This window comes from Thauera sp. GDN1 (genome assembly GCF_029223545.1).
Taxonomy (GTDB): Bacteria; Pseudomonadota; Gammaproteobacteria; order Burkholderiales; family Rhodocyclaceae; genus Thauera.
This window is the reverse complement of the sequence record NZ_CP097870.1, coordinates 1290210-1405552: the sequence shown is the minus strand read 5'-3', so window position 1 is coordinate 1405552 and position 115343 is coordinate 1290210. Positions and strand designations below refer to the sequence as shown.

The window sequence follows — 115343 nt, the reverse complement described above, 5'->3', positions numbered from 1 at the left end:
CCTTTTGTCTCGATGCGAGCGAAAGACTCAACGCTCGAGCAGGATGCGCAGCATGCGGCGCAGCGGCTCGGCGGCGCCCCACAGCAGCTGGTCGCCGACGGTGAAGGCGCCGAGGTACTCGGGGCCCATCGCCATCTTGTGCAGGCGGCCGACCGGGACGGTCAGCGTGCCGGTGACGGCGGTCGGGGTCAGTTCGCGCTCGGTGGTCTCGCGATCGTTGGGCACGACCTTCACCCAGTCGTTGGCGCCGGCGATGATGTCGCTGACCTCGTCGAGCGGCACGTCCTTCTTCAACTTGATGGTCAGCGCCTGCGAATGGCAACGCATCGCACCGATGCGCACGCACAGGCCGTCGATCGGGATCGAGCCCGGGCTGCGGAAGGCCGGATTGCCGAGGATCTTGTTGCACTCGGCGCCGCCCTTCCATTCCTCCTTGCTCTGGCCGTTCTCGACCGGGACGTCGATCCACGGGATCAGGCTGCCGGCGAGCGGGGTGTTGCGGAAGTTCTTCTTCGGGAAGGCGTCCGAGCGCATGGTCTCGGCAACCTTGCGGTCGATCTCGAGGATGGCCGAGGCCGGGTCGGCGAGCAAATCCTTGACCGAGTCGTGGATGGTGCCCATCTGGCTGATCAGTTCTCGCATGTTCTGCGCGCCGGCGCCGGAGGCGGCCTGGTAGGTCATCGCCGAGATCCACTCCACCAGGCCGTGCCTGAACAGGCCGCCCAGGCCCATCAGCATCAGCGACACGGTGCAGTTGCCGCCGATCCAGTTGCGGCCGCCCTTGGCGAGCGCGGCATCGATGACGTTGCGGTTGACCGGGTCGAGGATGATCACCGCGTCGTCGTTCATGCGCAACGCGCTGGCGGCGTCGATCCAGTGGCCATTCCACCCGGTGGCGCGCAGCTTGGGGAAGACTTCCTTGGTGTAGTCGCCGCCCTGGCAGGTGATCACGATGTCGCAGGACTTCAGCGCATCGATGTTCATCGCGTCCTGCAGCGGCGCGGCCGCTTCCTTGCCGCCGAAGGACGGCGCCTTGCCACCGGCGTTGGAGGTGGAGAAATACACCGGCTCGATGAAGGCGAAGTCGCCCTCTTCCACCATCCGCTGCATCAGCACGGAACCGACCATGCCACGCCAGCCAACCAGACCGACTCGATTCATGTTCATCACTCTCAACAAAGACGTACTTCGAAAAAATCCTGCGCAGGCAACAGCTTACAGGGCCGCGAGCACCGCGTCGCCCATCTCGCGCGTGCCGACCCGCTTCGTGCCCGGCTCGTAGATGTCGCCGGTGCGACAGCCCTGCGCCAGCACCTTCTTGACCGCGTTCTCGATGCGCTGCGCGGCAGCTTCCTGATTGAAGGTATAGCGCAGCATCATCGCCGCCGACAGGATGGTGGCGAGCGGGTTGGCGACACCCTTGCCGGCGATGTCGGGCGCCGAGCCGTGCGAGGGCTCGTACAGGCCCTTGTTGTTGGCGTCGAGCGAGGCCGAGGGCAGCATGCCGATCGAGCCGGTGAGCATCGAGGCCTCGTCGGACAGGATGTCTCCGAACATGTTGCCGGTGACCATCACGTCGAACTGCTTAGGCGCGCGCACGAGCTGCATCGCGGCGTTGTCAACCAGCATGTGGGTGAGCTCGACCTCTGGGAAGTCCTTGCTGACCTCGATCGCGATGTCGCGCCACAGCTGGGTGGTCTCGAGCACGTTCATCTTGTCGACCGAGCACAGGCGCTTGCCGCGCTTCATCGCCGCCTCGAAGGCCACCTTGAGGATGCGACGGATCTCGTACTCGGCGTAGATCATGGTGTTCCAGCCCACGCGCTGCCGGGTGCCATCGACCTCGCGCGTCTCGATGCCGCGCGGCTGGCCGAAGTAGATGTCGCCGGTGAGCTCGCGCACGATCAGGATGTCCAGGCCGGCGACGATCTCGGGCTTCAGCGAGGAGGCATTGGCCAGCTCCGGATACAGGATGGCGGGACGCAGGTTGGCGAACAGGCCGAGGTCCTTGCGGATGCCGAGCAGGCCGCGCTCGGGGCGCTGCTCGCGCGGCAGGGTGTCCCACTTCGGGCCGCCGACGGCGCCGAGCAGCAGCGCGTCGGCTTCACGCGCGAGCTTCTGGGTGGCTTCGGGATAGGGCGTACCGGTGGCGTCCACCGCGCAACCGCCGATCAGCGCCTCCTCCATCTCCAGCTTGAGGTCGAGCGCGTCGAGCACACGCACGGCTTCCGCCGTGATCTCGGGACCGATGCCGTCACCCGGCAGCACGCAAATCTTCATCGAATCGTCTTCCTTGGTTCGGTGAGCCATCCTGGCTCAGGCAAAGTAATACGGGTGTTCGGCGCGGCGCTTGTCTTCGAACGCGCGGATCCTGTCGGCGTGGCGCAGGGTCAGGCCGATGTCGTCCCAGCCGTTGAGCAGGCATTCCTTGCGGAAGGGGTCGATGTCGAAGGCGATCGCCTTGCCGTCCGGGCGGGTGATGGTCTGCGCCGCGAGATCGACCTTCAGGCGATAGCCCGGGTTGGCCTCGCACTGGCGGAACAGTTCGTCGACTTCGACCGCATCCAGCTTGATCGGCAGGAGGCCGTTCTTGAAGCTGTTGTTGAAGAAGATGTCGGCGAAGCTCGGCCCGATCAGCACACGGAAGCCGTAGTCCTCCAGCGCCCACGGCGCATGCTCGCGCGAGCTGCCGCAGCCGAAGTTGTCGCGCGTGAGCAGGATCTGCGCGCCCTGGTAGCGCGCCTGGTTGAGCACGAAGTCCGGATTCAGCGGACGCGTGCTGCAGTCCTGGCCGGGCTGACCGACGTCGAGGTAGCGCCACTCGTCGAAGGCGTTGGGGCCGAAGCCGCTGCGCTTGATCGACTTCAAGAACTGCTTGGGGATGATCGCGTCGGTGTCGACGTTGGCGCGGTCGAGCGGAGCGACCAGGCCGTCGAGAACGGTAAACGGGTTCATTTATTTCACTGCCTTCTGGATGATTTCGCCGGTGGCCGAGATGTCCTGCCCGATGCCGTGCACCGTGTTGCAGGCACCGCCGGCAAGGCCGGCGAGCACGGTGGCAAGAAGCACTGCGAGTCTTTTCATGTGCGAGCCTCGCACCGTCAGCCCAGCGTGCGCACGTCGACGAAATGGCCGGCCACCGCGGCCGCGGCAGCCATCGCCGGGCTCACCAGGTGGGTGCGACCACCCGCGCCCTGCCGGCCCTCGAAGTTGCGGTTCGAGGTCGAGGCGCAGCGCTCGCCCGGCTCGAGGCGGTCGGCGTTCATCGCCAGGCACATCGAACAGCCCGGCTCGCGCCACTCGAACCCGGCGGCGAGGAAGATCTCGTGCAGGCCTTCGGCCTCGGCCTGACGCTTGACCAGGCCGGAGCCCGGCACCACCAGCACGCGCCTGACGTTGGCCGCCTTCTTGCGCCCCTTGGCCACCGCGGCGGCTTCGCGCAGGTCCTCGATGCGCGAGTTGGTGCACGAGCCGATGAAGACCTGGTCCACGTTGATGTCGGTGATCGGGGTGTTGGCCGTAAGGCCCATGTACTTGAGCGCGCGCTCGACGCCCTCGCGGCGCACCGGGTCGCTGACCGCAGCGGGATCGGGCACGCGACCGTCGACGGTGGTGACCATCTCCGGCGAGGTACCCCAGGTGACCTGCGGCAGGATGTCCTCGGCCTCGAGCTCGACGACCTTGTCGAACTGCGCCCCCTCGTCGCTGTGCAGCGTGCGCCAGTAGTCGACCGCCTTGTCCCAAGCCTCGCCCCTGGGCGAGAACGGACGGTCCTCGAGGTAGGCGATGGTGGTCTCGTCCACGCCGACCATGCCGGCACGGGCGCCGGCCTCGATCGCCATGTTGCAGATCGTCATCCGGCCTTCCATCGACAGCGCGCGGATCGCGCTGCCGCCGAACTCCACCGCGTAGCCGGTGCCGCCGGCAGTGCCGATCTTGCCGATGATGGCGAGCACCACGTCCTTGGCGGTGACGCCGCGGCCGAGCTGGCCGTCGACCTTGATCAGCATGGTCTTCGACTTCTTCTGCAGCAGGCACTGGGTGGCGAGCACGTGCTCGACCTCGGAGGTGCCGATGCCGTGCGCCAGACAGCCGAAGGCGCCATGGGTGGAGGTGTGCGAGTCGCCGCAGACCACGGTCATGCCCGGCAGCGTGGCGCCGCTCTCAGGGCCGATCACGTGCACGATGCCCTGGCGTTCGTCCTTGAACGGGAAGTAGGCGAGCGAGCCGACCTCGCGGATGTTGGCGTCCAGCGTCTCGACCTGCTGGCGCGACACCGGGTCCTGGATGCCGAGGTCCCAGTGGTCGGTGGGCGTGTTGTGGTCGGCGGTGGCGACGATCGAGCCGATCCGCCACGGCTTGCGCCCAGCCAGCTTGAGGCCCTCGAAGGCCTGCGGGCTGGTCACTTCATGGACCAGGTGGCGGTCGATGTAGATCAGCGCCGTGCCGTCGGCTTCCTGGTGGACGACATGACTGGACCAGAGCTTTTCGTACAGCGTGCGAGCTTGCATCCCGGTGATTCCGCGTCAGAAAAAGAAATCGATTATTTCACAAAGGCTGCAAAACTGAACAGCACACCCGATCTCAGCGCCGCGCGCCCTGATACAGCGGCATCACGCGCGCGGCGTACTCGGCGAGATCGCGCTGGCGGTTGGCGTGCGAGGGGTGGGTGGACAGCCACTGCGGCGGCGCCCCGGCCGACTGGCCGGCCATCTTGTCCCACAACGTGACCGCGGCGCGAGGATCGTAGCCGGCGCGCGCGGCCAGCTCCACGCCCATGCGGTCGGCCTCGGTCTCGTGCTCGCGCGAGTTGGGCAGCTCGAAGGTGACCTTGGCGACGGTGTTCATCAGGCTCTGCCCCGCCTGCCCCACACCCAGCAAGGCGCCCGCGACCGAAAGCCCGATGCCGGTCGCCATCGACTTCGACACCTGCTCGCGCGCGTGCTCGCGCAGCGCGTGGGCGATCTCGTGGCCCATGACCGCGGCGATCTCGTCGTCGCTCAGCTTGAGCCGATCGATCAGGCCGGTATAGATCGCCATCTTGCCGCCCGCCATGCACCAGGCGTTGAGCTCGTTGGAGCTGAATACATGCACCTCCCACGCCCAAGACAGCGCATCCGGACGGAAGGCGCCGGCCTGCGCGGTCAGGCGCGAGACGATCCGGCGCACGCGCTGCACGGTGGCGGGATCGCGATCGAGGGCGTTGTTCTTTCGTGCCTCGGCGAGCATCTGCTGGTACTGCTGGTTCGAGGCCTGCTCGACCTCCTGCGCCGACACCATCATCAGTTGCGAGCGCTGCACGCCGACGGCACCGGACTGGGTGGTCTGCACGGTCTGGCAGGCGGCGGTGATCGAGCCAGCGATCAGCGCCGGCATGGCAAGCTTCCGGATTCGTTTCATGTTCTGCATCTCCTCAACTCGACGGATCCGCGCCCATCACCGGCCCCTCGTCGCGGTCACGGCCGCGCCAGCCGAACAGCAGCCAGGCGAGACCGGCGAGGGCGAATCCGGATCCGATCGTATACGTCCACGCGGCACCAAGGCTTTCCCAGGTGTAACCGCTGAGCAGGCCGCCCAGCATTCCGCCCGCGCCGAACGAGAGGCTGCCGTAGAGCGCCTGTCCGCGCGACTGCAGCGCGCCCGGGAACCACTGGTTCACCACCCCGATGGCCGCCGCATGATAAGCGCCGAAGGTCGCCCCGTGCAGCAGCTGCGCCAGGACCAGCACCGCCAGGCTGCCCGCGCCCCAGCCGATCATCAGGAAGCGCACCACCGCACAGGCGAACGCGAACAGCAGGATCGCGCGCAGCGAGAAACGCTGGCCGATGCGCGGCATCAGCATGAACACTCCGATCTCGGCCAGCACGCCCAGCGCCCACATCCAGCCCACCAGCGCCTTGTCGTAGCCGATGTCGACCAGGAAGATCGAATAGAAGACGTACAGCGCACCGTGCGCCGCCGACATCAGGAAGCAGGCGCCGAGCAGCGCCTGCACCTCCGGCCGGCGCAGGGTGTCGCCGAAGCTCGCCGCCTGCCGGTGTGCGGGCGGTCGCGGCGCCTCGGGGACGACGAGGCCGCACAGCACGATGCCGCCGAGGATCGCGGCGATCACCCACAGCACGGCGGTGATCGGCAGGAAATCGAGCGCATGGCCGAGCCCGAGCACCGCGATGATGAAGCCCACCGAGCCCCACACCCGGATGCTGCCATAGCGGTGCGCCGCGTCGCCGAGATGGGCGAAGGTCAGGCCCTCGATCAGCGGCAGCGCGGCACTCCAGAAGAAGGCCATCAGCGCCATCGCCGCGAACAGCCCGGCGAAGTCGGTTGTCAGGAAGAAGACCGAGAATCCCGCCAGGCTGGCGAGTGCGGACAGGCGCACGATGGCGATGCGCAGGCCGAGCTTCTCTGCCAGCCAACCCCACAGATTGGGGGCCAGCACGCGCATCAGCTGCATCAGCGACATCAGCAGCGCGATGTCGGTCGCGGACAGCTCGATCGACTGCAGGTAGAGCGTGAAGTAGGGCGAGAACGCGCCGACGAAGGCGAAGTAGAAGAAGTAGTAGGCCGACAGGCGCCAGTAGGGAAGCATCCGGCGCACCTCAGCGCCGGCCGCGTGCGGGCGGGGTCAGACCGCCGACGCGATGGATCTCACCGCTGCGGTCGGCGTAGCCCTCTCCCCGCATGGGGTCAGCGCGGCGACGGCAGGCGCTGGCTGCCCGTCGGGGCGAGCGCGGGGATGCGCGGTGTCTCGGTGCGCACGTCGCCGCACTGGGCGCGATGGCGCAGCGCGTGGTCGATCAGCACCAGCGCGAGCATGGACTCGGCGATCGGCGTGGCACGGATGCCGACGCAGGGATCGTGGCGGCCGTGGGTATTGACGATCACCGGATTGCCGGCGCGATCGATCGAACGGCGGTCGAGGCGGATGCTGGAGGTGGGTTTGATCGCGATGCTGGCGATGATGTCCTGCCCGGTGGAAATCCCGCCGAGCACGCCGCCGGCGTGGTTGGACAGGAAGCCCTCGGGCGTCATCTCGTCACCATGCTCGGTGCCGCGCTGGGCGACCGCGGCGAAGCCGGCGCCGATCTCGACGCCCTTGACCGCGTTGATGCCCATCATCGCATAGGCGATGTCGGCGTCCAGACGCCCGTACACCGGCTCGCCCCAGCCCACCGGCACGCCGCTGGCGACGACGTCGATGCGCGCGCCGATGGAATCGCCCGACTTGCGCAGCTCGTCCATGTAGGCCTCGAGCTGCGGAACGATCGCGGCGTTGGGCGCGAAGAAGGGGTTGCGGTCGACCTCGTCCCAGGACACGAAGGGAATCTCGATCGGACCGAGCGCGGTCATGCACGCACGGATCACGATGCCGTAGCGCTCCTTCAGCCACTTCTTGGCGATCGCCCCCGCCGCCACCCGCACTGCGGTCTCGCGTGCGGACGAGCGCCCGCCGCCGCGATGATCGCGCAGGCCGTACTTCTGCAGGTAGGCGTAGTCGGCGTGGCCGGGGCGGAAGGTGTCGGCGATGTTGCCGTAGTCCTTGCTGCGCTGGTCCTGGTTGCGGATCAGCAGCGCGATCGGCGTGCCGGTGGTGACGCCCTCGAACACGCCGGACAGGATCTCGACCTCGTCCGGCTCGCGGCGCTGGGTCACGTGACGCGAGGTGCCCGGCTTGCGGCGGTCGAGCTCGGCCTGGATGTCGGCCGCGCAGATCGCCAGTCCCGGCGGACAGCCATCGACCACGCAACCGATAGCCGGGCCGTGGGATTCGCCGAAGGAGGTGACTGTGAACAGCGTGCCGATGGTGTTGCCGGACATGGATGTCTCTCTTTTCGCCCTCGCAGCGGGTCGCGGCCGGCCGGCGCGCGCGCACGCTGCGCGAGGCAGCTGGAATGAACGGGGACGGGGCGCGAGTCTAGCACGCACACCTCGTCCCCTTCAGCCCGCGCCTGGTTCGTCCAGGCGAACGGGCCCCGCGCCCGTCGCTTAGTGGAAGAAGCCCTCGAGGCGCTCGAAGACCTCGTGCTCGGCGCCGTGCCGGCGCACGTTGAGCACATCCTCGAGCTTCTCGACCTGACGCACCATCTGCTCGAGGCGCTGGTCCTCGAACACCAGCAGCCAGATGCGCGAGCGCTTGCCGTCGGAGACCGGCATGCACAGGATGCCCTCGACGTTGAACGCGCGGCGCGCGAAGAGATTGCAGATGTGGCTCATCACCCCGGGGTGGTTGTTCACATCCAGTTCCAGAACGACCTTGGCGTAGCCGGCTTGCGGCAGGGGGTCGGCAACCTGTTCGATCATCATCAGCCTCCGATCATTTCGGTGTTGGCGGCACCCGGCGGCACCATGGGATAGACGAATTGCTCGCGATCGATCGTCGCGTGGATCAGGCACGGTCCCGGCGCGTTCAAAGCCTCGGCGAGCGCGGCGCGCGGGTTGTCGGTCTTGTCCAGATCGAGCGCGGGAACGCCGAAGCCCTCGGCGATCTTCACGAAGTCGGGCTCGGTGCGGTATTTCGAGGCGAACAGGCGCTTGCCGTAGAACAGCGTCTGCTGCTGGTACACCAGGCCGAGCGCGTTGTTGTTCATCAGCACGATCTTGACGTTGAGGCCCTCCTCGGCCAGCGTCGCGAGCTCCTGGATGTTCATCTTGAAGCTGCCGTCGCCGGTGAAGCACACCACGGTGCGATCGGGCTCGGCGAGCGCGGCGCCGATCGCGGTGGGCAGGCCGAAGCCCATCGTGCCCAGGCCGCCGGAGGTCAGCCACTGGCGCGGACGACGGAAGGGGTAGGCCTGCGCAACCCACATCTGGTGCTGACCGACGTCGGTGGCGATGACCGCCTCGTCGTCGAGCGCGCTCGCCACCGCCTGGATCAGGCCGTAATGGGTGCGCGGATCGTCCTCGCCGGGGAACTGCATCGGGAAGCGGGTCTTCAGGCTGTCCACATGCGACAGCCAGCGCTTGCGCAGCGCCACCTTCACGCGCGGCAGCAGCGCCTCGAGCGCGCATTCGACGTCGGCGTGGATGGCGACGTGGGCGTTCTTGATCTTGTGCAGCTCGGAACGGTCGATGTCGATATGCACGATCTTCGCGTTCGGGCAGAACTGCGCCGCACGGCCGATCGCGCGGTCGTCGAAGCGCGCGCCCACGCACACCAGGACGTCGGCTTCCTCGAGCACGAAGTTGGTGTAGCGCGCGCCGTGCATGCCGAGCATGCCGATCGACAGCGGATGGTCGATCGGCATCGCGCCGAGCGCCATCAGCGTCATCGTGGTCGGCAGCCCGCCCTCCTCGGCGAGCTGCACCGCCAGTGGGGCCGCACCGGAGGCGATCACGCCGCCACCGAGATAGAGCACCGGCTGCTCGGCCTCGTTGATCATCTTCGCGGCCAGTTCGACCGCCGCCATGTCGAGCTGCGGCGCCGGGTCGGCCACCGCGGGCGGCGGCAACTCGAGCTCATCGACCGCGATGAGCTGGTTCTGCACGTCCTTGGGCACGTCGATCAGCACCGGGCCGGGGCGGCCGGACATGGCGATGCGGAAGGCATCGGGCACGACCTCCAGCAGTTCCTGCGCCGAGCGCACCAGGAAGTTGTGCTTGGTGATCGGCACGGTGATGCCGTAGATGTCGACTTCCTGGAAAGCGTCGGTGCCGATCATGGCCTGCGGCACCTGACCGGTGATGATCACCATCGGGATCGAATCCAGGCAGGCGTCGGCGATCGCGGTGACCAGGTTGGTCGCGCCCGGCCCGCTGGAGGCGATGCACACCTGCGGCACGCCGGAGACGCGCGCCATGCCCTGGGCCATGAAGCCGGCGCCCTGCTCGTGGCGGGCCAGCACGTGACGGATCGTGTCGCTGCCCGACAGCGCGTCGTAGAACGGCAGGATGGCGCCGCCGGGAATGCCGGCGATGGTGCGCACGCCCTGGCGCTCGAGAAGGCGCACCATCAATTGCGCGCCGGTCATTTGCTTCATGTTGCTCTCCTTGGTTTCGGATTCGGTGGCAGACCGGCGGGCACACAAAACAAAACCCCCGTCGGGCTTGCGCGCCGACGGGGGTTTGAGATTCCTGTGCTCGAGTGCTTCTTGTCCCGTTACGACGCGTGCATGCCTACGCCTACTACGCGTACTACGACGACTGCGGACACGACGGCCGACTGGGCGGAACGGAACATGAATCGGTGTTCGAGCGAAAGCGGTTGATTACGTGACCGCGAGTTTAATCACGAAACTGTGCGACGCACAAGAATCTTTTTCGTGCAACGGCGTTTCAGTGCTCGCGCAGCTCGCGGCGCAGGATCTTGCCGACATTGCTCTTGGGCAGCTCGTCGCGGAACTCGACGTGGTGCGGCACCTTGTAGCCGGTCAGGTTCTCGCGGCAATGGGCGATCAGGACCTCCGCAGTCAGCGCAGGGTCCTTGCGCACGACGAAGATCTTCACCGCCTCCCCGCTGCGCTCGTCCGGCACGCCGATCGCCGCCACCTCGAGCACGCCCGGATGGCTGGCGACGACGTCCTCGACCTCGTTCGGATAGACGTTGAAGCCGGACACCAGGATCATGTCCTTCTTGCGGTCGACCAGGGTGACGAACCCCTTGTCGTCGATCACCGCGATGTCGCCGGTGCGCAGGAAGCCGTCGGTGGTGAAGATGCGGGCGGTCTCCTCGGGGCGGTTCCAGTAGCCCGGGGTGACCTGCGGTCCGCGCACGCACAGCTCGCCGCGCTGGCCGATCGGCTGCTCGGCGCCGTTGTCGTCGCGGATGCTGACCTCGGTGGACGACACCGGCAGACCGATCGAATGATTGAAGGCCTCGAGATCGAGCGGGTTGATGGTGACCGCCGGGGAGGTCTCGGTCAGGCCGTAGGCCTCGATCAGCTGCACGCCGGTGATCTTCTTCCATTTCTCGGCGACCGCCTGCTGCACCGCCATGCCGCCGCCGAGCGCGACGCGCAGCGAGGAGAAATCGAGCCTGGCGAAATCCGGATTGTTCACCAGTGCGTTGAACAGGGTATTCACGCCGGTGATCGCGGTGAAACGATGCCTGGACAGCTCCTTGACGAAGCCCGGGATGTCGCGCGGATTGGGGATCAGCACGTTGGTCGCGCCGATCTTCAGGAAGGTCAGGCAGTTCGCGGTCAGCGAGAAGATGTGATACAGCGGCAGCGCGGTGATGATGATCTCGCGCCCTTCACCGACGCTGGCCGAGATCCATGCGTGCGCCTGCTGCAGGTTGGCGACGATGTTGCGATGGGTGAGGATCGCGCCCTTGGCCACCCCGGTGGTGCCGCCGGTGTATTGCAGGAAGGCCATGTCTTCATGGCCGATCTCGACCGGCTGCAGCGCGTGGCCGGCACCGCGGCGCAAGGCTTCGGTGAAGGACAGATGCCCCTCGAGCCGCCACGCCGGCACCAGCTTGCGCACCCGGCGCACGACGAAGTTGACGATCGCGCCCTTGGGAAAGCCCAGCATCTCGCCCAGGCTGGTGACGATTACGTGCCTGATCGGCACCTGCGCACGCACGTGCTCGAGCGTATGGGCGAAGTTCTCGAGGATGACGATCGCTTCGGCGCCGGCGTCCGCGAGCTGGTGCTCGAGCTCGCGTGCGGTGTAGAGCGGATTGACGTTGACGATCGTGTAGCCCGCGCGCAGGGCGCCGAACAGCGCGATCGGATACTGCAGCACGTTCGGCATCATCAGTGCGACGCGCGTGCCCTTGGGCAGGCCGAGCTCGCCCTGCAGGAAGGCGCCGAAACGCGCGCTCAGCGTATCGAGTTCCGCATAGGTGATCGACTTGCCCATGCAGACGTAGGCCGTCTTGTCGGCGAAGCGCCGGACACTGCGCTCGAAGAGCTCCCCGAGCGAGCGGAATTCGTTGACGTCGATCTCCGCCGGGACACCGGGGGGGTAGCTTTTCAGCCAGATTTTTTCCACGTTGCCTCCTCCTGTTGCTGGAAATACCGCCGGCGGCCTTCCAGCCAGCCGGCTCCGCCCTCCCGAGGCGTCGGACGGGCCACACGACCCGTCCCTCATTCCAACCGGGTCGCGCCGCTCTTGTGTGCGGCGGCGTCGACCAGACGGGCGTGACTCTCCCGTCCATGGAGGTGCGACGGCCTGGCCGCCGCGTACCGGGAATTGCCCCGGCCCCGCTTACCGTTCTTCGTCCTCGCTCGCCGGCCAGTTGCGGATGTAGTTCTTGAGCATGCGGTTCTCGAAGCTCTGTTCCTCGAGCACCGCCTTGGCCACGTCGTGGAAGCTGACCACACCAAGCAGCGTGTGGTCCTCCATCACCGGCAGGTAGCGCTGATGGTGCTCGACCATCAGCCGACGCAGTTCGTCCATCTCCATGCCGGGCGCGGCAGTGAGCGGATCGCGCAGCATCACGTCCTCTACGGTGAGCGCCTGCCAGTCCGCCCCACCCTTCTGCACCGCCTGCAGCACCTGACGGAAGGTCAGCATGCCGACCATCGCCCCGCGCGAGAACACGACCAGCGAGCCGACGTCCTGCTCGTTCATGATCTCGACCGCTTCGGCGATGCTTCTGTTCGGCGCGATGGTGAATAACACCTTGCCCTTGATCGCGAGAATCTCGCTTACCAGCATGTCGATCTCCGTGCCGTGTCGATTTGGATATTCAAGCCGGACACCATCTTAGTGCATCGCCCAAGGGCCGCAAAGCCGCCAGCCGTGGGCGTTAACCCCAGTCAGCGCTCGAGCTTGTCCAGCTTGTCCTTCACCTTGGCCCACTCCTCCGCATCCGGCAGCGGCTCCTTGCGCTCGACGATCGGCTTCCACACCTTGGAGAGTTCGGCATTGAGCGCGATGAAGTGCTGCTGGTCCTGAGGCACGTCGTCCTCGGCGAAAATCGCCTCGACGGGACATTCGGCGACGCACAGCGTGCAGTCGATGCACTCTTCCGGATCGATCACCAGGAAGTTCGGTCCCTCGCGAAAACAGTCGACCGGACAAACGTCCACACAGTCGGTGTATTTGCAGCGGATACAGCTCTCGGTCACGACGTAGGTCATTGCAGGTCTCCAATTGCGGGGCTCGCGAACCGCTCGCGGCGGCCACACTCAAGGTCGAGAATATAGTCCACACGTTTGCTTTTTTGCCACGTTCGCGCGCGCGCGCCGCCTGGCCACAGCGGATTCCCTTGACGGCGGCGGCTGCTTCGCATAAGTTGCGTCAAAATTTCTTCACGGAAGGATCCCTCCTTCCGCCGGGCAGCCCGACCCCGCCGCACCCGCCTTCCCCCGCGGCGCGTTTCCAGGCTCCCACCCTCCCCACTCACGCAACACCACACAACGAAGTCCTCGACTTTCGTCCATCTCCGCTAGCCCTTACGTGAGGAATCATGAGCGAGCATATCCACTATGTGACCGACGGCAACTTCGAAACCGAAGTGCTTCAGTCCCAGACCCCGGTGCTGGTCGATTACTGGGCCGAATGGTGCGGTCCCTGCAAGATGATCGCCCCCATCCTTGACGACGTCGCCAAGGAATACGCCGGCAAGCTCAAGGTCGCCAAGCTCAACATCGACGAAAATCAGGAAACGCCCGCCAAATACGGCATCCGCGGCATTCCGACGCTGATGCTGTTCAAGGGCGGCAACGTCGAGGCGACCAAAGTGGGCGCCCTTTCCAAATCTCAACTGACCGCCTTCATTGACAGCAACATCTAAGCCGGACCAGGCTCCGGCCCGTTCCCGCGGTTCCTCGCGCGCCCGTCGCCGCGGCGCGCGCAACCGGGACGGCAATTCCCCCCAGAATCCGCAGACCGAAAACGATCTGTTCGACGTCGAGAACGGCGGCGAGGAAGGCTCTTCCACGCCGCGCGATCCCGACGCGCCCGCGCTTCACCTGTCCGAACTCAAGGCCCTGCACGTTAGCCAACTGCTGCAGATGGCGACGGACGCCGGTGTCGAGGGTGCGAACAGACTGCGCAAGCAGGAACTCGTCTTCGCGCTGCTGCGCAACCGTGCCCGCAGGGGCGAACCGATCTGTGGCGACGGCGCACTCGAAGTGCTGCCTGACGGGTTCGGCTTCCTGCGCTCTCCCGACACCTCGTATCTCGCGGGCACCGACGACATCTACGTCTCGCCCTCGCAGATCCGGCGCTTCAACCTGCGCACCGGCGACACCATCGAGGGCGAGATCCGCATCCCGAAGGATGGCGAACGTTACTTCGCGCTGACCAAGCTCGACAAGATCAACGGTCGGCCGCCGGAAGAGTGCAAGACCAAGATCCTGTTCGAGAACCTCACGCCCCTGCATCCACAGGAATGCCTGAAGCTCGAGCGCGAGGTCCGTGGCGAGGAGAACGTCACCAGCCGCATCATCGACATGATCGCGCCGATCGGCAAGGGCCAGCGCGGCCTGCTCGTCGCCCCGCCCAAGAGCGGCAAGACGGTCATGCTGCAGCACATCGCGCACGCGATCACGGCCAACCATCCGGACGTGAAGCTGATCGTGCTGCTGATCGACGAGCGTCCGGAGGAAGTGACCGAGATGCTGCGTTCGGTGAAGGGCGAGGTCGTGGCCTCCACCTTCGACGAGCCGGCCACCCGTCACGTCCAGGTCGCCGAGATGGTGATCGAGAAGGCCAAGCGCCTGACCGAGCACAAGTACGACGTGGTGATCCTGCTCGACTCGCTGACCCGCCTGGCGCGTGCCTACAACACCGTGGTGCCGGCCTCCGGCAAGGTGCTGACCGGCGGTGTCGATGCCAACGCCCTGCAGAAGCCCAAGCGCTTCTTCGGTGCGGCGCGCAACATCGAGGAAGGGGGCTCGCTGACCATCATCGCCACCACGCTGGTCGACACCGGCAGCCGCATGGACGACGTGATCTACGAGGAATTCAAGGGCACCGGCAACATGGAGCTCCACCTCGACCGTCGCATGGCGGAGAAGCGCGTCTATCCGGCGATCAACGTCAACCGCTCCGGCACCCGCCGCGAAGAGCTCCTGCTCAAGTCCGACGTGCTGCAGAAGGTGTGGATCCTGCGCAAGCTGCTGTACGGCATGGACGACATCGACGCGATGGAATTCCTGCTCGACAAGGTCAAGGCCACCAAGAGCAACGCCGAGTTCTTCGACGCGATGCGCACCGGCCGCGGCTGATCCTAGCGCTGCCTGCAAGCACAAACGCCACCCGCTGAGGTGGCGTTTGCATTTGTGCGTCGGCCTGGCGCACCGGGGTGGAGCGCCGGGCCTCGCCCCATGATCACTTCGCCGGGTATTCGAAGAAGCCCTTGCCGCTCTTGCGCCCCAGATAGCCCGCTTCCAGCATCTCCACCAGCAGCGGCGCCGGACGGTACTTCGGATCCTTGGTACCTTCGTACAGCACCTGCATCACCGCCAGTTCCACATCCAGACCGATCAGGTCGCACAGGGCGAGCGGGCCGATCGGGTGGTTGCAGCCGAGCTTCATCGCCTCGTCGATCTCGGCCGCCGTGGCCAGGCCTTCGCCAAGCGCGAACACCGCCTCGTTGATCATCGGGCACAGCATGCGATTGACCACGAAGCCGGGGCTGTTCTTGACCTTGATCGGAGTCTTGCCGATCGACTTCGCCAGCTCTTCCACCGCCGCATAGGTACCCGCAGAGGTCTGCAGGCCGTTGATCAGCTCCACCAGCGCCATCAGCGGCACCGGGTTGAAGAAGTGCATGCCGATCACCTGCCCCGGGCGCTGGGTGGCCGCAGCCAGGCGCGTGATCGAGATCGAGGAGGTGTTGCTGGCGAGGATCGCCTCGGGCTTCAGCGTCTTGTCGAGGTCGGCGAAGATGCGCAGCTTGAGGTCGACATTCTCGGTCGCCGCCTCGATCACGAGATCGCATTCGGCCAGCCCTGCGACAGCGCCAGCGGTCGAGATGTGCGCCATTGCGGTCGCCTTCTGCTCGGCGCTCATTTTCTCCTTCTTGATCAGGCGATCGAGGCTGGCACTGATCGTGTCGAGACCACGTTTCAGCTGCGCCTCGCCCACGTCCATCATCACCACGTCGCAGCCGGCCACGGCAAGCGCCTGCGCGATTCCGTTACCCATCGTGCCTGCACCCACCACACCGATCTTGTCGATAGCCATCGTCTTCGCTCTCCTTCGCACGTTCAATGTTCAAGCGGGCAGCGGCAGATCGACACGACGAGCCTTCCATACCGCTGCGTATGGGCGGCACTTTAGCGGATTCGACCGGCGCGCACCAGTACCAGGCCGATCCGGGACATGCCTAAGGCGCAGCATTAACCGCGTGCGCCGACCCAGGCGGTCGCACCGGGATGAGACCGTTCCAGCAAAACATGGGGATGATCGCACGATGACCGGCGACGGAATGGAAAAAAGCCCTTTGTCGAATGATCGACAAAGGGCTTTTTGGTGGCGGAGTGGACGGGACTCGAACCCGCGACCCCCGGCGTGACAGGCCGGTATTCTAACCGACTGAACTACCACTCCGCGCTGACCTGCTGCGGCTTTCGCCGTCTTGCTGTCCGATTTGTGCCGGACAGCCTTGTGTGGCGTCCCCACGGGGATTCGAACCCCGGTTATCGCCGTGAAAGGGCGGTGTCCTAGGCCTCTAGACGATGGGGACTGCAAGCCTATCTACTGCATAAACCTTTTGGTGGAGGTAAGCGGGATCGAACCGCTGACCTCTTGCATGCCATGCAAGCGCTCTCCCAGCTGAGCTATACCCCCACAACGAGGCGGCGATTATAGCTTCCGGAAAAGCCCACCGCAAGCGTTTCGAATTGTCACCTTCGAAACATTCCAGAGCATGGCTCTGGTTGAAACTGGCGGAGTGGACGGGACTCGAACCCGCGACCCCCGGCGTGACAGGCCGGTATTCTAACCGACTGAACTACCACTCCGCACTGACCTGCTCCGGCTTCCACCGGATTTGCCTCGCAGCCGATTGGCTGCGCTGCCTTGTATGGCGTCCCCACGGGGATTCGAACCCCGGTTATCGCCGTGAAAGGGCGGTGTCCTAGGCCTCTAGACGATGGGGACTACGGCACATCAACTTCGATTTGGTGGAGGTAAGCGGGATCGAACCGCTGACCTCTTGCATGCCATGCAAGCGCTCTCCCAGCTGAGCTATACCCCCTGCACCGAAGAGCGCGCATTATAGGTCGCCTCATCGGGCTTGTAAACGTCTTTCTGCGTCTTTTTGATCATCCGCCTTCGTGACGGAGCACCTTGCCCGGGTTCATCAACCCCTGTGGATCGAGCGCCTGCTTGATCCGCTGCATCAGCTCGATCTCCAGCGCCGACTTGTAGTGCAGGATCTCGTCGCGCTTGAGCTGGCCGAGGCCGTGTTCTGCCGAGATCGAGCCACCGAGTTCGCACACCAGATCATGCACGATCCGATTCACCTCGCCGGTACGTGCGATGAAGGCGACGTTGTCGTCCGCGACAGGCTTGGACAGATTGTAGTGCAGGTTACCGTCGCCGATGTGGCCGAAAGCCACCACGCGCACGTCCGGCCAGCGCCGTGCGAGCGCCCTGCCCGCACGCTCGAGGAATTCGGCGATCCGGCTCATCGGCACCGCCACGTCGTGCTTGATGCTGACGCCCTCGATGCGCTGCGCTTCCGAGATGTTCTCGCGCAGCGCCCACAGCGCCTGCGCCTGGGCAACACTGGCTGCCACCGCAGCATCGCTCGCCAGCCCCTGTTCGCACGCCGTCGCCAGCGCCGCCTCGAGCTGGGCCTCCAGCGGCGCGTCGCTCGCGGGGTCGGACAGCTCGACGAGCACAGTCCACGCGGGCGCACCGGCGAGCGGATCGCGGGCGCCGGGGATGTGCTGCAGCACAAGCTCCAGCGCGGCGCGGCCGACGATCTCGAAGGCGCTGACGCGGTCGCCGCAGTTCGCACGCAGCAATCCGAGCAGGCGCACCGCCGCCGCCGGGTCGGGCACCGCCACCCACGCGGTGGCGCGGCTGCGGATCGCCGGGAAGAGCTTCAGCACCGCCGCCGAGACGATGCCGAGCGTACCCTCCGCACCGATGAAGAGCTGCTTGAGATCGTAGCCGGTGTTGTCCTTGCGCAGGCCGCGCAGGCCGTCCCAGACGCGGCCGTCCGCAAGCACCACCTCGAGGCCGAGGATCAGATCCCGGGTATTGCCGTAGCGCAGCACCTGCACCCCGCCGGCGTTGGTCGACAGGTTGCCGCCGATCATGCAACTGCCCTCGGAAGCCAGCGCCAGCGGAAACAGCCGCCCCGCGGCCGCGGCGGCCTCCTGCACCGCTGCGAGCGTGCAGCCGGCCTCGACGGTGAGGGTGTCGTTGTCGGTATCGAGCGCACGGATGCGGCTCATGCGCGCCAGGCTGATCACCACCGCGGCGCCGTCGGCGAGCGGAGTCGCGCCGCCGCACAGGCCGGTATTGCCGCCCTGCGGCACCATCGGCACCCCGGCCGCCGCGCAGGCGGCGACCACCGCTGCCAGTTGCGGGGTGTCCTGCGGGCGGACCACCGCACGCGCGCGACCGTGGTAGCGCCCACGCCAGTCGCTCAGGTAGGGCGCCATGTCGTGCGCAGCATCGAGCACATGCGCCGCGCCCACGATGCCCCGCAGCGTGTCGGCCAGGGAATCCGTCATCGCTTCCTCACTCGTTGCCGATGCCGAGCAGCTCGCGCAGCAGCGGCCTGACCCGCGCAACCGCGGCCACGCCCTCGGCGATCGCCTCGTCGGCGCGGTGGTAATCCATCAGGCCGAGCTGGGACACGCGCGGCGAGACCAGCAGGTCGGCCGGCTCGCCGGCCAGACGGCTGCGCGCGATGCGCACCTGCATGATGTTGATGCTGGAGCTGATCACGGACACCAGCGAGGGGAGGTTGTCGTCAGCAACGCGGGCGGGCGCCGGAGCCCCGTCTTCCGCGGCGAAACCGAAGCGCGATAGCAGGCGTTCGGTCCATCCGGCCTCGGTCTCCTCCAGCGGCGCAGGCTCTACCGCCGAGTGCCGGAACGCGCGGCCGACCATGTCTGAACCGAGGTCCACCGCGATCACCACGTCGGCCCCCATCGCCCGGCACAGCGACACCGGCACCGGATTGACCAGCCCGCCGTCGACCAGCATCCGCCCCTGGTGCAGTACCGGCGTCATCAGTCCGGGAAGCGCGATCGAGGCGCGCACCGCGGCCGACACGCTGCCTTCGTGCAGCCAGATCTCGCGTCCGGTGGACAGTTCGGTGGCGACGCACGCGAAGCGCTGATCGAGTTCGGTGAAGTCACGATCGACGAAGTTGCGCTCGAAGAAATCGATCAGCTTCTGGCCCTTGATCAGCCCACCGCGCAGCGACACGTCGAGCAGCGAAACCACGTCCTGCCACTTGAGCGTCTCGGCCCAGCGCACCAGCTTGTCGAGGTCGCCCGAGGCCGCGGCCGCGCCGACGAAGGCGCCGATCGAGCAGCCGGTGATGATCTGCGGCGCGATGCCTTCGCGCGCGAGTTCCTGCAGCACGCCCAGGTGCGCCCAGCCGCGCGCCGCACCGCTACCGAGCGCGAGACCGATCGCCGGCCCGTCGCCCGCAGGCTTCGCACAGGCCAGTCCGACCGCGCCGAGGGCACTCGCTCCACTCACCGCGACGCCCTCCCCGGCATGCCGGATCGCGCCTTATTCGATGCGCTCGGCGTAGAGGTCGTGCACATCGCAATCGGTGATGCGCACCCGCACGAAGTCGCCCGGTGCCAGGCCTTCGCCGTCGGGGATGATGACCAGGCCGTCGATCTCGGGCGCGTCGCCCGGCGAACGTGCGAGCGCGCCCTCCTCGTCGACCTCGTCGACGAGCACGGTCATCTCGCGATCGATCTTGGCCTCGAGGCGCTGGGTGGAGATGTCTTCCTGGAAATCCATCAGGCGCATACGACGCTCCTCGCGCACCTCCTCCGGCACCGCATCGGGCAGCTCGTTGGCCGCTGCGCCTTCCACCGGGGAATAGGCGAAGGCGCCGACGCGGTCGAGCTGGGCTTCCTCGAGGAAGTTCAGCAGCATCTCGAAGTCTTCCTCGGTCTCGCCGGGGAAGCCGGTGATGAAGGTCGAGCGGATGGTCAGGTCGGGGCAGATGCTGCGCCACTTGCGCACGCGCTCGAGCACGTTCTCGGCGTTGGCCGGGCGCTTCATGGCCTTGAGGATGCGCGGGCTGGCGTGCTGGAAGGGCACATCGAGGTAAGGCAGGATCTTGCCCTCGGCCATCAGCGGGATCAGGTCGTCGACGCTCGGGTAGGGATAGACGTAGTGCATCCGGATCCAGATGCCGAGCTCGCCGAGCGCCTTGGCGAGGTCGAGCAGCCGCGTCTTGACCGGACGCCCGCCCCAGAATCCGGTGCGGTACTTGACGTCGACGCCGTAGGCCGAGGTGTCCTGCGAGATCACGAGGATTTCCTTGACGCCGGCATCGGCCAGCGCCTCGGCCTCGCGCATCACCTCGTGGATCGGGCGGCTGACCAGATCGCCACGCATCGAGGGGATGATGCAGAAGGTGCAGCGGTGGTTGCAGCCTTCGGAAATCTTCAGGTAGGCATAGTGCTGCGGCGTCAGGCGGATGCCCTGCGGCGGCACGAGGTCGGTGAAGGGGTCGTGCGGCTTGGGCAGGTGCCTGTGCACCGCGTGCATGACCTCTTCGGTCGCGTGCGGACCGGTCACGGCGAGAACCTGCGGATGCGCGGACAGGATCACGTCGTCCTTGGCGCCCAGGCAGCCGGTGACGATGACCTTGCCGTTCTCGGCCAGCGCCTCGCCGATCGCGTCGAGCGACTCCTCGACCGCGGCATCGATGAAACCACAGGTGTTGACGACCACCAGGTCGGCGTCGTCATAGCTGCCCGAGATCGTGTAGCCCTCGGCGCGCAAGCGGGTGAGGATGTGCTCGGAATCGACGGTCGCCTTCGGGCAGCCGAGGGAAACGAAGCCGACGCGCGGCAGGTCCGGGGTCTTGAAGGTGGTCATGCGAGGAAAACCTGTCGGGTCGAAACGGACATGCGCGGCGGGTCCGCGCTCATCCGGTCACTTCTTGCCTTCGTCCTTGCCCATGGCCGCCGGAGCGGACGACGGGCCGTCTTCGGGCTTGACGTAGTTGGGAAACTGGAAGCCGGTGAACATGTTGCGCGTCTGGCTCTCGAGCTGGCTCTGCATCTGCTCGAACATCTTCTTCGACTGATCCACGTAGGCGCCCATCATGCTCTGCAGCGCGGGCCCCTGGAAGTTGAGGAACTGCGCCCACAGGTCCTGGCCGACCGGGCTGTTCTCGCCATAGATCGCGTGCGCCTGGTCCTGCAGCTTGGCCTGCATCTCCGTGAAGGCCTTGATGTTGCTCTCGAGGTACTTGCCCATCATGCCCTGCATCGCGTTGCCGTAGAAACGGATCATGTGCGCGAGCAGGTCGCTGGTGAACATCGGCGCGCCGCCGGCTTCTTCCTCGAGGATGATCTGCAGCAGGATGCTGCGCGTCAGATCCTCGCTGGTCTTGGCATCCAAGACCTGGAACAGCTCGTGGTTGAGCACCAGCTCCTTGACGTCCGCCAGGGTGATGTACGAACTCGTGCGCGTGTCGTACAGACGGCGGTTCGGGTATTTCTTGATCAGGCGCTGCTGTTCCGGCATCTCTCCATCTCCTCGGCGGCGGTGTCTTCGCTCTTTACGGAAAAATTATATCGCGCCGCGAAAACGAAACCCCGTCCTTCGACGGGGCTTCGTGATTTCGCGCATGGCACGCTGCAACATCAGCACATGTGCAGGCCGCCATTGATGTTGATGGTGGCGCCGGTGATGTAGGCGGCCTTGTCGGAGGCGAGGTAGGCGCACAGGTCGCCGATCTCGTCCGGACGGCCGAGGCGCTTCATCGGCACGGTGTCGATGATGCCCTGGCGGATGTCGTCGCGGATCGCCATGACCATGTCGGTGCCGATATAGCCCGGAGCGATCGCATTGACGGTCACGCCCTTGGTGGCGAGCTCGGCGGCGAGCGCCTTGGTGAAGCCCAGCACGCCGGCCTTGGCCGCCGAATAGTTGGTCTGGCCGGCCTGGCCCTTGACGCCGTTCACCGAGGAGATGTTGATGATCCGGCCCCAGCCGCGCTCGGCCATCTTGGCGGAGACGTGATGGGTCACGTTGAACAGGCTGTTCAGGTTGGTGCTGATGACCGCATCCCACTGCCCCTTTTCCATCTTGGGGAAGAACTTGTCGCGGGTGATGCCGGCGTTGTTCACCAGGACGTCGATCGGACCGACTTCGGCTTCGATCTTCGCAACCATGGCGGCACACGATTCGTAGTTCGAGACATCGCCTTCAGCGGCGGCGAAGTCGAAACCCAGGTCACGCTGGGCGGACAGCCAGGCGTCCTTCTGCTCGAAGTTCGGCAGGCAGTTGGCGACGACCTTGAAACCGTCCTTGGAGAGGGACTGGCAGATCGCCGTGCCGAGACCACCCATGGCGCCGGTAACGAGAGCGATTTTCTGGGACATCTTGAAATCCTTCTGGGGCAATTTTGGAAACCGAAGCCACTGGCAGGCACCCTTGCCCGCATCCTCTTCGGCACAACATGCGGCAGCGCGTCAGCCACCGCACCGAGCCATTATATCCACTGTTGACTGAACTTGTTGCAACGCAATACCCCAGAAAATATTGCGCCGCGGATAAAAAACGCGCCCTGGCGGGCGCGTTCTTTCGATGCCTGTTCCAGCTCGCGCGGAATCAGAACATGTGCTGGCCACCGTTGATCGAGATGTTGGCGCCGGTCACGAACGCCGCCTCGTCCGAGGACAGGTAAGCGACCAGGCCGGCGATCTCTTCCGGCTTGCCCAGGCGGGACACCGGGATCTGCGGCAGGATCTTGGAGTCGAGGATCTCCTGCGGAATCGCCATCACCATCTTGGTGCCGATGTAGCCCGGCGAGATCGTGTTGACGGTCACGCCGTTGCGCGCCACTTCCAGCGCCAGCGCCTTGGTGAAGCCGTGCATGCCGGCCTTGGCGGCGGCGTAGTTGGTCTGGCCGAAGGCGCCCTTCTGGCCGTTGACCGAAGACACGTTGATCACGCGACCCCACTTGCGCTCGACCATGCCATCCATGACCTGCTTGGTCATGTTGAAGGCCGAGTCGAGGTTGGTGCTGATGACCGCATCCCAGTCGGCCTTGGTCATCTTCTTGAAGGTCATGTCGCGGGTGATGCCGGCGTTGTTGACCAGCACATCGACCGGCCCCACCTCCCTGACCACCTGCTCGACGCAGGCCTTGCACGAATCGAAATCGGACACGTCGCAGGGAACCGCCTTGAAGCCGTAGCCCATGTTGTTCATGGTCTGCAGCCATTCGTGCGCCTTGGCATTGCCCGGGGAATGCGTCGTGACCACCCTGTAGCCCAGCGCTGCGAGCTTGATGCAGATCGCCTCGCCCAGACCACCCATGCCACCCGTTACCAGTGCAACTCTTGCCATCGTTCTCTCCTCTCCCTAATCGGGTACCAATGTTCTTGTGGACGGTCGTTGAACACGACGGCAGCGACCGTCCGATCCGCTGCCGCCGAGAAAGAATGCCTCCGCGGCCCTCGTCAGGCGCGCTCCTTGACGTAACGCCCCGGCGCCGGTTCGATCGGCTCGTACTTCGTGCTGCCCAGGCGACCGCGCGCCGCGACCTGCTTGCCACCATGGCCGCGCAGCCATTCGATCCAGTGCAGCCACCAGCTTCCCTTGTTCTCGGTCGCGCCATCCAGCCATTCGTCCGGATCCGCAGGGCGCCCCTCTGCGGTCCAGTAACTGCGACGGTTCTTCGAGGCCGGATTGATCGCGCCGGCGATGTGGCCGCTGGCGCCGAGCACGAAGGTGGTGTCGCCGCCGAGCAGGTTGCGCGCCAGGTAGGCGCTCTTCCACGGCACGATGTGGTCTTCGCGCGCCGCCATCAGGTAGGCCGGCACATCCACCTTGCCGAGGTCGACCTTGTGACCGAGCATCTTGAGCTTGCCCGGCACGCGCAGGTTGTTCTCGAGGTACATGTTGCGCAGGTACCAGGTCAGGAACGGCCCCGGGAGATTGGTCGAATCCGAGTTCCAGTACAGCAGGTCGAAGGCGACCGGCTTGTTGCCCTTGAGGTAGTTGCCGACGACGTACTGCCACACGAGGTCGTTGGCGCGCAGGAAGGAGAACACGTTGGCGAGCTCCTGGCCCTTGAGCACCCCGCCCTTGCCGATCGCGGCCTCGCGCGCGGTGACGCTGGCCTCGTCGACCAGGCAGCCGAGCTCGCCCGCATCGGAGAAATCGAGCAGCGTGGTCATCAGCGTCAGGCTGGACACCGGCTCCTCGCCACGCGCCCGCGCCACCGCGAGCGCGGAGGTCAGGATGGTGCCGCCGACGCAGAAGCCGAGCACGTTGGGCTTCTTGACGCGGGTGATCGAACGCACCACCTCGAGCGCCGCCAGCGGCCCCTTCTCGAGGTAGTCGTCCCATGTGTGGTGCCCGCCGCTGTCGGGACGCGGGTTCTTCCACGACACGAGAAAGACGGTGAAGCCCTGCTCGACGACGAAGCGCACGAGCGAGTTCTCCGGCTGCAGGTCCATGATGTAGAACTTGTTGATGCACGGCGGCACGATCAGCAGCGGCACCTGCGCGACCTTCTCGGTCAGCGGCGCGTACTGGATCAGCTGCATCAGCTCGTTCTCGAAAACGACCGAACCCGGCGTCAGCGCCAGGTTGCGGCCGATCTCGAAGGCCGAGTCGTCGGTCATCGAGATCCGCCCCTTCTCGAGGTCGGCGAGCAGGTTCTGCACGCCGCGGGCGATGCTCTCGCCCTTGGTCTCGACCGCGGTCTTGATGAACTCCGGATTGGTCGCCGCGAAGTTGCTCGGCGACAACGCGTCGATGTACTGCCGGGTAAGGAACTGGATGCGCGACTTGGCGCGGCCATCGGCGATCGGCATCGAATCGGCCATCCTGCGCAGCAGGTCGGCATTGAGCAGGTAAGCCTGGCGCACGTAGTCGAACACCGGGCTCTCGGACCACTCCGGCGCGGCGAAGCGCTTGTCGCCCGGTTCGGGCTGGACGACGGTCTCGCCCGCTTCACCCGGCTTGCGGCCGAGCATGGACGACCACAATGCAGCCTGCTTCTCGGCGTATTCGCGCTGCATCGCGGCCACGACTTCGGCCTCGGGCATCGGCAGCTTCGGTGCGGCAACGCCGGAAGAATCCTGCATCGCCACGTGCTGACGTGCCAGCGCATCGAAGAAACCCTGCGCCATCGCCTGCCCCGCGGCGAGCATCGCCTGCATGCTAGGCGGCACCTGTTTGCCCGCTGAATCCGACATCCAAACCTCCTGAGCCTTTCTCTTGGTGATTTCCGGCGGCCGAAACCGCACGTTTGTTGGTGTTGTGGCGCAGGCGACCGCCCGAGCGATCACGCGCTAGAATCGGTGCATGTACCTGATCCCGATTGCCTGGCTCTACGTCGTCATCCTGATTGCCGCTGCGGAAGACACGATCGTCGCCGCGGTGCTGACCTTCGTCTTCTGGGGCCTCGCGCCCCTGGCGCTTTTCCTGTGGTTGTTCGGCACCCCGGCACGCCGGCGTCGGCGCATGGAAAGGGAAGCACGCGAATGCAACGATAGAGCCGAAACGCACGCCGATCAATAGGCACGGCGCCTCCGGCGCTCATGCAGTGCGAGTGCTCCACCAGCGGTGACCGGATTCGGACGTTCGATCAACGCCCACGCAGCCAGACCAGGGACGCGAAGCGGCCGGTGACGCCGTCGCGCCGGTAGGAATAGAAACGCTCCGGCGCAGACACCGTGCACACCCCGCCGCCCGCGATGCGGACGAGGCCGGCCGCGCGCAGGCGCAGGCGGGCGAGCGCGAACAGATCCGCGAGCCATTTTCCCGGCACGTCGCGGGCGACGAAGGCCGCCGCAGCGGCCGGGTCGGCGGCCACGAAGGCTGCCCGCACTTCGTCCCCGACCTCGAAGGCCGTCGGTCCGATCGCCGGTCCGAGCCAGGCACGCAGGCGGTGCGGCGGCACCCCCATCCGCCGGACCGTGTTTTCCAGCACGCCGGCGGCCAGGCCACGCCAGCCGGCATGGGCGGCGGCGACCACCGACGCCTCGTCGTCGCAGAACAGCACCGGCAGGCAATCGGCGGTCAATACTGCACACACCCGCGCGCCGGTGCGCGCGAGCACGGCATCGGCCTCGGGCACGCCCGTGCATGCGTCGGCATGGGCCACCGCGGCACCGTGGACCTGGTTCAGCCACAGCGGATCGGCGGGCAGGAACGAGCGCAGGCGTTCGCGGTTGGCGGCCACTGCTGCCGGATCGTCGCCCACGTGGGCGCCGAGATTGAAGCCCGCGTATGGCCCGGCGCTCCCGCCACCAGCGCGCGTGGTCAGCAGGGCGCCGACACCGGGAGGCAGATCCCAGTCGGGGCGCAGAACGCCCGGGGCGATCTCCTCCAAAGATGCATCCACCATGCCGCCCCGTTTCATTCCTTTCCCCCCGAGCTCCGGCCGCGCAGCGCATCGACCAGCACCGCGAAGTCCGCGGCCATCGGCACGCTCCACTCCATGGCGGCGCCGGAGTGCGGGTGGACCAGGCCGAGACGGAAGGCATGCAGCGCCTGGCGCGGGAAGCGGTCGAGCACGGCGTCGCCCGTGCGCCGCTGGCCGTAGACCGGATCGCCTACCAGCGGATGACCGATATGCGCCATATGCACGCGGATCTGGTGGGTGCGGCCGGTCTCCAGCCGGCACTCGACCAACGTGCAGCGAGCGAAGCGCGCGACCACTAGGTAGTGCGTTATCGCCGGGCGGCCGTTGCCGACGACCGCCATCCGGGTGCGCTGCGTCGGATGACGGCCGATCGGCGCATCCACGGTACCGCCACTGCCAAGCTGGCCCTGCACCAGGGCCCAGTAGTGGCGCTTCACGCTGCGCGCCTGCAACTGGCGGACGAGCTCGGTCTGCGCCGCCAGCGTCTTCGCCACCACCATCAAGCCGCTGGTGTCCTTGTCGAGCCGGTGTACGATGCCGGCGCGCGGCACAGCGGCGAGCGCGGGGTCGTGATGCAGCAGCGCGTTGAGCAGGGTGCCGCTCCAGTTGCCGCTGCCCGGATGCACCACCAGTCCGACCGGCTTGTCGATGACGAGGATATGCTCGTCCTCATACACGGGTGCGAGGGGGATGTCCTCGGGCAGCTCGGCGGCGAGCTCGGGGGGCGGCGGTGCGTCGATCTCGACCACCTCGCCGCCACACACCTTGCGCCGCGCATCGGGAGAGGCGCCGTCGACACGGATGTAGCCGTCACGAAGCCAGCCCTGCAGCCTGCTGCGCGAGTGTTCCGGAAACAGCCTGGCCAGCGCCTGATCGAGGCGCAGGCCGCCCAGCTCGGCCGGAATCGTCACCGCATCGCACGAGTCGGCGTCGTCGGCAGGCAGGGCGGCTGGGATATAATCGGCGCGTTCATTCACGCGAGTGTCTTCGATGGCCAGGTTCACCCCCGGAAGTTTAACGGCAAAAGCCGCCCTCATTGGTGCCCTGCTGCTCGGCGGCTGCGGCCTGCTCCCCGAGCAGGTCGACGAGACGGCGGGCTGGAATGCCCAGACGCTCTATTCCGAAGCCAAGGCCTCGATGTCCGAAGGCGGCTATGACCGTGCGATCCAGCTCTTCGAGAAACTCGAGGCGCGCTACCCATACGGGCGTTTTGCCCAGCAGGCCCAGCTCGAGGTTGCCTATGCCTACTACAAGCAGGGCGAACAGGCGCTGGCGCTGGCGGCGGCGGACCGCTTCATCAAGCTCCATCCGAACCACCAGAACGTGGATTACGCCTACTACCTGAAGGGCCTGGTCAACTTCAACGAGGACCTCGGACTGCTCGCCGGTCTGTCTCGCCAGGACCTGTCGGAACGCGACCCCAAGGGTGCGCGCGAGGCCTTCGACAGCTTCCGCGAACTCGTCGAACGCTTCCCGGAAAGCCGCTACGCCGACGACTCGCGCGCGCGCATGCAGTACCTGGTGAACTCGCTCGCCTCGCATGAAGTGCACGTGGCGCGCTATTACTACAACCGCGGCGCCTATGTGGCCGCGGTCAATCGCGCCCAGACCGCGGTCACCAACTTCCCGCAGGCGCCGGCGACCGAGGAAGCCCTTTTCCTGCTGGTCAAGAGCTACGACGCGATGGGCCTGACCCAGTTGCGCGACGACGCCGAGCGCGTGATGCGCACCAACTTCCCCGACAGCGTCTATTTCCGCGGCGGGCCGCAGGACGACAGGCCGTGGTGGCAGCTCTGGTGAGCTGGTCCCGCGAGCTGCCGCACTGAGCGGCAACAAGAAAGGCGCCCGCGGGCGCCTTTCTTGTTTGTGCCGGCGATCACGGCCGCGGACTCGAACCCGCAGCCGTGATGTCGGTGGCTCAGCCGCCGACCTTCGCCTTGAACTGCTGGCGATAGCGGTGCAGCAGGGGCTCGGTGTAGCCGCTGGGCTGTGCGCAGCCCTCGAAGATCAGCGCGCGCGCGGCCTGGTACGCCACCGAGTCGTCGAAGTCGGGCGCCATCGGGCGGTACAGCGCATCGCCCGCGTTCTGCCCGTCGACCACCGCGGCCATGCGCTGCAGCGTCGCCTCGACCTGCTCGGCGGTGACCACGCCGTGGCGCAGCCAGTTGGCGATGTGCTGGCTCGAGATGCGCAGCGTCGCGCGGTCTTCCATCAGGCCGATGTCGTTGATGTCGGGCACCTTCGAGCAGCCCACGCCCTGCTCGACCCAGCGCACCACGTAGCCGAGGATGCCCTGGCAGTTGTTGTCGAGTTCCTGCTGGCGCTCGGTCGCGCTCCAGTCGGCCTTGGCCACCACCGGGATGGTCAGCAGATCGTCGAGCAGCGCCTCGGACGCGGCGTTGAGGTCGAGCTTCTCGATCTCCTGCTGCACCGCGGCCACATTGACCTGGTGGTAGTGCAGCGCGTGCAGCGTGGCCGCGGTCGGCGACGGCACCCAGGCGGTGTTGGCGCCGGCCTTCGGGTGCACGATCTTCTGCTCGAGCATCGCCGCCATCAGGTCGGGCATCGCCCACATGCCCTTGCCGATCTGCGCGCGGCCGCGCAGGCCGGCGGCCAGGCCGATCAGCACGTTGCGGCGCTCGTAGGCGGCGATCCACTTGCTGTTCTTGATGTCGCCCTTGCGCATCATCGGGCCGGCTTCCATCGCGGTGTGCATCTCGTCGCCGGTGCGGTCGAGGAAGCCGGTGTTGATGAAGGCCACGCGCGCCGGCGCGGCGGCGATGCAGGCGCGCAGGTTCACGCTGGTGCGGCGCTCCTCGTCCATGATGCCGAGCTTGACGGTGTGCGCGGGCAGGCCGAGCAGCGCTTCGACACGGGTGAAGAGCTCGTCGGCGAAGGCCACCTCGGCCGGGCCGTGCATCTTGGGCTTGACGATGTAGATCGAGCCCTTGCGCGAGTTGCCGCGGCGCGCGAGGTCGCGCTTGGCGACCAGCGTGGTCACCACCGCGTCCATGATGCCCTCGGGGATCTCCCGGCCCTCGCCCCACAGGATGGCGGGGTTGGTCATCAGGTGGCCGACGTTGCGCACGAACAGCAGCGAACGCCCGTGCAGGGTCAGCGGCTGGCCGTCGGCGCCGGTGTAGGCGCGGTCGGGATTCAGGCGGCGGGTCATCATCCGGCCGCCCTTCTCGAAGCTGTCCTCCAGCGAGCCGTCCATCAGGCCCAGCCAGTTGCGGTACACCACGACCTTGTCGTCGGCATCGACCGCGGCGATCGAGTCCTCGCAGTCCATGATCGTGGACAGCGCCGCTTCCATCAGCAGGTCGTTCACGCCGGCGGCGTCGGTCTTGCCGATGGCGCCGTTGCGGTCGATCTGCACCTCGATGTGCAGGCCGTTGTTCTTGAGCAGCACCGCCGAGGGCGCGGCAGCCTCGCCCTGGAAGCCGACGAACTTCTCCGCCTGCTGCAGGCCGGTGGTGGCGCCGCTCTTGAGGGTGACCACCAGCTTGCCGGCGGCGACCGCGTAGGCGACCGCGTCCGCGTGCGAGGCGCCGGCCAGCGGCGCGGCCTGGTCGAGCACCTGGCGGCCGAAGGCGATGACGCGCGCGCCGCGCACCGGGTTGTAGCCCTTGGTGAGCTCGGCGCCGTCCTTCTGGGCGATGGCGTCGGTGCCGTAGAGCGCGTCGTAGAGCGAACCCCAGCGCGCGTTGGCGGCGTTGAGCGCATAGCGCGCGTTCATCACCGGCACCACCAGCTGCGGGCCGGCCTGCACCGCCAGTTCGTCGTCGACGTCGGTGGTGGTGGCCTTGGCGTCCGCGGGCACCGGCAGCAGGTAGCCGATCGCGGCGAGGAAGGCCTTGTAGGCGGCCATGTCGGCGACCGGACCGGGGTGGGCGCGGTGCCAGGCGTCGAGCTCGGCCTGGATGCGATCGCGCTCGGCCAGCAGCGCGGCGTTCTTCGGGGCGAGATCATGGACCAGGGCATCGAAGCCCGACCAGAACGCAGCAGCGTCCACGCCGCTGCCCGGCAGGGCTTCTTCTTCGATGAAACGCTTCAGGTTGGCCGCCACCTGCAGGCGCTGGCAGCTCACTCGTTCGGTCATGTGTCGGACTCTCAGGATTGAATTATGTCGGTGGCTCGCGTTCGCCGGGCGCACGCGAAACCTGTGAAGAATGCGTTCGATCGGAGCGACGGTCAAGGTCGCCGAACGAAAGTCCTATATAAGATACAACCTATACAGTCGCTTGTGCACCGCCACGTGCCCCCTGCGCGCGCGACGCCGGCGGCCCCTACTCGGGTGCCGGCGGCGCGGGATCGGCGAGGAAGGTCTCCGGCACTGGCAGTGGCGTGCTCGGGACAGTCATGTCGCCCGGACACAGCTGCGCGGTGAAACCATCGAGCGAGCCCATGGAGCGACAATCGCGGCGCGCCACCGGCTCGCTGGCCATGTAGGCGACCACGAGTCGGGTGAGCGCTTCGAGCGCGTCGCGATGGGTGCGCTCCTGCGCGTGCGAAGCATCGGCGCCGAAACCGATCAGCGCGGTGCGGATGTCGTTGCCCGCCTCGACCGCAGCCGCCGAATCCGAACGGTAGTAGCGGAAGATGTCGCGCCGATGGGCGATGTCATGTGTCTTCGCGAGCGCGATCAGCTTGTGGGTGAGGTGGTAGTCGAACGGGCCGGACATGTCCTGCATGCAGATCGTCGCGGCGTGCTCCGAGGTGTTCTGTCCGGGCGCCGCGATCGAGATGTCCAGGCTCACCATCTCGGCGATTTCGCCATGCAGCGCCGCCGAGGCACCGGAGCCGATCTCCTCGGTGATGGTGAGCAGCGGATGCACATCGACCGGCAGCCTAAGCCCATGGTCGCGCACCGCCTTGCAGGCCGTGAGCAGGGCGGCCACCGCGGCCTTGTCGTCGAGGTAGCGGGAGTTGATGTAACCGTCGGGCTGGATCTCGGGCTGGGGATCGAAGGCGATCCAGTCGCCGACCTCGAGTCCGGCTGCCTCCAGCCCGGCGCGATCGGCCACCGGCAGATCGACCCTCACCTCGACATGCTCCCAGCCCACCGGCTGGCTGTCGATCTCGCCGCCGAAGGCGTGGCCCGAGGTCTTCAGCGGCAGGCAGGTGCCGCGCACCTGGCCGTGATCGGTGAAGATGGTGAGCCGTCCCCCCTCGGCGAAGCGCGCCGACCAGTGCCCGATCGGTACGATCTCCAGGCGGCCGTTGGACTTGAGCGACTTCACCATCGCCCCCAAGGTGTCGAGATGGGCGACCACCGCACGCGCGGGCTGCGCGGCCTGGCCCTTCAGCGTGGCGCGGATGGCGCCACGGCGGGTGATCTCGTAGGGGATCCCGAGCGCCTCGAAGCGTCCCGCGGTATAGCGCACGGCGGCGTCGGTCAGACCCACCGGGCTGGGAATCGCGAGCAGCTGCAGCATCGTTTCCTCGAGATAGGCGTAGTCGATCGGGGGCAGGGTCCCAGCCGGGGTCGGATCGTTCATGTCGCGCACTCCTCTCGTCTCACTGGATTGGCGCCGCCCCGCTCAGGCCGCACTCGCACGCGAGCGCGGGAACAGCAGGTCGATGAAGCGCTCGGCAGTGGGCTGGGGCTCGTGGTTGGCGAGGCCGGGGCGCTCGTTGGCCTCGATGATCACGTACTCGTGCCCATCGACCGCCGGCACCAGGAAATCCAGCCCGGTGACCGGGATGTCGAGTGCGCGCGCGGCCTTTTCGGCGGCCTCGCGCAGTACCGGATGCAGTGCGGCGGTAAGGTCGTGGATCGTGCCGCCGGTGTGCAGGTTGGCGGTCTTGCGCACCTGCAGGCGCCGCTCGGGCGGCAGCACGGCGTCGAGAGCGAAGCCTTGCGCGGCGATGCAGCGCTCGGCCTCGGCATCGACCGGGATGCGCGACTCACCCCCGGTGGCAGCGGCGCGCCGCCGGCTCTGGCGCTCGATGAGTTCGCGCACCGTGCTGCGCCCGTCCCCGACCACGATCGGTGGCCGACGCACGGCTGCGGCCACCACCTGATGGTCGATGACGACGATGCGCAGGTCCTCGCCGGCGCAGAACTGCTCGACGACCACGCGGTCGCAGAACCGACGCGCGCGTTCGATGGCCACGCGCACCTCTTCGGCGCTGCGCAGGTCGACGCTGATGCCCTTGCCCTGCTCGCCCTCCACCGGCTTGACCACCACCGCACGGCAATCCTCGAGCAGCGCCTGCCAGCGCGCGTCGTCACCGGCATCGACCTGACGCGGCACCGCGAGACCGGCCGCGGCGAGCAGTCTCAGCGTCACTCGCTTGTCCTGGCAGCGGCTCATCGCCACAGCGGAGGTGAGCTCGGACAGGGACTCGCGGCAGACGATGCTGCGCCCGCCCAGGGTCAGGCGGAAGTAGCCGTTCTCGGCATCGATCACCTCGGCGTGGATGCCGCGCCGGATCGCCTCATCCACGAGCAATCGGGCATACGCATTGAGATCCTGCAGCGCTTCGCCGCCACCGGTAAACAGCGGCTCGTTGATCGCGTTGCGGCGCTTGACCGCGAACGCCGGGATGCGCTGGAAGCCGAGCTTGTCGTAGAGGGCGATCGCCTGCTCGTTGTCGTGCAGCACCGACACGTCCATCCACTCGCGCCCGCGCGCCTGGTAATGCTCGGCGAGGTAGCGCACCAGCGCCTCGCCCACACCGGGATGCTCCGCCTGCGGCGCCACCGCGAGCGCCCACAGACTAGCGCCATGCTGCGGGTCGGCGAAGGCCTCGACGTGGTCCAGCCCCATCGCCACGCCGATCACCTCGCCGCTGGCGCGATCCTCGGCGAGCGCGTAGCTGATCACCCGGCTGGCGCGCGCCTTCCACACCGCCGGCGCATCCACCGGCACCATGCGGCGGGCGCGGTAGAGCACGTTGATCGCCGCCACGTCGGCGCGCGTGCGCAGCCGGCGCAAGGTGAAGCCGCGCCGGCCGGCTCGCTGCGACGGAATCCGGTAGGTGGCGAGATTGAGCCGGAAAGCCTCGGACGGATCGAGGAAGAGCTGCTGCGGCGCTTGAGCCACGACCACGTGCGGCTTCTCGACGTAGAAGGCGATGTCGCGCTGCCCCGGGCGCTCGGCCACCAGCGCCGCAGCCAGGCTCGCGGCGTCGCGCCAGGTCTGCGCCGGCAACAGGCGCCCCCAGCCGCATTCGATGACGACGTCGGCAGGCGCGCCCGCCGGCTCGGACTGGCCGGCGGGCCGATGCACGGCGAGCTGTGCGCTGCGTTGCTCGGCGCGCAAGGCGCGCGCGATGTGCTTGCGGATCATCGTTCGCCGTCCTCAACCCACATGGGCCTGCAGCCACCACTCCAGCAGCCCGAGCTGCCAGAGCTTGGAGCCGCGCAGGGGCGTGATGTGGGCGGACGGGTCGGCGAGCAGGGTGTCGACGTAGTCCTTGCGGAACAGGCCGCGCTCGCGCGCCGACTGGCTGCAGAGCGCGTCGCGCACGCGCTCGAGCACCGGCCCCTGCAGGTACTTGAGCGCCGGCACCGGGAAATAGCCCTTGGGACGGTCGATCACCGCGTCGGGGATCAGCTTGCGCGCAGCCTCCTTCAGCACCCCCTTGCCACCATGCGCGAGCTTGTGGCGCGCCGGGATGCGCGCGGCGAGCTCGACCAGCTCGTGGTCGAGGAAGGGAACGCGTGCCTCCAGCCCGAACGCCATGGTCATGTTGTCCACGCGCTTGACCGGGTCGTCGACCAGCATCACCGTGGTGTCGAGGCGCAGCGCCTTCTCCACCGGGTCGTCCGCGCCCGGGGCGCTGAAGCTCGCGGCGACGAAGGCGGCGCTCGCGTCCCCCCCGTGCCACTGCGGATTCACCGTGGCGAGGTACTCGTCGTGGTCGCGGTCGCGAAAGGCCGCGAGGTAATCGGCCACCGGGTCGGCACTGCCGGCGAGCTTGGGATACCAGTGGTAGCCGCCGAACACCTCGTCCGCCCCCTGCCCGCTCTGCACCACCTTGCTGTGCCGGCTCACCGCCTCGGAGAGCAGGTAGAAGCCGATGCAGTCGTGGCTCACCATGGGCTCGTTCATCGCCGCCACCGCCTCGGGCAGGCGGGAGAGCAATTCCTGCTCGGGCACGAAGATGCGCTCGTGCACCGTGCCGAACTCGCGCGCTACGATATCGGCGTACTCGAACTCGTTGCCCTTCTCGCCGCCGACATCGGCGAAGCCGACGTTGTAGGTGCGCAGCTCCTTCACCCCGGCCTCGGCCATCAGGCCGACGATCAGGCTGGAGTCCACACCGCCGGAGAGCAGCGCGCCCACCGGCACGTCCGCGACCAGGCGGCGCTTCACCGCAGCGCGCAGGCCGTCGAGCAGGATCTCGGTCCAGTCCTCGAAGCTGCGCGACTCGTCGGTGGCGTCGCGGGCATAGTCCAGCGCCCAGAAGCTGCGTTCGCTGCGCCGGCCGTCGGGCTCGATGCGCATCAGCGTACCCGGTGCGAGCTTGCGCACGCCGGCCAGCAGCGTGTGAGGCGCCGGCACCACGGCGTGGAAGGAGAGGTAATGATTGAGCGCCACCGGATCGATCGAGCTGTCGAGCCCGCCCGCGGCCAGCAGCGCCGGCAGCGCCGAAGCGAAGCGCAGCCCGCCCTCGATCGGCGCGTAGTACAGCGGCTTGATGCCGAGGCGGTCGCGACCGAGCAGCACACGGCCGCTGTCACGCTCCCAGACGGCGAACGCGAACATGCCGTTGAGCCGGGAGACGAAGTCCTCACCCCAGGCGTGATACGCCTTGAGGAGCACCTCGGTATCGCCGTGGGAGTAGAAGCGGTAGCCCTTGGCCTCGAGCTCGCGGCGCAGTTCGGGGTGGTTGTAGACCGCGCCGTTGAACACGATGCCCAGGCCCAGCTCGGGATCGACCATCGGCTGCTGGGCCGATTCGGACAGGTCCATGATCTTCAGCCGGCGGTGACCCCAGGCCTGCGCGCCCTGGGCGAACACGCCGCCGTTGTCCGGCCCGCGAGCCTTTTGCTGCGCGTTCATCCGCGCCAGCGCCGCGAGGTCGGGGGTGCCGCCGTCGAATCTCAACTCACCTGCGATTCCGCACATTGAACTTCCTGTCTGGTTGAAAGCATGTGCATTTTAGCAAAATTGTTTTGGTCAAATATTTTTAAACGGAGCACTGCAGTCAGCCCCCCCTGCCCGTTCAGCCGCGAGGGCGCCGCATCGTCAGCGCGATCCCGCCCAGAACGAGCGCCATGCCCACGTAGTGGAACCAGGCCGGATACTCGCCCAGCAACAGCGTGGACAGGATCGCCGCAAAAACCGGCTGCAGGTGGATGAACAGCGAGCCCACCGCCGGCCCCACCGCGACCACCCCCGCGTTGAAGCACACGAAGCCGAGAAACGCCGCCATCACGCCTGCATAGAGGATGCCGGCCACCGCCCCCGCGTGCAGGTTCACGACCCGCCCCTCGGCGATCTCCCAGACGTACATCGGCGCGATCACCAGCAGGCCGACGAAGATGAACGCCGCCAATTGCAGCATCGGATGCACGCCTTGCGGCCGCCACTGCAGCCCCACCGTGTAGATGCTCCAGGTCAGCACGGCCACGAGCATCCACAGGTCGCCGGTGTTGAGGCCGAGCCCGAACAGGACCTCCAGGCTGCCGCGGCTGATCAGCAGCAGCACGCCGAACAGCGACACCAGCACCCCCAGCGCCTCCGGCCGGGTCAGGCGCTTGCCGAGAAAGACGAAGGCGAGCGCGATGGTCGCGAACGGGATGAAGGAATTGAGCAGGGTGGCGCTGGTCGCGGTGGTGTGCTGGACGGCCAGGTAGGAGAAGGTGTTGTAGAAGCCCACCCCGAACACGCCCAGGAAGATCACCTGCTTCCAGGCCGCGCGCAGCATCGGCCACTGCGCCTTCAGATGCGGCAGAGCGAAAGGCAGCACACAGGCGAAGGCCACCACCCAGCGCCAGAAGGCGAGCGCGACCGGCGGCAGATCGGCCCTCAGACCTCGGCCCATGACCATGTTTCCCGCCCAGAAGAGCGAGGCGAGGACGAGCAGCAGATAGGGGTTGAAGCGAGGATGGTTCATTACGTGGAGCCTGTTGCGGATTCGGTCCGTGATTGTCTGTGTAAATGGCGCCGAGATAAATCCCGTTCGGAAAGCATCGAGTGTCCCGATACCGGGGATATGACTCCGGATCGCCCCCCTCGTCGTCGGCCGTGACGCGATGGACGCAGTCGGCGCAGCTTGTTTGATCCACGTCATGCACGCGAGGCGGCAGGGGAATATAGTTGCGGTGCACCAATCTTCCCGCAGCGTCGCTGTCCGGCCTCACGAAGGCCTGTGCCGTGCCGCCGCAAAGGCCCCGACATGCCCCGCATCATCGACATCACCGAACTCGCGCTGCGCGACGCCCACCAGAGCCTGCTCGCCACCCGCATGGCGCTGGAGGACATGATCCCCGCCTGCGCCGACATCGACCGCGCCGGCTACTGGTCGGTGGAATGCTGGGGCGGCGCCACCTTCGACGCCTGCATCCGCTTCCTCAACGAGGATCCTTGGGAGCGCCTGCGCACTTTCCGCCGCCTGCTCCCAAACTCCCGCCTGCAGATGCTGCTGCGCGGCCAGAACCTGCTCGGCTACCGGCACTACGAGGACACGGTGGTCGACCGCTTCGTCGCCAAGGCCGCCGAGAACGGCATGGATGTGTTCCGCATCTTCGACGCGCTCAACGACATCCGCAACCTCGAGCGCGCCATCGCTGCGGTGCGCCGCACCGGCAAGCACGCCCAGGGCACGATCTGCTACACCGTGAGCCCGCTGCACACGGTGCCGGGCTTCATCGACATGGCGCAGCGCCTGGTCGAGATGGGCTGTGACTCGATCTGCCTGAAGGACATGGCCGCGCTGCTCAAGCCGCAACCGGCCTACGACATCGTGAAGGGCATCAAGGAGCGCTGCGGCACGGACGTGCGCGTGCATGTCCACACCCACGCCACCACCGGCGTCACCCTGGTGAGCCTGATGAAGGCGATCGAGGCCGGCGCCGACTGCGTGGATACCGCGATCAGCTCGCTCAGCCTCGGCCCCGGCCACAACCCGACCGAAAGCCTGGTGGAGATGCTCGAGGGTACCGGCTTCGAGGCGCGGCTCGACAGGGACCGCCTGCGCCGCATCCGCGACCACTTCGCGGCCGTCCGCCCGCGCTACGCCGAGTTCATGTCCAACATCCACGGCGTGGACACCGACATCTTCGACAGCCAGATCCCGGGCGGCATGATTTCCAACATGGAGAGCCAGCTCAAGCAGCAGAAGGCTGCGCACCGCCTGCGCGAGGTGCTGATCGAGGTGCCGCGCGTGCGCGAGGATGCCGGCTTTCCGCCGCTGGTCACGCCATCGAGCCAGATCGTCGGCACGCAGGCGGTGTTCAACGTGATGATGGGGCGCTACAAGGCGATGTCGGGCGAGTTCGCCGACCTGATGCTGGGCTACTACGGCGAGGCGCCGGGCACACGCGACCCCGAGGTCGTGACGCTGGCCGAGCAGCAGGCGAAGAAGCCGCCGATCGACTGCCGACCCGCCGACCTGCTCAAGCCCGAATGGCAGGTACTGCGCGAAGCGGCGATCGCTCTGCCCGGCAGCAACGGCAGCGACGAGGACGTGCTGACCCATGCGATGTTCCCTCAGGTGGCGCCCAAGTTCTTCGCCAGCCGTTGTGACGGGCCAAAGAACCTGGGTCGAGATCCCGCTGCTGCCGCCCAAGCCACTGGCGCTGCTGGAACCACGCCCACCGCCGGCAACGCCGGTGCCAATCCGGTGCGCACGCCGATCAGCTATGACGTGACGGTGAATGGTCGCTCCCACCGCGTCTCGGTGACGCCGGTCGCCTGAAGGGCGTTCGCGCGTTCGAACCGCCCGCCCCCAATCCGTACGCCCTGCGCCACATCCTGGAGAAAACCGCATGAGTACCATGCAGGACAAGATCGCCGATCTGCAGCGCCGCCGCGCCACCGCAGAAAACGGTGGCGGCGCCGACCGTCTCGACAGGCAGCGCCAGACCGGCAAGCTCACCGCACGCGAGCGTATCGCCGCACTGGTCGACCCCGACAGCTTCGACGAGACCGGCCTCTTCGCCGCCCACCGCGCCACCCTGTTCGGCATGGCGGGCAAGTCCCTGCCCGCCGACGGGGTGGTCACCGGCGCTGCCGCAGTCGGCGGCCGTCTGCTGCACCTCGCCAGCCAGGACTTCACCGTTGCCGGCGGCTCGGCCGGCGAAGTGCATTCGGAGAAGGTCGCCGACATCATGCACATGGCGCTCAAGACCGGCTCGCCCTTCGTATTCATCAACGACTCGGGCGGCGCGCGCGTGCAGGAGGGCATCGACTCGCTGTCGGGCTACGGCAAGGTCTTCCACGCCAACGTGCTGCTGTCGGGTGTGGTGCCGCAGATCTCGCTGATCTGCGGGCCGTGCGCAGGCGGCGCGGCCTACAGTCCGGCACTCACGGACTTCATCATCCAGACCCGCCAGGCGCAGCTCTTCATCACCGGGCCGCAGGTCATCCGCCAGGTCACCGGCGAGCAGGTCACGGCCGAACAGCTCGGCGGGCCGGACGCGCACATGCTGCATTCGGGCGTGATCCACTTCATCGCCGAGGACGACGCCCACGCCGTGATGCTGTGCAAGAAACTGCTGAGCTTCCTGCCCGCGAACAATCTGGAAGACCCGCCTCAGACCGAAGGCGACCGCCGCGTGGACGCCAATCCCGCCCTCGAAGCCCTCGTGCCCGTTGAAGGCCGCCAGGGCTACGACGTGCGCAGGGTGATCGCGGGCGTTGTGGACTTCGACGATTTCATGGAGGTGCAGGCGGGTTACGCGCCCAACATCGTCGTCGGCTTCGCGCGCATCAACGGCGGGACGGTGGGCATCGTCGCCAACCAGCCGCTGGTGCAGGCCGGCGTGCTCGACATCGACGCCTCGGACAAGGCCGCGCGCTTCATCCGCTTCTGCAATGCCTTCAACGTACCGCTGGTCACCTTCGTGGACGTGCCCGGCTTCCTGCCCGGCGTGAAGCAGGAGTACGGCGGCATCATCCGCCACGGCGCCAAGCTGCTGTTCGCCTACTCGTCGGCCACCGTGCCCAAGATCACCCTGATCCTGCGCAAGGCCTACGGCGGCGCCTACGTCGCGATGTGCAGCAAGGATCTCGGCGCCGACCGCGTGTTTGCGTGGCCGACCGCCGAGATCGCGGTGATGGGTGCCGAGGGCGCGGCCGAAATCGTGTTCCGCAAGGAAATCGACGAGGCCGAGAAGCCGGACGCGAAGCGCGCGGAATTGATCCGCGAATACCGCGCGACCTTCTCCAGCCCCTACGTGGCCGCCGAGCGCCGCCTCGTCGATGCCGTCATCGAGCCGGCGCTGACGAGGCGCCACATCGCCCAGGCGCTGGAATACCTGCGCACCAAGCGCGAGCCGCGGCCACACAAGAAGCACGGCCTGACGCCGCTGTGAGGAGATGCACGTGACCGACCAGGACCAACTCCTCGCCGTCATCGCTGCGCTGCGCGACGAAGTGCGCGCACTCGGGGCGCGCATCAGCGAACTGGAGGCGCACCTCGCCACCTTGCCGCAGGCCGCGCCTGCGGTCACGCAGCGAGGGACAGCGCCGGCCGTCACCGAGGGCGAGATCAGCGAAGAAGAACTGCTCGCCCTCTCCGCCGCGATCGCCGCCTTCCTCGGCGTGCGTGCCCGCATCCGCCAGGTCCGTCTGGTGCATTCGGCCACCTGGGCCCAGGTCGGGCGCGTTCATATCCAGGCCTCGCACCGCGTGCATTGACAGGAACTCCACGGTGAAACTCAGGATCACGCTCAACGACAAGACTTTCGAGGTCGAGGTGGAGGCCGCCGAAGCCGACACCACCACCCTGCCCCCCGCCTACCCCATCGGTTCGGCCGTGCTCTCGGGCAGCGTCGCCAGCACGCCACCCGCACCGTCGTCCGTTGCCTACGACCCTGCGGTCGATGAAGCGAAGGTATGCCGCAGCCCGGTATCGGGCATCGTGGTCCGCCTCATCGCCCAGCGCGGCCAGAGCCTGCAGGTCGGCGACCCACTGATGGTGCTCGAGGCGATGAAGATGGAAACCAACATCACAGCACCGATCGCCGGCCGCATCGCCGCCTTGAGCGTCGCCGAGGGCGACAATGTGCAGTCGGGCCAGGTCGTGGTCGAATTCGAATGAGCATCGTGCGCGTGGGCACCCTCTGCTTGCTCGACGCTCACGTCAGACGTTCCGCGGCGCATCCACCCTTGCTCGGTCGTCGAAGGCGTCGCTACACACGCCTGAGCCGCTGCCTGATCGTGATCGGACACGTCTCGGTGCATGCCAACCACCGTATGGCAGCGGTCCTCGTTCGCGTCCTATTCCAACATGGCAGCTCGGTCCCGCGCGACACTGCACGACCTGAACGATGGTCTCCCTGCCCTTGATGCGCGGCGCAGGGCATGAGGGACAAGGGCGTCGAACGGCCGCAGGTTCTGCTTCGGGCCCTCAGCGATCCGCGGGATCCAGGGGGGCCTGCCTGGGATCGCTTGCGTCCATCCCTCGGTAGACCGTCTCAATGTAAAGCGCCTCGACCTGCGACCGCGCCCAAGGCGTGCGGCGGAGAAACTTGAGACTCGAGGCGATGCTGGGCTCGTGATTGAAGCAGCGGATGTTAACGCGCTGCCCGAGCCTTGACCAACCGACGCGCTCCACCAGGTCGGTGAGAATGCGCTCCAGGGTGGCACCATGCAGCAGGTTATTGGGCTGAAGTTGGGGCATCGTATTCTCGAAGACTGGAAGGGGCACTCTTGACGAGCATCGCAGGGAAAGCCACGCAGTCTCTGTCAGCGAGCACATGTCTCCCTCGGACCTTTCGGTACCTTGGTAGAACGCAAGACCTCGTCAATCTTGTACTCCTTCGTGCGCGGTTTCCGTTTGCGTGTACGGCCAAACGCCCTGATTGCGGTTGGGCGCTCAGGGCGTTTGTTTTGTGGGTTAGTCTGACGATGACCTACTTTCACGAGGGCGGACCTCACTATCATCGGCGCACGGGTGTTTCACGGTCCTGTTCGGGAAGGGAAGGGGTGGTTCCACACGGCTATGGTCGTCAGACTTTGACTTGTCACCTGCGCGGTATCGCAGGCCAAAGTAGGAAGAAGTGTTGTGTGATTGTCTGGTTTTGTTGAACCAGAGAGTCGAGTTCGTTTTGTTTTGAAGGTTATAGGATCAAGCCACACGGGCAATTAGTACCGGTTAGCTGAACGTGTTGCCACGCTTACACACCCGGCCTATCAACGTTGTGGTCTTCAACGACCCTTCAGGGGGCTCGAGGCCCCGGGGAAGTCTCATCTTGAGGCGAGTTTCCCGCTTAGATGCTTTCAGCGGTTATCTCTTCCGCACATAGCTACCCGGCGATGCGACTGGCGTCACAACCGGTACACCAGGGGTGCGTCCACTCCGGTCCTCTCGTACTAGGAGCAGGCCCTCTCAAACTTCCAGCGCCCACGGCAGATAGGGACCAAACTGTCTCACGACGTTTTAAACCCAGCTCACGTACCACTTTAAATGGCGAACAGCCATACCCTTGGGACCGGCTACAGCCCCAGGATGTGATGAGCCGACATCGAGGTGCCAAACTCCGCCGTCGATGTGAACTCTTGGGCGGAATCAGCCTGTTATCCCCAGAGTACCTTTTATCCGTTGAGCGATGGCCCTTCCATACAGAACCACCGGATCACTATGACCTGCTTTCGCACCTGCTCGACGTGTGGGTCTCGCAGTCAAGCCACCTTTTGCCATTGCACTATCAGTACGATGTCCGACCGTACCTAGGTGACCTTCGTACTCCTCCGTTACCTTTTGGGAGGAGACCGCCCCAGTCAAACTGCCCACCATGCACGGTCCCCGACCTGGATTCACAGGCCTGGGTTAGAACCTCGACGACACCAGGGTGGTATTTCAAGGACGGCTCCACCAGAACTAGCGTCCTGGCTTCATAGCCTCCCACCTATCCTACACAAGTCCCGTCAAAGTCCAATGCAAAGCTACAGTAAAGGTTCATGGGGTCTTTCCGTCTAGCCGCGGGGAGATTGCATCTTCACAAACATTTCAACTTCGCTGAGTCTCAGGAGGAGACAGTGTGGCCATCGTTACGCCATTCGTGCAGGTCGGAACTTACCCGACAAGGAATTTCGCTACCTTAGGACCGTTATAGTTACGGCCGCCGTTTACCGGGGCTTCGATCAAGAGCTTGCACCCCATCACTTAACCTTCCGGCACCGGGCAGGCGTCACACCCTATACGTCCACTTTCGTGTTTGCAGAGTGCTGTGTTTTTAATAAACAGTCGCAGCCACCGATTCTCTGCGACCCCTTTCCGCTCCAGCCGCGAGGGCTTTCACGTACGAGGGGCATACCTTCTCCCGAAGTTACGGTATCAATTTGCCGAGTTCCTTCTCCTGAGTTCTCTCAAGCGCCTTGGTATTCTCTACCAGCCCACCTGTGTCGGTTTGCGGTACGGTCACTCTATGACTGAAGCTTAGAGGCTTTTCCTGGAAGCTGGGTATCACTCACTTCGGATCCGAGGATCCTCGTCATCACGCCTCATCTAAGCCACGCGGATTTGCCTACGCGGCACGACTACACGCTTAAACCACCTATTCCAACAGATGGCCGAGCTAACCTTCTCCGTCCCCCCATCGCATCATAGAGCGGTACAGGAATATTGACCTGTTTCCCATCGACTACGCATTTCTGCCTCGCCTTAGGGGCCGACTCACCCTGCGCCGATGAACGTTGCGCAGGAAACCTTGGGCTTACGGCGAGGGTGCTTTTCACACCCTTTATCGCTACTCATGTCAGCATTCGCACTTCCGATACCTCCAGCATCCCTTACGAGACACCTTCGCAGGCTTACGGAACGCTCCCCTACCACGTGTCAAAGACACATCCGCAGCTTCGGTTCATGGCTTGAGCCCCGTTACATCTTCCGCGCAGGACGACTCGACTAGTGAGCTATTACGCTTTCTTTAAAGGATGGCTGCTTCTAAGCCAACCTCCTAGCTGTCTGTGCCTTCCCACCTCGTTTGCCACTTAGCCATGCATTTGGGACCTTAGCTGGCGGTCTGGGTTGTTTCCCTCTTGACACCGGACGTTAGCACCCGATGTCTGTCTGCCGTATATCACTTTGCGGTATTCGGAGTTTGCTATCGCGGGGTAGATCGCAATGACCCCCCCAACGATTACAGTGCTCTACCCCCGCAAGTGTCCGTACGACGCACTACCTAAATAGTTTTCGGGGAGAACCAGCTATTTCCGGATTTGTTTAGCCTTTCACCCCTATCCACAGCTCATCCCCTAACTTTTCAACGTTAGTGGGTTCGGACCTCCAGTACCTGTTACGGCACCTTCATCCTGGCCATGGATAGATCATCCGGTTTCGGGTCTACGCCCTGCAACTCAGTCGCCCTTATCAGACTCGCTTTCGCTACGCCTCCCCTACTCGGTTAAGCTCGCTACAGAACGTAAGTCGCTGACCCATTATACAAAAGGTACGCAGTCACCCCTTACGAGGCTCCCACTGTTTGTATGCATGCGGTTTCAGGATCTATTTCACTCCCCTCCCGGGGTTCTTTTCGCCTTTCCCTCACGGTACTGGTTCACTATCGGTCGATCACGAGTATTTAGCCTTGGAGGATGGTCCCCCCATCTTCAGACAGGATTTCTCGTGTCCCGCCCTACTTGTCGCACGCTCAGACCCGCCACCGGCTTTTCGCATACGGGACTATCACCCTGTATCGTCGGACTTTCCAGACCGTTTTGCTAAGCTGATGGTTTAGTCGTGCAGGCTGCTCCGCGTTCGCTCGCCACTACTTGCGGAATCTCGGTTGATTTCTGTTCCTCGAGCTACTTAGATGTTTCAGTTCGCTCGGTTCGCCTCCTCAGACCTATGTATTCAGTCTGGGATACCCCTTGCGGGGTGGGTTTCCCCATTCGGACATCGTGGGATCAAAGCTCTATTGCCAGCTCCCCCACGCTTTTCGCAGGCTTACACGTCCTTCATCGCCTGTGATCGCCAAGGCATCCACCACATGCACTTAGTCGCTTGATCCTATAACCTTGGACCCTCTTCGATGTTGCCATCCCGAAGGCCCGCGTACAGGAACGAACTCGTTTGTGCGGCCACACCACTGCTGACAACGGTGATGTGACCAATGCAATCACACAACTTGCAGTACGCACCGGCTCGGTACGTACTGCACTTCTTCCACTTTGTTAAAGAGCGAACCTCAATGACCGGCAGCTACGCTGCCGTTCAAGAAGTAAGAGATACCGACACCGACACCGGTGCGCGTCATCTCTTACTTCTCGTCTCGAGCCTTGGACACGACTGGTGGAGCTGGTCGGGATCGAACCGACGACCTACGGCTTGCAAAGCCGCCGCTCTCCCAGCTGAGCTACAGCCCCCCACTGCTTCGAGCAACCAATTGATTGGTGGGTCTGGTTGGGTTCGAACCAACGACCCCCGCCTTATCAAGACGGTGCTCTAACCAGCTGAGCTACAGACCCTCTCATCCGAGGCTCTTCGCCTGAACAACCGATAAGTTGTGGATACTTGATGGAACAGTGGCCTGTTCTCTTGAAAGGAGGTGATCCAGCCGCACCTTCCGATACGGCTACCTTGTTACGACTTCACCCCAGTCATGAATCTCACCGTGGTAAGCGCCCTCCCGAAGGTTAAGCTACCTACTTCTGGTGAAACCCACTCCCATGGTGTGACGGGCGGTGTGTACAAGACCCGGGAACGTATTCACCGCAGCATGCTGATCTGCGATTACTAGCGATTCCGACTTCACGTAGTCGAGTTGCAGACTACGATCCGGACTACGATCGGCTTTAAGGGATTGGCTCCACCTCGCGGCTTGGCAACCCTCTGTACCGACCATTGTATGACGTGTGAAGCCCTACCCATAAGGGCCATGAGGACTTGACGTCATCCCCACCTTCCTCCGGTTTGTCACCGGCAGTCTCACTAGAGTGCCCAACTAAATGATGGCAACTAGTGACAAGGGTTGCGCTCGTTGCGGGACTTAACCCAACATCTCACGACACGAGCTGACGACAGCCATGCAGCACCTGTGTTCTGGCTCCCGAAGGCACCCTCGCCTCTCAGCAAGGTTCCAGACATGTCAAGGGTAGGTAAGGTTTTTCGCGTTGCATCGAATTAATCCACATCATCCACCGCTTGTGCGGGTCCCCGTCAATTCCTTTGAGTTTTAACCTTGCGGCCGTACTCCCCAGGCGGTCGACTTCACGCGTTAGCTGCGTCACTCAGTGCATTGCTGCTCCGAACGACTAGTCGACATCGTTTAGGGCGTGGACTACCAGGGTATCTAATCCTGTTTGCTCCCCACGCTTTCGTGCATGAGCGTCAGTACAGGCCCAGGGGGCTGCCTTCGCCATCGGTGTTCCTCCTGATCTCTACGCATTTCACTGCTACACCAGGAATTCCACCCCCCTCTGCCGTACTCTAGCCTTGCAGTCACAAACGCAGTTCCCAGGTTAAGCCCGGGGATTTCACATCTGTCTTACAAAACCGCCTGCGCACGCTTTACGCCCAGTAATTCCGATTAACGCTCGCACCCTACGTATTACCGCGGCTGCTGGCACGTAGTTAGCCGGTGCTTCTTAGTCCGGTACCGTCATCCACGCGCTATGTTAGAGCGCGCGATTTCTTCCCGGCCGAAAGAGCTTTACAACCCGAAGGCCTTCTTCACTCACGCGGCATGGCTGGATCAGGCTTGCGCCCATTGTCCAAAATTCCCCACTGCTGCCTCCCGTAGGAGTCTGGGCCGTGTCTCAGTCCCAGTGTGGCGGATCATCCTCTCAGACCCGCTACGGATCGTCGCCTAGGTGAGCCTTTACCTCACCTACTAGCTAATCCGACATCGGCCGCTCCAATCGCGCGAGGTTCCGAAGAATCCCCCGCTTTCCCCCTCAGGGCGTATGCGGTATTAGCGTACCTTTCGATACGTTATCCCCCACGACATGGGCACGTTCCGATGCATTACTCACCCGTTCGCCACTCGCCGGCAGGCCGAAGCCCCCGCTGCCGTTCGACTTGCATGTGTAAAGCATGCCGCCAGCGTTCAATCTGAGCCAGGATCAAACTCTTAAGTTCAATCCAGCAAAGCACTCAAATAACTGACTTATATCAGCATGAGCACCTAATCATTGTGAAACCAAATCGCCGAAACGATCCGACCACAACCACCAAGCACCCACACTTATCGGTTGTTCAACTTTTTAAAGAGCGCCGCATTCACTGCAGCAAAACATCCGGAAAACTTTTTTCACCCAACTCAGCGCCCGGTTGATTCGTTTGCTGTGCTGCGAAAGAGGTGCGCATTCTATACGCTACAGAAAGAACGTCAACAACAATCGCGATAAAACATACTTTTCATCACATTGATCCAACCGCCGCAAGCCATCAGACTGGGCAACCGAGCCCGCGGACCATCTCCGGCAGCGGACACGCAAAAAACGCGCAATCTCATTGTGAGGTGCGAACTCGTTGAGGAGCAGCCGGTACTCGACCTCGCCGATCCAGCATCCGCGTTCGCTGTCATGCCAGTCATCGTAGCCTGCGGGATTCAAGGTTTCGCGACTCGCCTCCTGACAGAAGCAGCGTCCCCGCAAGCGATCATCCGCCGTTCGTAGGGGGCCCCAGTCCACGTCCTCAGCACATCGGCCGTTGCGCGACCAGGCCATAGTGATACGGCGCGCTCTGCCCCAGATGCACGTGGACAAGCGCATCGAAACCGGCCTCGGACAGCCAGCCAGCACATTGCTCGGGCTTGGGGCGAATCGCCAGCGGCGGCCCGCGTGGCGTTTCGATGTCGCTGCGCCAGTGCATCACCGACAGCGAGCCTCCAGGCTGAAGAATCCGCTGAGCTTCGCGCAGCAGGGCGAGCGGGTCCTCGATGTGCAGCAGGTTGAAGACCATGACGTGACCCTGCGAACCATCGGGCCCCCCCGTGCCTCGCTCGACGAAGTCACGGACCTCGGCACGGACATTCGTCAGGCCGGCGTCTTGCGCCCGCCGCGCGACGAGACTGACCATGTCCGGCTCGATATCGAGCGCCGTCACCTTGCCGCGCGTGCAGCTTGCCGCCGGCAAGGTGAAGGTGCCGTAGCCACAGCCGAACTCAAGCACATTGCAGCGGCTGTTCTGCGGTAACCACAGCCGTTCCAGCACAGCCTGAGGATCAAAGAACGAGGCCCAGTAGGCCTCCTCCGGCATGCCGCTCTCGCGCCCTTTCATGAAAGCCTCAGTGCTTCGCCTGACCCGTCGCCTTGCTCGCCGCGTCGAAACCGCCCTTGGCCCTCCACTCCTCGAAGCCCCCCTGCAGGATGCGGACGTTTTCGTAACCGGCGACGCGCAGTGCGAAGCCGGCCTGGGCCGACAGGCTGCCGGTGTTGCAGTAGATCAGCACCGGCTTGTCGCGCGGGATGCTGTCGCGCTCGGCGAGCACGCGGCGCCATTCCAGATTGATCGCACCGGGGATGTGGTCCTTGGCGAACTGGCCGGCATCGCGCGCATCGATGACGTGAAAGCGCGACCAGTCCTCGCGCGGGATCTGCTCGGCGAAGATGACGCCGCCGCCGTACTCGACGAAATCCAGGTAGCCAGCCATCTCGTCGACGGCTTGCTCGTTGGCCATGGCGGGCGACGCGATGACGGCCAGCGCGACGGCGGTGGCGCGAATCAGCTTGAAGGGCATCCTGTTTGTCTCCGTGTGTTCGTTTGCTTGTTTTGTGCGGGAACGATCAGAACACCAGCACCTTGTCGGCGGCGGCCGTCCAGTCGGCCAGCTCCTTGAGGGTGCTGCGACGCGCATTGGGCACGACGTCCTCGTCGGCATAGCCGCGCGCGTCCATGCAGGTGCCGCACAAGGCCACCTCACCACCCACCATGCGCACCATGTCGCCGGCGTTGTAGTAGCCCTCGGGCACCTTCTGCCCGGTCTTGGCACAGGCGACCGCATCCCCCATCAGGAAGACGCGTACCGTCTCGCCGTCGAGCTTGCCCAGCGCCCGCGCCAGACGCAGGCCGTTGTAGCTGCGCTCGGTGCCATAGGGGGCGTCGTTGAGGATGAAGAGGGTGTTCATGATCGACTCCCGCCAATCGATGGGATTACTTGCCGCCCGACTTGATCGTGGCCTTCAGGGTGTCGAAGTCGCGGCGCACGGTGTCCTGGAACAGCAGGCCGGACTTGTCCTGCCTGGCCACCCCTTCCAGGTCGAGCACGTCGGCGACGATCTGGTAGCTGGCCGCGCCCTTGTGTTCCTTGCCATCGGCGACGATCAGCTGGTTGCCGTAGAACACGGCCGGCGCGGGCAGTCCTTTCGCCAGGCTCGAGGGCAGCAGCTGGATGGGCACGCGGTAGGTGTTGGCGATCTCGGCCGCCACCTGCAGGTTGCCGTTGCAGCGCTGGCCGGGCGGGTCCTTGGCGATGAAGGTCAGCACCTTCTGGCCGGCGGTGGTCTGTGCACCGGGTACGGCCATCGACACATCGGCCGCCACGGCCGACAGGCTGAACACGGCACCCATCAGGGCGAATGTGATGCTCTTCTTCATGGGTTGTCTCCTCGCTGCAGTGCTGCTCTTGGTGGCAGATGGGGAATCAGCGCTCGACCGGCAGCCCGCCCGCCTGCCATTCGGTGACGCCGTCGGTGATCTTGTGGGCGGTGAAGCCGCGCTCGCGGAGCAAGGCGACCGCCTCGTCGGACATGACGCAGAACGGGCCGCGACAGTAGGCGACCACTTCCTTGCCGGCCGGCAGTTCGGCGAGCCGCCGCTCCAGTTCGCCCAGCGGCATCGAGCGTGCGAACGGCAGGTGCCCCGCCTCGTATTCGGATTCGGGCCGCACGTCGATGACGACGATGTCGCCGCTGCGCGCCTTGGCGAGCAGGGACTCGCGACTCTCGGAACTGAGCAGGTCCGGGGCGGCGCTCATCTGCGCGAGCGCGAGGCGCAGTTCCAGCAGATGGGCCTCGGCCACGTCGCGGACGTTGAGCCACAGCTCGGCGACGTCCTGGCCGCTCAGGCGGTAGTGGATGAACTTGCCCTCGCGCCGGTTCTCGACCAGGCGCGCCTCGCGCAGCGCCTTGAGGTGGGCGCTCGCCAGCCGCATGTCGATGCGAGCCTGCTGCGCGAGCGTCTCCACCGTCTTCTCGCCCTGGGCGAGAAGTTCGACGAGTTCGAGCCGCTTCGGGCTGGACAGCGCCTTGCCGATGCGGGCGACATGTTCGTAGAGGGAGGACTTGGTGACGTTGGGTTTCATTCGCACACTCTAACAAACGTGCGAATGTTGCGCAAAGCGTTTGATCGTCAGCCGGACCGGACGACAAGGGAGGTCGCATCGCGACGTAGCTCGCCCTTCGAGCTCGCAGCAAGGCTGCCAGAGACGCAGCGATGATCACTTTCGTACCCATTACGCAGCAGTCGTGCCCGATGTCACGGCGCCATTCGCCCCGCCGCCGCCGCGCAACCGGACCGTAATGTGACCGGGCTACGGTCCTCCCATCCCCGCCCTGCTCCATGAGAACCGCCAGCCGTGCCAACCAGCGCCACGATCTACACCAAAACCGCTGCAGGCATCCTCGAGATGTCCGAGCGATCGCTCCGCCTTCCTGCGATTCAACGCCGTGCTTTGATCCTGATCGACGGCCGGCGCCATGCGGCCGAGCTGGCAACGCTGCTCGGCGTCCAGAAGGTCGAGGAGATCCTCGATGCGCTTGTGCAGGCGGACTTGATACGCTCGAATAGCGCGCAGACGGCCGTCGCGTCGAGGGCGCTTCCTCCCTTGGAACTGGACGCGGGAGCCCTCGAAAGCGCGAAGTTGTTGATGCAACAGAGCGCCCGTCACCATCTGGGTGTCCTGGGCGCCTCGCTCCATGATCAGATCAGGTCCGCCAGTAGTCGCGAGGAACTCGTTTCGGTTTGTGCGCGCTGGCACATGGAGATACGGGCGTCCAAGAAGGGACGGGATCACGCCGACGCCTTACTGGCGGCCCTGCATGAGCTTCTTCAAGCAACCTGAGCCCTGCAGCGCTCCCAGATGCAGCTCCGGCCCGCTCGAGGCATGATGCGGCCTGGCACGCTCGACTCGGCCAGCTTCTGGATCAGGCACTTACGCCGATGCCCCCAGCTCAAGGCGTAGCAGGAACCACCCAGAATCCGGGCAGTTTCCCGCCGACTGCCGCGACGGTCGCCGCCTGACTGCGATGAGGCAGCTCGGGCGAGAGACGATCTCCGCCAGCGTCTTCGACCTGGACGACCTCGACGCACTGAAGGTCGAGCGCGACGAGAACGACCAGCGAAAGGAGCCGACGATCAACGATAAGGTGGCGCTGGCAGAAGCGATTGCGAAACGGCTAGCAGGCCCTGGGCGTCCTAGAAATGGTGAAGATATTTCCACCTTTCTCGAAGACGCGGGGAAGAAGCGCGACATCGCCACCGCGAAAGCCGTGGCCCGGTTCCGGGAAAACGTTGGAGGTCGCGCCGAAGGTCGTCGAGCACGACATCCGCGAGCTGGCGGAAGCGATGGACCGCACGCCAACGCGCCAGGACGCTGCAGGAGCCGCGCACGAGGGCCGGGTTATGCATGAACCATGCCGACCAGGCGTCCGCCGCCGCGCTCATCCCCCGCCGTGGGATTGGAGGAGCACGGCCGCGATGGAGCGGCTGGGAGATGGGCGCGGCCGGCGGCGCGGTGTCTGCATCGCACCTTGACCGTGTTCGACGTTGATTCGGATTGCTCGCGGCGGGCGCAATGGGGGCGCAACGGACCCCGGAAAGCAAAACGCCAACCCCGGAGGATTGGCGTAATTGCTTGATAAATTTGGTTGCGGGGGCAGGATTTGAACCTGCGACCTTCGGGTTATGAGCCCGACGAGCTGCCAGACTGCTCCACCCCGCGTCGGAGAAACAGAACTATATACAAGCCACGACGATAACGCAAGAATTTTTTGCGCCGCATGAGGCTCCAGGAAAAACTGGTGCCGGCAAGAGGAGTCGAACCCCCGACCTTCGCATTACAAGTGCGCTGCTCTACCAACTGAGCTATGCCGGCGGCGGAGCCGAATTATAGCGCAACACCGCATGCACGACCGCGTCCGATCGCTTGCGCCGATAACTGTTTATATATACAGTTCTTCGTACAGTATAACAGGAGGCGCGACATGACATCCATCGGCTTCAAAGGCCTCATGGCCTGCGGCCTGCTTGCAGGCCTGATGATCGGGACGGGACACGCGGGCGGCGGACTGGCCATCGCAGTGGCAGGTGCAGCGCTTGCCTGGATGGCGAGGGGCGAAGCCGTTCGCCGTGATCTGCGCTGATGCGCGCAGCCGTGCTCAGCGTCCGAACTTGGTCACCAGTTGCTTGAGCTTTTCGGCGCGGCGGCGTTCGGCCTCGTCGGCCTCGCGCTTCTCGCGCTGCTGCTTGGCAACCGCTGCAAAGCGTTCCTTGAGCGTGCTTGCCGCGTGCTGGCGCTGTTCCTCAGTCACTTCTCCCGCCGGCTTGCCGTCGAGGTCGAAGCGCTCGCTGCCCCGCTCCAAGGACTTGAGGTACTTGGTCGACGCGGTATGCATGCGCAAGGCGATACGCAGGCTCTTGCGGTCGAGGTCGGGATAGCGCTCGAGGATGCTCGTGTCGATCTTCAGCGCGAGCGGCTTGTTGTCGCGAAAGGCGGGCGACTCGGTCTGCAGGCGCTTGAGGATTGCCCGGGGTTCGACGCGCGGACGTTTCGACTCTTCGGGTGCATCGGTAGTCTGGGATTCGACGGCGCCGGTATCGGCTTGCTCGGGGATCATCTTGGGTAGAGCTCAGGGAAGCAAAAGGGGATAAGTAGCGCCGTCGGCCGCACACAATCGTCGAGCGCGGCCGAAAAGCGCTACTAGGGGTCGCATTCTACCGCCGCCCCCGCATTGCGACTGCCGGGTCCGGGAGATTTTCTGCAGCGCAGTCCTACGCATGGAAACGCCCCGCGCTGAACCAGCCGCGGGGCGTCGAAGCCCAGCCCGCCAATCCGGCTCAGGAGCGTGAGCCCTGCGGGCGGGTGCCGCCACCGGGCGCCGGACTGTCTTCATGCACATCCTCCCAGCCGGTGATCATCGCCTTGATGTGCGCGAACACGGTTTGGCCGGCGGTGGCCAGGTACATGTGGATGATCAGGAAGACCAGCATGAGGAAGGCGCCGAGCGTATGCAGCGTGGCAACCTGCTCCAGCCCCAGCGCGGCGGGCAACTTGCCGTACAGGCTGCCCCAGAACAGATAGACCAGCCCCGACACCCAGATCAGAGGATTGATCACCAGCTTCACCCCTAGGTAGGCCAAGCGCTGCAGCGGGTTGTGCTTGCGCTCGAGGGTGACCTTGTAGGGGTGCGGCGCACCGACGAAGATGCCGTAGGCGTAGTAACGCACCATGCGGTCGATGTTCTGAGCGGTCGGAATGTAGTGCCTCCATGCGCCGGTCGTGAAGTGCCAGAAGATCGCCAGGATCCACAGCCCGATCAGCAACCAGGCCGCGATCTCGTGCACTTCGACCGCCTTGCGGAAGCCGATCAGCGAATGGCTGCCATGGATGGCGAAACCGGTGAACAGCAGCGTGATGATCAGCGCCGCCTGCGCCCAATGCCAGAAGCGCTCGAAGCGTGTAAAGAGATAGATACGCTCGCTCATGTCAGTGCTCCCCGCCGTGCTTGCGCTTGTTGCGCATGAGGAATCGCATGCCGCCGTGCCCGATCACACCCAGCAGCATCAGCCCGGCCAGGCCGAAACCCATGCGGTCGAGCAGTTCGTTGCGGTCACGTCCGGGCATCCACACGCCCGGCACACCAGCCAGGCGGCCGTCGTCGGCGTGGCATTGCATGCAGCCGAGCGCCTTTTCCTTGGGTGCCACCATATGGGTGATCGGCCAAAGCATCGAGGTCGGCACGAAGCCGAACTTGCCGCTGTATGGCGTACCGGTCGCCTCGGCCCCCGTCTTGAGCGCCTTCGCCCAGTCGAAGTTGTACCAGAAGGCAGTCTCGTCAGGCGTCGCAGTGTGCGGCACCAGCAGGGTCAGGTGCTCGGTGTCGTAGGGCTGCTTGCCGTGGAAGGTCTTGACCGGCCAGATGCGCGAATCCGCTGCGCCCGGCGTGCCGTGGAAGGTGTTGATGGCGACACGCGTGCTCGGGTCGATCTTCGTATCCGGCTGGGTGTAGGTCACCTTGCCGTTGAACCACACGTAGTCGGGTCGGACGTTCTGGCCGAGCGTGAAGTCACCCTTCTTGCTGTCGTAGATCACGTGGTCATGCTCGTCCTTGAGCTGGAAAGGCTTGCCCTCGGGGGTCAGCTTGCCCGCGGTCGACCAGTCCCAGCCCATCTTGGTCGGCACGCCACCGCGCGCGAACTCGGGGATGTGGCAGGTCTGGCAGGCCAGCGTGCGGGCGTGATCGTTCAGGCGCGCCGCATGTCCTGCACCACCCTCGTGCGGCCGGTCGCCATGGCAGGCCTGGCACGTCGCCGGATTACGATCGGTCTTCTCGCCGCGAACGATCGCGCCATGCGGATCGGCGCCGGTCATGCTGATCCGGCTGCCCGCGACCTTGTGCTGATCGGTCTTGTGGCAGGTCGCGCAGGTGAAGTTGAGCCCCTCGGCCGCCATGTGGACATCGAGTTCACGGCTGGGCTTGTTGAGCGAGGTATCGAGGTCGCCGTGCTTGACGCCGTCGCCCCCACCGCCGAAGTAATGGCAGGTGCCGCAGGTGCGGCGCGAGGTCGCGCCGACGCTCTGCGCCACCTTTGCGAGGTCGGTGGCCTCGACGAACTTTCCGGACTTGGCCGGAAACTCCATGCGCTGGTACGGCGGATGACCGGCGAGGCCGGCGAGCTTGCGATAGTCGCCGGTGTTGTGACAGGCGAGGCAGTCGACCTTGTCCTCGGCAGTGAAGTCGAAGCTTGCATCCTTCCAGCCATAGCCGATGTGACAGGACTGGCAGAAGGCTTCGTTCGAACGGTCACCGATGCAGAAGCCGTTGAGCATGGTCTTCTTGCCGAGCTTCTGACCGGTATCGGGGTTCACGTATTCCCACGTCCAGTGCCGCGTCGCCATCACCTGGCGCGCCGCCTCGGTGTGACAGGACAGACACGCCCTCGTCACGTCCTCCCCGGTCTTGAACGGCCCCTGCAACTCCTTGAACCGGCTGTGATCTGCGGTGCTCTTCGACGCTGCCTTGCCTGCAGGCATCGGCGCAACACCTGTAGCCCCCGGCTCGACCGCCGCGACGGCAAGCGTGCTCGCCGCCACCATCAGCACGCCACCAAGCACCTTGCGCCATCCGCTTCGCGTGGTATCCATTTAGCCCTCCGACCGCTTGAATCCCGGTTTCATCCTAGTCCGCCGACGAGCATCATCTATTGATAATTATCTAATTGAAGCGAATCAATCGGCCGCAAGCGCTGCAGCGGAATCGCGGGGCCGCCAGACTTCGGCGACTAGAATTCCCTCAGCCCCCCGCGCCAGAACGTCTCTCGAGGACATCGATCATGACTCCACCCGTACGCATCCAGCCCCGCAGCGCCGACCTGGGCGACGGCATGCTCGTCCGCCGTACCCTCCCGAACCGCCAGCAGCGGACGATCGGGGCCTGGTGCTTCCTCGACCATGCCGGCCCGGTGCAATTCGAGCCCGGCAAGGGCATGCATGTCGGCGCGCATCCGCACATCGGCCTGCAGACCTTCACCTGGCTGATCGAGGGCGAGGTCCTGCATCGCGACAGCCTCGGCAACCAGCAGATCATCCGCCCTGGCCAGGTCAACCTGATGACCGCCGGACATGGCATCGCCCATGCCGAGGACTCGCTGCGCGACGGCGAGCGGCTTCACGCAGCGCAGCTCTGGATCGCCCTGCCCCCGGAGCACAAGGATTGCGAACCCGCCTTCCACCACTACCCCGAGCTTCCCCAATGGCGCGAAGGCGGCGCCGAGCTGACCCTGCTCGCCGGTCGCCACGGCCAGCGGGCCTCGCCAGCGCGCGTGCATTCCCCGCTGGTCGGCATCGACATCGCCTGCGACGAGGCGAGCGAGCTCACGCTCACCCTTGATGCGGATTTCGAGTACGGGCTGATGCCGCTCGTAGGCGATGCGATGATCGACGGAGAGACCATCCTTGCCGACGAGCTCGCCTACCTCGGAAGGGGACGGCGCGAACTGCACATCGCGCTGAGCGCAGGCTCCCGTGCCCTGCTCCTGGGCGGCCAGCCGTTCGAGCAGCCGGTGTTGATGTGGTGGAACTTCGTCGGTTTCGACAAGGCCGGCATCGCGCAGGCGCAGGCCGATTGGGAACAGGGCGCCCCACGATTCGGAACGGTCGGCGATGGCCAGGCGCCGCGACTCGTGGCGCCGCCCCTGCCGTGGCGAAACGGGAGCTGAGCGTTCCGGGGCTCGAAGGCAAGCAAGTTCGCCATCGAGCCGCATACCCCTTGAAGAACGGGGCATCGCTCAAATATTGGGCAACTGCCGAATCGGCCAGTCCCGCAAGGGGTTGGCGAACTTATCCACAAGCTCTCCCACACCTCTGTCCCCATCGACTGGGGACAAGCTCGGCAGGCACCGGCAGCAGCCAGGCCGGTTCCCCGACATGAATCCAGCGCTTTCTCGACCAGCATCATCGGCACGGCCGGCAGGAACACGCGTGCTTCAGCGGAATGCGCATGTAGTCGACCTCGATGCGGTTCGAACCGACCACCGCGCTCAGCCCCGCCGCGCCACCTCGATGGCGGCGACGTCGATCTTGCGCATCGTCATCATGGCCTCGAAGGCGCGCCTGGCCTCCTCGCCGCCTGCCGCCAGCGCCTCGGTCAGCACGCGCGGAGTAATCTGCCAGGAAACGCCCCACCTGTCCTTGCACCAGCCGCAGGCGCTCTCTGCACCGCCGTTGCCGACGATCGCGTTCCAGTAGCGGTCGGTCTCGTCCTGGTCGTCGGTCGCGATCTGGAACGAAAAGGCCTCGGTGTGCGGGAACGCCGGGCCACCGTTGAGCCCCAGGCAGGGAATGCCCGCGACCGTGAACAGCACCGTCAGCACGTCACCGGCCTTGCCGGACGGGTAATCGGCGGGTGCGCGATGGACGGCCGTCACGCCGCTGTCGGGAAAGGTCGCGGCGTAGAAGCGGGCAGCCTCCTCGGCATCCCTGTCGAACCAGAGGCAGATCGTGTTCTTGTGCATGGTCTCTCCTTTCCTGTCTGGTTGGAGGGTGTCAGGGCTCCAGCCACAGCGCCTTGTCGCTCTGCGGATCGAACGGGGCGGAGAAGTGCTCATGCACGACCCGCCAGGTGCCGTACTGCTTCCGAAGACAGACGGTCATGCGCATCCAGCCCGACATCTCCTTGCCGTCCGGTCCCGTGCCGCCACAGCGGTTGAGGCCGTGGACGAAGGCGAGCTCCTCGCCTGCCGTGATCTGGAGCTCGTGGAGCTCGAAGATCATCGGCCCGGGACACATCGTCATGCAGGTTTCCCAATGCTTGCGGTAGGCGTCCGCGCCCTTGAACTGCAGTTGCGCGATGGCATCGAAGGCGACGATGTCCGGCGCGTAATGGGCGAAGATGCGCTCGATGTCCTTGGCGCGAACTGCGCGCGCCCAGTCCTCCAGTTGGCTGCGCAGCTCGGTCTCGGTGCGTGCGAGGGTGGATGGGGTGTCCATGACGGCTCTCCTTGGTGTGGGTGAAACGGGTGCGTTCACCTGCTGGTCGATCGGCAAGTCGCCAGATCGACACCGGTTCGCCGATTCAACGGGCGGCCTCCGGCGCAACGAACCCCAGCGCCTGCAGCGTCCGCTGATCCTCCGCGACCGGCCGCACCTCGACGCAGCCGAACCTGGCCCCCGGGATGCGGGACGCCACCTGGATCGCCTCGTTCAGGTCCCGGGCCTCGATCAGGTAGTAGCCGCCGAGCTGGTCCTTGGTCTCGACCCACGGCCCGTCGGTGACCGAAACGCGGCCGTTGCGCACCCGGACGGTGGTGGCGGCATCGGGGGGCAGCAGGCGGTTGCAGCCGAGGTAATGGCCGCTCTGGCGGATGGCGTCGGTAAACGCACGGTACTCCTCGAAGTGCTCGTCGGCCTCGGCGCGGGGCATCTGCTCCATCACCTTCTCGGCACAGATCAGGCAGAGGTATTTCATCGCTTTTCTCCTTCGCGGATCGTGTTCGGTTGCGGCTTCCGTACCCCTGGTCGAACGGCACGCCGCGAGATCGACATCAGGTCGGCGACATCGCGCCGGCGACATCACGCCGGTAGTTCGGCGAGCCGCCGCTCGAGAAAGCGACGCTCGGGCGCCTGCCGGACCAGCTCGAGCGCACGTCGGTAGGCCGCCCTCGCCTCCTCGGTCCGGCCCAGGCGCCGGCACAGATCGGCACGGGCGGCATGCGCGAGGTGATAGTCGGCCAAGTCGCCGCGGGCAAGGATCGCCTCGACCACAGCCAGCCCGGCTGCGGGCCCGTCGCGCATCGCCACCGCGACGGCGCGGTTCAGCGCCACCACCGGCGACGGAGCGAGCCCCAGCAACAGATCGTAGAGGGCGACGATCTGCGCCCAGTCGGTCGCGGCGGCGCTGGGCGCCTCGGCATGGACGGCCGCGATCGCCGCCTGCAGCGCATAGGGACCGGCACGGCCCGAAACCAGTGCGCGCTCGACCAGTGCCGTGCCTTCGGTGATCAGCGCCCGGTTCCAGCGCGAACGGTCCTGCGCGTCGAGCAGCACCAGATCGCCCTCCGCAGTCGTCCGCGTCTCGCGACGCGACTCCTGCAGCAGCATCAGCGCAAGCAGGCCGATCGACTCCGGCTCGGGGAGCAGCTGGGCAAGCAGCCGGCCGAGCCGGATCGCCTCGCCCGACAGTTCGGCGCGCGTCAGCGACTCGCCGGCCGATGCCGAGTAACCCTCGTTGAACACCAGGTAGATCACCCGCAGCACGCTCTCGAGCCTGGCCGGCAGCTCGGCCGGCGGCGGCACTTCATAGGGCACGCCCGCGTCGCGTATCCTGCCCTTGGCGCGCACGATACGCTGCGCGAGCGCGGGCGGGGTGACGAGGAAGGCGCGCGCGATCTCCTCGGTGGTGAGGCCGCACACCTCGCGCAAGGTCAGCGCCACCTGCGCCTCGGGCGACAGCGCCGGATGACAGCAGGTGAAGATCAGCCGCAGGCGGTCGTCCTCGACGCCCGCGTCGTCGGCCGCCTCGTCGCTCGCCGGGTCGGGACGGTCATCGAGGTCCTCGACGAAATCGAAGCGTGCGCGCCGCCGCAGGCCGTCGATGGCCTTGAAGCGGCCGGTCGACACCAGCCAGGCGCGCGGGCTTGCCGGCACGCCCTCGTGCGGCCATTGCTCGAGCGCGACACGAAAGGCGTCGTGCAGTGCTTCCTCGGCGAGGTCGAAGTCGCCGAGCAGGCGAACCAGCGTCGCGAACATCCGGCGCGACTCGTTCCGATAGATCGCCTCCAGCTGCTCACGCACCCTCCCCGCCGCGCTGGCGGGAGCCTGGGGCAAGGGCTGATGCGGTTCGTCCGATGAAATCCTGCGGTCGTCCATCCACGCCTCCTGAGAGCATGCCGCATTCGGAGGCCATCTTGCGTCACACGGCTGGAGTGTCCGGAATGCCAGCAAGCGCTCGGCTGCTTCCGTTTGCGGAGATGCCCCCTTTCCGGGCGGTGCCGTTCGACGACGGTCGTCCGCCATCGTGTCGTGAGCACGCCCATGCGGGTGGGTAGCCCCCGGGTGCACGCCATCCAATTAGACAAGATAGACCATCCTGTCCAAGAGCCCGACACAACCCTCAGGATCGTGTCTCGCTCAGCTCAGCGCTTCGAGGATGTGATCGAAAGCCGGCAGCTCATCGCCTGCAGGATGTGGTCGGCGAACTCTCGAACAGCCTGTGCTTCGCGATGCGTACAGTGGTGAGGATCAGGTTCCCCGAGGTGAGCGGAACGAGGGTCACGAGTCCATGCCCCTCTCGATAGCCGGGATTGAGTCGCAGGAAGAGCTGGACGTCGGCCTTGTCGCTCGCGTGCCAGAAGGCGGTCTCATCCTCGCTGTCGCGGGTGATCCACCCGACTTGCCGGATGGCGGGATCATCGGGATCGACCCGAGGCTCACCGAACGTGTCGGCCAGTTCGTACATGAATCTCTGGACGGGCACCGGGGTTGGCCGCCGATGGCTCGGGTATAACGCCCAGAAGCGCTGAGCCAGGAGATGGTAGCTCGACGGATGGACCAAAGCGCAGAAGGAGTACACCCGTTCAAGCGGATGCCGGCCTCCGCCCTGAACACGACGTAGTGGCGGGCACGCACCCACATGTCGTACAAATGCACTGCGCACTAGCCCAGCGCCCGATCTTCATCGCTGCGGATCACCTGTATCCGCGTCCAGCGGGCAGGAGGATTGATGACCTTGTCCTCGAACGCCTGCCGCTCCACTCCCGCGAAGATGCCCTGGTGCAGGCGGAAGAGCTCTTCCGCCAGACTCGACCGCTCCGCGTCAGTTGCGAACATGACGCCTCGCCGGTACGACCACGAACGCCCCGTCAAGATCAGTTTTTCGGGTATTCGTTACACCACCCTCTTCTTGTGGATTTCGCCAATCCGGTGACCATAGCCCAACTGGGCAAGGATCACATCGGTGTGGCCCCCCAGTGCGGGCACAGGGTCCATTCGCGCCGGATGATCGCCCCCCATCGCCGGAGGCTGTAGGGCGGGCAGCGGGCCTACCGGGGAGTCCACCGTCGTCCAGCGCTTTCGCGCCTTGAGTTGAGGATGGGTCCAGATGTCGTTCATCGTGCTGGCATGCGCGTTGGCGATGTCAGCAGCGTCGAGCCGGGCGATGACCTCTTCAGCGGTGAGCGCGGCGAACGTCTGCTCAATCAGCCTGCGCAATAAAGCGTCGCACAGCACAGGTAACGGAGAGGATCTGCGCTGCGTCTCGATCCAGGCATATTTCACAGCAGATCCTTCGCGAAATATGCCGAAGCTTTTTTTTGTGATCTCCAGCTCCATCTTGAGCCGCGCGACTTGGGCGCGCAACCGCGACAGCTCCATCTGCTCGGCAGTGATCTGCTTGGCGCCAGCTGGATTCAGCTTGCCCGCCTTCGCCGCCTTGATCCAGTTGCGCAGTGTCTGCTCAACCAACCCCAGTTCCTCGGCAACGCGGCCGATGCTGCGGATCTCGTCAGCTCGCTTGACGGCCTGCTCCTTGAACTCAGCCGTGTATTCCTGTTTCGGGATGCGCTTCACGTCGTTCTTCCTCTCGTTGTGTCGATCCTACGACGACTACCTTGGAGGACGAAATTCTTGGGGCAGCTCAATCGTCGCCGCCCTGTCGGCCCCACACATCGTACAGTCGGTATGGGACCGGATTCGTGCCACCCGCCCCGAGATGTCGGAGCCCGAGGTGGTGCTGCCGATACGCAATCTGGCGGGTCTGTGGCAGCAGTTGTTCCCCGCCGAACAGTGCCGCCTGGCCAAGCTGCTGATCGAGCGCGTGGTGATCGCAGACGGCGGGCTGGAGATCGTCTGGCGGGATCAGGGCTGGCAACAACTGGCCCAAGAGTTATTGCCTGGGACCATCGGCGCCGAACTGTAGGAACTGGAACAGATGGAAGGATCAGCATGAAACCAAAAGTTCAGGCGATGGGCGCACCGATCGCCCGCGAGCACCGGGATGGTGGGCAGGTCAAGCTGTCGACCTTGATCCCGCTGAGGATCAGGAGGCGCGGCGTCAGCAAGGTGGTGGTGCGTCCCGATGGGCAAGCGCAGGCCCCGGGCAAGGTCGCTGCCCAGCACGACCAGCCCTTGCTGGTGGCGTTGACACGCGCGTTCTACTGGCAGCAGTTGCTCGATGATGGGATGGTCGCCAGCGGCAGCGAGATCGCCCAGCGCGAAGGCTTGCACCACTCGACGGTCAATGAGCTGTTGCGCCTGACTCTGCTGGAGCCGGCCATCATCCAGGCCATCCTGGCTGGTCAGCAGCCCAAGTGCATGAGCCTCTTGTGGTTCCAGCGCAATCCGCTGCCGACCGACTGGGTGGCGCAGCGGGAGGTGGTGGCGGGGTTTGATGTGTGAAATACCAGAAACCCGTATGAAATCGTGACCGCCATATGTACATTCGATGATGATCCGAATATTATTCGAATAATATCAAAATAGAGATGTGCGTGAAGTCATTAATCAGAAAAGCAAGGCTTCTGTCCGGGATGACACAAGTCCAGGTAGCGGAAGCAGTGGGGGTCAGTCAGCCGACTTACCAGCGCTGGGAAAGCGGTGCCGGCAGCGTTCCGAAATCAAAAATCGCCAAGCTCGCCAAGGTGCTGGGCATCACGCCGCGACAAGTTGAAGGACAGCCGGAGCCTTTCGACCTGTTTGGCGTCGACAAGGAAGTCCCCGATGAACACCAATACTATGGCGAACTTGCCATCCACTTTAGTAGCGGATCGCCTCCGCTGCTGCTGCCTGTCTCTGAGGCAGAGCGGTCCAGATTCTTCAATGCTGTACAGGGAGATGAGGCTTTTGTTCAGGTCGAATCACTTGACAATCGAATAGTGTTTGTTCGCCGAAAGGCCATCGCTGATGCTTATTTTTCGAGTGATGACTACGACGACTACGGACCTGAGGACTATGGTGCACAGCACCTGGGTGTAAAGCCCGATGAGGCATTCTGGAAGATCGTGGAGCATCTCGAGTACCCGGAGTGCTTGAATGACGAGTTCAACGAACAGGAAATTCAGGCCGTCATCAAAATGGTTTCGCTTGATGACGCAGATCTGGACGAGTTGATTGCAAATGGCAGCATCAAGCCGGAGGATCGTACCAAAGTACAGCAAGAGGCTCACGAGACAACGCAGTTGTATGCCTCTAGAGCCCGCGACATCACATGGCAGTTGCCAGGCGACCGCAGTCGATGCATCTCGATCAATGAAAACAGGGATCTGTACGAAACCTTCTGCATGTTGATGTTGAGCAACGAGCATGAAATGCTGCATCTCGCTCCTGAAGGGTATCACCGCGAAATTTTCTTGAACCTATCAGCCATTGACTTCATTGCCGCTCCAGCTCACAAGTTCCGGGAAGGTGAGTTGCAGAGTGCCGCCGAAGAGTTGGGCGACCCCGAGTGACGAGTACAAGCGCCAGTTGCGGGAATTCGTAGTGCGGTAAGATGTGTGATGCCCTGAATTGAACTCAGGCCATCACGAACTTCCTCGCATCCTTGAGCAGCAGTAGCAGCTGCTGCTCGCGCAGCGGCGAGGCGATGAAGCCGAAGCGGGTGTAGAACTTCGCCGCCTCCTCATCGATCGGATGGGTCAGCATGGCCCGGATGCCAGCCTGCTCGGCAATCAGCATCGTGCGCCGAATCGCATCCTGCAGCAGGCCGAAGCCTATGCCGCGCCCCCGATCCTGCTTTGATACTGCCAGCCGCGCCAGAATCACCACCGGCAAAGGATACTGCCCCATCCCCTTGCGGATGCGCTCCGGCGCCTCCAGCGTGTCGATCTGACCAACGGTCAGACTGAAGTAGCCTGCCACCCGGTCATCATCGGCCACCACGAAGGTCTTGGCCGATCCGCTGCCCTGAGCTTGTCTCGCGTGGCACAGCAGCCAGTCGTTCAGGGCAGGCTTGCCGCAATCGAATCCCTCCAGCCGATGCTGCAAGCCAAGAGATTCTGGACCGCGCAAGCTCATGCCTGGTCCCAGGGGGCTTTGCGCGAGAACAGATCGCGCAGACCCTCGTTGGGCTGCTCTGGCTGATCCAGCAAATCCATCAGGGCTTGATACTGGCTGCCAGTCACCATGAACAGGCGCTGGTCGAGCAAGGTCTGCTCGGCGGCCAGGCAGGCGCTATCCAGAATGAAATCGGTCAGGGATTTGTGCGCCACTTCGGCAGCACGGCGCAGCACGACTTCCTGTTCAGGCGTGGCGCGCAGGCCCAGGCGGGCGGAACGGGCAGCGGGAGAAGATGCAACGGCAACCATGATGGCACCTCGTTTGTGAGTCCAACCGCCCCAATGTTAGTACAAACGACGTACACGATCCAGTTGCAAGACCGTCTGGCACCCTTGATTGACGCCGAAACGCCGCCCGTAAGCACTTGATTTTTCGAGAGCACCCACTGTTAATGCAGGCGAGATGCTGCATGGCTGCAGGATTGGCCCAGGAGCGACTCTCCACCGCCATATCAACTCGAGCGTACCAGCAAGCACGCTGCAATTACCGACACATGTGGGACGCGCACGCCCTCAGTCGTCTCTGCATGCCAGGTCAGGCCCTAACCTACTCAGCTTTCGTGGAAGTGGGGAGGTTCGACTTCCACCTGACGAGCTCTACCGTGAGGTGCGAATCGGTGAGTTCATACGCCCCCCCCGGACATTGTCAGGCACATCATCTCGCTTCGACTCCAACACGCTAAAGCGGATGAGGTCACTGCCTTTCAACTGTCGGCCGGGCGTGTTCCGCCCCTGATAACCGTCGTCGACGACCACCTCCATCAGCCGCGGCATGGGGATGTCGACCCGCTTCACGCGGATGCGAAGGTGTGCCGCATTGAGTCGGATGAGGTTGTCGCGAACCGCTTGATGGGTGGGAAACGAGTACGAGTGCGAACAGCTCAAGACGTAAGTCAAGCACATCGACGCCGAAGGGCGACGCGGCGGTCCTTCGTGGCGGATGGAGCAGCTCAGGACGGACCGCCGGAAGCTCAAGGATGCGATGTGGCGCTTGAGCTGTGGGCGCTAACAAGGCGCACGGCCACGCTGCAGCCACATCCGGGACATGAATCCCAGGGGCCTGAAAACAAGACAGCGCACGACACTTTTCAGTGTGGTGCGCTGTCTTGAACTGGAATTCTTGGTGGACCGAAGGAGGATCGAACTCCCGACCTCTGCATTGCGAACGCAGCGCTCTCCCAGCTGAGCTATCGGCCCTGAAAGAGCGCGCATTATAGTGAGCCAGCGGGCGAAATGGAAGCCCCTTTCGGGCCCTCTTTCGCTTACTCCGGCGCCGGCGCGGCGAACCTCAATCCTGCGCGTCCTTCCCACCCGAGCCGACGGCGGCGCGGCCGAGGCGGTCTGCAACCGCGCGCCAGGCGAGTGCCCCGGGCAAGGCTTCGATCAGGATGAAATCCGCATCGAGTGCATCGACCGCACGCAGGCTTGCGTAGAGTTCGTGCGCGTAAGCCGCGGGATCGGCCGGCATCGCGTGCCAGATGAGGCGCGAATCGTGCGGATTGGAAACGGCATGCGCGAGCACGGCGACGCGACTGCCCTCGCCGGCCAGCGTGACGGCCTCGTCCGCGAGCAGGGCTGGCCCGACCAGACGCAGCGGGGTGCGCGGTGCGTAGTGCGCGGCAAGCGCGCCGGAGACGCGCGGCGCGGGCGCGGTCTCGGAGACGGGCCCCGCCGCTGCGGAGGCGACGAGCGCATCTGCACCGGCACCCTCGCTGCCCGTTCCCGGGCCGGGCTCGGACTCGCCCCTGAGCCGCGGTCGGCGCCCGATGACGCGGGCGATGTCGTCGGGCGTGATCGCGCCAGGGCGCAGGATCTCGGGGACATCGCGGGAGAAGTCGAGGATCGTCGATTCGATGCCCACTTCGCAGGCGCCGCCGTCGAGGATCATGGCCACGCGCTCGCCGAGTTCTTCCTGGACATGCGCGGCGGTGGTCGGGCTGATGCGGCCGAAGCGGTTGGCGCTGGGGGCGGCGATGCCGGAGTCGAAGACCTGCAGCAAGGCCTGCGCCACCGGATGCGAGGGCACGCGGACGCCGACCGTGTCCTGGCCGCCGGTGACTTCGAGGGGCACGTCGGACGTGCGCTTGAGGATCAGCGTCAGCGGGCCGGGCCAGAAGGCGCGGGCGAGCGCGATGGCGTCCTTGGGAATGCTCGCCGCCCAGCGCGGCAGATGGTCGGCCGACGGCAGATGCACGATCAGCGGGTGATCGGCGGGCCGGCCCTTGGCGGCGAAGATCTTCTTCACCGCCTCCGGGTCGAGCGCGTCGGCGGCGAGCCCGTAGACCGTCTCGGTCGGCATGCCGACGATGTCGCCGGCGCGCAGCAGGTCGGCCGCCGCGCGGATCGCGACCAGCGTAGGCGGCTCGATGCGGCCACGCGCTTTCACTCCGGCTTCGCTCACTGCTGCGCGCTCACTCGTCGCGGATGCCGATCGCGGCACGCGCGGCCAGCGCGCGCTCCAGCACCGCCGAGGCATCGTCGCCGATCACCACGAAGTGGCCCATCTTGCGCCCCGGGCGGGCGTGATGCTTGCCGTAGAGGTGCAGGCGCAGGCCGGGCACGGCGTGCAGCAGCGACCAGTCGGGCTCGCGGTAGGCACCGTGGCCCTTGCAGTCCTCGTACCACAGCTCGCCGAGCAGGTTGACCATCACCGCCGCCGAATGCTGGCGCGGCGCGGCCAGCGGCAGGCCGCACAGCGCCCTCACCTGCTGCTCGTACTGGCTGACGTCGCAGGCGTCGATGGTGTGGTGGCCGCTGTTGTGCGGGCGCGGCGCCATCTCGTTGACGAAGAGTTCGCCGCGGCACACGAAGAACTCGACCCCCAGCGTGCCGATGTAGCCGAGTTTCTCGGCGATGCGTTCGGCGATCTCCTGCGCGTTGTCACGCAGGCAGGCCGACGCCTGCGCCGGCGCGATGGTGACGTCGAGGATGCCATTGCGATGGCGGTTCTCGCCGGTCGGGAAGCAGCGCACCTTGCCCGCCTCGTCGCGCGCCAGCACCACCGACACCTCGTAATCGAGCGTCAGCATCTTCTCCAGCACGCAGGGCTCGCCCTTGAAGTGCTGGAAGGCGGCTACCGCCTCGTCGCGGTCGGCGACCCGGGCCTGGCCCTTGCCGTCGTAGCCGAAGCGCGCCACCTTGAGCACGGCGGGAAACAGCCCGGCGTTGGCGTTGCGGATGTCGTCCTCGCTGCGGATGGCGGCGAAGGGGCCATGCGGCAGTCCGTTGTCGGCGAGGAAGCTCTTCTCGGCGATACGGTTCTGGCACACCGCGACCGCGCTCGCCGCCGGATGCACCGGGATGAACTTGGCGAGATAGTCGAGGGTGTCGGCGGGGACGTTCTCGAACTCGGTCGTCACCGCGGCGCATTCGCTGCCCAGCGTGTCGAGCGCGACGTAGTCGTCGTAGGCGGCGACCAGGTGGCGGTCGGCGATCAGGCCGGCGGGGCTGTTCGGGTCGGGGTCGAGCACCCAGACCTTGTAGCCCATCTCGTGCGCGGCCGAAACGAAAAAGCGGCCGAGCTGGCCGCCGCCGAGCATGCCGAGTGTGGCAGGCGGGAGGATCATGATGCGAGTCTCAATCCAGGGTCATGTCGAGCACCGCCTGGGTCTGGCGGGCACGGAAGTCGGCGAGTTTCTGCGCCAGTTCGGCGTCCTCGACGGCGAGCAGCGCCACCGCGAACAGGCCGGCGTTGGCCGCGCCCGCCTCGCCGATGGCGAAGGTGGCGACCGGGATGCCCTTGGGCATCTGCACGATGGACAGCAGCGAATCCTGCCCCGACAGCGCCTTCGACTGCACCGGCACGCCCAGCACCGGCAGCGTGGTCTTGGCCGCGACCATGCCCGGCAGATGGGCCGCGCCGCCCGCGCCGGCGATGATCGCCTTCAGCCCGCGGCCACGCGCGGCCTCGGCGTATTCGAACATCAGGTCGGGCGTGCGGTGGGCGGAGACGACCTGGGCCTCGAAGGGCACGCCGAAGTCTTCCAGCATCTTCGCGGCCGCCTTCATCGTGGGCCAGTCCGAGTTGGAGCCCATGATGATGCCGACGACGGGTTTGGTTTCGCTCATCTCGCTATCCTTACTTGCCGGCCGCGCGCGCGGCGCGCCCGGCGGAAATCACGGTGTTCTCCAGCAGCATGGTGATGGTCATCGGCCCCACGCCACCCGGCACCGGGGTGATGGCGCCGGCGACTTCCTTCGCCGATTCGAAATCCACGTCGCCGCACAGCTTGCCGGCGTCCGGGCCGTCCTGCAGGCGGTTGATGCCGACGTCGATGACGGTGGCGCCCGGCTTGATCATGTCGCCGGTGACGAAGCGCGGCTTGCCGATGGCCGCCACCAGGATGTCGGCGCGGCGGGTGTGGAAGGCCAGGTCCTTCGTCTTCGAATGGCACACGGTGACGGTGGCGCCGGCGTTGGTCAGCAGCATCGCCATCGGCTTGCCGACGATGTTGGAGCGGCCGATCACCACCGCCTCGGCGCCCTGCACCGGGGTGCCGGTGCTCTCCAGCATCTTCATGACGCCGTGCGGGGTGCACGGGATGAAGCCCTCGCGGTTCTGCGACAGGCGACCGACGTTCTCGGCGTGGAAGCCGTCGACGTCCTTGCCGATGTCGATGGCCTCGAGCACCGCGGTCTCGTCCAGGTGCTTCGGCAGCGGCAACTGCACCAGGATGCCATGCACCGAGGGATCGGCGTTGAGTTCGGCCAGCTTGGCCATCACCTCTTCCTGGGTGGCGTTCTCGGGGTAGTCGAAGCGCAGCGAGCGGATGCCCGCCTTCTCGCAGCCGGCGACCTTGTTGCGCACATAGACCGCGGAGGCCGGATCTGCGCCGACCAGCATGACCGCCAGACAGGGTTGCACACCACGCGCCGTCAGTGCTGCGGCGCGCCCGGCGATCTCGCCGCGAACCTGCGCCGAGAGCGCGTTGCCGTCGATGATGCGAGCGGTCATCGGAAGAGCCCCTAAAAAAGGCGGGATTTTACAACATGCCGGCGCATGCGGCGGCGGCGATCTTGTGCAGTGCAACCGATCGCCCCTGCAATCGTCCGGGGATGCCCACGCCCGCGGAGGCAGCGGGCGCCCCGACGCTCACCCCGGTGGCGGGCACTTGAGGCCGGCGGCGGTGATCACGCCCTTTGCGCTCATCTCGCGCACCGTCAGCACGAAGGCGCCGATATGCACGCGGTCGCCCACCACCGCGGCACGGCCGAGGCGGGCGAGCAGGAGTTCGCCCACCGACAGGCGTCGCTCATGCTCGGCGATGCCGAGTCCGTAGGCGTCCGCGAGATCGCCCGCGGAGCATTCGGGATCGACCACGAACTCGCCGAAGAAGCTCGCGTTGGCACTGAGTTCGCCGCCGGTGCCGCCGAACATCCGCGCGATGCGGTCGGCGATCTCGTCGGGGGCGACGAACCACACCGAATCGCCCGGAATCATGCGCGAATCGACGGTCAGCTGGTGCAGATGCCCGCCGCGCACCAGCGCCACGCAGCGCACGTCGAGGCCGGGGAACTCGGCCGCAAGGTCGTCCGGGTGCCGCCCCTCGGCGCGCGATCCGGCAATGACGCGGTACTCGAGCAGATCGACCGCCGCCTCGTCACCGACCCACACCTCGCGCCGGTCGCGCGGCTCGTCGCGCGCCGGCACCTCGACCTTGAGCCAGCGTGCGGCCATCGGCACGGTCGCGCCCTGCACCAGCAGCGACAGCAGCACGACCGCGAAGGCCACATTGAACAGCAGTTCCGAATCGGGTACGCCCATCACCACCGGAACGATCGCAAGCACGACCGGCACCGCGCCACGCAAGCCGACCCAGCTCACGTAGGCCAGTTCCTTGCGCGGATAGCTGAACGGCGCCAGGCCGATCAGCACCGCGAGCGGCCGCGCCACCAGCATCAGGAACACCGCCATCGCGAAGGCCTCGGCAGCATGGTCGAGCATGTTCGACGGCGTCACCAGCAGGCCGAGGACCACGAACATGCCGGCCTGGGCCAGCCAGGCCAGGCCGTCCATCACTCGCAGCACATGCTCGGTGGCATGGCTGCGACGGTTGCCGACGACGATGCCGGCGAGATACACCGCAAGGAACCCGCTGCCGTTGAGGAGGTTGGTGGCGGCGAAGATCAGCGTGCCCCCCGACAGGATCAGCAGCGCGTACAGCCCATCCGGGAGCGACAGACGCGCCATCAGCCGCGACAGCACCCAGCCGCCGGCCAGGCCGAGGATCGCGCCGAGACCGAGCTGGCTCGCCAGCATCCAGGCGAAGCTGCCGACGGTTGCGGTCTCCGGTTGCAGCAGCATGCCGACTAGGGCAGTGACCAGCAGGATCGCCATCGGATCGTTGGCGCCGGATTCGATCTCGAGCGTCGCCTGCACGCGCTCGTTGAGGCGCACGCCGCTGTTGCGCAGCAACGCGAACACCGCGGCGGCGTCGGTCGAGCCGACGATCGACGCCAGCAGCATGCCCAGTCGCCAGTCCACGTCGAGCAGCCAGGTGGCGAACAGGCCGAGCATCAGCGCCGTGCCGATCACCCCCCAGCTCGCCAGCACCGCCGCCGGTTTCAAGGCCACGCGGAAGCTGCTGACGCGGGTGCGCAGGCCGCCGTCGAGCAGGATCACCGACAGCGCCGCCTGGGCGATCAGCGAGGCGATGAAGAAGTCCTCGAACACGATGCCGCCCGGCCCATCCTCGCCGGCCAGCATGCCCACGCCGAGAAAGAGCAGCAGCAGCGGCAGCCCGAGGCGGGCGGAAATGGTGCTTGCGAGCACGCTGATGAACAGCAGCAGGCCGGTGAGAAGGAAAAGGGCGTTGATTCCGGTCATTCTGGGTGGCGATGTACAAAACGTTCTGCCCGCACGCGGCGGGCGGCCGGCGGTACTCGAGTGCTGCTCGTCATGCGGGCGCGGATTCCCTGCGGGAGCGGACTTGCCCGCGCTGACGAACTGCGGGCCGGATCAGCGCACGGCACCCGGTTCGAGCGAGACGACGTGCTGCACGAGCTCGGCCAGGGAGTGGGCGCCCATCTTTTCCATCACGCGGGCGCGGTGCACTTCCACCGTCTTGATGCTGATTCCGAGCACGTCGGCGATCTGCTTGTTGAGCTTGCCGACGATGATGAGGTCGAGGACTTCGCGCTCGCGCTGGGTGAGCTGACCGAGGCGGCGTGCGGTATCCGCCTCCAGGAGGCGCTTGCCGCGGGTCTCGCGCTCCAGCTTCAGGCACTGTTCGACCAGGCGCAACAGATCACGCTCGCCGAAGGGCTTCTCGATGAAATCGACCGCGCCCTTCTTCAGCGCCGACACCGCCATCGGCACGTCGCCGTGGCCGGTGATGAAGACCACCGGCAGACCGCAGCGCCGACGGCCGAGCTCCTCGAACAGCTCCAGCCCGCTCATGCCCGGCATGCGCACGTCGAGCACGATGCAGCCGGTCATGTCCGGCGTGCAGCCAGTGAGGAAGGCTTCGCCCGATTCGTGGGCCGCGACCGCGTAGCCGTTGGCCTCCAGCATCCAGGCGAGCGAGTCGCGCAGGGCTTCGTCGTCGTCGACGATGTGAACGATCTGGTCAGGCGCTGCGGGCAATCCGCTCACTGGCTGTCTCCGTCGGGAGGGTAAACGAGAATATGGTACCGCCTTCGGGGTTGTCGTCGACAAGCAATCGCCCGTTGTGGAACTCTACGATCGAGCGGCAGATGTTCAGCCCCATGCCCATGCCCTCGGCCTTGGTGGTGTAGAAGGGGGTGAACAGCTGCCGCCTCCCCTCCTCGCTGATGCCGTGGCCGCGGTCGATGACCGCCACCTCGACCGCATCCTCGCCGAAGCTGCGCACGCGCACCCTCAGCAGGCGCTGATCGGGCAGCGTGTCGTTCATCGCATCGAGTCCGTTGCGAATCAGGTTCAGCAGCACCTGCTCGATCATGATGCGATCGGCGTACACCGGCGGCAGCTCCGGTTCGATCTCGGTCTGGATGCGCATGCCGGTGCGACGCGCATCGATGTCGGCGAAGCCGATCGCATCCTCCAGCACCTCGGTGATCCGGACCGCGCTGCGCCGCGGCTCGCTCTTCTTCACGAACTCGCGCACGCGGCGGATGATCTTGCCGGCGCGTTCGGCCTGGAAGCTGGCCTTCTGCATCGCGGCGAGCACGTCTTCCAGCCTGGCGTTGCCCGCCTGCAGGCGGGTGACCGAACCCGCGCAGTAGTTGGCGATCGCCGACAGCGGCTGGTTGAGCTCGTGCGCGAGCGTCGACGCCATCTCGCCCATCGTGATCAGGCGCGAGGTGCGCTGCAGGCGCTCTTCCTGCTGGCGCGCGACCTCGGCGGTCTGCTTGCGGTCCGTGATGTCGGTGGCGATGCCCATGCGCACCACGCGGCCATCGACCCAGCGCGTGGCCTGCTCGCGCACGTGGTACCAGCGCCCGGACAGCGGGTGCTGCAGCTCGCCGTCGAAGAGCTCGCGAGGCACATCGCCGGGCGACAGGTTGCGCGGGTCGATGCGGTAGTCGCCGCGCTCGGGCTGCGGCACGGCGACCCCGCGCACCGTGCGCCCGACCGCGTCGAAGCCGTGGATGCGCTTGAAGGCGAGGTTGGCGAACAGGATCTCGTCGGTGCGGGCATCGGCGACGAACACCGCCGCATCCAGACCGTCGAGCACCGCCTCGAAGCGCTCGTGCGCGGACTCGAGCGCGGCGCGCACGCGCTTGGGCTCGGTGATGTCGGTGATCGACGCCATCCAGCCGGTCTGCCGGCCGGTGAGGTCGATCAGCGGCGACAGGTAGAAGCGCGCGTCGAAGCGCTCGCCGTTCTTGCGCTGGATGCGCATCTCGAAGCCGCTGCGCGGCGCCTGCCCGGCCAGCGTCATCGCCAGGTTGCGCTCGCACACCTCGACCTGCTCGGGCGGCCAGTAGGGAAAGGGCGCGGTCGCTCCGAGCAGCTCCTTCTCGTCGAAGCCGATCATGCGGCAGAACGCGGTATTCACGTAGATGATGCGCCCGGAGAGGTCGATCGCACGCAGGCCGGTGACGACCGAATCCTCCATCGCCTTGCGGAAGGCCGACTCGGCGCGCAGCGCATCCTCGGTCGCCTTGCGGCCGGTGACGTCGTGTGCCACCGCGTAGACCATCCGCTCCTCGGGCACCGGGTTGATGCTCCACATCAGCCACTTGTAGCTGCCGTCGGCACAGCGGCAGCGGTTCTCGAAACTGACCGGCTCGCCGGCAGCGAGGCGGCGCAGCATGTCGAGCGTGGCGGCCACGTCCTCGGGATGGACGAAATCGATCAGCAGCTGGCCGGGAAGCTGCCCCGGGTCATGACCGAGCACGCGCTCGAAGGCCGGGTTGCAGCGCCGGAAGCGGCCGTCGAGATCGACCACGCACAGCATGTCGAGCGAGAGGTTGAACAGGCGGTCGCGCTCCTTCTCCACCTGCACCCGGCGCGACACATGGCGCCGCAGCAGCCAGAAGCTCCACATCACGAGCAGCGACAGCCCGAGGATCACGATCATCGGCAGCGCCGCCACCACGCTGCCGCCGGTGCGGAAGGCCATGGCCTGCAGCGCCATGCCGTTCCCGGGCGGGTCGAGCACCAGGGTCTGCGACAGATAGGCATCCTCGGTCGGCAGCGCCGAACTGAACGCGAGTACCTTGCCGTCGGCATCGAGGATCCCGAGGCGGTATTTCTCGGCGAAGCGGTCCGGTGCCAGCCGGCTGATCATGCGCTCGACGGAATACACCGCGACCATCACGCCCAGGAACTCGCCCCGACGCTGGACGGGTGCGAACACCTCGAACACCGCGACCTCGCGCGGCCCGGCGTAGGGTCGCCCATAGGCGAGCCGCGACGACAGCGCGCTCTGCTGGAAGGCCTGGACCTGGGCATCGAGCAGCGCCTCGCCGGCCAGCCAGTCCTGCGTGTCGAAGGGCGCGGTCCACCGGATGACCTGATCCCGCCCGACCCAGGCGATGTTGTTCAGTGCGGCATTGGCGGCGAGGTGCTCGTTGGCACGCAACTGGAAGTCGTCGTATTCGAGCGTGCCGGCCGACAGGTCGCGCGCCATCTGCACCAGGAATTCCTCGGTGCCCAGCATCGCGCGCCGCATCGCCTGCTCGGTCCATTGCAGGTCGCGGGCGAGCGCGTCGCGCTCCACGTTCGCCTCGCGCTGCTGCAGCAGGCCGACCAGCGCGAGCATCGCCAGCGCGAACAGCAGCACTGCGGCGTAAGGCACCACCCAGTACCAGCGCGGCGACGGAGCCTGAACGGCGTTTGGCTGTTGCATTGGGAGGGCGCGGCGCGACGGAAGGAAAAGTCTTCGATTCTTGACTATCGACCGGGCGCCCGTCATCCGGTCTAACCCTAACCGACGCAATCGTTTGTCATTAGAATTGGTGCATTGCGGCATCGGATCCGTCCGGGTTTCCGCCAATATTTGCGACCCGGTCCGCTGCCTAGAGTGCAGCCATGAGCTCGCTGATCGCGCTGCTTCGGCGCGCCATTCTTCCGTTGCTGGTCCTCGTGCCATGTGCCATGGCACTGCCAGCATCGGCACTGGCGACCGGCACGGCGCCCCTGCGCGGAACGCAAGGTTCCGCAGAGCGCGCACCGATCAGGATCGGGGTGTCCGGTCCCTTTTCCGGCCCCTCCGCGCCAATGGGCCTGTCGATGCGCGAGGGCATCCGGATTGCCGCAGCCGAGATCAATGCCGGCGGCGGGCTGCTCGGGCACCGGGTCGAACTCGTGGAGCGCGACGACCAGGCCAGCAATGACCTCGGCGCCCAGATCGTGCGCGATTTCGTCAATCGCGAGCGTGTGGTGGCGGGACTGGGCATCGTCAACACCGGCGTCGCCCTCGCCAGCCAGCGCCACTATCAGACCGCCCGCATCCCGGTGATCACCTCGGTCGCCACCGGCACCCTGATCACCCGCCAGTTCCAGCCGCCCGAATTCGCCGAGAACTACGTCTTCCGGGTGTCGGCGAACGACACCCTGCAGGCGGAGGTCATCGCCGACGAGGCGGTGAAGCGGCGCGGCTTCAGTCGCCTCGCCATCCTGCACGACGCCAGCAACTACGGCATTCTGGGCAGCGCCGACCTGATCGCCGCGTTGCGGTCGCACGGGATCGAGCCGGTCGCCGTCGAGCGCTTCCAGCTGCGCCAGACCGACATGCGCACGCACCTGGAGCGCGCACGCGATGCCGGCGCACAGGCGGTGCTCACCTACGGCATCGGCCCGGAGCTGGCGCACATCGCCAACGGCATGGCGCGAATGGGCTGGCAGGCGCCGATCATCGGCAGCTGGACGCTGGCGATGTCGAACTTCATCGAGATCGCGGGGCGCAACGCCGAAGGGGCGCGCATGCCGCAGACCTTCATCCAGCAGCCGCGCACCGCGAAGCAGGCCGCCTTCGTGGACGCCTGGCGCGCGGCGACCGGGAGCGCGCGCATCCCCGTGCCGCCCGCCGCCGCGCAGGGCTACGACTCGATGCTGCTGCTCGCCGCCGCGATCCGCCAGGCCAGGAGCCTCGAGGGTGCGCGCATCCGCGACGCGCTGGAAAACCTCGACGCGGCGGTCGAGGGCGTGATCATGAACTACCGCCGCCCCTTCTCCGCGGACAACCACGAGACGCTGCGCTCGGCGCGCGAAATCCACCTCGGCGAGATCCGCAACGGCGAAGTCGTCTTCGCGCGCGAAGCGGGGAATGCCGACTCCCGACACCCCTGAAAGGCCACCACGAAGAGGCTCACACGGATCCCGCGAAAACATATTGCACATTGCGAAAACACGTTTTATAGTTCGAAACGCTGGCCGTGCGGCAGTCGGCATGGTCGTGCCTGCAACCAAGAAACGCCTGTCTCCACCGGACAGGAATCGCCAACCGAACGTCATGAGGAGACAAACCATGACCGGAAACAGCAACGTTCTCCCGCATACCGACACGGATCCGCAGGAAACGAAGGAATGGCTGGAGTCGCTCGCCGCCGTCGTCGAACATGAAGGCCCCGCCCGCGCCCACTACCTGATCGAGACGCTGATCGCGACTGCGCGCCAGGAAGGGGTGAACATCCCCTACTCGGCCACCACCGAATACATCAACACCATCCCCGCCGAGCAGCAGCCGCCGTATCCGGGCGATCCGGACATGGAGATCAAGCTCCACTCGTACATCCGCTGGAACGCGATGGCGATGGTGGTGCGCGCGAACAAGAACACCAACGTCGGCGGCCACATCGCCTCGTTCGCGTCGGCCGCAGCCCTCTACGACGTCGGCTTCTCGCACTTCTGGCACGCGCCCTCCGAAGCCCACGACGGCGACATGATCTACTTCCAGGGCCACTCGGTGCCCGGGGTCTATGCGCGCGCCTTCATGCTCGGCCGGCTCACGGAAGAGCAGATGGACAACTTCCGCCAGGAAGTCGGCGGCAAGGGCATCTCGTCCTACCCGCACCCCTGGCTGATGCCGGATTTCTGGCAGTTCCCGACCGTGTCGATGGGCCTGGGCCCGCTGTGCGCGATCTACCAGGCGCGCTTCATGAAGTACATGGCCAGCCGCAACATGATCGACCCTGCGCGCGCGGAGCAGAGGAAGGTGTGGGCCTTCCTCGGTGACGGCGAGACCGACGAGGTCGAGTCGCTGGGCGCGATCGGCATGGCCGGCCGCGAGAAGCTGGACAACCTCGTGTTCGTCATCAACTGCAACCTGCAGCGCCTCGATGGCCCGGTGCGCGGCAACGGCAAGATCATCCAGGAGCTCGAGTCGGGATTCCGCGGCGCGGGCTGGAACGTCATCAAGGTGATCTGGGGCACGCAGTGGGACAGCCTGCTCGCCCGCGACAAGCAGGGCCTGCTCAAGCAGCGCATGATGAACGCCTGCGACGGCGAGTATCAGACCTTCAAGGCCAAGGACGGCGCCTACGTGCGCGAGCACTTCTTCAACACGCCCGAGCTGCGCGCGCTGGTTGCCGACTGGACCGACGATCAGGTGTGGCAGCTGAACCGCGGTGGTCACGACCTCTTCAAGATCTTCTCCGCCTACAAGGCCGCTTCCGAGCACAAGGGCCAGCCGACGCTGATCCTCGCCAAGACCATCAAGGGCTTCGGCATGGGCCAGGCCGGCGAGGCGATGAACATCAGTCACCAGCAGAAGAAGATGGACGTCGAGGCGATCCGCCGCTTCCGTGACCGCTTCGGCCTGCCGGTGCCCGACGACAAGCTCGAGGAACTGCCCTACCTCAAGTTCGAGGAAGGCTCGCCCGAATACAAGTACATGATGCAGCGCCGCATGGACCTGGGCGGCTTCCTGCCCCAGCGCCGAACCAAGGCCGCGCCGCTGGCCGTGCCCGCGCTCGACGCCTTCGCCGCGCTGCTCAAAGCCTCGGGCGAAGGCCGCGAGCTGTCGACCACGATGGCGGTGGTGCGCATCATGAACACGCTCCTGAAGGACAAGCAGGTCGGCCGCCACATCGTGCCGATCGTGCCCGACGAGAGCCGCACCTTCGGCATGGAAGGCATGTTCCGCCAGTACGGCATCTGGAACCAGGAAGGCCAGAAGTACGTCCCCGAAGACCATGACCAGCTCATGTTCTACAAGGAGAGCCAGACCGGCCAGGTGCTGCAGGAAGGCATCAACGAAGCCGGCGCGATGGCCGACTGGATCGCCGCCGGCACCGCCTACAGCGTGCATGGCGTGCAGATGATTCCGTTCTACATCTTCTATTCGATGTTCGGCCTGCAGCGCACGATGGACCTGTGCTGGGCGGCGGCGGACCAGCGCACGCGCGGCTTCCTGATCGGCGGCACCGCCGGTCGCACCACGCTGAACGGCGAAGGCCTGCAGCACGAGGACGGCCACAGCCTGCTGATGGCCAACATGATTCCCAACTGCGTGAGCTACGACCCGACCTTCCAGTACGAGGTCGCGGTGATCGTGCAGGACGGCCTGCGCCGGATGTTCGCCGAGCAGGAGGACGTGTACTACTACCTCACGGTGATGAACGAGAACTACGAACATCCCGAGATGCCGGCCGGTGCGGAGCAAGACATCCTCAAGGGCCTGTACGCCTTCCGCAAGGGCGCTACCGGCACCGGTCCGCGCGTGCAGCTGATGGGTTCGGGCACGATCTTCCGCGAAGTGATCGCCGCCGCCGACCTGCTCAAGGCGGACTGGGGGGTGGAGGCCGACATCTGGGGCGCGCCCAGCTTCAACGAACTGGCGCGCAACGGCCAGGACGTCGAGCGCTGGAACCTGCTGCACCCGATGGAGGAGCCGAGGCAGTCGCACGTTGCCCAGAAGCTGGAAGGCGCGCAAGGCCCCGTCATCGCGGCCACCGACTACATCCGCATGCTCCCCGAGCAGATCCGTCCCTTCATCAAGGGCAGCTATGTGACGCTCGGCACTGACGGCTTCGGTCGTTCGGACACCCGCGAGAACCTGCGCCACTTCTTCGAGGTGGATCGTCACTGGGTGACCCTGGCGGCGCTGAAGGCGCTGGCCGACGACGGCGTGATCGGTCGTGACAAGGTTGCGGCAGCCCTGGTCAAGTACAACCTCGACCCGAACAAGCCCAACCCGATGTCGGTCTGAGCGCGCAAGGAGACTAGAAAATGAGCCAACTCATTGAAGTGAAGGTTCCGGACATCGGCGATTTCGACGCCGTGCCGGTGATCGAGCTGTTCGTGAAGGTAGGCGACACGATCGCCGTCGATGATGCGATCGCGACGCTGGAATCCGACAAGGCGACGATGGACGTGCCGTCCTCGCACGCCGGCGTGGTCAAGGAAGTGCTGGTCGGCATCGGCGACAAGGTCAGCGAAGGCAGCGTGCTGATCAAGGTCGAGGCGGCTGGTGCCGCAGCGGCTGCGCCGGCGCCTGCCGTTGCGGCTGCTGCCCCGGCCGCTGCAGCGCCGGCTCCGGCCGCTGCGCCCGCTCCGGCTGCCGCCCCCGCGGCCGCCGGTGGCGTGGTCGAGGTGAAGGTGCCCGACATCGGCGACTTCGACGCGGTGCCGGTGATCGAGCTCTTCGTGAAGGTGGGCGACACGATCAAGGTGGACGACGCCATCGCCACGCTCGAGTCCGACAAGGCGACGATGGACGTGCCGTCCTCGCACGCCGGCGTGGTCAAGGAAGTGCTGGTCAGCATCGGCGACAAGGTCGGCGAAGGCAGCGTGCTGATCAAGGTCGAGACCGCTGGTGGTGCGGCGGTCGCCATACCGGCCGCAGCCGCCGCGCCCGCCCCGGCGGCCGCGGCCGCACCCTCACCGGCCCCCCTGGCCGATGGCGGCCCGGCCGCCAGTGCCCCTGCCTCGATGCCGATTGCATCGGCCGCGGCGCCCTCGGCGGTCAAGGTCGGCGGCAAGGTGCACGCCAGCCCCTCGGTGCGCGCCTTCGCCCGCGAGCTCGGCGTCGATCTGGGCCAGGTCAAGGCCACCGGTCCGAAGGGCCGCATCCTCAAGGAAGACGTCGCCGCCTTCATCAAGGGCGCGATGACGACCGGCGTGGTCCCGGGCAAGGCACCGGCTGCCGCCGCGGGCGCAAGCCTGGGTGGTGGTCTGGATCTGCTGCCGTGGCCGAAGGTCGACTTCGCCAAGTTCGGCGAGGTCGAGGTCAAGCCGCTGTCGCGCATCAAGAAGATTTCCGGCCAGAACCTCGCCCGCAACTGGGTGATGATCCCGGCGGTGACCTACCACGAGGACGCCGACATCACCGACCTGGAAGCCTTCCGGGTGCAGATGAACAAGGAGTACGAGAAGTCGGGCAAGAAGCTGACCATGCTCGCCTTCATCATCAAGGCCTCGGTGCGCGCGCTGCAGGAGTTCCCCGAGTTCAACACCTCGCTCGACGGCGACAACCTGGTCTACAAGAAGTACTTCAACATCGCCTTCGCGGCCGACACCCCGAACGGCCTGGTCGTGCCGGTGGTGAAGGACGCCGACAAGAAGAGCGTGTTCGACATCGCCGCCGAGACCGGTGCGCTGGCCAAGAAGGCGCGCGACGGCAAGCTCGGTCCGGCCGACATGTCGGGCGCCTGCTTCACGATCAGCTCGCTGGGCGGCATCGGTGGCACCTACTTCGCGCCGATCGTCAATGCGCCCGAAGTGGCCATCCTCGGGGTGAACAAGTCGGTGATGAAGCCGGTGTGGGACGGCAAGCAGTTCGTGCCGCGCCTGACGCTGCCGATGTCGCTGACCGCGGACCACCGCGTCATCGACGGCGCGCTGGCCACCCGCTTCAACGTGTACCTCGCGCAACTGCTGGCGGACTTCCGCCGGGTGATGCTCTGACGCAGTGAGGAGCGAGACGTCGGAGCCAGGTTCAAGCCGGCCCCGACGCCCCCTCTTCCGGAACTCCTCACGAGGTGAAGAAGATGAGTCAAATGATTGAAGTGAAGGTGCCCGACATCGGCGATTTCGATGCGGTGCCGATCATCGAGCTGTTCGTGAAGGTCGGCGACAGCATCAACGTGGACGATGCGATCTGCACGCTCGAATCGGACAAGGCAACGATGGACGTGCCGTCCTCGGCCGCCGGCGTGGTCAGGGAAGTCCTGGTCGGCCTGGGTGACAAGGTCGGCGAAGGCGCGGTCTTGATCAAGATCGAGGCCGCTGGCGCCGCTGCGGGAGCGGCAGCCGCCGCGACTGCGGCGCCTGCCGCCGCACCGGCGCCGATCGCTGCTGCCGCCGCAGCCCCGACCGCTGCAGCCCACGCCGGCAGCGCCGACGCCGAATACGACATGGTCGTGCTCGGCGCCGGCCCGGGCGGCTACTCCGCGGCCTTCCGCGCTGCCGACCTGGGTCTCAAGACCGCGATCATCGAGCGCTACGCCACCCTCGGTGGCGTGTGCCTGAACGTCGGCTGCATCCCTTCGAAGGCGCTGCTGCACGTCGCGGCGGTGATCGAGGAAGCCGAGCATGTGCATACCGCCGGCATCCAGTTCGCCAAGCCTACGGTCGACGTCGACGCGCTCAGGAAGCACAAGGACGGCGTGATCGGCAAGCTCACCGGCGGCCTCTCCGGCATGGCCAAGGCGCGCAAGGTCGACGTGATCCGCGGCTACGGCCACTTCCTCGACCCGCACCACATCGAAGTCGAGGAAACCACCGGCAGCAGCCAGGACAAGACCGGCGCCAACAAGGTGGTGAAGTTCAAGAACTGCATCATCGCGGCCGGTTCGGCTGCGGTGCACCTGCCCTTCATCCCCAGGGATCCGCGCATCGTCGATTCGACCGGCGCGCTGGAGCTGCGCCAGGTACCGGGCAAGATGCTGGTGATCGGTGGCGGCATCATCGGCCTGGAGATGGCCACCGTGTATTCGACGCTCGGTGCGCGCATCGACGTGGTCGAGATGCTCGATGGCCTGATGCAGGGTCCGGACCGCGACGCGGTGAAGGTGTGGGAGAAGCAGAACGCCCACCGCTTCGACAACATCATGCTGAAGACCAAGACCGTCGCCGTCGAGGCGAAGGAAGACGGCCTGTGGGTCAAGTTCGAAGGCGACAAGGCACCTTCTGATCCGGTGCGCTACGACATGATCCTGCAGTCGGCGGGCCGTTCGCCCAACGGCAAGAAGATCGGCGCCGAGAAGGCGGGCGTGATCGTCGGTGAGCGCGGCTTCATCCCGGTGGATGCGCAGATGCGCACCAACGTGCCGCACATCTTCGCGATCGGCGACATCGTCGGCCAGCCCATGCTCGCCCACAAGGCGGTACATGAGGCGCACGTCGCGGCCGAAGTCGCGGCGGGGCACAAGGCGGCGTTCGACGCCACCGTGATCCCGGGCGTCGCCTATACCCATCCGGAAGTGGCCTGGGTCGGCTACACCGAGGCGCAGGCCAAGGCCGAAGGCAAGAAGGTCGAGACCGCCAAGTTCCCGTGGGCGGCGTCCGGCCGCGCCATCGCCAACGGCGCCGACTACGGCTTCACCAAGCTGATCTTCGACGCCGAAACGCACCGCGTGATCGGCGGCACCATCGTCGGCCCCTCGGCCGGCGACATGATCGGCGAGGTCTGCCTGGCGATCGAGATGGGCGCCGACGCGGTCGACATCGGCAAGACCATCCACCCGCACCCGACCCTGGGCGAGACGGTGGGCATGGCCGCCGAAGTGGCGCACGGCAGCTGCACCGACCTGCCGCCGATGCGCAAGAAGTAAGCGCCTGCAGGCCGACGAAAAAACCCGGCGCCGTTCTTCGCGGCGCCGGGTTTTTTATCGCCCGAGGCAGGCTCAGAACTTGTAGTTGATGCCGGCGTAGATCGAACGGCCCGCACCGGGCACCGCAACCCCATAGGGCGCGCCACCATTGGCCGGCAGCCGCATAGTCGTGCCCTGTCCCAGATACACCCCCCCCAGCGGCAGATAGTAGAACTTGTCGAACAGGTTCTCCACGCCGAAGTCGACGCGCACGGACTTCCACGAATAGCTCGTGCGCAGGTGGGTCAGTGCATAGCCCGGGGTCTCGATCTCGTTACGCACATCCGACACCTTAGACTTGGCCTTCACGCCTTCGAGCTCGATCGCGTTGTCCCAGCCGCCCAGCTGTTGCGTGAGCGCCAGCTTCGCGTTGAGCGGCATGATGTTGTAGAGGTCGTCGCCGGTGTCGCGGTTCTTGCCGCGCGTGTAGTTGATCTGGCCGCGCAGGCCGAACTCGCCGAACTCCGTGCTCGCCAGCGGCATGCGACCCGACAGCTCGATGCCGTAGAGACGCGCGGACTGGTTCTCGAACTGCAGCACGTTGAAGGTGCCGGGCGTGTAAGTGCGCGAGGGCGCAGCGATCGCATCGATGTAGTCGGAGACGTAGGTCAGGTAAGGCGTGGCCTTGAACTCCCAGTTCCGGTCGGCTGCGTGCCAGTCGAAAGTCGCCGAGATCGTGTGCGCCTTCTCCGGCTTCAGTCCAACATTGCCCACGTAGCCGTTGCCGTCACCGACGAAGTTGTTCATCAGCGCAGCCATCGACCAGGACGACCAGGTGTAGCGCTCATAGAGGTTCGGTGAGCGCACCTTGCGGGCCAGGCCAAACTCGACATCCAGGTTGGCGTCGTGCGTGTAGCGCGCCAGCAGGCTCAGGTCGACGTTGTCGTCGGTGCGCTTGTGGTCGAGTTGATTGAATGCCCGAGCTTCTGAATATTGGCGGGCATCCATGTGCGCCTTCTTGTCCTCCGTAACCTTCGAATCGTCATAACCTCGCACATCTCCTGCATCGGTTGTCACCCGCTCGTAGCGGATGCCGGCCAGGGTCGTCCATTGCGGGGAGACCTGCTTTTCCCATTCAGCAAAGATGCCCGCACGATTGCGCTCACCGTCACTTACGTTCCAGAAGGTCCCCGGCCACATGGCAAGACCTGAGGCTGGCCACCAATCGTCGAGAGTGTAGCGCTGAAGCTCTGCGCCGAGCCTCAGCAGGTCCGTCTCTGACAGACTGACATCCGCTTTGAGAGCGAAACCGGTGTTCCGGCTTTCGGAGTACATGGGCATCCCCGCCGCACACGTCGTCGCTCCTGGCGAGGCACAAGGCGTGCCGACCGGGACCGTGGACGTCATAGGAGCGTACCAGTAGCGCTTGTCCGCCCCGAAGTCCATGAAGTGATCCACCTTCTCCCTGTAGGCACGCATCTCCAGCGCCCCCCAGTCGAAGGCTCCGGTATAGCGCAGGTTCAAGCGCAACTGCTCGTTGTCGAGCATGTCCATGCGCTGGTTGGGATACAGCTGGTAGGGCAGATCCTGCAAGCCGATCTTGGCTTCGATCAGGTGATTGCCCCCCTTGAACGCAAAACCCAGGTCGTGGTTGCGGCTCTTGTAGGCGCTCGAACCGACCTCATCCAATGGCAGCTCGTGCCCGATCCGTCCGGTTTCACGGCTGCTCTTGAAGTCTTTCGCTGCGTCGTAGTTGTCGCTTTCGGCGATCGAGCCCACATAGCTGACGCTGAACGCCTCGTTGGCGAGCGTGGCCGCGAGGCTGCCGCCGACGGCGTCGCCGTTGCTGCGGTAGAAGCCGCTGATCTCGCCCGTTTTCACGATCCCCTGCCCCGGCTCGGCAAACACCGGCGCCTTGCTCTCGGCCACGATGGTGCCGGCGATGCTGTCGCCGCCCACGCTCACCGGCGAGACGCCGGGATAGACCTCCAGCAGGCCGACGTTGGCCGGATCGAGATAGGAAAGCGCAGGGTTCATGTGATTGGGACAGGTCGCAATGAGGTCCATCCCATCGACCTTGACCCGGATCCGGTCGTCGGCAAGGCCGCGAATGACCGGCAGGCTGGACATCCCGCCTGCGCCATAGGTACTCACGCCGGGCACGTCACGCAACAAGGACGCGGTGTCGCTCGTAGCAGGCCGCAGCGCCTGCACGGTTCCGGGCGCCACCTCGGTCGGATTGGCTGCGGTCGCGGAGCCCGTGACCACGATCCTGCCCAAGGTGGTCTCCTGAGCGAGCGCGAAGGCAGGCAGCGCGAGGGAAATGGCCACGGCGAGTGGCAGGCGTCGGAAGGTGTTGTGCATGATGAATTTTCTCGTCGATCGGGCATTCCGCCGGATCCACGCGGATCGCAGGCATGAGAAGTCCCGTCCGCTCGCCCATGGGCGATCGGAGATCAATTTTCGAAAGGGGAACAGTCAGTCCGCAGTCATCATGGCGACCGTGCCGCAGGCCGCCACGTCACTGCGATCCGCAGGAGCTCAGTGCTTGCCGTGCTGCATCTTCATCGGCGCATTGAGCGGACGTGCCGGCGCGGTGAGCTCGATCGTCTGGCGGCTGCCGTCCTTGTTCTCGACGGTCAGCGTCAGCGGCACCTGGTCGCCCTCCTTCACCTGGGCCTGCAGGTCCATGAGCATCACGTGGTAGCCGCCCGGCTTGAGCTCGACCGGTTGGCCGGCCGGCAGGTCGAGCGCCTGGACCGGGCTCATCTTCATGACGTCCTTCTCCATCAGCATCTCGTGGATCTCGACCACGCCGGCCACCGGCGAGGCGGCCGAGACGAGGCGGGCATCTGCATCGGAAGTGAGCTTCATGAAGGCGCCGGTTGCCTTCTGCGCGGGCACCGTCGCGCGCACCCAGGGTTCGGCGACGGTTACCTCGGCGGACGCAGCGAGGCTGAACAGGCCGACGAAAGCTGCAAGGGCAAGTTTTTTCATGACGATTTTCTCCACATGGATATGGCGATCACGACGCAGCCTGTCCGGCGCGCACGCGTCCCGATATCGGCGGGGGCTGAGGTACGCACGTGGCACGACCGGAGGATCATCGCGGACCGATGACCCTGACTGCATTCGAGGAAACAGGGGGTGAAGCAGAAGGACGCCTGTTCGAGCGCGGGGCGCGTCGAACGGCGTCGGTGTCACGCACGCGCGGGCGGCGCGCGCGGATGAGCCGGCGACCAGGCGAATAGCGGTCGCGGCGAAACGAAGAACAGCAGCGGTGCGGGCAGGCTGCCCGCGGTGGCGAACACCGGCGGCGAACCTGCCGGCGGCAGCATGGCCGAGTTGAACGGGGCCGCGCAGTAGGCGCAGTTCTCGAGCATGGCTGACTCGTCGCCCTCGCCGTCCCCGGCGGGAATCACGTGGTCGCCGTAGAGCGCAGCCTCGGCGGCGGTCAGCGAAATCAGGCTCGACCCCTCGGCCGAACAAAGCTCGATGAAATAACGCCCGTTCTCGTCCGGCCCCATCGCCCGGCTGACCGCCGGCGCGAGCGCACTCACCAGCATCGCGAACATCGCGATCCAGGCGAAAAGGCGCTGACGAAAGGCGTGCATGGCGGGCGAATGAGTCCGGGAACGATCGATGACGTTGCGCATATTACCCGACTGATCGTGCGTAACCTTGATCCGTATCAGCCTTCGCCCATATTGCCCACGGGTCGCTCAGCCACCGGTTCTCAACGCGTCGCGACACGGTCGATCGCCCCGCCTCGAACGGTCGGCCACACTGCGGGCGCCCTTCCGTGCGCCGACAATGACGCGATCGACGCCCAGGGGCGGCGGGAGCCCCCGGGGTAATGGAAACTAGGCTCAGCCGAGCCAGACCCTTGCGTTGCGGAACATTCGCAGCCAGGGCGAGGCGTCCGGGCTATCCTTGACCAGCCACTGCGGTGCCCACGACATCTGCAGGGTGCGCGCGGTGCGCTCCGGGTGCGGCATCATGATCGTGAACCGGCCGTCGGCGGTGGTGAAGCCGGTGACACCGGCCGGCGAGCCGTTCGGGTTGGCTGGATAGGCTTGCGCCGGGTTGCCGTGGTTGTCGATGTAGCGCAGCGCGAGCAATGCACGCTCACGGTCGCTCTCGCTGCGGAACACCGCCCTGCCCTCGCCGTGGCTGACCACGATCGGCATGCGGCTGCCGGCCATGCCTTGCAGCAGGATGGACGGGTTGTCGGTGACCTCGACCATGACGAAGCGGGCCTCGAACTGCTCGCTGCGGTTGCGGTGGAAGGTCGGCCAGGCTTCGGCCCCGGGGATGATCGGCGCGAGGTGGGCCATCATCTGGCAACCGTTGCACACGCCCAGCGCGAAGGTATCGCTGCGGCGGAAGAAGGCTTCGAACTCGTCGCGCAGGCGATTGTTGAACAGGATGGACTTCGCCCAGCCCTGGCCGGCGCCGAGCACGTCGCCGTAGGAGAAGCCACCGCACGCGGCCAGGCCATGGAAGTCGGCGAGGTCGATGCGGCCCGCCTGCAGGTCGGACATGTGCACATCGACCGGGGTAAAGCCGGCGCGCTCGAAGGCGGCGGCCATCTCGAACTGGGAGTTCACACCCTGCTCGCGCAGCACGACGAGCTTGGGCCGCGCGCCGCTGGCGATGAAGGGTGCGGCGACGTCCTGGCGAACGTCGAAGGACAGCGCCACCGACAGGCCGGGATCGCTAGCGTCGGCGAGCGCGTCGAACTCCTGCTGCACGCACTCCGGATCGTCACGCAGCTTCGCGATGCGGTAGCTGGTCTCGGACCACGCCTGCAGCAGTTCGCCGCGGCTGGCGGAGAACACGAGCTTGGCGTTGCGGCGCAGACGGACCTCGTCCTTGTCGTTGGGCTCGCCGATGAAGTGATAGGCGAGCTTGGCTGCGCGCAGCGCCTCGGTGATGCGCGACCGTTCCTCGCGGCGGATCTGGATCACCGCACCGAGTTCCTCCGCGAACAGACCAGCGAACAAACGGTCGTCGAAGCGACCCTTGAGGGTGTCGGGTTTCTTCTCGAGGCCATCGACGTCCATCATGTAGGGGTCGTAGCAGACGGTGTCGAGGATCAGCGACAGGCCGCACTTGGCGGCGAAGGCCATCTCGCACACCGTGGCGAAGAGGCCGCCGTCGGAGCGGTCGTGGTAGGCCAGCAGCAGCCCGTCGCGGCGCAGTTGCTGGACCGTGTCGAAGAAGGCCTTGAGCTGGACGGGGTCGACATCGGGCGCATGCTCGCCGACCGAGTCGTAGGCCTGGGCGAACACCGAGCCGCCGAGGCGGTTCCTGCCGTTGCCGAGATCGATCAGCAGCAGCTCGGTCTCCACGCCTTCGGGCAGCTGAAGCTGGGGCGTGAGCGTGTTGCGGATGTCCTGCACCGGGGCGAAGGCGGTGGCGATCAGCGACAGCGGCGCGACGACCTGCTTGTCCTCGCCGCCCTCCTCCCAGGCGGTACGCATCGACAGCGAATCCTTGCCGACCGGGATCGACAGACCGGCGCTTACGCAGAAATCGGAAACGGCCTTCACCGTGTCGTAGAGGCGCGCATCCTCGCCGCGGTGGCCGGCCGCCGCCATCCAGTTGGCAGAGAGCTTGACGTCGCCCAGGCTGGCGATGTCCGCGGCGGCGATGTTGGTGATCGCCTCGCCGATCGCCATGCGGCCGGAGGCCGGTGCATCGACGCAGGCCAGCGGCGTACGCTCGCCCATGGCGAAGGCTTCGCCACGGTAACCCTGGAAGCTCATCGCCGTGACTGCGACGTCGGCCACCGGCACCTGCCAGGGGCCGACGAACTGGTCGCGCGCGGTGAGTCCGCCCACAGAGCGGTCGCCGATGGTGATCAGGAAGCTCTTGCTGGCGACCGCCGGCATGCGCAGCACGCGCATCCCCGCCTCCTGCAGGTCGAAACCCGTGGTATCGAAGGGCGGCAGATGCACCGCGCGGCGCGACACGTTGCGCGTCATCTTCGGCGGTTTGCCAAGCAGCACCTTCATGTCCATGTCCACCGGCTTGTTGCCGAAGTGGCGGTCGGACACGGTGAGGTGGCCGTCGGCCGTGGCGGTGCCGAGCACCGCGAAGGGGCAGCGCTCGCGCTCGCAGAAGGCCTGGAACATCGGCAGGCTCTCGGGCGCGATCGCCAGCACGTAGCGTTCCTGCGATTCGTTCGACCAGATCTCGCGCGGGCTCATGCCCGGCTCCTCGATATGCACCTCGCGCAGCTCGAAGTGCGCGCCCAGGCCGGCATGGTCGGCGAGCTCGGGCATCGCGTTCGACAGGCCACCCGCGCCGACGTCGTGGATGGCGATGATCGGGTTGTTGTCACCTTGCTGCCAGCACGCATCGATGACCTCCTGGCAGCGGCGCTGGATCTCGGGGTTGCCGCGCTGCACCGAAGCGAAGTCGAGGTCGGCGGTGTTGGTGCCGGTCGCCATCGACGAGGCCGCACCGCCGCCAAGACCGATCAGCATGCCCGGGCCACCGAGCTGGATCAGCAGCGTGCCCGGCGGGAAGGTGGGCTTCTCGGACTGCTGGGCCTGGATGCTGCCAAGGCCGCCGGCGATCATGATCGGCTTGTGGTAGCCGCGCACCTCGCCCTGCACTTCCTGTTCAAACGTGCGGAAGTAGCCGGCAAGGTTGGGACGGCCGAATTCGTTGTTGAAGGCCGCGGCACCGATCGGCCCCTCGATCATGATGTCGAGCGCGGAGGCGATGCGCTCGGGCTTGCCGTAGGGCTTCTCCCAAGGTTGGCCGAAATCGGGGATGTTGAGGTTGGAGACGGTGAAGCCCGCCAGCCCGGCCTTCGGACGCGAGCCGCGGCCGGTCGCACCCTCGTCGCGGATCTCGCCGCCGGCGCCGGTGGCCGCGCCGGGGAAGGGCGAGATCGCGGTCGGGTGGTTGTGGGTCTCGACCTTGGCGAGGATGTGGGTGATCTCGTCGTGGTAGCGGAAGGCGCCATCGGCGTCCGGGTACAGGCGGGCGATGCGCGCGCCCTCGATCACCGAGGCGTTGTCCGAATAGGCAACCACCGTACCTTCGGGGTGAGCCTTGTGGGTGTCCTTGATCATGCCGAACAGGGACTTGTCCATCGGCCGCGCGTCGATCACCCACTCGGCGTTGAAGATCTTGTGCCGGCAGTGCTCGGAGTTGGCCTGGGCGAACATCATCAGTTCGACGTCGGTGGGGTTGCGCCCCATGCGACCGAAGTTCGCGACCAGGTAGTCGATCTCGTCCTCGGACAGCGCGAGACCGAGCTCGCCGTTGGCCTGCTCGAGCGCGGCGCGGCCGCCGGCGAGGATGTCCACGGTGGTCAGCGGCTGCGGCTCGTAGTGGTGGAAGAGCGCCTCGGCAGTGTCGATGGACTCGAGCACCGACTCGGTCATGCGGTCGTGGAGCAGCGCGGGCAGCGCGGCGTTGCCTTCCAGGCCCCGCGCGTCGATCGAGTAGGCGATGCCGCGCTCGATGCGGACGATCTTGTCGAAGCCGCACTGGTGCGCGATGTCGGTGGCCTTCGACGACCATGGGGAGATCGTGCCCAGGCGCGGCACCACCAGGCGCAGCGTGCCTGCGGGCGTCTCAGCGCTCGCCGGGTGGGCGTCGAGCAGGTCGATCAGGCGCGCATGCTCCTCGGCGTCGAGCGCGTCCTTCAGCTCGACGAAGTACCAGTGTTCGGCGACGATCGCGCCGAACTTGGGCACGACCTCGCCAACGGCACGGGAAAGACGTTCCAGGCGGGAAGGAGACAGCGCCGCAGCGCCACGCAGCTTGAGGATCGAGGTCATGTTCGTCACGAGCAGGTCGGAGTAAGGGACGCCAACGCCTTGGCATCACAGGAAAGCCGGCATTATAGCTGACCCGCCCCCGCCTCCCCGGCGACTCCACGAGCATCCTTTAGAGCACACGCGGTAAACTGGTGACCCTTCTGGCAATGAGGCCCGACATGGCTGACATGAACTACCTCTGGACACCCCCGGCACCAGTTTCCCTGCCGGTGCGCGGCACCAGCAAACGTTTCCCGGTGAATCGACTGTTCTTCGTTGGCCGCAACTACCAGGCCCATGCACGCGAGATGGGAACCTCGGTCGACAAGGCGAGCATGCGCCCGGTGTACTTCACCAAGTTCGCGGCAATGCTCGCCGAGTCGGGAAGCACGGCCCCCTACCCGCCCGAGACCCAGGACTACCACCACGAGGTCGAACTGGTCGTTGCACTCGGCGAAGGCGGGTTTCGCGTGTCACCACAGCAGGCGGCAGGCATGATCTACGGTTACGCCTGCGGGCTGGACATGACTCGCCGCGACCTGCAGGCTGCCGCCAAGGCGAAGGGCAATCCGTGGGACGTCTCCAAGAATGTGGAAATGGGCGCGGTCTCGAGCGAAATCGTTCCCGCCGACGGGTGCGTGCTCGATGGCGGTGAAATCAGCCTCAAGGTCAATGGCGAAATGCGCCAGCATGGCGATCTCGCCGACATGATCTGGAGCATTCCGGAGATCATCGCCGACCTGTCGACCTACTACCATCTGCAGTCAGGAGACTTGATCTACACCGGCACACCGGAGGGTGTGGGGCCGGTGAGGCCTGGCGATCATCTGGAAGGATGGATCGAAGGCGTCGGCGGCCTCCGCTTCGACATCGGGCCCGCCGAATAAGTTATCGAGCGCCCTCAGCCCCCCTACGCGCGTCGGCGCACGCAAGTAGGATCAGAAAGTACGGCTACGCCTTCCGCCATCCATGGCGGGCCTTGCGTCATGTTCGCCCTCCCCCCGGCGGGGGTTTTCGGCTTTTGGCCTCGCGGGTTTCCGGGAGGCTTTTCCGTTTGCGTTCACGGCCAAACGCCCTGATTGCGGTTGGGCGCTCAGGGCGTTTGTTTTGTGGGTTAGTCTGACGATGACCTACTTTCACGAGGGCGGACCTCACTATCATCGGCGCACGGGTGTTTCACGGTCCTGTTCGGGAAGGGAAGGGGTGGTTCCACACGGCTATGGTCGTCAGACTTTGACTTGTCACCTGCGCGGTATCGCAGGCCAAAGTAGGAAGAAGTGTTGTGTGATTGTCTGGTTTTGTTGAACCAGAGAGTCGAGTTCGTTTTGTTTTGAAGGTTATAGGATCAAGCCACACGGGCAATTAGTACCGGTTAGCTGAACGTGTTGCCACGCTTACACACCCGGCCTATCAACGTTGTGGTCTTCAACGACCCTTCAGGGGGCTCGAGGCCCCGGGGAAGTCTCATCTTGAGGCGAGTTTCCCGCTTAGATGCTTTCAGCGGTTATCTCTTCCGCACATAGCTACCCGGCGATGCGACTGGCGTCACAACCGGTACACCAGGGGTGCGTCCACTCCGGTCCTCTCGTACTAGGAGCAGGCCCTCTCAAACTTCCAGCGCCCACGGCAGATAGGGACCAAACTGTCTCACGACGTTTTAAACCCAGCTCACGTACCACTTTAAATGGCGAACAGCCATACCCTTGGGACCGGCTACAGCCCCAGGATGTGATGAGCCGACATCGAGGTGCCAAACTCCGCCGTCGATGTGAACTCTTGGGCGGAATCAGCCTGTTATCCCCAGAGTACCTTTTATCCGTTGAGCGATGGCCCTTCCATACAGAACCACCGGATCACTATGACCTGCTTTCGCACCTGCTCGACGTGTGGGTCTCGCAGTCAAGCCACCTTTTGCCATTGCACTATCAGTACGATGTCCGACCGTACCTAGGTGACCTTCGTACTCCTCCGTTACCTTTTGGGAGGAGACCGCCCCAGTCAAACTGCCCACCATGCACGGTCCCCGACCTGGATTCACAGGCCTGGGTTAGAACCTCGACGACACCAGGGTGGTATTTCAAGGACGGCTCCACCAGAACTAGCGTCCTGGCTTCATAGCCTCCCACCTATCCTACACAAGTCCCGTCAAAGTCCAATGCAAAGCTACAGTAAAGGTTCATGGGGTCTTTCCGTCTAGCCGCGGGGAGATTGCATCTTCACAAACATTTCAACTTCGCTGAGTCTCAGGAGGAGACAGTGTGGCCATCGTTACGCCATTCGTGCAGGTCGGAACTTACCCGACAAGGAATTTCGCTACCTTAGGACCGTTATAGTTACGGCCGCCGTTTACCGGGGCTTCGATCAAGAGCTTGCACCCCATCACTTAACCTTCCGGCACCGGGCAGGCGTCACACCCTATACGTCCACTTTCGTGTTTGCAGAGTGCTGTGTTTTTAATAAACAGTCGCAGCCACCGATTCTCTGCGACCCCTTTCCGCTCCAGCCGCGAGGGCTTTCACGTACGAGGGGCATACCTTCTCCCGAAGTTACGGTATCAATTTGCCGAGTTCCTTCTCCTGAGTTCTCTCAAGCGCCTTGGTATTCTCTACCAGCCCACCTGTGTCGGTTTGCGGTACGGTCACTCTATGACTGAAGCTTAGAGGCTTTTCCTGGAAGCTGGGTATCACTCACTTCGGATCCGAGGATCCTCGTCATCACGCCTCATCTAAGCCACGCGGATTTGCCTACGCGGCACGACTACACGCTTAAACCACCTATTCCAACAGATGGCCGAGCTAACCTTCTCCGTCCCCCCATCGCATCATAGAGCGGTACAGGAATATTGACCTGTTTCCCATCGACTACGCATTTCTGCCTCGCCTTAGGGGCCGACTCACCCTGCGCCGATGAACGTTGCGCAGGAAACCTTGGGCTTACGGCGAGGGTGCTTTTCACACCCTTTATCGCTACTCATGTCAGCATTCGCACTTCCGATACCTCCAGCATCCCTTACGAGACACCTTCGCAGGCTTACGGAACGCTCCCCTACCACGTGTCAAAGACACATCCGCAGCTTCGGTTCATGGCTTGAGCCCCGTTACATCTTCCGCGCAGGACGACTCGACTAGTGAGCTATTACGCTTTCTTTAAAGGATGGCTGCTTCTAAGCCAACCTCCTAGCTGTCTGTGCCTTCCCACCTCGTTTGCCACTTAGCCATGCATTTGGGACCTTAGCTGGCGGTCTGGGTTGTTTCCCTCTTGACACCGGACGTTAGCACCCGATGTCTGTCTGCCGTATATCACTTTGCGGTATTCGGAGTTTGCTATCGCGGGGTAGATCGCAATGACCCCCCCAACGATTACAGTGCTCTACCCCCGCAAGTGTCCGTACGACGCACTACCTAAATAGTTTTCGGGGAGAACCAGCTATTTCCGGATTTGTTTAGCCTTTCACCCCTATCCACAGCTCATCCCCTAACTTTTCAACGTTAGTGGGTTCGGACCTCCAGTACCTGTTACGGCACCTTCATCCTGGCCATGGATAGATCATCCGGTTTCGGGTCTACGCCCTGCAACTCAGTCGCCCTTATCAGACTCGCTTTCGCTACGCCTCCCCTACTCGGTTAAGCTCGCTACAGAACGTAAGTCGCTGACCCATTATACAAAAGGTACGCAGTCACCCCTTACGAGGCTCCCACTGTTTGTATGCATGCGGTTTCAGGATCTATTTCACTCCCCTCCCGGGGTTCTTTTCGCCTTTCCCTCACGGTACTGGTTCACTATCGGTCGATCACGAGTATTTAGCCTTGGAGGATGGTCCCCCCATCTTCAGACAGGATTTCTCGTGTCCCGCCCTACTTGTCGCACGCTCAGACCCGCCACCGGCTTTTCGCATACGGGACTATCACCCTGTATCGTCGGACTTTCCAGACCGTTTTGCTAAGCTGATGGTTTAGTCGTGCAGGCTGCTCCGCGTTCGCTCGCCACTACTTGCGGAATCTCGGTTGATTTCTGTTCCTCGAGCTACTTAGATGTTTCAGTTCGCTCGGTTCGCCTCCTCAGACCTATGTATTCAGTCTGGGATACCCCTTGCGGGGTGGGTTTCCCCATTCGGACATCGTGGGATCAAAGCTCTATTGCCAGCTCCCCCACGCTTTTCGCAGGCTTACACGTCCTTCATCGCCTGTGATCGCCAAGGCATCCACCACATGCACTTAGTCGCTTGATCCTATAACCTTGGACCCTCTTCGATGTTGCCATCCCGAAGGCCCGCGTACAGGAACGAACTCGTTTGTGCGGCCACACCACTGCTGACAACGGTGATGTGACCAATGCAATCACACAACTTGCAGTACGCACCGGCTCGGTACGTACTGCACTTCTTCCACTTTGTTAAAGAGCGAACCTCAATGACCGGCAGCTACGCTGCCGTTCAAGAAGTAAGAGATACCGACACCGACACCGGTGCGCGTCATCTCTTACTTCTCGTCTCGAGCCTTGGACACGACTGGTGGAGCTGGTCGGGATCGAACCGACGACCTACGGCTTGCAAAGCCGCCGCTCTCCCAGCTGAGCTACAGCCCCCCACTGCTTCGAGCAACCAATTGATTGGTGGGTCTGGTTGGGTTCGAACCAACGACCCCCGCCTTATCAAGACGGTGCTCTAACCAGCTGAGCTACAGACCCTCTCATCCGAGGCTCTTCGCCTGAACAACCGATAAGTTGTGGATACTTGATGGAACAGTGGCCTGTTCTCTTGAAAGGAGGTGATCCAGCCGCACCTTCCGATACGGCTACCTTGTTACGACTTCACCCCAGTCATGAATCTCACCGTGGTAAGCGCCCTCCCGAAGGTTAAGCTACCTACTTCTGGTGAAACCCACTCCCATGGTGTGACGGGCGGTGTGTACAAGACCCGGGAACGTATTCACCGCAGCATGCTGATCTGCGATTACTAGCGATTCCGACTTCACGTAGTCGAGTTGCAGACTACGATCCGGACTACGATCGGCTTTAAGGGATTGGCTCCACCTCGCGGCTTGGCAACCCTCTGTACCGACCATTGTATGACGTGTGAAGCCCTACCCATAAGGGCCATGAGGACTTGACGTCATCCCCACCTTCCTCCGGTTTGTCACCGGCAGTCTCACTAGAGTGCCCAACTAAATGATGGCAACTAGTGACAAGGGTTGCGCTCGTTGCGGGACTTAACCCAACATCTCACGACACGAGCTGACGACAGCCATGCAGCACCTGTGTTCTGGCTCCCGAAGGCACCCTCGCCTCTCAGCAAGGTTCCAGACATGTCAAGGGTAGGTAAGGTTTTTCGCGTTGCATCGAATTAATCCACATCATCCACCGCTTGTGCGGGTCCCCGTCAATTCCTTTGAGTTTTAACCTTGCGGCCGTACTCCCCAGGCGGTCGACTTCACGCGTTAGCTGCGTCACTCAGTGCATTGCTGCTCCGAACGACTAGTCGACATCGTTTAGGGCGTGGACTACCAGGGTATCTAATCCTGTTTGCTCCCCACGCTTTCGTGCATGAGCGTCAGTACAGGCCCAGGGGGCTGCCTTCGCCATCGGTGTTCCTCCTGATCTCTACGCATTTCACTGCTACACCAGGAATTCCACCCCCCTCTGCCGTACTCTAGCCTTGCAGTCACAAACGCAGTTCCCAGGTTAAGCCCGGGGATTTCACATCTGTCTTACAAAACCGCCTGCGCACGCTTTACGCCCAGTAATTCCGATTAACGCTCGCACCCTACGTATTACCGCGGCTGCTGGCACGTAGTTAGCCGGTGCTTCTTAGTCCGGTACCGTCATCCACGCGCTATGTTAGAGCGCGCGATTTCTTCCCGGCCGAAAGAGCTTTACAACCCGAAGGCCTTCTTCACTCACGCGGCATGGCTGGATCAGGCTTGCGCCCATTGTCCAAAATTCCCCACTGCTGCCTCCCGTAGGAGTCTGGGCCGTGTCTCAGTCCCAGTGTGGCGGATCATCCTCTCAGACCCGCTACGGATCGTCGCCTAGGTGAGCCTTTACCTCACCTACTAGCTAATCCGACATCGGCCGCTCCAATCGCGCGAGGTTCCAAAGAATCCCCCGCTTTCCCCCTCAGGGCGTATGCGGTATTAGCGTACCTTTCGATACGTTATCCCCCACGACATGGGCACGTTCCGATGCATTACTCACCCGTTCGCCACTCGCCGGCAGGCCGAAGCCCCCGCTGCCGTTCGACTTGCATGTGTAAAGCATGCCGCCAGCGTTCAATCTGAGCCAGGATCAAACTCTTAAGTTCAATCCAGCAAAGTACTCAAATAACTGACTTACATCAGCATGAGCACCTAATCATTGTGAAACCAAATCGCCGAAACGATCCGACCACAACCACCAAGCACCCACACTTATCGGTTGTTCAACTTTTTAAAGAGCGCCGCATTCGCTGCAGCAGAGAGGCGAAATTATGATCAACTTCGATTTCGCTGTCAAGCACCTCGAGAATCTTTTTTCCAACCGCCCCGGCTCAACACCGAAACAAAAGACCCCAAAGCACCCACTCCACCCCTCGCCTTCCGCACCACTCCGCTTCCGTAGAAACCGCCGCAGCGCCGAAGAGCTGCGCATTATAGACATCAAAAAAAACGCGTCAACAACGAAAAGACATAAAGATTCTTATGAAGCCATGCACTGCGAAGCGACCACAGGGGCACCGCTCCTGCGCGTCTGGCGCCACGACCGCCGCGACGCGCCGAGAATGCGCGCTTCGGGCGCGATCTGGCTGTCCTGCCTCCTTCCAATCTATCCCCCTCTGCAATAGAGGACGATCTTGCGGAGTCCTGCACGCCCATCCGTGAGGACATCAGCGGGACCACCACCACAGTCCACCCGCACGAGAAACGGCGGCGACGGCACGGTAGAATCGTTTTTTTTGTTGCCGGGTTGCCCCATGCGCCAGTACCTCGACCTCATGAGCCACGTGCTCGAACACGGCGATCGCAAGACCGACCGCACCGGCACCGGGACCTTGTCGGTCTTCGGTTGGCAGATGCGTTTCCGCCTGCAGGATGGGTTCCCCCTGCTGACCACCAAGAAGCTTCACACCCGCTCGATCATCCACGAGTTGCTGTGGTTCCTGCAGGGCGACACGAACATCCGCTATCTGAAGGAAAACGGCGTTTCGATCTGGGACGAATGGGCGGACGAGAACGGCGACCTGGGCCCGGTCTACGGTAAGCAGTGGCGCCGCTGGGAGGCAGCCGACGGACGGAGCATCGACCAGATCGGTCGGCTGGTCGATGGCATCAAACACAACCCCGACTCACGGCGCCATCTGGTCTCGGCGTGGAATCCGGCCGAGGTCGACAACATGGCGCTGCCGCCCTGCCACGCGCTGTTCCAGTTCTACGTCGCCAACGGCCGCCTCTCCTGCCAGCTTTACCAGCGCAGCGCAGACATCTTCCTGGGCGTGCCATTCAACATCGCGTCCTACGCTCTGCTCACGCACATGGTCGCGCAGGTCTGCGAACTCGCGCCGGGTGATTTCATCTGGACCGGCGGCGACTGCCACCTCTACCTCAACCACCTCGAACAAGCGCGCGAGCAGCTTGGCCGCGAACCCCGCACGCTGCCGCGGCTCCGCATCAACCCCGAGGTCAGGGACATCTTCGCTTTCCGCTTCGAGGATTTCGCGCTCGAAGGCTATGACCCGCACCCTCACATCAAGGCACCGGTCGCCGTATGAGCAAGACACCCGAGATCGTCATCGTCGCCGCCCTCGCCCGCAATGGCGTGATCGGCCGCGACAACGACCTGCCCTGGCGCCTCAAGGCCGACCTCCAGCACTTTCGGGCCCTGACCATGGGGCATCCGATCCTGATGGGGCGTAACACCTGGGAGTCGCTCGGTCGCCCGCTGCCAGGACGGCGCAACATGGTGGTCAGCCGTGATCCGCAGTTCCGGGCCGACGGTGCGGAGGTTTTCGCCAGCCCCGAGGCGGCGATCGCCGCCGCGGCGGGCGCCGAGCGCATCTTCGTGATCGGCGGAGCCCAACTCTACGCCAAGCTGCTGGCGCACGCCGAGCGGCTGGTGCTGACCGAGGTCTGGGCGGACGTCGAGGGCGACGCGCATTTTCCGATGCTGGATCGCGACGACTTCATCGAGGAGCGGCGCGATTCGCGCCAGGCAGACGCGGACAACGAGTTCGACTTCGATTTCGTCGAGTATCGCCGGCGCTGAGCACCGGCAAGCGCGCGACACCCGTCGACAAAAATGGGCCGCTCGCAGCGGCCCATTCTTCTTTGCGACCCCATGGCAAGGGCTCGAAGCGCGTCAGTCCTTCACGCAATCCACGTGGTAGCGCCCGTCCTCGCCCTTCACGAGGCCGTGAATGTCGGTCTCGAAGCCGGGGAAGCGTGCGTTGAAGTCGCGCGCGAACTTCAGGTAGCGCACGATCGTCGCGTTGAAGCGTTCGCCCGGGATCAGCAGCGGGATGCCCGGCGGATAGGGCGTGACCAGCATCGCGGTGACGCGGCCCTCGAGTTCGTCCAGCGCCACGCGCTCGATCTCGCGGTGCGCCATCTTGGCGAAGGCGTCCGCCGGCTTCATCGCCGGGACCATGTCCGACAGGTACATCTCGGTGGTCAGGCGCGCGACGTCGTGCGTCTTGTAGAAGCTGTGGATCTGGTTGCACAGATCCTTCAGGCCGACACGCTCGTAGCGCGGGTGCTTGGCGATGAACTCCGGCATCACGCGCCACAGCGGCTGGTTGCGGTCGTAGTCGTCCTTGAACTGCTGCAGCTCGGTCACCATCGTGTTCCAGCGGCCCTTGGTGATGCCGATCGTGAACATGATGAAGAACGAGTACAGGCCGGTCTTCTCTACGATGATGCCGTGTTCGGCAAGGTACTTGGTGACGATCGCCGCGGGGATGCCGGTGTGCTCGGCGAAATCGCCGTCCATGTTCAGGCCCGGGGTGATGATCGTGGCCTTGATCGGATCGAGGATGTTGAAGCCTTCGGCCAGGTCGCCGAAGCCGTGCCAGCGCTCGCCGGCCTTCAGCGTCCAGTCGTCGCGGTGGCCGATACCCTCCTCGGCCAGGTACTCCGGCCCCCACACCTGGAACCACCACTCGTCCTCGCCGAACTCGGCGTCGACCTTGCGCATCGCGCGCCGGAACTCCACCGCTTCAGACAGCGATTCATTGACCAGCGCGGTACCACCCGGCGCCTCCATCATCGCCGCTGCCACGTCGCAGGACGCGATGATCGCGTACTGCGGCGAAGTCGAGGTATGCATCAGGTAGGCCTCGTTGAAGATGTCGCGGTCGAGCTTGCGGGTCTGCGAGTCCTGCACCAGGATCTGCGAGGCCTGCGACAGGCCGGCAAGCAGCTTGTGCGTCGACTGGGTCGAGAACACCATCGACTCGCGGCAGCGCGGACGGTCGGCGCCGATCGCGTGGTAGTCGCCATAGAAGTCGTGGAAGGCCGCGTGCGGCAGCCAGGCTTCGTCGAAGTGCAGGGTGTCGATCTCGCCATCGAGCATGTCCTTGATGGTCTCGACGTTGTACACCACGCCATCGTAGGTCGACTGGGTGATGGTCAGGATGCGTGGTTTCTTGTTCTTGGCCTCACGGGCGAACGGGTTGGCATCGATCTTCTTCTGGATGTTCTCCACCGAGAACTCCTCGAGCGGGATCGGGCCGATGATGCCGTAGTGGTTGCGCGTCGGCGTCAGGAACACCGGCACCGCACCGGTCATGATGATCGAGTGGAGGATGGACTTGTGGCAGTTGCGGTCGACGACGACGATGTCGCCGGGCGCGACCGTCGTGTGCCACACCATCTTGTTCGAGGTCGAGGTGCCGTTGGTGACGAAGTACAGGTGGTCGCAGTTGAAGATGCGCGCCGCGTTGCGCTCGCTTGCCGCCACCGGGCCGGTGTGGTCGAGCAGCTGGCCGAGCTCGTCAACCGCATTGCATACGTCCGCGCGCAGCATGTTCTCGCCGAAGAACTGGTGGAACATCTGTCCTACCGGGCTCTTCAGGAAGGCGACACCGCCCGAGTGCCCCGGACAGTGCCACGAATACGAGCTGTCGGCCGCATAGTGCACCAGCGCGCGGAAGAAAGGCGGCGCCAGCGAATCGAGGTAGTTCTTCGCCTCGCGCACCACGTAGCGTGCGATGAATTCCGGCGTGTCCTCGAACATGTGGATGAAGCCGTGCATCTCGCGCAGCACGTCATTCGGGATGTGGCGCGTGGTGCGCGTCTCGCCGTGCAGGAAGATCGGGATGTCGGCGTTGCGGAAGCGGATCTCGACGACGAAGGCGCGCAGGTCGGCGATTGCCTTGGCCGAGGCCTCGGGCGACGAGAACTCCTCGTCGTCGATCGACAGGATGAAGGTCGAGCCGCGGCTCTGCTGCTGCGCGAAGGAGGTCAGGTCGCCATAGCTGGTGACGCCGAGCACCTCCATGCCCTCTTCCTCGATCGCCTTGGCGAGCGCGCGGATCCCCAGTCCCGAGGTGTTCTCCGAGCGGAAGTCCTCGTCGATGATGATGATGGGGAAGTGGAATCGCATCCTGGTCGTCTCCAGCGGGGTCCTTGCGGGACGGAAAAGTGAAAGTGTAACCCCCGCGCCATTGCCCGGACGTTACCGAAATTGAATCGAAAAAAGCACAAGGGGCCGTCAGGCGGCCCCGTGGAGTCAGCGGCGCGACGCGTCGGCGCTCAGATCTTGGGCAGGGTGACGCCGGTCTGGCCGAGGTACTTTCCGCCGCGGTCCTTGTAGGACGTCTCGCACACCTCGTCCGACTCGAAGAACAGCATCTGCGCTACGCCCTCGTTGGCGTAGATCTTGGCCGGCAGCGGCGTGGTGTTGGAGAACTCGAGCGTCACGTGGCCCTCCCACTCGGGCTCGAGCGGGGTGACGTTCACGATGATGCCGCAGCGCGCGTAGGTGCTCTTGCCCAGACACACCGTCAGCACGCTCCGCGGAATGCGGAAGTACTCGACCGTGCGCGCCAGCGCGAAGGAGTTCGGCGGGATGATGCACACGTCGCCGGTGAAATCGACGAAGTTGCGCGCATCGAAGTCCTTCGGGTCGACGATGGTCGAGTTGATGTTGGTGAAGATCTTGAATTCGTTCGCCACGCGCACATCGTAGCCGTAGCTCGAGGTGCCGTAGGAGACGATGCGGCCGCTGTCGTTGCTGCGCACCAGTTCCGGCGCGAAAGGCTCGATCATGCCGGCCTCTTGGGCCATGCGGCGGATCCACTTGTCGGACTTGATGGACATGGGCGCGGGTTCCAGCGGTTGCGTTGCGGCCGACGGCCGGTCGGAAAAGCGGCGTAGTGTAGGACAAGCGCCGCGACGGGGAAAGCCTTCGTCGCGGCATTGTTGCTGCAGCGCAAAACGCCATGCAGCCCAGACCCTCGTCCGCGCGCGGCACCCGAGTCCGCCACGCCGGAGGGGGTAGCGGCCCCGGGCGCGCGTCACCCCTGCATCAGGTGTTCTTGATGACGATGTTCGGGAACTTGTGGGTCATGTCCTTGGAGCGCTCTGCGATGCGTACCGCGACCTTGCGCGCGATCTGCTTGTAGGTCGCCGCGATGCGGCCATCGGGGTCGGCGACCACGGTGGGCGTGCCGCCGTCGGCCTCGGTCCGGATCTGTATGTCGAGCGGCAGCGCGCCGAGGAAGGGGATGTTGAAGTCCGCGCACATCTTCTCGCCGCCGCCCTGGCCGAAGATGTGTTCCTCGTGGCCGCACTTCGAACAGATGTGGATGCTCATGTTCTCGACCACGCCGAGGATGGGCACGCCCACCTTCTCGAACATCTTCACACCCTTGCGCGCGTCGAGCAGCGCGATGTCCTGCGGCGTGGTGACGATGACCGCGCCGGTCACCGGCACGCTCTGCGACAGCGTCAGCTGGATGTCGCCGGTGCCCGGCGGCATGTCGATGACGAGGTAGTCGAGGTCGTTCCAGGCGGTGTCCTTGAGCATCTGGTTGAGGGCCTGGGTCGCCATCGGTCCGCGCCACACCATCGGCGTGTCGGGATCGATCAGGAAGCCGATCGACATCGCCTGGATGCCGAAGGCCTCGAGCGGGATCATGGTCTTGCCGTCGTCCGACACCGGGCGCTGGTCGCCGATGCCCAGCATCTGCGGCTGCGAGGGGCCGTAGATGTCGGCGTCGAGGAGGCCGACACGCGCGCCCTCGGCCGCCAGCGCGAGCGCGAGGTTGGCCGCGGTCGTGCTCTTGCCGACGCCGCCCTTGCCGGAGGCCACCGCGATGATGTTGCGCACGCCCGGCAGCAGCTTCACCCCCTGCTGCACCGCGTGGGCGACGACCTTGCTGGTCACCTTCACTTCCACGCGCTCGACGCCGGGCAGCTTCGCCACCGCCTCGCTCAGCAGCGCGCGGATCGGCTCGTGCTGACTCTTCGCCGGGTAACCGAGCTCGACGTCGAAGCGCACCGTGCCGCCGTCGACGGAAAGGTTGCGGATGGCGCGGCCGGCCACGAAATCCTTGCCGGTGTTCGGGTCGATCACCCGCTTGAGCGCTTCGGTTACGGTTTGCTGGTCAAGACTCATCGCGTTGTCCTCGAAAATCGGTGCACCCGCTGCCGGGTGAAAGCGGCAGAATCATACCGGAGCGGGCGGATTCACTCACCCGCGATCTGAGCAGGGTTTCTCCCTGCGGTTCCCCTGGCTTCTCCCATCCGCGCCGCGCTTCTGCCGTGCGCAATCGTGCATTACCCGAAATGAACACCTCACGACTGATCCGTTTGCTGCCCGCAGTGGGCCTCGTCTCGCTGCTCGCCGCCTGCGCCACCCCCGCCAGCGTTCAAACCTCCGACCCGATCAACCGCCACGCCCTAGTCCGTACCCCGACGGCCGAGCCAGACTGGTCCGCCCTGCAACAGCGCCTCGCCGCCGCCAGCGCAGGCGTGAAAGGCATCGAGATCGGCCGCGCCGACAGGCAGGGCCTGCGCCTGCAGATCCCGGTGGCCGACGGCTTCGCGAGCGGAAAAACGGAGATCCGCACCTCGCTCGCCAAGGCGCTCGACGCGCTGGCACCTGTGCTGGCCCCCGAGGAAGGCGCAGCGGTGAAGGTGGTCGGCCACACCGACAGCCAGGGCAGCGAGATGATCAACCTGCAACTGTCGATCGCGCGCGCCGAAGCGGTGGTGGAATACCTGCGCCAGCGCGGCATCGCGCTCGAGCGCCTGTCCGCCGACGGCCGCGGCGAGGCCGACCCGCTGACCAGCAACGCCACCGAGGACGGGCGCACCCGCAACCGCCGGATCGAACTGATCCTCAGCCGCCAACCCTGAGGCCTGCGCATGCAGGCTCCGCGCCCGCTTTGTTAAACTCCTGTCTTTATCAAGCCGATCCGTCCCCAGACACCATGCCCCGCAAGATCCTCGTCACCAACGCCCTGCCCTACGCCAACGGCGACATCCACCTCGGCCACCTGGTGGGCTACATCCAGGCCGACATCTGGGTGCGCTACCAGCGCATGCGCGGCCATGCGGTGCACTACGTCTGTGCGGACGACACCCACGGCACGCCGGTCATGCTGCGCGCCGAGAAGGAAGGCCTCACGCCCGAGCAGCTGATCGACCGCGTCCACGGCGAGCACCTGCGCGACTTCACCGCCTTCGGCGTCGCCTTCGACAACTACCACTCCACCCACAGCGCCGAGAACCGCCTCTACGCCGAGGACATCTACGCCAGGCTCAAGGCCGGCGGCCTCATCGACACGCGCTCGATCGAGCAGTACTACGACCCGGTCAAGGAGATGTTCCTCCCCGACCGCTTCATCAAGGGCGAGTGCCCCAAGTGCGGCGCGGCCGACCAGTATGGCGACAACTGCGAGGCCTGCGGCGCGGCCTACGCCCCCACCGAACTCAAGAACCCGTACTCGGCGGTCTCGGGCGCCAAGCCGGTGCTGAAGACCTCGGAGCACTACTTCTTCCGCCTGTCGGACGAGCGCGCGGTCGCCTTCCTTCGGGAGTGGACGCGCGGCACCAACGCCGCCGGCGAGCGCCGCCTGCAGGCGGAAGCGGCCAACAAGATGAAGGAGTGGCTGGGCGAGGAAGGCGAGAACAAGCTTTCCGACTGGGACATCTCGCGTGACGCGCCCTACTTCGGCTTCGAGATCCCGGGCGCGCCGGGCAAGTACTTCTACGTCTGGCTGGACGCGCCGATCGGCTACCTCGCCAGCTTCCGCAACCTCGCCGCCAAGCGCGCCGCCGCCGGCGAGACGATCGCGGTCGAGGACTACACCGACGCCGCCCGCGCCGCCGCAGCCGGCACCGAGATGGTGCACTTCATCGGCAAGGACATCCTTTATTTCCACGCCCTGTTCTGGCCGGCGATGCTGAAGTTCGCCGGCTACGCCACGCCCAGCCAGTTGTGCGTCAACGGCTTCCTCACCGTCGACGGCGCCAAGATGAGCAAGAGCCGCGGCACCTTCATCACCGCGCACTCCTACATCACGCAGAAGCTCAACCCCGAGTGGCTGCGCTATTACTTCGCCGGCAAGTCGAACGGCACCATGGAAGACGTCGATCTCAACCTCGACGACATGATCGCCAAGGTCAATTCGGACCTCGTCGGCAAGTTCGTGAACATCGCCAGCCGCTGCGCCGGCTTCATCGGCAAGCGCTTCGACGGCAGGCTGGGCGAGGTCGATGCCGCCGCCTGCGCCGAATTCGCCGCCGCGTGGACCGATGGCCGCATCGCCGCTGCCTATGACGAACGCGACTACAGCCGCGCGCTGCGCGAGATCATGCGTCTGGCCGACGTCGCCAACCAGTACGTCAACGACCACAAGCCCTGGGAGCTCGCCAAGCAGGAGGGCCAGGAAGCCCGCCTGCATTCGGTGTGCAGCACCGCGCTGACCATGTTCCGCGACCTCACCCGCTATCTCAAGCCGGTGCTGCCGGCGCTGGCCGCGCAGGTCGAGGCCTTCCTCGCCATCCCGGCCATGGACTGGCAGGGCGAGTGGGCGGCGCTGCCCGCCGGCCACACCATCCAGGCTTACAGCCACCTGATGACCCGCGTCGAGCGCAAGCAGATCGATGCGCTCCTCGAAGCCAACCGCGAGTCGCTCGCCCCGGCTGCCGCGGCGCCGGTCAAGGAAGCGGCGGTCGCCAAGGCCGCATCCTCGCAGCAGCGCCATGCGGAAAAGCAGCAGCACGCCGCGCAGGCGGCCGAGACGCCCTCGGCGCACATCGCGATCGACGACTTCACCAAGGTCGACCTGCGCATCGCCAGGATCGTCAATGCCGAGCACGTCGAGGGCGCCGACAAGCTCATCCGCCTCTCGCTCGACATCGGCGAAACCGACGATGCCGGCAACCCCAGGCCGCGCCAGGTCTTCGCCGGCATCAAGTCGGCCTACGATCCGGCGACGCTGGTCGGGCGCATGACGGTGATGGTCGCCAATCTCGCGCCGCGCAAGATGAAGTTCGGCATGAGCGAGGGCATGGTGCTCGCCGCCTCCGACGCCGAAGGCAAGACCCCCGGCCTCTTCATCCTGTCGCCGGACGCCGGCGCGCAGCCCGGCATGAAGGTGAAGTAAGCCCGCCCCGTCGCCATGCCGCTCACACCCTCGAAACGCTGGATCGTCCTGCACCACGCGGGTCGAGGGTGACCGTCTCCGCAGCCCGCGCCGCCTGTCGTAACCTGGTTCGCAGCGGCGCTGTCCGGGCCTCGCGCCCCGTCCTGTTCAAGTACGCAGCGGAGACAGCATGAAAATCAACTTCCGTCCCAAGCTTCTCGACACCCTGTCCGGTTACGGCCGCGCAGCCTTCGTCGGCGACCTCTCCGCCGGCATCACCGTCGGCGTGCTCGCGCTACCGCTGGCGATGGCATTCGCAATCGCCTCCGGCATGTCGCCCACCGCCGGCATCTGGACCGCGATCGTCGCCGGCTTCCTGATCGCCCTGCTCGGCGGATCGAAGGTACAGATCGGTGGTCCCACCGGCGCCTTCATCCCGATCATCTACGCCATCGTCGCCGACCTCGGCGTGCAGAACCTGCTCATCGCCACGATGATGTCCGGCGTGCTGCTGTTCGCAATGGGTGCGCTGCGCCTGGGCAACATGATCCGCTTCATCCCGCTGTCGGTGGTCATCGGCTTCACCAACGGCATCGCGGTGGTGATCTTCATCTCGCAGATCAAGGACTTCCTCGGCCTCAAGATCGACAACCTGCCGGGCGAGTTCTTCGCCAAGATGGGCGCGCTGATCGCGGCGCTGCCGACGGTGGACCTGCCCACGGTGGCGGTCGCCGTCGTGTCGCTGGCGATCCTGGTGGCGTGGAACCGGCAGGCGGTCAGGACCGCGTGGATGCGCCGCCTGCCCGGACCGCTCGCGGTGCTGATCGTCATGACCGCGGTGAATGCGCTGGCGGCCCTGCCGGTCGACACCATCGGCAGCCGCTTCGGCGGCATCCCGCAGGAGATCCCGGCCTTCGGCCTGCCGGAACTGAGCCTGTCGGCGCTCGGCAAGCTGATCGCGCCGGCGATCACGATCGCACTGCTGGGCGCCATCGAGTCGCTGCTCTCCGCCCGCGTCGCCGACAGCCAGATCGACGACCGCCACGACCCCAACCAGGAGTTGATGGCCCAGGGCATCGCCAACCTCGCCGCGCCGCTGTTCGGCGGCTTCGCCGCCACCGGCGCGATCGCGCGCACCGCCACCAACATCCGCACCGGCGGCCGCACGCCGGTCGCCGGCATCATCCACGCCGCCGTGCTGCTCGCCATCGTGCTCGCGCTCGCCCCGCTCGCCAGCCACATCCCGCTCGCCACGCTGTCGGCGATCGTGGTCATGGTGTCGATCAACATGGGCGAATGGCACGCCTTCGCGCCGCGGGAGCTGGCGCGCTACTCGCTGCAGTACCGCACCATCCTGCTCGGCACCTTCCTGGTCACCGTGGTGTTCGACCTCACGCTGGCAGTCGAGATCGGCATGGTGCTGGCGAGCCTGTTCTTCATGTACCGCATGTCGGACCTCACCCGCATCGAGCGCATCGCCCTGCCCGAGCTCGACGGCGCGGAGACCCAGCTGCGCGAGGACGGCACGCCGCGCATCCTCGCCTACAAGCTCTCCGGCAGCCTCTTCTTCGGTGCCGCCAACAAGCTCGAGAACCTGCTGCTGATGCAGGACGGCCACCCCGACGTGGTGATCCTCGACATGGACCGCGTGATCAGCCTCGACACCACCGGCCTCGACATCCTGCAGACCCTGCACCGCAACCTGCAGAAGCGCGGCGCCCACATGATCCTGTGCCGGCTCGGCTCGCAGCCGGGCTCCATCGTGTTCCGCTCGGGTTTCCTCGACCGCCTGGGCGACGACAACATCACCGCCACGCTCGAAGAGGCCTTGCAGCGCGCCCGCCAGCTGAGCGGCAAGGCCCCGGAGATCGCCTATGCCTGACACCGCCAGCGCGGGCGCACGGCGGACGGTCGCCCGTCTGCTCAGGATCCACGGCCGCGTGCAGGGAGTCTGGTATCGCGCCAGCGCACAGGCGGAAGCGTCACGGCTGGGCCTCGTGGGCTGGGTGCGCAACCGCAGCGACGGCAGCGTGGAGGCCCTGGCGATCGGACCACACATGGCGGTCGAGGCCTTCATCGCCTGGGCACACCAGGGTCCGCCTAAGGCGCAGGTGTCGCGCGTCGAGGCGATCGACACCGAGCCCGAGGCGCTCAGCGGCTTCGAGCAGCGGCCGACGATCTGAGCGCTGCGGCCGCCAGACCGCCGGCCGCCACCGGCCTGTTGCCCTGTTATAATGGCAAGTCGCTGAAATCAAAAAAGATTCGGACGCCCCGCCATCCTCAGGGCGATCCCCATCGATTCCCTGCACACGTATCGGGATGCACCGCGTCTGGTCATCGACCGGACCGCGGCCGCGCCAGCGTGTGAAGCCTTGGAAATGAAGACGCCCGACCCCGCCTCCATTCTCGCGCCCTGGCTGCGCACCGCGATCGGCTTCGCCGTACTGGTGCTGACGGCGGTGTTCGCCGAACCGCTGATCGGGCTGCTGCCCTCCGGCCTTGTCGAGCACGCCTGGCTCGAGCCGCTGCGCAATGCCGCCATCGCCCTGGCGACTTTCGCCGGTGCGCATCTCGTGCACTCACTGGTGGCGACCCGGCTCGCGCAGCGCCGCAAGGGCCAGCGGCCGGTGCCCAAGGTGCTGCTCGACCTGTTCAGGGTGTTCCTGTTCTCACTGGCCCTGCTGGTCGCCCTGTCCCTGCTGTTCCGCCAGGATCTGTCGGGCATCCTCACCGGTTCGGGGCTGGTGCTGGCCGTGCTTGGCTTCGCCATCCGCAACGTCGTCGCCGACACCTTGTCGGGCATCGCGCTCGGCATCGAGGCGCCGTTCCGCATGGGCGACTGGGTGCGGATCGAGACCCTGGCGCAGGGTCGGGTGCAGGAAATCGGCTGGCGAACGACGCGGCTCGTCACCCGCGACAGCACCTACGTGATCCTGCCCAACAGCCAGGTCTCGCGCCAGCGCATCACCAATTTCAGCGCGCCGCGCAAGGAATACCGCGACCACGCCGAACTGACCCTGCCGGTGGACCTGGCGGTGGCCGATGCCAAGGCACTGATCCTGGAGGCACTGCAGGGCGCGGAGAGCATCGTCGAGGACAGGCCGCCGGAGGCCGAGGTTGTCCACTATGGCCCTCAGGGCATCACCTACCGCGTGAAATACTGGGTGCCGCAGCACGATCGCGAGCCGGTCTGCCGCAACGAGGTGTTCAGCCTGATCGATGCGGCGCTGCGCGCACGGGGCACGCCACTCGTGCAGGCGCCGACGATCTGCGCGGAATGCAGGGCCGCTCGCAACGAGCCCGCTCCGTGAGCACGAGCCGGCGCGCTCAGGGGTAGAGCACCTCGACCGCCTCCGGCGGCAGCCACTCGCGCAGGCCCTCGAGCAGGGCGTCGTCCAGTCGCACCCGCCATTCGTCGCCCAGGGGCAGTTCGGCCTCGGCGCTCGCGTTGCGGTAGCTGACCCGGATCGGGCAGCCACCTTCACGGAAGGGCTCGAGCAGCGTCTGCAGCCTGCCGGCGGCACTCACCGCGCCGCCGCTGGCCGCCACTTCGCCGTTGATGCGCAGTTGCAGGGCGCGCGCGAAACGGCTGCGCGCCTCGCCCAGCGTCAGCAGGCGGTCGGCGATGATGCGCAGGCCGCCCGAGAAGTCGTCGTTGCTGACCTTGGCCTCGACCACCAGCACCTCGTCGGTGACGATCTTGCCGCGGCTGGCGTCGAGCACCTCGGAATACACCGTGACTTCCCGCGGCTCGGTGCCGTCGTCGATCTGCACGAAAGCCATCTTGCCGCGGTTGCCGACCTTGGTGCGCTGCTCCATCACCACGCCGGCCAACATCGTGATGTCGCGCGAGGGCTCGAGCTGGGCCAGCGTGCGGCGCACGAAGCGGCGCACCTCGGGCTTGAACGCGTTGAAGGGATGGCCGGAGAGGAAGAAGCCGATCGCGAGCTTTTCCTCCTTGAGGCGCTCGCGCTCGGTCCACGGGCGGATCTTCGCGAATGCGGGCGCCGCGCCCGCAGCTTCCGGCATCAGGTCGAAGAGGCCGCCCTGCATCGCATTGGCCGCCGCCTGCTCGGCCGCCTCCATCGCCAGCGCCACGGTCGCCATCAGCTGCGCGCGGTCGAGGCCGGCGTGGCCGGCCAAGGTGTCCATGGCGCCAGCGCGGATCAGCGCCTCGATCACGCGGCGATTCACCATGCGCCGATCGACGCGCTCGCAGAAATCGAACAGGTCGCGGAAGTCGCCGCCCTTCTGCCGCGCGGCCAGGATCGCGCGCACCGCGGGCTCGCCCACGCCCTTCACCGCCCCCAGGCCGTAGCGGATGGTCTTGCGATCCACCGGCACGAAGCGGTAGTCGGAGGCGTTCACGTCGGGCGGCAGCACCGCGATCCCGTTGGCGACCGTGTCCTCGTAGAAGATCTTGACGGTGTCGGTGTTGTCCAGGTCTGACGACATCGTCGCCGCCATGAAGGCCGCGCAGTGGTGCGCCTTGAGCCAGGCGGTGTGGTAGGTGACCACCGCGTAGGCCGCGGTGTGCGACTTGTTGAAGCCGTACTCCGCGAACTTGGTCATCAGGTCGAAGAGCTGCTCGGCCAGCGCCGGGTCGTAGCCCTTCTGCTTCGCGCCCTCGGCGATGGTGGCGCGGTGCTTGGCCATCTCCTCGGGCTTCTTCTTGCCCATCGCACGGCGCAGCATGTCGGCGCCGCCCAGGGTGTAGCCGCCGATGATCTGGCTGATCTGCATCACCTGTTCCTGATACACGATGACGCCGTAGGTCGGCTCCAGACAGGCTTTCAGGTCGGGGTGGAAGTAGTCGATCTCCTGCTGGCCCTTCTTGCGCAGGATGAAGTCGTCCACCATGCCCGAGCCGAGCGGGCCGGGCCGGTAGAGCGCAAGCACCGCGATGATGTCCTCGAAGCGGTCGGGGGCGAGCTTCTTCAGCAGCTTCTTCATGCCGTCCGATTCGACCTGGAAGATCGCCGTGGTGTTGGCGTCCTTCAGGATCTGGTAGGCGGCGGGGTCCTCGAAGCCCAGGCTCATCAGGTCGGGCCGGCTGCCGGTCATGCGCTCGATGTATTCCAGCGCGAGCTCGATGATGGTGAGGTTGCGCAGGCCGAGGAAGTCGAACTTCACCAGGCCGACGGCCTCGACGTCGTCCTTGTCGAACTGCGACACCGGCGTGGCATCCTCGCCGTCGGCGATGTAGAGCGGACAGAAGTCGGTGAGCTTGCCGGGCGCGATCAGCACGCCACCAGCGTGCATGCCGACGTTGCGGGAGAGGCCCTCCAGGGGCTGCGCCAGGCTCCACAGGTCGCGCACCGATTCGCCGTCGTTGCCGTCGGCCATCATCTCGCCGATCTGCGGCTCCATCTCGTAGGCCTTGTTCAGCGAGACCGGCTTGGCGCCCTCGATCGGGATCAGCTTGGACAGCCGGTCGCACAGGCCGTAGGGCAGGTCGAGCACGCGGCCGACGTCGCGCACCACCGCCTTCGAGGCCATGGTGCCGAAGGTGGCGATCTGGCTCACCGCGTCCTTGCCGTAGCGCTCGCGCACGTACTCGATGACGCGGTAGCGGTTGTCCTGGCAGAAGTCGATGTCGAAGTCGGGCATCGACACCCGCTCCGGGTTCAGGAAGCGCTCGAACAGCAGCGCGTATTCCAGCGGGTCGAGGTCGGTGATATCGAGCGAATAAGCCACCAGCGAGCCGGCACCCGAGCCGCGGCCCGGGCCCACCGGCACGCCGTTCTTCTTTCCCCAGCGGATGAAGTCGGCCACGATCAGGAAGTAGCCCGGGAAGCCCATCTGGATGATGGTGTCGGTCTCGAACTTCAGCCGCTCCTCGTAGCGCGGGCGCTGCTTCTCGCGCTCCTCGGGGTGCGGATAGAGCTGGGCGAGACGGCGCTCGAGGCCGACCTTGGCCTCCTGCACCAGGAAGTCGTCCAGCGTCATGCCTTCGGGGGTCGGGAACAGCGGCAGGAAGTTCTTGCCCAGCTGCACCGTCAGCGAGCAGCGGCGCGCGATCTCGACCGCGTTCTCGAGCGCCTCGGGCAGATCGGCGAACAGTTCGCACATCTCCGCCTGGCTCTTGAGGTACTGCTCCTCGGTGAAGTCGCGCGGCCGGCGCTTGTCGGCGAGCACGTAGCCCTGGGCGATGCACACCCGCGCCTCGTGGGCCTTGAAGTCCTCGCGCTTGAGGAACTGCACCGGATGCGTCGCCACCACCGGCAGGCCGAGGCGGCCGGCGATGTCCACCGCGTGGCGGATGTAGGTCTCGGTGCCGGGATGGCCGGCACGCTGGATCTCGATGTAGAAGGCGTCCGGAAACAGCCGCGCCCAGTCGGCGGCGAGCTGCTCGGCGAGGGCGAGGTTACCGGCCGCGATCGCCGCGCCGATGTCGCCGCTCATCGCCCCCGACAGGCACAGCAGCTCGCTCGCGGCGCCGTTCTCGAACCACTCGCGGCGCATCTCGGCGCGGCCGCGGTGCTTGTTCTCGAGGTAGGCGCGGGTCAGCAGTTCGCACAGCTGGCCGTAGCCGGCGCGGTTTCGGCAGATCAGCAGCACCCGCTGCGGCTTGTCGCGCTCGACCTCGTTCTGGATCCAGGCATCGACGCCGACGATGGGCTTGACGCCCTTGCCGCGCGTGCCCTTGTAGAACTTGACCATGCCGAACAGGTTGGCGAGGTCGGAGATGCCGAGCGCCGGCATGCCGTCGTCGGCCGCCGCGGCGATCGCCTGGTCGAGCTGGACGATGCCGTCGGTGATCGAGTATTCGGAATGGAGACGGAGGTGCACGAAGCGCGGAGCGCTCGGCACGAAACCCGGTTCGGCCGGGGTATGGGCTGCGGAATTCATGGCGCGGATTTTACCCGACGCAGGCGCCCTGCCCGCGCCCGATCACCGCCGATCGAGCGCGCCTTGCGTCGGCCCGCCGCGCCGCCGGCAAGCAGCGGTGCGGCCTCGACGCGCCGTCGCATGCGTCCTCAGGGCAGCAGCACCGTCGAGCCGGTGGTCCGGCGCGCCTCCAGGTCGCGATGCGCCTGCGCGGCGTCCCTCAGCGCATAACGCTGCATCACCTCGATCTTCACCTTGCCACTGCGCACCACCTCGAACAGCGCCGCAGCGCGCTCGAGCAACTCCTCGCGGGTGGCGATGTAGTCGGGCAGGCCCGGACGGGTCACGTAGACCGAGCCGGCCTTGTGCAGCAGCGCGCAGTCGAAGGGCGCGACCGGCCCGGTGGCGTTGCCGTAGCTCACCATCGTGCCGCGGCGCTGCAGGCAGGCGACCGAGTCGAGGAAGGTGTCACGACCGACCGAGTCGTAGACGACCGCCACGCCCTTGCCGCCGGTGAGCTCGCGCACGCGCGCGGGAAACTGCTCGCGCGAATAGACGATCACGTGCTCGCAGCCCAGCGCCTTCGCGCGTGCCGCCTTGTCGTCGTTGCCGACGGTGCCGATCACGGTGGCGCCGAGCAGCTTCGCCCACTGCACCAGGATCGAACCCACGCCGCCGGCGGCCGCGTGCACCAGGATGGTCTCGCCCGCCTTCACCGGGTAGGTGGAATGCAGCAGGTAGTGCGCGGTGATGCCCTGCAGCATCATCGCCGCGCCCTGCTCGAAGGAAATGTCCTCGGGCAGCACGACCAGGTTGCGCGCCGGGATGTTGCGCACCTCGGAATAGGCGTCGAGCGGGCCATTGGTGTAGGCGACGCGGTCGCCCGCCTTCACCTCGCTCACGCCCTCGCCCACCGCCTCGACCACACCCGCGCCTTCCATGCCGAGGCCTGAGGGCAGCGGCAGCGGATACAGGCCGCTGCGGTGGTAGGTGTCGATGAAGTTCAGGCCCACCGCGTGATGGCGCAGGCGAACCTCGCCGGGGCCGGGCGGCGGCGGCTCGACCGCCTCCCACTGCAGGACCTCGGGACCGCCGGTGTGGTGAAAACGGATCGCATGACTCATGCGTGATCTCCTCGTCTTTCGTTGCAGGTGGACGCTCAGCGTACCAGCGAAATCCCCAGCCGGTACTGCGTCTCCTTGTCCTGGTCGTATTCGAGCAGGGTCTCGCCGTAGCCCTTGAAGGCCTGCAGGTGGACGAAGGCGCCCACGCCCGAGAACACGCTGCGCCGGACCGGGTACGACAGGTCGTACTGGGTGCCGAGCTTGCCGGCCGTGCCGCGGCGGATCAGCGTCGAGAACACCAGCGCGTCGTCGCGCCCCAGGCGCAGGCCGAGCTCGGCATGGCCGCGGTAACGCGCGATGTCCGGATTGTCCTCGCGGTCGAGGTAGGTCCACAACTTCGGCGCGATGCCCAGGTAGGTGCCGGAGTCGTCCAGCCGGAAGCGCGCATCCGCACGCAGGAACAGCGTGTCGATGCTGCGCGAGGGCATGTCCTCCTTGCCGTTGGATTCGTGCTCGTAGCCACCGTAGAGCGCGAGCGCCCCACGCTTGTCGGGGTCGTCGACCGCCCAGCGGTAGAAGAACGAAGGGCGGAAGCTGGAGTCGCGGAAGGGCTTGGACTCGGACTGCAGGTCCCACAGCGAGGTCTGGGTGAAGCCGAAATAAAGCCCGCTCGCCACCGGGAAACTCTCGGCGACCACGCCGTGGTCGTCGAAGATGCGGTAGCGGAAGCTGAACTGGAAGCGCGCACTGACCGGATCCTTGCCACCGACGAGGAAGTACATCGGCTCATGGAAACCAAGCGCGGAGGGCTCGACCGGGGCCGCGTCGGCCGGCGCCTCCGCCACCGCCCCCATCGGCGCCACTGCCGACGCGGGAGTCGCCGCCACCACGCCTGCCGGCGCCGCGGCCGCTTCGGCTGCCATCGGTGCGGTCGGGAACCGGGCCGGCGCGGCCACCCGGGTCGCCGCGCCGGCGTCGAGCAGCAGGCGCGCCGAGGCGTGATCGGCGAGCGCGAGCGTCGCCACCCCGGTGATCTCCATCGGCCAGCGTGCGAAGTAGCGGCGCTGGCGCGCGTTCGCGTCCGTCTTGCCGATCGCCACCAGTTCGAGCGCGATGCGCGGAGCACCGCCGGGCAGCTCGATGCTCGCCGGCAGCCGTGCCGGCCAGTTCGCCGACCGGCCCTCGCCGATCACCACCACCTCGAAGCGCTGGCCGGGCACGACCTGCAGGTTCGGCGCCGCGAGCAACCAGTCGGCGGCAAGCGCCGACGGCGCGGACAGGCACAGCATCCCGGCCAGCAGCAACGGAGGCAGGGAAAGAGCAGATCGATTCTTCATGGTGTTTTCGGTACGACGGAAACGAAGCGGGGCAACCCCTTGCAGGGCTGCCCCCAGCGCCCGGAGCGGGCCAGGCGCGGCGCATGCGCCGCGCGCATGCCGGATCAGGCGCCGCTGTTGCGCGACTCCTTGGCATCGACCACCGCCAGCGCGGTCATGTTCACCAGGCGGCGCACGGTAGCCGAGGGCGTCACGATGTGCACCGGCTTGGCGGCGCCGAGCAGGATCGGACCCACCGACACGCCGTCGCCGTTGGCCATCTTCATCAGGTTGAAGGAGATGTTGGCGGCATCGAGGTTGGGCATCACCAGCAGGTTGGCCTCGCCCTTGAGGTCGGAGTCCGGATGCAGCTTGTCGCGCATCTCCTGCGACAGTGCGGCATCGCCGTGCATCTCGCCATCGACGTTGAGGTCGGGCGCGGTGGCGTGCAGGATCTCGCAGGCACGGCGCATCTTGCGTGCGGAGGCCGAGTTCGAGCTGCCGAAGTTCGAGTGCGACAGCAGCGCCACGCTCGGCTCGATGCCGAAGCGGCGCAGCTCGTCGGCCGCCATGCGCGCGATCTCGGCCACTTCCTCGGCGCTCGGATTCTCGTTCACGTAGGTGTCGGTGATCGCCAGCATGCGCTTGGTCAGCAGCAGCAGGTTCATCGCCGCGAACTGCTTGGCGCCCGGCGCCAGGCCGATGACGTCGGCCACCTGCTTGAGGTGGTAGTCGTAGGTACCGACGGTGCCACACACCATCGCATCGGCGTCGCCGCGGCGCAGCAGCATCACACCGATCAGCGTGGTGTCGCGACGCACCCTGGACTTGGCCACGTCGGGGGTGACGCCGTCACGGCTCATCAGCTTGTAGTACTCGGTCCACAGCTCGCGGTAGCGCGGATCGGACTCGGGGTTGACGACCTCGAAGTCGCGCTCGGGCTTGAGGTTGAGGCCGATCTTCTTGATCCGCATCTCGATGACTTCGGGACGACCGATCAGGATCGGGCGCGCCAGGCCCTCGTCCAGCACCACGCGCACGGCGTGCAGCACACGCTCGTCCTCGCCCTCGGCGTAGATCACCCGCTTCTGCGCCATCGGCACCGCCTTGGCGGCCGAGAACACCGGCTTCATGACGATGCCGGACTGGTACACGAAGCCGGTCAGGCTGGTGACGTAGGCATCGAAATCGGTGATCGGCTTGGTCGCCACGCCGGAATCCATCGCCGCCTTCGCCACCGCGGGCGCGATCTTGACGATCAGGCGCGGATCGAAGGGCTTGGGGATGATGTACTCGGGGCCGAAGCTGAGCTCCTGGCCGCCGTAGGCGCTGGCGACGATGTCGCTGGCCTCGGCCTCGGCCAGCTCGGCGATC

The 115343-nt window shown here is 65.6% G+C and carries 89 protein-coding genes, 13 tRNA genes, 6 rRNA genes and 2 pseudogenes (1 of these 110 only partly in view); 26 read left to right on the top strand and 84 right to left on the bottom strand.

The features are described from left to right. Window positions 1–27 precede the first annotated feature (27 nt). The 13 genes from asd to fdxA all read right to left on the bottom strand — a co-directional run bounded on the left by asd (window position 28) and on the right by fdxA (window position 13028). Complete coding sequence (gene asd, locus CKCBHOJB_RS06415; RefSeq protein WP_281051161.1) at window positions 28–1161, bottom strand: aspartate-semialdehyde dehydrogenase; 1134 nt, start codon at window positions 1159–1161, stop codon at window positions 28–30. Between the two features lie 54 nt (window positions 1162–1215). Beyond that, complete coding sequence (leuB, locus tag CKCBHOJB_RS06410; RefSeq protein WP_281051636.1) at window positions 1216–2280, bottom strand: 3-isopropylmalate dehydrogenase; 1065 nt, start codon at window positions 2278–2280, stop codon at window positions 1216–1218. 36 nt (window positions 2281–2316) lie between these two features. Then, complete coding sequence (gene leuD, locus CKCBHOJB_RS06405; protein ID WP_281051160.1) at window positions 2317–2955, bottom strand: 3-isopropylmalate dehydratase small subunit; 639 nt, start codon at window positions 2953–2955, stop codon at window positions 2317–2319. Next, window positions 2956–3084, bottom strand: a complete 129-nt coding sequence (locus tag CKCBHOJB_RS06400; RefSeq protein ID WP_281051159.1) for an entericidin A/B family lipoprotein — start codon at window positions 3082–3084, stop codon at window positions 2956–2958. 17 nt (window positions 3085–3101) lie between these two features. Continuing rightward, entirely contained in the window at window positions 3102–4511 is a 1410-nt protein-coding gene (gene leuC, locus CKCBHOJB_RS06395; protein WP_281051158.1) for a 3-isopropylmalate dehydratase large subunit, read from the bottom strand. A gap of 73 nt (window positions 4512–4584) precedes the next feature. Further along, window positions 4585–5400, bottom strand: a complete 816-nt coding sequence (locus CKCBHOJB_RS06390; protein ID WP_281051157.1) for a M48 family metallopeptidase — start codon at window positions 5398–5400, stop codon at window positions 4585–4587. A 13-nt stretch (window positions 5401–5413) separates the two neighbouring features. Then, complete coding sequence (locus CKCBHOJB_RS06385) at window positions 5414–6589, bottom strand: MFS transporter (protein ID WP_281051156.1); 1176 nt, start codon at window positions 6587–6589, stop codon at window positions 5414–5416. Between the two features lie 98 nt (window positions 6590–6687). Further along, complete coding sequence (gene aroC / locus CKCBHOJB_RS06380; protein ID WP_281051155.1) at window positions 6688–7818, bottom strand: chorismate synthase; 1131 nt, start codon at window positions 7816–7818, stop codon at window positions 6688–6690. A 168-nt stretch (window positions 7819–7986) separates the two neighbouring features. Continuing rightward, window positions 7987–8304, bottom strand: a complete 318-nt coding sequence (gene ilvN, locus CKCBHOJB_RS06375) for an acetolactate synthase small subunit (RefSeq protein ID WP_281051154.1) — start codon at window positions 8302–8304, stop codon at window positions 7987–7989. Then, a complete protein-coding gene (ilvB, locus tag CKCBHOJB_RS06370) occupies window positions 8304–9977 on the bottom strand; it encodes an acetolactate synthase large subunit (RefSeq protein WP_281051153.1) in 1674 nt (557 codons plus the stop codon). The genes ilvN and ilvB overlap by 1 nt, the downstream gene beginning before the upstream one ends. Window positions 9978–10272: 295 nt before the next feature. Beyond that, entirely contained in the window at window positions 10273–11934 is a 1662-nt protein-coding gene (locus tag CKCBHOJB_RS06365) for a long-chain-fatty-acid--CoA ligase (RefSeq protein WP_281051152.1), read from the bottom strand. A 216-nt stretch (window positions 11935–12150) separates the two neighbouring features. Next, window positions 12151–12603 (bottom strand): CBS domain-containing protein, encoded by a 453-nt coding sequence (locus CKCBHOJB_RS06360; protein ID WP_281051151.1) that lies wholly within the window; start codon window positions 12601–12603, stop codon window positions 12151–12153. Between the two features lie 101 nt (window positions 12604–12704). Continuing rightward, on the bottom strand, window positions 12705–13028 hold the full coding sequence (gene fdxA / locus CKCBHOJB_RS06355) for a ferredoxin FdxA (protein WP_281051149.1): 324 nt from the start codon (window positions 13026–13028) through the stop codon (window positions 12705–12707). Between the two features lie 329 nt (window positions 13029–13357). Here fdxA and trxA point away from each other — a divergent pair, with 329 nt between their 5' ends. Both trxA and rho read left to right on the top strand, forming a co-directional pair. After that, window positions 13358–13684, top strand: coding sequence for a thioredoxin TrxA (gene trxA / locus CKCBHOJB_RS06350; RefSeq protein WP_281051148.1), 327 nt, complete (start codon window positions 13358–13360; stop codon window positions 13682–13684). A gap of 220 nt (window positions 13685–13904) precedes the next feature. Beyond that, the gene (rho, locus tag CKCBHOJB_RS06345) at window positions 13905–15122 is read left to right on the top strand and encodes a transcription termination factor Rho (RefSeq protein ID WP_281051635.1); all 1218 of its coding nucleotides are present in this window, start codon (window positions 13905–13907) and stop codon (window positions 15120–15122) included. Between the two features lie 103 nt (window positions 15123–15225). Here rho and CKCBHOJB_RS06340 read toward each other — a convergent pair whose 3' ends face one another. From CKCBHOJB_RS06340 to phaC, 14 genes are all read right to left on the bottom strand, one after another. Beyond that, window positions 15226–16083 carry a 3-hydroxybutyryl-CoA dehydrogenase gene (locus CKCBHOJB_RS06340; protein ID WP_281051147.1) on the bottom strand — a complete coding sequence of 286 codons (858 nt, stop codon included), beginning with the start codon at window positions 16081–16083 and terminating at the stop codon, window positions 15226–15228. Window positions 16084–16372: 289 nt separating this feature from the next. Then, window positions 16373–16449 (bottom strand) — tRNA-Asp (locus CKCBHOJB_RS06335). A 60-nt stretch (window positions 16450–16509) separates the two neighbouring features. Then, window positions 16510–16585, bottom strand: a tRNA-Glu gene (locus CKCBHOJB_RS06330). Window positions 16586–16613: 28 nt separating this feature from the next. Then, window positions 16614–16689 (bottom strand) — tRNA-Ala (locus tag CKCBHOJB_RS06325). A gap of 96 nt (window positions 16690–16785) precedes the next feature. Then, window positions 16786–16862: transfer RNA gene (locus tag CKCBHOJB_RS06320), tRNA-Asp, on the bottom strand. A gap of 63 nt (window positions 16863–16925) precedes the next feature. Then, a tRNA-Glu gene (locus CKCBHOJB_RS06315) sits at window positions 16926–17001 on the bottom strand. A gap of 21 nt (window positions 17002–17022) precedes the next feature. Then, window positions 17023–17098, bottom strand: a tRNA-Ala gene (locus CKCBHOJB_RS06310). 67 nt (window positions 17099–17165) lie between these two features. Then, window positions 17166–18590, bottom strand: coding sequence for an FAD-binding oxidoreductase (locus CKCBHOJB_RS06305; protein WP_281051146.1), 1425 nt, complete (start codon window positions 18588–18590; stop codon window positions 17166–17168). 7 nt (window positions 18591–18597) lie between these two features. Continuing rightward, window positions 18598–19539 (bottom strand): patatin-like phospholipase RssA, encoded by a 942-nt coding sequence (rssA, locus tag CKCBHOJB_RS06300; protein WP_281051634.1) that lies wholly within the window; start codon window positions 19537–19539, stop codon window positions 18598–18600. A 66-nt stretch (window positions 19540–19605) separates the two neighbouring features. After that, on the bottom strand, window positions 19606–20937 hold the full coding sequence (rimO, locus tag CKCBHOJB_RS06295; RefSeq protein ID WP_281051145.1) for a 30S ribosomal protein S12 methylthiotransferase RimO: 1332 nt from the start codon (window positions 20935–20937) through the stop codon (window positions 19606–19608). A gap of 57 nt (window positions 20938–20994) precedes the next feature. Continuing rightward, window positions 20995–21591: a polyhydroxyalkanoate synthesis repressor PhaR gene (gene phaR / locus CKCBHOJB_RS06290; protein WP_281051144.1), complete on the bottom strand. Its 597-nt coding sequence runs from the start codon at window positions 21589–21591 to the stop codon at window positions 20995–20997. Window positions 21592–21710: 119 nt separating this feature from the next. Beyond that, entirely contained in the window at window positions 21711–22451 is a 741-nt protein-coding gene (locus CKCBHOJB_RS06285; protein WP_281051143.1) for a beta-ketoacyl-ACP reductase, read from the bottom strand. Window positions 22452–22680: 229 nt separating this feature from the next. Then, on the bottom strand, window positions 22681–23421 hold the full coding sequence (gene phbB / locus CKCBHOJB_RS06280) for an acetoacetyl-CoA reductase (RefSeq protein ID WP_281051142.1): 741 nt from the start codon (window positions 23419–23421) through the stop codon (window positions 22681–22683). 113 nt (window positions 23422–23534) lie between these two features. Continuing rightward, window positions 23535–25280, bottom strand: coding sequence for a class I poly(R)-hydroxyalkanoic acid synthase (phaC, locus tag CKCBHOJB_RS06275; RefSeq protein WP_281051141.1), 1746 nt, complete (start codon window positions 25278–25280; stop codon window positions 23535–23537). 109 nt (window positions 25281–25389) lie between these two features. On the opposite strand from phaC, the gene CKCBHOJB_RS06270 reads away from it, so the two are divergent. After that, window positions 25390–25605 (top strand): hypothetical protein, encoded by a 216-nt coding sequence (locus CKCBHOJB_RS06270; protein WP_281051140.1) that lies wholly within the window; start codon window positions 25390–25392, stop codon window positions 25603–25605. A 67-nt stretch (window positions 25606–25672) separates the two neighbouring features. Here CKCBHOJB_RS06270 and pgeF read toward each other — a convergent pair whose 3' ends face one another. Further along, window positions 25673–26410, bottom strand: a complete 738-nt coding sequence (pgeF, locus tag CKCBHOJB_RS06265; RefSeq protein ID WP_281051633.1) for a peptidoglycan editing factor PgeF — start codon at window positions 26408–26410, stop codon at window positions 25673–25675. A gap of 35 nt (window positions 26411–26445) precedes the next feature. Further along, window positions 26446–27456, bottom strand: coding sequence for a 23S rRNA pseudouridine(1911/1915/1917) synthase RluD (gene rluD, locus CKCBHOJB_RS06260; RefSeq protein WP_281051139.1), 1011 nt, complete (start codon window positions 27454–27456; stop codon window positions 26446–26448). Here rluD and CKCBHOJB_RS06255 point away from each other — a divergent pair. After that, entirely contained in the window at window positions 27443–28252 is an 810-nt protein-coding gene (locus CKCBHOJB_RS06255) for an outer membrane protein assembly factor BamD (protein WP_281051138.1), read from the top strand. The genes rluD and CKCBHOJB_RS06255 overlap by 14 nt on opposite strands. Window positions 28253–28370: 118 nt before the next feature. Here the strand turns inward: CKCBHOJB_RS06255 and CKCBHOJB_RS06250 are convergent, their stop codons facing one another. From CKCBHOJB_RS06250 to CKCBHOJB_RS06230, 5 genes are all read right to left on the bottom strand, one after another. After that, on the bottom strand, window positions 28371–30554 hold the full coding sequence (locus tag CKCBHOJB_RS06250) for a malate synthase G (protein WP_281051137.1): 2184 nt from the start codon (window positions 30552–30554) through the stop codon (window positions 28371–28373). A 187-nt stretch (window positions 30555–30741) separates the two neighbouring features. Continuing rightward, window positions 30742–31953 carry an osmoprotectant NAGGN system M42 family peptidase gene (locus CKCBHOJB_RS06245; RefSeq protein ID WP_281051136.1) on the bottom strand — a complete coding sequence of 404 codons (1212 nt, stop codon included), beginning with the start codon at window positions 31951–31953 and terminating at the stop codon, window positions 30742–30744. 42 nt (window positions 31954–31995) lie between these two features. Continuing rightward, a complete protein-coding gene (gene ngg / locus CKCBHOJB_RS06240) occupies window positions 31996–33750 on the bottom strand; it encodes an N-acetylglutaminylglutamine synthetase (protein ID WP_281051135.1) in 1755 nt (584 codons plus the stop codon). A 12-nt stretch (window positions 33751–33762) separates the two neighbouring features. After that, entirely contained in the window at window positions 33763–35535 is a 1773-nt protein-coding gene (locus tag CKCBHOJB_RS06235; protein ID WP_281051134.1) for an N-acetylglutaminylglutamine amidotransferase, read from the bottom strand. Between the two features lie 97 nt (window positions 35536–35632). Then, entirely contained in the window at window positions 35633–36526 is an 894-nt protein-coding gene (locus CKCBHOJB_RS06230) for a DMT family transporter (RefSeq protein WP_281051133.1), read from the bottom strand. A 282-nt stretch (window positions 36527–36808) separates the two neighbouring features. On the opposite strand from CKCBHOJB_RS06230, the gene CKCBHOJB_RS06225 reads away from it, so the two are divergent. From CKCBHOJB_RS06225 to CKCBHOJB_RS06210, 4 genes are all read left to right on the top strand, one after another. Then, window positions 36809–38329, top strand: a complete 1521-nt coding sequence (locus CKCBHOJB_RS06225) for a methylmalonyl-CoA carboxytransferase subunit 5S (protein ID WP_281051132.1) — start codon at window positions 36809–36811, stop codon at window positions 38327–38329. Window positions 38330–38408: 79 nt separating this feature from the next. Continuing rightward, complete coding sequence (locus CKCBHOJB_RS06220; RefSeq protein ID WP_348634864.1) at window positions 38409–39947, top strand: acyl-CoA carboxylase subunit beta; 1539 nt, start codon at window positions 38409–38411, stop codon at window positions 39945–39947. Window positions 39948–39957: 10 nt separating this feature from the next. Then, window positions 39958–40272 (top strand): hypothetical protein, encoded by a 315-nt coding sequence (locus tag CKCBHOJB_RS06215; protein ID WP_281051130.1) that lies wholly within the window; start codon window positions 39958–39960, stop codon window positions 40270–40272. 13 nt (window positions 40273–40285) lie between these two features. Next, window positions 40286–40675: a biotin/lipoyl-containing protein gene (locus CKCBHOJB_RS06210; protein ID WP_281051129.1), complete on the top strand. Its 390-nt coding sequence runs from the start codon at window positions 40286–40288 to the stop codon at window positions 40673–40675. A gap of 309 nt (window positions 40676–40984) precedes the next feature. On the opposite strand, the gene CKCBHOJB_RS06205 is transcribed toward CKCBHOJB_RS06210, so the two are convergent. The 11 genes from CKCBHOJB_RS06205 to CKCBHOJB_RS06155 form a co-directional block, all read right to left on the bottom strand. Next, window positions 40985–41257, bottom strand: coding sequence for a VF530 family protein (locus CKCBHOJB_RS06205; RefSeq protein ID WP_281051128.1), 273 nt, complete (start codon window positions 41255–41257; stop codon window positions 40985–40987). A 219-nt stretch (window positions 41258–41476) separates the two neighbouring features. Continuing rightward, window positions 41477–41590 (bottom strand): 5S ribosomal RNA (rrf, locus tag CKCBHOJB_RS06200). Window positions 41591–41700: 110 nt separating this feature from the next. Beyond that, window positions 41701–44587: ribosomal RNA gene (locus CKCBHOJB_RS06195) — 23S ribosomal RNA — on the bottom strand. A 280-nt stretch (window positions 44588–44867) separates the two neighbouring features. Next, a tRNA-Ala gene (locus tag CKCBHOJB_RS06190) sits at window positions 44868–44943 on the bottom strand. Between the two features lie 25 nt (window positions 44944–44968). Beyond that, window positions 44969–45045 (bottom strand) — tRNA-Ile (locus CKCBHOJB_RS06185). Window positions 45046–45118: 73 nt separating this feature from the next. Further along, window positions 45119–46657 (bottom strand): 16S ribosomal RNA (locus CKCBHOJB_RS06180). Together the 16S, 23S and 5S rRNA genes with 2 tRNA genes alongside form the textbook arrangement of a ribosomal RNA operon. Window positions 46658–47215: 558 nt before the next feature. Further along, window positions 47216–47800, bottom strand: coding sequence for a class I SAM-dependent methyltransferase (locus CKCBHOJB_RS06175; protein WP_281051127.1), 585 nt, complete (start codon window positions 47798–47800; stop codon window positions 47216–47218). A gap of 7 nt (window positions 47801–47807) precedes the next feature. Then, on the bottom strand, window positions 47808–48260 hold the full coding sequence (locus tag CKCBHOJB_RS06170; protein WP_281051126.1) for a rhodanese-like domain-containing protein: 453 nt from the start codon (window positions 48258–48260) through the stop codon (window positions 47808–47810). A 46-nt stretch (window positions 48261–48306) separates the two neighbouring features. Then, entirely contained in the window at window positions 48307–48648 is a 342-nt protein-coding gene (locus CKCBHOJB_RS06165; RefSeq protein WP_281051125.1) for a DsrE family protein, read from the bottom strand. 25 nt (window positions 48649–48673) lie between these two features. Continuing rightward, complete coding sequence (locus tag CKCBHOJB_RS06160) at window positions 48674–49117, bottom strand: hypothetical protein (protein WP_281051124.1); 444 nt, start codon at window positions 49115–49117, stop codon at window positions 48674–48676. Between the two features lie 46 nt (window positions 49118–49163). Further along, entirely contained in the window at window positions 49164–49823 is a 660-nt protein-coding gene (locus CKCBHOJB_RS06155; RefSeq protein WP_281051123.1) for a metalloregulator ArsR/SmtB family transcription factor, read from the bottom strand. Between the two features lie 273 nt (window positions 49824–50096). Here CKCBHOJB_RS06155 and CKCBHOJB_RS06150 point away from each other — a divergent pair, with 273 nt between their 5' ends. Further along, window positions 50097–50582, top strand: a complete 486-nt coding sequence (locus CKCBHOJB_RS06150; protein WP_281051122.1) for a hypothetical protein — start codon at window positions 50097–50099, stop codon at window positions 50580–50582. Window positions 50583–51384: 802 nt separating this feature from the next. Here CKCBHOJB_RS06150 and CKCBHOJB_RS06145 read toward each other — a convergent pair. Then, a tRNA-Met gene (locus CKCBHOJB_RS06145) sits at window positions 51385–51461 on the bottom strand. Between the two features lie 77 nt (window positions 51462–51538). Next, window positions 51539–51614, bottom strand: a tRNA-Thr gene (locus CKCBHOJB_RS06140). Between the two features lie 109 nt (window positions 51615–51723). Between CKCBHOJB_RS06140 and CKCBHOJB_RS06135 the strand changes: the two genes are divergently transcribed. Then, window positions 51724–51882, top strand: a complete 159-nt coding sequence (locus CKCBHOJB_RS06135; RefSeq protein ID WP_281051121.1) for a hypothetical protein — start codon at window positions 51724–51726, stop codon at window positions 51880–51882. Between the two features lie 15 nt (window positions 51883–51897). Here the strand turns inward: CKCBHOJB_RS06135 and CKCBHOJB_RS06130 are convergent, their stop codons facing one another. From CKCBHOJB_RS06130 to CKCBHOJB_RS06120, 3 genes are all read right to left on the bottom strand, one after another. Then, window positions 51898–52356, bottom strand: a complete 459-nt coding sequence (locus tag CKCBHOJB_RS06130; protein WP_281051120.1) for a ProQ/FINO family protein — start codon at window positions 52354–52356, stop codon at window positions 51898–51900. 220 nt (window positions 52357–52576) lie between these two features. Further along, on the bottom strand, window positions 52577–53224 hold the full coding sequence (locus tag CKCBHOJB_RS06125; RefSeq protein ID WP_281051119.1) for a cytochrome b/b6 domain-containing protein: 648 nt from the start codon (window positions 53222–53224) through the stop codon (window positions 52577–52579). 1 nt (window position 53225) lies between these two features. After that, complete coding sequence (locus tag CKCBHOJB_RS06120; protein ID WP_281051118.1) at window positions 53226–54884, bottom strand: tetrathionate reductase family octaheme c-type cytochrome; 1659 nt, start codon at window positions 54882–54884, stop codon at window positions 53226–53228. A 188-nt stretch (window positions 54885–55072) separates the two neighbouring features. Between CKCBHOJB_RS06120 and CKCBHOJB_RS06115 the strand changes: the two genes are divergently transcribed. Next, the gene (locus tag CKCBHOJB_RS06115) at window positions 55073–55957 is read left to right on the top strand and encodes a pirin family protein (RefSeq protein WP_281051117.1); all 885 of its coding nucleotides are present in this window, start codon (window positions 55073–55075) and stop codon (window positions 55955–55957) included. Between the two features lie 321 nt (window positions 55958–56278). Here CKCBHOJB_RS06115 and CKCBHOJB_RS06110 read toward each other — a convergent pair whose 3' ends face one another. The 8 genes and pseudogenes from CKCBHOJB_RS06110 to CKCBHOJB_RS06075 form a co-directional block, all read right to left on the bottom strand. After that, entirely contained in the window at window positions 56279–56752 is a 474-nt protein-coding gene (locus CKCBHOJB_RS06110) for a VOC family protein (protein ID WP_281051116.1), read from the bottom strand. Window positions 56753–56783: 31 nt separating this feature from the next. After that, on the bottom strand, window positions 56784–57227 hold the full coding sequence (locus CKCBHOJB_RS06105; RefSeq protein WP_281051115.1) for a nuclear transport factor 2 family protein: 444 nt from the start codon (window positions 57225–57227) through the stop codon (window positions 56784–56786). Window positions 57228–57312: 85 nt separating this feature from the next. Further along, entirely contained in the window at window positions 57313–57705 is a 393-nt protein-coding gene (locus tag CKCBHOJB_RS06100; RefSeq protein WP_281051114.1) for a YciI family protein, read from the bottom strand. Window positions 57706–57809: 104 nt separating this feature from the next. Further along, window positions 57810–59030 (bottom strand): RNA polymerase sigma factor, encoded by a 1221-nt coding sequence (locus CKCBHOJB_RS06095; RefSeq protein WP_281051113.1) that lies wholly within the window; start codon window positions 59028–59030, stop codon window positions 57810–57812. A gap of 376 nt (window positions 59031–59406) precedes the next feature. Further along, on the bottom strand, window positions 59407–59694 hold the full coding sequence (locus tag CKCBHOJB_RS06090; RefSeq protein WP_281051112.1) for a hypothetical protein: 288 nt from the start codon (window positions 59692–59694) through the stop codon (window positions 59407–59409). A 197-nt stretch (window positions 59695–59891) separates the two neighbouring features. Beyond that, a complete protein-coding gene (locus CKCBHOJB_RS06085) occupies window positions 59892–60065 on the bottom strand; it encodes a hypothetical protein (RefSeq protein ID WP_281051111.1) in 174 nt (57 codons plus the stop codon). Between the two features lie 57 nt (window positions 60066–60122). Then, window positions 60123–60392 (bottom strand): annotated as a pseudogene (locus CKCBHOJB_RS06080) (CoA transferase); the annotation flags it as partial. 54 nt (window positions 60393–60446) lie between these two features. Continuing rightward, a pseudogene (locus tag CKCBHOJB_RS06075) lies at window positions 60447–60803 on the bottom strand (transposase); the annotation flags it as partial. On the opposite strand from CKCBHOJB_RS06075, the gene CKCBHOJB_RS06070 reads away from it, so the two are divergent. From CKCBHOJB_RS06070 to CKCBHOJB_RS06060, 3 genes are all read left to right on the top strand, one after another. Next, the gene (locus tag CKCBHOJB_RS06070; protein WP_281051110.1) at window positions 60793–61152 is read left to right on the top strand and encodes a hypothetical protein; all 360 of its coding nucleotides are present in this window, start codon (window positions 60793–60795) and stop codon (window positions 61150–61152) included. The pseudogene CKCBHOJB_RS06075 and the gene CKCBHOJB_RS06070 sit on opposite strands and share 11 nt — an antisense overlap. 26 nt (window positions 61153–61178) lie before the next feature. Beyond that, window positions 61179–61631: a site-specific recombinase resolvase gene (locus tag CKCBHOJB_RS06065; protein WP_281051109.1), complete on the top strand. Its 453-nt coding sequence runs from the start codon at window positions 61179–61181 to the stop codon at window positions 61629–61631. Window positions 61632–61762: 131 nt separating this feature from the next. Further along, complete coding sequence (locus CKCBHOJB_RS06060) at window positions 61763–62680, top strand: helix-turn-helix domain-containing protein (RefSeq protein WP_281051108.1); 918 nt, start codon at window positions 61763–61765, stop codon at window positions 62678–62680. Window positions 62681–62744: 64 nt separating this feature from the next. On the opposite strand, the gene CKCBHOJB_RS06055 is transcribed toward CKCBHOJB_RS06060, so the two are convergent. The 10 genes from CKCBHOJB_RS06055 to CKCBHOJB_RS06010 all read right to left on the bottom strand — a co-directional run bounded on the left by CKCBHOJB_RS06055 (window position 62745) and on the right by CKCBHOJB_RS06010 (window position 73563). Then, window positions 62745–63245 carry a GNAT family N-acetyltransferase gene (locus tag CKCBHOJB_RS06055; RefSeq protein WP_281051107.1) on the bottom strand — a complete coding sequence of 167 codons (501 nt, stop codon included), beginning with the start codon at window positions 63243–63245 and terminating at the stop codon, window positions 62745–62747. After that, window positions 63242–63535, bottom strand: a complete 294-nt coding sequence (locus CKCBHOJB_RS06050) for a DUF1778 domain-containing protein (RefSeq protein ID WP_281051106.1) — start codon at window positions 63533–63535, stop codon at window positions 63242–63244. The genes CKCBHOJB_RS06055 and CKCBHOJB_RS06050 overlap by 4 nt, the downstream gene beginning before the upstream one ends. An 872-nt stretch (window positions 63536–64407) precedes the next feature. Continuing rightward, window positions 64408–64483 (bottom strand) — tRNA-Ala (locus CKCBHOJB_RS06045). 91 nt (window positions 64484–64574) lie between these two features. Further along, window positions 64575–65687: an L-threonylcarbamoyladenylate synthase gene (locus CKCBHOJB_RS06040; protein WP_281051105.1), complete on the bottom strand. Its 1113-nt coding sequence runs from the start codon at window positions 65685–65687 to the stop codon at window positions 64575–64577. Between the two features lie 10 nt (window positions 65688–65697). After that, on the bottom strand, window positions 65698–66852 hold the full coding sequence (locus tag CKCBHOJB_RS06035; RefSeq protein WP_281051104.1) for a 5-(carboxyamino)imidazole ribonucleotide synthase: 1155 nt from the start codon (window positions 66850–66852) through the stop codon (window positions 65698–65700). 10 nt (window positions 66853–66862) lie between these two features. After that, a complete protein-coding gene (gene purE / locus CKCBHOJB_RS06030) occupies window positions 66863–67354 on the bottom strand; it encodes a 5-(carboxyamino)imidazole ribonucleotide mutase (protein WP_281051103.1) in 492 nt (163 codons plus the stop codon). 10 nt (window positions 67355–67364) lie between these two features. Next, entirely contained in the window at window positions 67365–68240 is an 876-nt protein-coding gene (gene folD, locus CKCBHOJB_RS06025; RefSeq protein ID WP_281051102.1) for a bifunctional methylenetetrahydrofolate dehydrogenase/methenyltetrahydrofolate cyclohydrolase FolD, read from the bottom strand. A gap of 138 nt (window positions 68241–68378) precedes the next feature. Further along, entirely contained in the window at window positions 68379–70112 is a 1734-nt protein-coding gene (locus CKCBHOJB_RS06020; protein WP_281051101.1) for a potassium/proton antiporter, read from the bottom strand. Between the two features lie 132 nt (window positions 70113–70244). Beyond that, entirely contained in the window at window positions 70245–70880 is a 636-nt protein-coding gene (locus tag CKCBHOJB_RS06015; RefSeq protein WP_281051100.1) for a response regulator transcription factor, read from the bottom strand. Next, entirely contained in the window at window positions 70855–73563 is a 2709-nt protein-coding gene (locus tag CKCBHOJB_RS06010) for a PAS domain S-box protein (protein ID WP_281051099.1), read from the bottom strand. The genes CKCBHOJB_RS06015 and CKCBHOJB_RS06010 overlap by 26 nt, the downstream gene beginning before the upstream one ends. A gap of 182 nt (window positions 73564–73745) precedes the next feature. Between CKCBHOJB_RS06010 and CKCBHOJB_RS06005 the strand changes: the two genes are divergently transcribed. The 4 genes from CKCBHOJB_RS06005 to lpdA all read left to right on the top strand — a co-directional run bounded on the left by CKCBHOJB_RS06005 (window position 73746) and on the right by lpdA (window position 81430). After that, window positions 73746–75005, top strand: coding sequence for an ABC transporter substrate-binding protein (locus CKCBHOJB_RS06005; protein ID WP_281051098.1), 1260 nt, complete (start codon window positions 73746–73748; stop codon window positions 75003–75005). Between the two features lie 178 nt (window positions 75006–75183). Continuing rightward, entirely contained in the window at window positions 75184–77865 is a 2682-nt protein-coding gene (aceE, locus tag CKCBHOJB_RS06000; RefSeq protein WP_281051097.1) for a pyruvate dehydrogenase (acetyl-transferring), homodimeric type, read from the top strand. A 20-nt stretch (window positions 77866–77885) separates the two neighbouring features. Beyond that, window positions 77886–79562 carry a dihydrolipoyllysine-residue acetyltransferase gene (gene aceF / locus CKCBHOJB_RS05995; RefSeq protein WP_132545667.1) on the top strand — a complete coding sequence of 559 codons (1677 nt, stop codon included), beginning with the start codon at window positions 77886–77888 and terminating at the stop codon, window positions 79560–79562. A gap of 83 nt (window positions 79563–79645) precedes the next feature. Then, on the top strand, window positions 79646–81430 hold the full coding sequence (lpdA, locus tag CKCBHOJB_RS05990) for a dihydrolipoyl dehydrogenase (RefSeq protein WP_281051096.1): 1785 nt from the start codon (window positions 79646–79648) through the stop codon (window positions 81428–81430). A gap of 72 nt (window positions 81431–81502) precedes the next feature. Here the strand turns inward: lpdA and CKCBHOJB_RS05985 are convergent, their stop codons facing one another. The 4 genes from CKCBHOJB_RS05985 to purL form a co-directional block, all read right to left on the bottom strand. After that, window positions 81503–83773, bottom strand: coding sequence for a TonB-dependent receptor (locus tag CKCBHOJB_RS05985; RefSeq protein WP_281051095.1), 2271 nt, complete (start codon window positions 83771–83773; stop codon window positions 81503–81505). Between the two features lie 177 nt (window positions 83774–83950). After that, entirely contained in the window at window positions 83951–84406 is a 456-nt protein-coding gene (locus tag CKCBHOJB_RS05980) for a copper chaperone PCu(A)C (RefSeq protein WP_281051094.1), read from the bottom strand. Between the two features lie 203 nt (window positions 84407–84609). Further along, window positions 84610–85023, bottom strand: a complete 414-nt coding sequence (locus CKCBHOJB_RS05975; RefSeq protein ID WP_281051093.1) for a DUF2946 domain-containing protein — start codon at window positions 85021–85023, stop codon at window positions 84610–84612. Window positions 85024–85278: 255 nt separating this feature from the next. Next, the gene (gene purL / locus CKCBHOJB_RS05970) at window positions 85279–89214 is read right to left on the bottom strand and encodes a phosphoribosylformylglycinamidine synthase (protein WP_281051631.1); all 3936 of its coding nucleotides are present in this window, start codon (window positions 89212–89214) and stop codon (window positions 85279–85281) included. 158 nt (window positions 89215–89372) lie between these two features. Between purL and CKCBHOJB_RS05965 the strand changes: the two genes are divergently transcribed. Beyond that, window positions 89373–90080 (top strand): fumarylacetoacetate hydrolase family protein, encoded by a 708-nt coding sequence (locus CKCBHOJB_RS05965; RefSeq protein WP_281051092.1) that lies wholly within the window; start codon window positions 89373–89375, stop codon window positions 90078–90080. Window positions 90081–90310: 230 nt separating this feature from the next. Here the strand turns inward: CKCBHOJB_RS05965 and rrf (CKCBHOJB_RS05960) are convergent. The 5 genes from rrf (CKCBHOJB_RS05960) to CKCBHOJB_RS05940 all read right to left on the bottom strand — a co-directional run bounded on the left by rrf (CKCBHOJB_RS05960) (window position 90311) and on the right by CKCBHOJB_RS05940 (window position 95491). Continuing rightward, window positions 90311–90424 (bottom strand): 5S ribosomal RNA (rrf, locus tag CKCBHOJB_RS05960). A 110-nt stretch (window positions 90425–90534) separates the two neighbouring features. After that, window positions 90535–93421: ribosomal RNA gene (locus CKCBHOJB_RS05955) — 23S ribosomal RNA — on the bottom strand. A 280-nt stretch (window positions 93422–93701) separates the two neighbouring features. Beyond that, window positions 93702–93777: transfer RNA gene (locus tag CKCBHOJB_RS05950), tRNA-Ala, on the bottom strand. Between the two features lie 25 nt (window positions 93778–93802). After that, window positions 93803–93879, bottom strand: a tRNA-Ile gene (locus tag CKCBHOJB_RS05945). Window positions 93880–93952: 73 nt separating this feature from the next. Then, window positions 93953–95491: ribosomal RNA gene (locus CKCBHOJB_RS05940) — 16S ribosomal RNA — on the bottom strand. A gap of 648 nt (window positions 95492–96139) precedes the next feature. Here CKCBHOJB_RS05940 and CKCBHOJB_RS05935 point away from each other — a divergent pair. Both CKCBHOJB_RS05935 and CKCBHOJB_RS05930 read left to right on the top strand, forming a co-directional pair. Next, window positions 96140–96934, top strand: a complete 795-nt coding sequence (locus CKCBHOJB_RS05935) for a thymidylate synthase (RefSeq protein WP_281051091.1) — start codon at window positions 96140–96142, stop codon at window positions 96932–96934. Then, window positions 96931–97428 carry a dihydrofolate reductase gene (locus CKCBHOJB_RS05930; RefSeq protein WP_281051090.1) on the top strand — a complete coding sequence of 166 codons (498 nt, stop codon included), beginning with the start codon at window positions 96931–96933 and terminating at the stop codon, window positions 97426–97428. The genes CKCBHOJB_RS05935 and CKCBHOJB_RS05930 overlap by 4 nt, the downstream gene beginning before the upstream one ends. 93 nt (window positions 97429–97521) lie before the next feature. Here CKCBHOJB_RS05930 and CKCBHOJB_RS05925 read toward each other — a convergent pair whose 3' ends face one another. The 3 genes from CKCBHOJB_RS05925 to apbC all read right to left on the bottom strand — a co-directional run bounded on the left by CKCBHOJB_RS05925 (window position 97522) and on the right by apbC (window position 101781). After that, on the bottom strand, window positions 97522–99765 hold the full coding sequence (locus tag CKCBHOJB_RS05925) for an arginine/lysine/ornithine decarboxylase (RefSeq protein ID WP_281051089.1): 2244 nt from the start codon (window positions 99763–99765) through the stop codon (window positions 97522–97524). A gap of 149 nt (window positions 99766–99914) precedes the next feature. Next, a complete protein-coding gene (dcd, locus tag CKCBHOJB_RS05920) occupies window positions 99915–100481 on the bottom strand; it encodes a dCTP deaminase (RefSeq protein ID WP_048705906.1) in 567 nt (188 codons plus the stop codon). A 208-nt stretch (window positions 100482–100689) separates the two neighbouring features. Continuing rightward, window positions 100690–101781 carry an iron-sulfur cluster carrier protein ApbC gene (gene apbC, locus CKCBHOJB_RS05915; protein ID WP_281051088.1) on the bottom strand — a complete coding sequence of 364 codons (1092 nt, stop codon included), beginning with the start codon at window positions 101779–101781 and terminating at the stop codon, window positions 100690–100692. 170 nt (window positions 101782–101951) lie between these two features. Between apbC and CKCBHOJB_RS05910 the strand changes: the two genes are divergently transcribed. The 5 genes from CKCBHOJB_RS05910 (at window position 101952) to CKCBHOJB_RS05890 (ending at window position 108069) form a co-directional block, all read left to right on the top strand. After that, window positions 101952–102524 (top strand): OmpA family protein, encoded by a 573-nt coding sequence (locus tag CKCBHOJB_RS05910; protein WP_281051087.1) that lies wholly within the window; start codon window positions 101952–101954, stop codon window positions 102522–102524. Window positions 102525–102598: 74 nt separating this feature from the next. Next, window positions 102599–104779, top strand: a complete 2181-nt coding sequence (metG, locus tag CKCBHOJB_RS05905; RefSeq protein ID WP_281051086.1) for a methionine--tRNA ligase — start codon at window positions 102599–102601, stop codon at window positions 104777–104779. 169 nt (window positions 104780–104948) lie between these two features. Beyond that, the gene (locus CKCBHOJB_RS05900; protein WP_281051085.1) at window positions 104949–106640 is read left to right on the top strand and encodes a SulP family inorganic anion transporter; all 1692 of its coding nucleotides are present in this window, start codon (window positions 104949–104951) and stop codon (window positions 106638–106640) included. Next, entirely contained in the window at window positions 106633–106941 is a 309-nt protein-coding gene (locus tag CKCBHOJB_RS05895; RefSeq protein WP_281051084.1) for an acylphosphatase, read from the top strand. Before CKCBHOJB_RS05900 ends, CKCBHOJB_RS05895 begins: the two co-directional genes overlap by 8 nt. Before the next feature lie 195 nt (window positions 106942–107136). Beyond that, on the top strand, window positions 107137–108069 hold the full coding sequence (locus CKCBHOJB_RS05890) for a mechanosensitive ion channel family protein (RefSeq protein ID WP_281051083.1): 933 nt from the start codon (window positions 107137–107139) through the stop codon (window positions 108067–108069). 16 nt (window positions 108070–108085) lie between these two features. Here the strand turns inward: CKCBHOJB_RS05890 and dnaE are convergent, their stop codons facing one another. From dnaE to CKCBHOJB_RS05870, 4 genes are all read right to left on the bottom strand, one after another. Beyond that, window positions 108086–111610 carry a DNA polymerase III subunit alpha gene (gene dnaE / locus CKCBHOJB_RS05885; RefSeq protein WP_281051082.1) on the bottom strand — a complete coding sequence of 1175 codons (3525 nt, stop codon included), beginning with the start codon at window positions 111608–111610 and terminating at the stop codon, window positions 108086–108088. Between the two features lie 128 nt (window positions 111611–111738). Beyond that, a complete protein-coding gene (locus CKCBHOJB_RS05880; RefSeq protein WP_281051081.1) occupies window positions 111739–112713 on the bottom strand; it encodes a quinone oxidoreductase in 975 nt (324 codons plus the stop codon). A gap of 35 nt (window positions 112714–112748) precedes the next feature. Then, the gene (locus tag CKCBHOJB_RS05875) at window positions 112749–113990 is read right to left on the bottom strand and encodes a phospholipase A (RefSeq protein ID WP_281051080.1); all 1242 of its coding nucleotides are present in this window, start codon (window positions 113988–113990) and stop codon (window positions 112749–112751) included. Between the two features lie 104 nt (window positions 113991–114094). Then, window positions 114095–115343, bottom strand: partial view of an NADP-dependent malic enzyme gene (locus tag CKCBHOJB_RS05870; protein WP_281051079.1) — the 3' portion only. Its footprint extends 1046 nt past the window's final position; the window shows 1249 of its 2295 coding nt (coding positions 1047–2295); the start codon falls outside the window, past its right edge; its stop codon occupies window positions 114095–114097.

What these genes read in the sequence shown, in the direction of transcription:
- CKCBHOJB_RS05965 (WP_281051092.1), top strand. Translation starts at nt 89,373, where the DNA reads ATGGCTGACATGAACTACCTCTGGACACCCCCGGCACCAGTTTCCCTG.
- CKCBHOJB_RS06155 (WP_281051123.1), bottom strand. Translation starts at nt 49,823, where the DNA reads ATGAAACCCAACGTCACCAAGTCCTCCCTCTACGAACATGTCGCCCGC.
- CKCBHOJB_RS05975 (WP_281051093.1), bottom strand. Translation starts at nt 85,023, where the DNA reads ATGCACGCCTTTCGTCAGCGCCTTTTCGCCTGGATCGCGATGTTCGCG.
- CKCBHOJB_RS06305 (WP_281051146.1), bottom strand. Translation starts at nt 18,590, where the DNA reads ATGACGGATTCCCTGGCCGACACGCTGCGGGGCATCGTGGGCGCGGCG.
- CKCBHOJB_RS05980 (WP_281051094.1), bottom strand. Translation starts at nt 84,406, where the DNA reads ATGAAAAAACTTGCCCTTGCAGCTTTCGTCGGCCTGTTCAGCCTCGCT.
- CKCBHOJB_RS06250 (WP_281051137.1), bottom strand. Translation starts at nt 30,554, where the DNA reads ATGACCGAACGAGTGAGCTGCCAGCGCCTGCAGGTGGCGGCCAACCTG.
- CKCBHOJB_RS05935 (WP_281051091.1), top strand. Translation starts at nt 96,140, where the DNA reads ATGCGCCAGTACCTCGACCTCATGAGCCACGTGCTCGAACACGGCGAT.
- CKCBHOJB_RS05910 (WP_281051087.1), top strand. Translation starts at nt 101,952, where the DNA reads ATGAACACCTCACGACTGATCCGTTTGCTGCCCGCAGTGGGCCTCGTC.
- CKCBHOJB_RS06005 (WP_281051098.1), top strand. Translation starts at nt 73,746, where the DNA reads ATGAGCTCGCTGATCGCGCTGCTTCGGCGCGCCATTCTTCCGTTGCTG.
- CKCBHOJB_RS06120 (WP_281051118.1), bottom strand. Translation starts at nt 54,884, where the DNA reads ATGGATACCACGCGAAGCGGATGGCGCAAGGTGCTTGGTGGCGTGCTG.
- CKCBHOJB_RS06340 (WP_281051147.1), bottom strand. Translation starts at nt 16,083, where the DNA reads ATGGCTATCGACAAGATCGGTGTGGTGGGTGCAGGCACGATGGGTAAC.
- CKCBHOJB_RS06170 (WP_281051126.1), bottom strand. Translation starts at nt 48,260, where the DNA reads ATGCCCTTCAAGCTGATTCGCGCCACCGCCGTCGCGCTGGCCGTCATC.
- CKCBHOJB_RS06175 (WP_281051127.1), bottom strand. Translation starts at nt 47,800, where the DNA reads ATGAAAGGGCGCGAGAGCGGCATGCCGGAGGAGGCCTACTGGGCCTCG.
- CKCBHOJB_RS06090 (WP_281051112.1), bottom strand. Translation starts at nt 59,694, where the DNA reads ATGTACGAACTGGCCGACACGTTCGGTGAGCCTCGGGTCGATCCCGAT.
- CKCBHOJB_RS05925 (WP_281051089.1), bottom strand. Translation starts at nt 99,765, where the DNA reads ATGCGATTCCACTTCCCCATCATCATCATCGACGAGGACTTCCGCTCG.
- CKCBHOJB_RS05895 (WP_281051084.1), top strand. Translation starts at nt 106,633, where the DNA reads ATGCCTGACACCGCCAGCGCGGGCGCACGGCGGACGGTCGCCCGTCTG.
- dnaE (WP_281051082.1), bottom strand. Translation starts at nt 111,610, where the DNA reads ATGAATTCCGCAGCCCATACCCCGGCCGAACCGGGTTTCGTGCCGAGC.
- CKCBHOJB_RS06385 (WP_281051156.1), bottom strand. Translation starts at nt 6,589, where the DNA reads ATGCTTCCCTACTGGCGCCTGTCGGCCTACTACTTCTTCTACTTCGCC.
- CKCBHOJB_RS06270 (WP_281051140.1), top strand. Translation starts at nt 25,390, where the DNA reads ATGTACCTGATCCCGATTGCCTGGCTCTACGTCGTCATCCTGATTGCC.
- purE (WP_281051103.1), bottom strand. Translation starts at nt 67,354, where the DNA reads ATGAGCGAAACCAAACCCGTCGTCGGCATCATCATGGGCTCCAACTCG.
- leuC (WP_281051158.1), bottom strand. Translation starts at nt 4,511, where the DNA reads ATGCAAGCTCGCACGCTGTACGAAAAGCTCTGGTCCAGTCATGTCGTC.
- rimO (WP_281051145.1), bottom strand. Translation starts at nt 20,937, where the DNA reads ATGACCACCTTCAAGACCCCGGACCTGCCGCGCGTCGGCTTCGTTTCC.
- ilvN (WP_281051154.1), bottom strand. Translation starts at nt 8,304, where the DNA reads ATGATGATCGAACAGGTTGCCGACCCCCTGCCGCAAGCCGGCTACGCC.
- CKCBHOJB_RS06100 (WP_281051114.1), bottom strand. Translation starts at nt 57,705, where the DNA reads ATGAAATACCTCTGCCTGATCTGTGCCGAGAAGGTGATGGAGCAGATG.
- CKCBHOJB_RS06130 (WP_281051120.1), bottom strand. Translation starts at nt 52,356, where the DNA reads ATGATCCCCGAGCAAGCCGATACCGGCGCCGTCGAATCCCAGACTACC.
- ngg (WP_281051135.1), bottom strand. Translation starts at nt 33,750, where the DNA reads ATGATCCGCAAGCACATCGCGCGCGCCTTGCGCGCCGAGCAACGCAGC.
- aceF (WP_132545667.1), top strand. Translation starts at nt 77,886, where the DNA reads ATGAGCCAACTCATTGAAGTGAAGGTTCCGGACATCGGCGATTTCGAC.
- CKCBHOJB_RS05985 (WP_281051095.1), bottom strand. Translation starts at nt 83,773, where the DNA reads ATGCACAACACCTTCCGACGCCTGCCACTCGCCGTGGCCATTTCCCTC.
- CKCBHOJB_RS05875 (WP_281051080.1), bottom strand. Translation starts at nt 113,990, where the DNA reads ATGAAGAATCGATCTGCTCTTTCCCTGCCTCCGTTGCTGCTGGCCGGG.
- rho (WP_281051635.1), top strand. Translation starts at nt 13,905, where the DNA reads ATGGCGACGGACGCCGGTGTCGAGGGTGCGAACAGACTGCGCAAGCAG.
- CKCBHOJB_RS06125 (WP_281051119.1), bottom strand. Translation starts at nt 53,224, where the DNA reads ATGAGCGAGCGTATCTATCTCTTTACACGCTTCGAGCGCTTCTGGCAT.
- CKCBHOJB_RS06160 (WP_281051124.1), bottom strand. Translation starts at nt 49,117, where the DNA reads ATGAAGAAGAGCATCACATTCGCCCTGATGGGTGCCGTGTTCAGCCTG.
- CKCBHOJB_RS06360 (WP_281051151.1), bottom strand. Translation starts at nt 12,603, where the DNA reads ATGCTGGTAAGCGAGATTCTCGCGATCAAGGGCAAGGTGTTATTCACC.
- phaR (WP_281051144.1), bottom strand. Translation starts at nt 21,591, where the DNA reads ATGCCGGAACAGCAGCGCCTGATCAAGAAATACCCGAACCGCCGTCTG.
- CKCBHOJB_RS06230 (WP_281051133.1), bottom strand. Translation starts at nt 36,526, where the DNA reads ATGAACCATCCTCGCTTCAACCCCTATCTGCTGCTCGTCCTCGCCTCG.
- CKCBHOJB_RS06010 (WP_281051099.1), bottom strand. Translation starts at nt 73,563, where the DNA reads ATGCAACAGCCAAACGCCGTTCAGGCTCCGTCGCCGCGCTGGTACTGG.
- CKCBHOJB_RS06055 (WP_281051107.1), bottom strand. Translation starts at nt 63,245, where the DNA reads ATGAGCTTGCGCGGTCCAGAATCTCTTGGCTTGCAGCATCGGCTGGAG.
- CKCBHOJB_RS06060 (WP_281051108.1), top strand. Translation starts at nt 61,763, where the DNA reads ATGACACAAGTCCAGGTAGCGGAAGCAGTGGGGGTCAGTCAGCCGACT.
- purL (WP_281051631.1), bottom strand. Translation starts at nt 89,214, where the DNA reads ATGACCTCGATCCTCAAGCTGCGTGGCGCTGCGGCGCTGTCTCCTTCC.
- CKCBHOJB_RS06035 (WP_281051104.1), bottom strand. Translation starts at nt 66,852, where the DNA reads ATGATCCTCCCGCCTGCCACACTCGGCATGCTCGGCGGCGGCCAGCTC.
- CKCBHOJB_RS06400 (WP_281051159.1), bottom strand. Translation starts at nt 3,084, where the DNA reads ATGAAAAGACTCGCAGTGCTTCTTGCCACCGTGCTCGCCGGCCTTGCC.
- folD (WP_281051102.1), bottom strand. Translation starts at nt 68,240, where the DNA reads ATGACCGCTCGCATCATCGACGGCAACGCGCTCTCGGCGCAGGTTCGC.
- CKCBHOJB_RS05900 (WP_281051085.1), top strand. Translation starts at nt 104,949, where the DNA reads ATGAAAATCAACTTCCGTCCCAAGCTTCTCGACACCCTGTCCGGTTAC.
- leuB (WP_281051636.1), bottom strand. Translation starts at nt 2,280, where the DNA reads ATGAAGATTTGCGTGCTGCCGGGTGACGGCATCGGTCCCGAGATCACG.
- CKCBHOJB_RS06390 (WP_281051157.1), bottom strand. Translation starts at nt 5,400, where the DNA reads ATGAAACGAATCCGGAAGCTTGCCATGCCGGCGCTGATCGCTGGCTCG.
- CKCBHOJB_RS05880 (WP_281051081.1), bottom strand. Translation starts at nt 112,713, where the DNA reads ATGAGTCATGCGATCCGTTTTCACCACACCGGCGGTCCCGAGGTCCTG.
- CKCBHOJB_RS06105 (WP_281051115.1), bottom strand. Translation starts at nt 57,227, where the DNA reads ATGGACACCCCATCCACCCTCGCACGCACCGAGACCGAGCTGCGCAGC.
- aceE (WP_281051097.1), top strand. Translation starts at nt 75,184, where the DNA reads ATGACCGGAAACAGCAACGTTCTCCCGCATACCGACACGGATCCGCAG.
- asd (WP_281051161.1), bottom strand. Translation starts at nt 1,161, where the DNA reads ATGAATCGAGTCGGTCTGGTTGGCTGGCGTGGCATGGTCGGTTCCGTG.
- CKCBHOJB_RS06135 (WP_281051121.1), top strand. Translation starts at nt 51,724, where the DNA reads ATGACATCCATCGGCTTCAAAGGCCTCATGGCCTGCGGCCTGCTTGCA.
- aroC (WP_281051155.1), bottom strand. Translation starts at nt 7,818, where the DNA reads ATGTCCGGCAACACCATCGGCACGCTGTTCACAGTCACCTCCTTCGGC.
- metG (WP_281051086.1), top strand. Translation starts at nt 102,599, where the DNA reads ATGCCCCGCAAGATCCTCGTCACCAACGCCCTGCCCTACGCCAACGGC.
- CKCBHOJB_RS06020 (WP_281051101.1), bottom strand. Translation starts at nt 70,112, where the DNA reads ATGACCGGAATCAACGCCCTTTTCCTTCTCACCGGCCTGCTGCTGTTC.
- dcd (WP_048705906.1), bottom strand. Translation starts at nt 100,481, where the DNA reads ATGTCCATCAAGTCCGACAAGTGGATCCGCCGCATGGCCCAAGAGGCC.
- CKCBHOJB_RS06050 (WP_281051106.1), bottom strand. Translation starts at nt 63,535, where the DNA reads ATGGTTGCCGTTGCATCTTCTCCCGCTGCCCGTTCCGCCCGCCTGGGC.
- CKCBHOJB_RS06085 (WP_281051111.1), bottom strand. Translation starts at nt 60,065, where the DNA reads ATGTTCGCAACTGACGCGGAGCGGTCGAGTCTGGCGGAAGAGCTCTTC.
- CKCBHOJB_RS06070 (WP_281051110.1), top strand. Translation starts at nt 60,793, where the DNA reads ATGCGCTTCACGTCGTTCTTCCTCTCGTTGTGTCGATCCTACGACGAC.
- apbC (WP_281051088.1), bottom strand. Translation starts at nt 101,781, where the DNA reads ATGAGTCTTGACCAGCAAACCGTAACCGAAGCGCTCAAGCGGGTGATC.
- leuD (WP_281051160.1), bottom strand. Translation starts at nt 2,955, where the DNA reads ATGAACCCGTTTACCGTTCTCGACGGCCTGGTCGCTCCGCTCGACCGC.
- CKCBHOJB_RS06205 (WP_281051128.1), bottom strand. Translation starts at nt 41,257, where the DNA reads ATGCCCCAACTTCAGCCCAATAACCTGCTGCATGGTGCCACCCTGGAG.
- CKCBHOJB_RS05930 (WP_281051090.1), top strand. Translation starts at nt 96,931, where the DNA reads ATGAGCAAGACACCCGAGATCGTCATCGTCGCCGCCCTCGCCCGCAAT.
- CKCBHOJB_RS05890 (WP_281051083.1), top strand. Translation starts at nt 107,137, where the DNA reads ATGAAGACGCCCGACCCCGCCTCCATTCTCGCGCCCTGGCTGCGCACC.
- trxA (WP_281051148.1), top strand. Translation starts at nt 13,358, where the DNA reads ATGAGCGAGCATATCCACTATGTGACCGACGGCAACTTCGAAACCGAA.
- CKCBHOJB_RS06235 (WP_281051134.1), bottom strand. Translation starts at nt 35,535, where the DNA reads ATGTGCGGAATCGCAGGTGAGTTGAGATTCGACGGCGGCACCCCCGAC.
- CKCBHOJB_RS06225 (WP_281051132.1), top strand. Translation starts at nt 36,809, where the DNA reads ATGCCCCGCATCATCGACATCACCGAACTCGCGCTGCGCGACGCCCAC.
- phaC (WP_281051141.1), bottom strand. Translation starts at nt 25,280, where the DNA reads ATGTCGGATTCAGCGGGCAAACAGGTGCCGCCTAGCATGCAGGCGATG.
- fdxA (WP_281051149.1), bottom strand. Translation starts at nt 13,028, where the DNA reads ATGACCTACGTCGTGACCGAGAGCTGTATCCGCTGCAAATACACCGAC.
- CKCBHOJB_RS06115 (WP_281051117.1), top strand. Translation starts at nt 55,073, where the DNA reads ATGACTCCACCCGTACGCATCCAGCCCCGCAGCGCCGACCTGGGCGAC.
- CKCBHOJB_RS06285 (WP_281051143.1), bottom strand. Translation starts at nt 22,451, where the DNA reads ATGTCCCAGAAAATCGCTCTCGTTACCGGCGCCATGGGTGGTCTCGGC.
- CKCBHOJB_RS06065 (WP_281051109.1), top strand. Translation starts at nt 61,179, where the DNA reads ATGAAACCAAAAGTTCAGGCGATGGGCGCACCGATCGCCCGCGAGCAC.
- lpdA (WP_281051096.1), top strand. Translation starts at nt 79,646, where the DNA reads ATGAGTCAAATGATTGAAGTGAAGGTGCCCGACATCGGCGATTTCGAT.
- CKCBHOJB_RS06165 (WP_281051125.1), bottom strand. Translation starts at nt 48,648, where the DNA reads ATGAACACCCTCTTCATCCTCAACGACGCCCCCTATGGCACCGAGCGC.
- phbB (WP_281051142.1), bottom strand. Translation starts at nt 23,421, where the DNA reads ATGGCAAGAGTTGCACTGGTAACGGGTGGCATGGGTGGTCTGGGCGAG.
- CKCBHOJB_RS06110 (WP_281051116.1), bottom strand. Translation starts at nt 56,752, where the DNA reads ATGCACAAGAACACGATCTGCCTCTGGTTCGACAGGGATGCCGAGGAG.
- CKCBHOJB_RS06220 (WP_348634864.1), top strand. Translation starts at nt 38,409, where the DNA reads ATGCAGGACAAGATCGCCGATCTGCAGCGCCGCCGCGCCACCGCAGAA.
- CKCBHOJB_RS06255 (WP_281051138.1), top strand. Translation starts at nt 27,443, where the DNA reads ATGGCCAGGTTCACCCCCGGAAGTTTAACGGCAAAAGCCGCCCTCATT.
- ilvB (WP_281051153.1), bottom strand. Translation starts at nt 9,977, where the DNA reads ATGAAGCAAATGACCGGCGCGCAATTGATGGTGCGCCTTCTCGAGCGC.
- CKCBHOJB_RS06245 (WP_281051136.1), bottom strand. Translation starts at nt 31,953, where the DNA reads ATGAACGATCCGACCCCGGCTGGGACCCTGCCCCCGATCGACTACGCC.